This is a genomic window from Streptomyces sp. NPDC057963 (assembly GCF_042887155.1).
Lineage (GTDB): Bacteria > Actinomycetota > Actinomycetes > Streptomycetales > Streptomycetaceae > Streptomyces.
The window spans coordinates 395,816-506,584 of the sequence record NZ_JBHVPX010000006.1 but is presented as its reverse complement, the minus strand read 5'-3'; the positions used below and the strand labels follow the sequence as shown (position 1 = coordinate 506,584).

Below are 110,769 nucleotides of genomic sequence, written 5' to 3'. Positions count from 1 at the left end.
TGGGGGTGGAGTCCGCCTGAGGTTCGCCTCGGATTACGCCCCTCACGCGGTGGCGGGTAGGCTAGGCCGACGTAGGTCGTGTGGGCCCAGACGCCCCGCACCAGTGAAGAAGAAGTGAGCGAGGGTAGTCGTGGGCTCTGTTATCAAGAAGCGGCGCAAGCGGATGGCCAAGAAGAAGCACCGCAAGCTGCTCAAGCGCACGCGCGTTCAGCGTCGCAACAAGAAGTAGGCGAACGCAGTTCGTGAATCCGCAGCCCTCCCGCCCGTGTGGCGGGAGGGCTGCGGCGCGTTGTGGCGGTACCCGCATTCGGGCCAAAGACGCAGCAGAAGCCCGCCGTGCGGTCATCACGGGGCAACATCCACCCGCTACGGTGACGCCCAGGGGAAACCTTTCGACGGAAGGCGCTGATCTTGGGGAAGGTCGTGCTGGTCACGGGAGCGGCCCGGCAGCTGGGCGGCCGCTTTGTGCGGCGCATCCAGCGTGATCCGGAAGTGGACCGGGTGATCGCCGTCGACGCGGTCGCGCCCGGACACCGCTTGGGCGACGCCGACTTCGTGGCGGCGGACATCCGCCAGCCCGCGATCGCGAGAGTCCTCGCCGAGCACTCCGTCGACACGGTCGTCCACCTGGACGTCTCTGCCAAGGCGGTCGGTACGGGCGGCCGGACGACGGTCAAGGAGACCAACGTCATCGGCACCATGCAGCTGCTCGGGGCCTGCCAGAAAGCGCCGAGCGTGCGGCGGCTGGTCGTCAAGTCCAGTACGAACGTGTACGGCTCCGCTCCCCGCGATCCGGCGGTCTTCACCGAGACCACGCCGCCCAAGTCCCTGCCGAGCGGGGGCTTCGCCAAGGACGTGGTGGAGGTCGAGGGGTACGTACGGGGCTTCGCCCGCCGTCGGCCGGACGTCGCCGTGTGCGTGCTCAGGTTCGCGAACATTCTGGGACCGGAGGCGGATTCGCCGCTCGCCGACTATCTGTCGCTGCCCGTACTGCCCACGGTGTTCGGATACGACCCGAGGCTCCAGTTCGTGCACGAGGACGATGTCGTCGACGTACTGGGAATCGCCTCCCGCGAGCCGAGGCGCGGGACGTTGAACAGCGGCACCTTCAACATCGCCGGGGACGGTGTGCTGCTGCTCTCGCAGTGCTCGCGGCGGCTGGGGCGGCCGACGATGCCGCTGCTGCTGCCCGCCGTCACCTGGGTCGGCCAGGCGCTGCGCAGGGTCGGCATGACGGACTTCTCGCCGGAGCAGATCCGGCTGCTCACCCACGGCCGGGTGGTTTCCACCGTCCAGATGCGCGAGACCCTGGGTTTCCACCCGGAGTTCACCACCGCGGAGACGTTCGCGGAGTTCGCGCGCAGCCAGGGGCCGGGGCTGCTGCCGCCCGAGGCGGCGGGAAGGGCGGTCGACAGACTGGCCGCCATGCCGTTCGCCGGGGCGGCCGGCGATGTTCCGGGAACCACCGGGGCGGGCGACACACACCCGACCCCCAGCGCCAGGTAGAGGAGCGCACCGACGATGGCGGATGCCAAGGTCATTCCGTTCGACGACGACCGTTCGCGGTCGGGCGGCCCGTCGCGTTCCGCGCGGCGCCGGTCAGCGGGGGGCAGGGGGCAGGGACCTTCCGCGGCTTCCGTGGTCGGGACCGCGGCCGTCAGCGCCCTTCCCGGGCAGCAGGATGCCTCGCTGCCGCAGGGGGAGCCCCGGCGGGCCGGGCAGCCCCTGGAGGGGGCCGAGCGCGGCGGCTGGGACCGGCGGATCGCCGGCGGGCTCGCGTTCCTGCGGCGGCGGGTCACCGGCGAGTACGAGGTCGACGAGTTCGGGTACGACGAGGAACTGACCGATCAGGTCCTGATGTCGATGCTGCGGCCGGTCTACGAGAAGTACTTCCGGGTCGAGGTGAAGGGCATCGAGAACATCCCGTCGGACGGCGGGGCGCTCATCGTGTCCAACCACTCGGGGACGCTGCCGCTCGACGGGCTGATGCTCCAGGTCGCCGTGCACGACAACCATCCGGCGGGGCGGCATCTGCGGCTGCTCGCGGCCGATCTCGTCTTCATGCTGCCGGTGGTCAACGAGCTTGCCCGCAAAGCCGGGCACACGCTGGCCTGTGCGGAGGACGCGGAGCGGCTGCTGCGGCGCGGTGAGCTCGTCGGGGTGATGCCGGAGGGCTTCAAGGGTGTCGGCAAGCCGTTCGGCGAGCGGTACAAGCTCCAGCGCTTCGGCCGGGGCGGTTTCGTCTCCACGGCGCTGCGGGCGGGGGTGCCGATCGTCCCGTGCTCGATCGTGGGGGCCGAGGAGATCTACCCGATGATCGGCAACTCGAAGACGCTGGCACGGCTGCTGGGATTCCCGTACTTCCCGATCACGCCGACGTTTCCCTGGCTGGGGCCGCTCGGGGCGGTGCCGTTGCCGACGAAATGGACGATCCAGTTCGGCGAGCCGATCTCCACGAGTGGGTATCCGGTGGAGGCGGCGGAGGACCCGATGCTGATGTTCAATCTGACGGATCAGGTGCGGGAGCAGATTCAGCACACGCTGTACAAGTTGCTGGTGCAGCGGAGGTCGGTGTTCTTCTGAGGTGCGTACCGGGGCGGGCGGTGTGCCGGTGGGTGCTTCGGCCTCGGTCGCCGGACGGGCTCGGAGTGCCCGTCCGGCGACCGGGACGGTGTCATTCGTCCAGATTCTCGCTGTTGAGCCCCAGGCCCGGGAGCAGTCCGGGGAGGAGCGGGGGCAGCGTCACGTCCGGTGAGGGCGGGGGGCTGATCCGGCCGTCGGTGGACGGTGCGGTGCCCGGGGGCGGGGTGCCGAGGAGGCCGTCCGCGCCGCCGATCAGGCCGTCGGACGGGGTGCTGTCGGAGTCCGACGGCCGGGGGGCGGGGCTGTGGCCCGTACTGCCGTGCGGGGCCTGCGGCGACGAGGACGTGGAGCGGTCCGTGCCGGACGGTCCCGTGTCCTGCTCCGTGGCGTCCGACCGCCGCGCGCCGCGGCTCCGGTCCGGGGTGCGGGGCAGCAGCGACTGCAGCGGCCCGACCTCTTCGTCTATGGCGTCGAAGACCGAGCTGACCTGGTCGCCGACATCGGTCAGCTGTACGGGCAGCCGGTTGCGCAGGCTGCTCCAGCTGTCGCGGTGCGAGCGGGAGAAGGAGTCCAGGGTCTGGATCGGGCCGATGGCGCCGTCCCGCTGGTACGCCGCGTGGAGCAGGCGGTGGCCCTCGGTGGCGTCGTGCGTCATGCCGTTGAGCGTGCGCCTGACCTCGCCGAGCTGTTCGTGGTCGAGGTCGCCGGAGCGGGCGCGCTCCATCAGCCGGCGGGCCTCGCTGAGCCGGGTCGACGCCTGGTCGAGGTAGACCTCGCCGCGGTCGGCGTCGCCGCTGGCCATGCCGAGGTGGATGTCCTCCATGCCGCGTTTGAGCCCGTAGAGCGAATCACCTGGCAGGGCGTCGGAACTGGCAGCGGTCACTCCGCCGAAGGCTCCCGCCGCCACACCGACGGTGAGTCCGCCGGCCGCGAGGCCCTTCGTCCAGCGTGAGCGCGGACGCAATTTCCGGAGCGGGGAGGCACGGTGGGCCCCCTTGGCCCGCTGTTCGGGCACCGTAGGGCCCGCGGACGCACCGCCTTCGGCCAACATGGCCTCCATGGCGGCGACGAGCTGGGCTCGCTGCACCACTTTGACCTCGGGATCCAATTCGGGCCGCGGTAGCTCACCGAGGCCGTTCGCCAGGGCCAGCAGCGGTCCGTGGTCGGCCGGTTCGGCCGGTTCCTCGGGCTGCGCGGCCGCCGCACCGTGGAGCGACTGCTCCTCCAGGGCCTGGGCGAAGGCGTTCGCCCGCCGGTGTGCCGAAACGTTTGCGATCACTGGCGGCACCTCCTCTCGTCATGACGGTCGACTCCCCTGACGGTCCGGAAGGTTGCACACCTTGAGCGCTTCCACACGAATGAGTGAGTGTCGGCGGACATGGGGTGGCGACAGGGGGCCTGCAACCGGCACAACGAGGAGCGCGGCACATGGGTTACGCAAGAACGATGATACGACCGGTGAGTGATGAACATATCGCCGAGAGTGATGTGGCCGGAGGCGGGTCAGCGGGCGTCGTCCGGAAGGAGCCGGGCCAGGGTCCGGACGGCGCGGTACTGCAGGGTCTTGATCGCGCCCTCGTTCTTGCCCATGACCCGGGCGGTCTCGGCGACCGAGAGGCCCTGCAGGAAGCGCAGGGTCACGCATTCCTGCTGTTGCGGGTTGAGTCGGCGCACGGCCTGCAGCAGTGCGGCATTGGAGAGGGATTCCAGGACGGAGTCCTCGGGGCTGCGCTCGACCTCGTTGGCGTCGAGCATTTCGCCGGTGGTCACCTCCAGTCGGAAGCGGCTGGATTTGAAGTGGTCGGCGACCAGGTTGCGGGCGATCGTGACCAGCCAGGCGCCGAAGTCGCGGCCCTGCCAGGTGAAGGTGGAGATGCGGCGCAGGGCGCGCAGGAAGGTCTCACTGGTGAGGTCCTCCGCCGTCGCCTTGCCGCCCACGCGGTAGTAGATGTAGCGGTAGACGGTGTCGCTGTACTGGTCGTAGAGGCGGCCGAAGGCGTCGGCCTCGCCGGCCTGGGCGCGCTCGACGAGATCCATCATGCGCGCGCTGTCGCTGTCGGCGGTGGGCCTGCGGACGGTGGACGTAGTAGTTGTGCCGCGGTTGCTGCGTCTTCCGACCGCCGCACCGCGTTCGGCCATGGCGTAGCAGGGGCCGACAGGTGCAGGGGTGGCACAGGCGGGTACGGCGTACGCGGTGGGGACGAAGCCGCGCAAACGGTTGGCGACCGTTGCGCGCAGCGTAGCCAGGCCCGAGGCGTCAACCCCGACGTGTGGGTACACGGGACTCCCAGAGGCAGAGCTTCCATCACGTGCAGTGCGAAACCGTCACTCGTCGTAGTGAGTGGTGGGTTCCGGAATGCGTCTGAGGAGAATAACGCTTCGTACAGGCAGTGCTACACCCAGTTGCTCAAATCATCGATTACGTCGCTTCCGTAGCGACTAATCGACGTATCAAGTAGCACATCGTGACCGGTTATTGATCGGATTAGTTCGCGATCTGCCTGCGGGGGCGACGGGTTGTGGTCGGGTGCGCGCAATCCGACTGGCGGGAGCGGTCGGTGGGTAAGGGGTTCCGATTGGCGGCGCGTGTTCGGGCGTGGCCGGCGGCCGCAGCGGGGTGCGAACGGGTGTGCGTCAGCGGCGGCGGCGGTGCAGGGCGACGGCGGCCGCGGTACCGCCCGCGAGTGCGCCGACGCCGGCCGCGGCCGGAATGCCGACCTTGGCCGCCTTGCGGCCCGTCCGGTAGTCCCGCAGTCGCCAGTCGCGGGCGCGGGCGTACTTGCGGAGCTTGGCGTCCGGGTTGATCGCGTAGGGGTGGCCGACCAGGGACAGCATCGGGATGTCGTTGTGCGAATCGCTGTAGGCCGCGCAGCGGTCGAGGTCCAGGTCCTCGGCCGCGGCCAGGGCGCGGACCGCCTCGGCCTTCGCGGGCCCGTGGAGCGGCTCGCCGACCAGGCGGCCCGTGTAGACGCCGTCCACGGATTCGGCGACCGTGCCGAGCGCGCCGGTCAGCCCGAGGCGGCGGGCGATGATCGTGGCGGTCTCCACCGGGGCGGCGGTGACCAGCCAGACCCGCTGTCCGGCGTCCAGGTGGGCCTGGGCGAGGGCGCGGGTGCCGGGCCAGATGCGGTCGGCCATGTACTCGTCGTAGATCTCCTCGCCGATGGACATCAGCTCGGAGACGCGGTGGCCCTTGACGATGGACAGGGCGCTGTCGCGGGCGTCCTGCATGTGCTCCGGGTCCTCGACGCCGGCCAGCCGGAACCACGCCTGCTGCCAGGCGAACCGGGTGAGCTCGCGGCGCTGGAAGAACTTCCGCTTGTACAGGCCGCGGCCGAAGTGGAAGAGCGCCGCGCCCTGCATCACGGTGTTGTCCAGGTCGAAGAAGGCGGCGGCCCGCTCGTCGCCGACGACGGGGAAGGCCGGCTCGGCGGATTCGGCGGTCCTGGCGGATTCGGCGGATTCGGAGGGGCTGGCGGATTCGGCGGTCTCCGGGCGGACGGAGGTGTCCCGGCCGGCGGCGGAGGAGTCGTCGGCGGAGGGCCGGTCGTCGGGGAGTTCGGTGGGGACGGAGGACTTCCGCGCTGCCTCAGCTGCTGCCTCGCCTGCCAGCACGCTCCGTGCTGTGGCGGGGCGCCTACGGGGTGTGAGCCATCCAAGAGCGGCCATGTCGTGAGCATAGCCAGTCGGTCCGGCCCTTCCCGACCTGCCGGGATGCCGTGCCGTGAACTCCCGGCCTCCGATGTGCTGCGCGGGTGATCCGGGGCGTGGCGGATCAACGGCGGAACCGGTTCGCCGCCGGGGTCGGGATACCGGACCCGTTCGGCGCAGAATGAAGGCATGAGTGCCCTGTTGCGACGTACGAGGAAGAAGCCCGCGGACCGGGTGGTGACCCTGATCGGGAAGCCCGGATGTCACCTCTGTGACGATGCGAGGGCGGTGGTGCGGGAGGTGTGCGAGGAGACCGGTGCCTCCTGGGAGGAGAGGGACATCACCCAGGACGAGGAGCTGCACCGGGAGTACTGGGAGCAGATCCCGGTCGTCCTGATCGACGAGGAGCAGCACACGTTCTGGCGGGTGGACCCGGCGAGGCTCCGCAACGCACTGCGTCCATGAGTGAAACCCGGTTACCATCATGGGCGTTTTGAGTGATCTCGGGGGAGTGGTTGTGAGGAGTGTGTGCCGCTTTGCCCCCTTCGGGCCCGCAACGGGCTGATGCGATCCTTGGTTCCGGGATCGCGCAACGAATGTGCGTGACCCCGGTCACTTTGACCGGACAAAACGGACACTATCTTTGTGCACGTGTTCACAAAGACATAGCCTGCATTCGACGGGGCGGCCTTGTGACGTACGGCCGCCTGCAGCCCCGCTCATCCCGCAGGAGCACCGTGGCAACTGGCCGAACTCACCGACCGGCGACCCGTAGCCGAGGAATTCCCGAGGCCACCGTCGCCCGACTTCCGCTGTACCTGCGCGCACTGACCGCGCTCTCCGAGCGCTCGGTCCCCACGGTCTCGTCCGAGGAGCTCGCGGCGGCGGCGGGGGTCAACTCTGCCAAGCTGCGCAAGGACTTCAGCTACCTGGGGTCCTACGGGACGCGGGGTGTCGGGTACGACGTCGAGTATCTCGTCTACCAGATCTCCCGTGAGCTCGGGCTCACCCAGGACTGGCCGGTCGTGATCGTCGGTATCGGCAACCTCGGCGCCGCGCTCGCCAACTACGGCGGCTTCGCCTCCCGTGGTTTCCGGGTCGCCGCGCTGATCGACGCCGACCCCGCGATGGCCGGAACGCCCGTCGCCGGGATCCCCGTGCAGCACGCCGACGAGCTGGAGAAGATCGTCAGCGAGAACGGCGTGTCGATCGGTGTCATCTCGACCCCGGCCGGTGCCGCCCAGCAGGTCTGCGACCGGCTCGTCGCCGCGGGCGTCACCTCCATCCTGAACTTCGCGCCGACGGTGCTCTCCGTGCCCGACGGCGTCGACGTCCGCAAGGTCGACCTCTCCATCGAACTCCAGATCCTCGCCTTCCACGAGCAGCGCAAGGCCGGCGAGGACACCTCCGAGAGCAGCCCGGAGACGGCCGCGCCGCCCGTGCGTGCCGTCGCCGACAGCCGGAAGGGACCTGACGGGGACATGCCCGCCGTGATGCCGGCATGAGTCTTCTCGTCGTAGGGCTGAGCCACCGCAGCGCCCCCGTCTCCGTACTGGAACGGGCCTCGCTGGCTGCCGAGACGCAGGCCAAGCTGCTCCAGGACGCCCTCGCCGCGGAACCCGCGGTCGAGGCCGCCGTGCTGGCCACCTGCAATCGCATCGAGCTGTACGCCGACGTGGACAAGTTCCACGCGGGCGTCGCCGAGCTGTCCACGCTCCTCGCCCAGCACAGCGGGGTCGGGCTGGACGAGCTCACTCCATATCTTTATGTGCACTACGAGGACCGGGCCGTCCACCACCTCTTCTCGGTGGCCTGCGGGCTGGACTCGATGGTCGTCGGCGAGGGCCAGATCCTCGGCCAGATCAAGGACGCGCTGGCGCTGGGGCAAGAGCTCCACACCGCCGGCCGGCTGCTGAACGATCTGTTCCAGCAGGCCCTGCGGGTCGGCAAGCGCGCCCACAGCGAGACCGGGATCGACCGGGCCGGGCAGTCGCTCGTCACCTTCGGCCTCGAACAGCTCGCGGCCGGTGCGGACGTCACCGACTGGGCCCGGGGCAAGCGCGCGCTGGTGATCGGCGCGGGCTCGATGTCCTCGCTGGCCGCCGCCACCCTGGCCCGTGCCGGTGTCGCCGAGATCGCCGTCGCCAACCGGACCCGGGCCCGTGCCGACCGGCTCGTCGAGATCCTGGGCCAGTCCGGGGGTACCGGAGTGACCGCCCGAGCCGTGGAGATGGCCGCCGTCGCCGGTGAACTGACACGTGCCGACGTCGTCGTCTCGTGCACCGGCGCCACGGGTCTCGTGCTGACCGCCGAGGCCGTCGCCGGAGCGCTCGGCCTGGCCTTCGACCCCGCGCACGAGGCGCCCGCCGCCCCCGTCCCCGCGCCGTCGGCCGACTCCGACCGGCACGCCGCCTGGGTGGAGAACGGCACCGCCGGTACGGTGCGCCGGGCCGTCCGGGCCACCGTGCCCGCCCAGGGCGCCGGACCCGTCCGCCTCGCCCTGCTCGACCTCGCCATGCCGCGCGACATCGACGGCGGCACCGCCCGCCTCGGCGGTGTGCGCCTCGTCGACATCGAGTCGCTCGCCGAGGCGTCGGCGGACGCCCCGATGGCCGCCGATGTGGACCAGGTGCGCACCATCGTCGCCGACGAGGTCGCCGCCTTCGGCGCCGCCCAGCGTGCCGCCCACATCACCCCGACCGTCGTCGCCCTGCGCACGATGGCCGCCGGAGTCGTCGCGGGCGAGATCGCACGGCTCGACGGACGCCTCCCCGACCTGGACGAGAAGCAGCGCGCCGAGATCTCGCAGACCGTGCGCCGCGTCGTCGACAAGCTCCTGCACGCGCCCACCGTGCGGGTCAAGCAGCTCGCCAGCGAGCCCGGCGGCGCCGGGTACGCCGATGCGCTGCGGGAACTCTTCGACCTCGACCCGCAGACGGTCGCCGCCGTCTCCCGGGCAGACCTGAACGACCCGAATAGAGGGCGGTCATGACCGACAACTCACCCCAGCGCGCGCAGACCGACGCGCCGCTCCGGCTGGGCACCCGGCGCAGCAAGCTCGCCATGGCGCAGTCCGGCCTCGTCGCCGACGCGGTCAGCGAGGTGACCGGGCGCGCCGTCGAGCTCGTCGAGATCACCACGTACGGCGACACCTCCCGGGAGCATCTCGCGCAGATCGGCGGCACCGGCGTGTTCGTCGCCGCGCTGCGCGACGCGCTGCTGCGCGGCGAGGTGGACTTCGCCGTCCACTCGCTCAAGGACCTGCCGACCGCCCAGCCCGAGGGCCTCGTGCTGGCCGCCGTACCGGTGCGCGAGGACCCGCGCGACGTACTGGTGGCGCGGGACGGGCTGACCTTCGAGCAGCTGCCGTCCGGTGCCCGCATCGGCACCGGCTCGCCGCGCCGCATGGCGCAGCTCAACGCGTACGCGCGCAATCACGGCCTCGACATCGAGACCGTGCCGATCCGGGGGAATGTCGATACGCGGATCGGATTCGTACGAAGCGGGGAGCTGGACGCGGTGGTACTCGCCGCGGCCGGGCTCAGCCGCCTCGGCCGGAGCGGTGAGGTGACCGACTTCCTGTCGGTCGACACCGTCCTGCCCGCTCCCGGCCAGGGAGCACTGGCGATCGAATGCGCTGCGACCAGCGCTGACCTCGCCGCCGCGCTTGCCGAGCTCGACGACCCGGTCACCCGGGCCGCCGTGACCGCCGAGCGTGCCCTGCTCGCCGCCCTGGAGGCCGGTTGTTCCGCACCTGTGGGTGCGCTGGCCGACCTCCTGGTCGACGGGCAGGCTGTCAACGAACTGCGCCTGCGCGGTGTCGTCGGTTCCACCGACGGCTCCTCGCTGGTACAGATGTCCACCACCGGTCCCGTCCCCACGTCGCACGACGACGCGGCGGCCCTCGGTCGCGAACTCGCGGCCGAGATGCTCGCCAAGGGTGCGGCCGGTCTTATGGGGGAGCGAGCACTTTGAGCCCCACCGGCCACGCCGCATCCGACTTTCCGGCCCTGTCCGCACAAGGGCACGTCACCTTCCTCGGCGCCGGTCCCGGCGACCCGGGACTGCTGACCCTGCGCGCTGTCGAGGCGCTCGCGAGCGCGGACGTCCTTGTCGCCGAGCCGGACGTTCTCGGCGTCGTTCGCTGCCATGCGCGGGCAGGCGTAAGCACCCCTGAACTGACGGTTGTTGACGCACAGTCAACAGCCGCCGGTGTCCCCGTTCTCAGGGATGCGGCCAATCTTGTCATGGAGGCAGCGAGGGGCGGCAGGCGGGTCGTCCGTGCCGTCTCCGGCGACCCGGGACTGGACGGGAACGCCGGTGCCGAGATGCTCGCCTGCGCCACCGCCGGCATCCCCTTCGAGGTCGTGCCGGGTGTCGCCAACGCCGTGGGCGTGCCCGCGTACGCCGGTGTGCCGCTGCGTGACACACAGGGCGCCGACGTCCGGTTCGTCGACGCCCGTACCGCCTCGGACCGCTGCTGGACCGAGGTCGGTGCGAGCGATGCGACGGCCGTCATCTCGACGACGCTCGACTCGGTGGCCGCGGCCGCCGGTGAGCTGGTCTCGGCGGGCCGCAAGCCCGACACCTCGCTGACCGTGACGGTGGCCGGTACGACCACCCGCCAGCGCACCTGGACGGCGACCCTCGCGACGATCGCGCAGGTCCTGAAGCAGGCGAAGGTCCTGCCGTCGCCGGACGGGCACCAGCCCGTCATAGCCGTGGTCGGTGAGCGCAGCGCCGCCGCCCAGCGCGACCAGCTCGCGTGGTTCGAGTCCAAGCCGCTCTTCGGGTGGAAGGTGCTCGTCCCGCGCACGAAGGAGCAGGCGGCGTCGCTCTCCGACCAGCTTCGTTCGTACGGTGCCGTGCCGCACGAGGTCCCGACGATCGCCGTCGAGCCGCCTCGTACGCCCCAGCAGATGGAGCGCGCGGTCAAGGGCCTGGTCACGGGCCGCTACGAGTGGATCGCCTTCACCAGCGTCAACGCGGTGAAGGCCGTCCGGGAGAAGTTCGAGGAGTACGGGCTCGACGCCCGTGCCTTCGCCGGGATCAAGGTCGCGGCCGTCGGTGAGCAGACCGCTGCCGCGCTCGTCGACTTCGGTGTGAAGCCGGACCTGGTGCCGTCGGGTGAGCAGTCCGCCGCCGGCCTGCTGGAGGACTGGCCGCCGTACGACCCGGTCTTCGACCCGATCGACCGCGTCTTCCTGCCGCGCGCCGACATCGCCACCGAGACGCTGGTGGCCGGGCTCATCGAGCTGGGCTGGGAGGTCGACGACGTCACCGCGTACCGCACGGTCCGCGCCTCGCCGCCGCCCGCCGATACGCGTGAGGCCATCAAGGGCGGCGGCTTCGACGCGGTGCTCTTCACCTCGTCGTCGACCGTGCGGAACCTCGTCGGCATCGCGGGCAAGCCGCACAATGTGACGGTCATCGCGTGCATCGGCCCGGCGACGGCCAAGACGGCCGAGGAGCACGGTCTGCGCGTCGACGTCCTGTCGCCGGAGCCTTCGGTGCACAAGCTGGCCGAGGCCCTCGCCGAGTTCGGTGCGCAGCGCCGGGAGGCGGCGAAGGAGGCCGGCGACCCGGTGACGCGGCCGAGCGAGCGGCGTCCGGGGGCGCGGCGGCGTCGTACGACGACCTGATCGGCCGGTTCACGGTGTCGGGGGTCCGGCTGCTTCGGCGGCCGGGCCCCTGCCCGTTTTCCCGGCGCGGGGGTCGGTGTACGGGTGTCGGTTTTCCCGGCGCGGGTGTCGGTAAGACGGTGATGTGTACGGGTCTAGTCTCGAAGGATGACTGTGTACGGAAACTTCCCCGGCTCCCGCCCCCGGCGGCTGCGGACGACCCCGACGATGCGGCGGATGGTCGCCGAGACACGGCTCGACCCGGCGGATCTGATCCTGCCCGCGTTCGTGCGCGAGGGCATCGACGCCCCGGTCGCCATCTCGGCCATGCCCGGTGTGCAGCAGCACACCCTGGACACCCTGCGGAAGGCCGCCGTCGACGCGGTGTCGGCCGGGGTCTCCGGGTTCATGCTCTACGGCGTCCCGGCGGACGAGAAGAAGGACGCCCGGGGCACGGCGGGCACCGACCCGGACGGCATTCTCCAGGCCGGGCTGCGGGCGGTGCGCGCGGAGGTCGGTGACGATCTCGTCATCATGTCGGACCTGTGCCTGGACGAGTACACCGACCACGGCCACTGCGGTGTGCTGACGGAGGACGGCCGGGTCGACAACGACGCGACGCTGGAGCGGTACGCCGAGATGGCCCAGGTCCAGGCCGACGCGGGCGCCCATGTGGTGGGCCCGAGCGGCATGATGGACGGCCAGGTCGGTGTCATCCGGGACGCGCTCGACCAGACGGGCCACGAGGACGTCTCGATCCTCGCCTACACGGCCAAGTACTCGTCGGCGTTCTTCGGGCCGTTCCGCGAGGCCGTCGGCTCCTCGCTCAAGGGCGACCGCAAGACGTACCAGCAGGACCCGGCGAACGCCCGTGAGTCGCTGCGCGAGCTGGCGCTCGACCTGGCGGAGGGCGCCGACATGGTCATGGTCAAGCCGGCCGGTCCGTACCTCGACATCCTCGCGAAGGTCGCCGACTCGGTGGACGTGCCGGTCGCCGCGTACCAGGTCAGTGGCGAGTACGCGATGATCGAGGCGGCCGCGGAGAAGGGCTGGATCGACCGGGACGCGGCGATCATGGAGAGCCTGACCGGTATCCGCCGGGCCGGGGCGCAGATGATCCTGACGTACTGGGCGACCGAGGTCGCGCAGCGGCTGCGGCGGCGCTGAGCGGAAACGGCGGCGGGGTGGGCGTCTGCCGTTCCCGTCCGGGCGCCGGGGTGAGGACGGCCGTCCCCGCCCCCACCGCCCGTCGTCCTCGGTGCCGGTTCCCATCCCCTGAGTGATCGCCGCCGGAGCGGTGAGCCCCCGTCCGTCCCCGTTGCCGGGGCGGGCGGGGGCTCTTTTGGTTCAACCTCTTGACGGTCATCCGATGTATGAATAGCTTGCGGCGCGTTGATCTCGTACAACTCGCAGAAGTTGGGCATAGACATTGGATGCCTGACTTTCATGGAAGCCGATCCGACGTGACCGTCGATGAGGAGTGCCCGTGCGCACCGTTCCAGGTTCCCGCCCCCGCCGCCGAAGCCCGGCCTCCGCACTGACCGCCGTCGTGGCCACCGCCGCGCTGGGCGTCGGGCTGGCGGTCGTGCCCGTCGTGCCCGCCGCCGCGGGCGGCCGGAGCGGTGAGGCCGTCACCTTCCATGTCTCACCCCGGGGCAGCGACCGGGCCAAGGGCTCGGCGGCGAAACCGTTCCGGACGCTGGAGCGGGCCCGGAAGGCCGTCCGCGCGGCATCCCACCAGGACGGGCGGGGGCGGAGACCGGTCGATGTCGTGGTGCACGGGGGTACGTACCGGCTGCGGTCCACCCTGGAGTTCACCGCAGCCGACTCCGGTACCGGCAAGGCCCCGGTCCGGTACCTCGCCGCGCCCGGCGAACGCGTCGTCATCAGTGGCGGCCGTTCGCTCGCACCCCACTGGCGGTCCTACTCCGGTTCGATCAAGGTCGCGGACATCGGAGCCGGCCTCGACTTCGACGGGCTCTTCGTCGACGGGCAGCGGCAGACGCTCGCCCGCTACCCCGACTACGATCCGGACACCGCGATCCTCGGCGGGTACGCGCCGGACGCCATCTCCGCCGAGCGTGTGGCCCGTTGGAAGAATCCGACGACGGCGCTCGTACGCGGTCTGCACGACGGCATGTGGGGCGGGAACTCCTTCGAGGTCACTGGCGTGAAGGCGGACGGCACGCCCGAACTGGCCTGGGTCGGCGACAACAACCGGGGCAGCGGCCTGCACGACACGTACCGCATGGTCGAGAACGTCTTCGAGGAACTCGACGCCCCCGGCGAGTGGTTCTACGACAAACCCGCAGGGAAGCTGTACTTCTACCCCCCGGCCGGGACCGACCCCGCCCGTGCCCGCGTCGAGACGGCCGAGCGGAACGAACTGATCCGGGTGGAGGGCCGAGGGCCGGGCGACGCCGTCCACCACCTGACCTTCTCCGGATTCACCTTCGCCCGGACCCACCGCACGCTCTTCAACACTCCGTACGAGAAGCTCCAGCTCGGCGACTGGGCGATCGCGCGAGCGGCGGCGGTCCATCTGAAGAACACCGAGAACGTCTCCGTACGCGACTCACACTTCGACCAGCTCGGCGGCAACGCCCTCCTGATCGACGGGTACAACAGCCACGACGCCGTCTCGGGCAACGAGTTCAGCCACTCGGGGGCCTCCGACATCGCGGTCGTCGGCAATCCGGACGCGGTCCGTGAACCGTCCACCTGGGACAGCATGCGCAGGACCATCAGCGACACCCGGCCCGGACCGAAGAGCGAGAACTACCCCCGCGACATCAGCATCCGCGACAACTACTTGCACGACAACGGGCAGTTCGAGAAGCAGACCTCCGGCGTGCAGATATCGATGAGCCGCCGGGTCACCGTCGACGGCAACACCCTCCACGACGGCCCCCGCGCGTGCGTCGACATCAACGACGGCACGTGGGGCGGCCACCTCATCCAGAACAACGACATCTTCAACTGCGTCAAGGAGACGTCCGACCACGGACCCTTCAACTCCTGGGGCCGGGACCGCTTCTGGCCGCTGACCGCCGACGACGCCACGAAGAAGTCGTACGCGAAGCTGGACGCGATGGAGACCACCGTCATCCGCCACAACCGGATCCGGCACTCCTCGCACTGGGACATCGACCTCGACGACGGCAGCTCGAACTACCTCATTGAGGACAACCTGCTGCTCAACGGCGGGGTCAAGCTCCGCGAGGGCTTCCACCGGACCGTACGCAACAACGTCTTCGTCAACGGCGGCGCGCACTTCCACGTCTGGTTCGCGGACAGCGGCGACGTCGTCGAGAAGAACGTCTTCGTCACCGACACCCCCTACAGCCTGATCCAGGCCGACATGGCCAGGAGCAGGCCCGTCGTCAACGACAACCTGTTCTGGAACAACGGCAATGCCGTCGGGGGCGTCGACGACGCCTGGCGGGCGAACGGACTGGACACCCGCTCGGTGACCGCCGACCCGCAGTTCACGGGTGCGTCGCCCTTCACGGACCCGGCGAAGCTCGACTACACCGTGCGGCCCGGCTCGCCCGCCCTGGCTCTCGGCTTCCACAACATCGCGACGGGCGGCTTCGGCAAGGCCGGATCCCCCACGCCGCCGCCGCTCACCTGGCCCACGGAGACTCCTGACACCGACACCCTCGACGCCCTTCCGGAACCGCTGCTGGGCGTGCCGGTGACCGGGATCTACTCCGACGCGATCAAGTCCGCCACCGGACTGACCGACACCAACGGCCTGCACCTGGCTTCCGTGCCGGGCGCCTCGGAGGCGTACCGGCAGGGGCTGCGCGCCAACGACGTCATCCGGGAGATCGACGGCCGGCCGGTCACCGACCGCAACAGCTTCTGGCTCGCCTACAACCAGGCCGCTCCCGGAGCCGGCGTCGCGCTGAAGGTCTGGCGTGATCAGGCGTCCACCGAGGTGACCCTGCGCAAGCCCACCGGCGGCGAGCAGATCAACAACACGTCCGGCGTCGTCTACACCGGCACCGGCTGGGACTGGAAGAACAGGTATCGCGGCGGCGCGGGCGGCTGGGCCGACGACGTACACGCCACCCAGACGGTCGGGGACTCCTTCGAGCTGGCCTTCAACGGGACCGCGATCGATCTCATCACCCAGGTCAACACCGACGAGGGCGAGATCGAGCTCTTCGTCGACGGCCGGTCCGCGGGCACGATCGACAACCACAACGCCACGCGCGTGCACCAGAAGACCGTCTTCCGCGCGGCCGGGCTCGCCCCCGGCGCGCACATCCTCAGGGGCGTCATGAAGACGGGCGACTACATGATCGTCGACAGTTTCCTGATCCGGTAGCGGACGCCGGGTGGACAGCCCTGGGTCTTTCGTCTGGATCAGGCCGGACCCCGCGGGCCCGGCCTGATCCACCCGAGAGGCCCTACGGGACAGCCCTTAGGCGTCGGGCCTGTGGTCCCAGGCCGTGAGGATGCGGGCCGCCGCCGTGCCGAGGTCGGGGTCCCGGGCAAGGGCGCGCAGTACCTCGGTACGGGCGCCGCTCGGGCCCGCCTTCTCGACGGCGGCCAGGGCGTTGTGCCGTACGAGAGGGTCCTCGTCCTCCCGGACGGTGCGGGCCAGGGCCTCGTCGACCGCCGGGTCGTCGGCGTAGGGGCCGAGCGCCCTGGCCGCGTACTGGCGGACCAGGTCCTCCTCGGGGTCGTTCAGCGCGGTCAGCAGGGCGCGGGCGGCGGCGCGGGCGGTGGCCGGGTCGGACGGGGGCCACAGACGCAGGACCGTGGCCGCCTCGACGCGGGCCAGGTCGTACTCCTGCGGGTCGGCGACGACCGAGACGAGGAAGGGCAGCGCATCGGCGTCGCCGTCCATCTCCGCGACGATCTCGTGCCTGCGGTCGCTCGTGGCGGGCAGGGCGCGGAACTCCTCGACGAGGCGGTGGAGGCGGTCGGGGTGGTGGAGGCGGTCGGGGTGGTTCGGGTCCGGGCTCGGGACCGGCATCGGGGGCATGGGGTGTTCCTCTCGGGGCCGGTGCACTGGAGCCAAGAATGTTACGCAGGCGATGAGCGCTGGGTAGTTGGGCAGTCGGGTGGCTGGGTTCCTGCGGGATACCTTCTTCGCCGAGGTGGCGGAGATGACGGCGCCGGACGGGCATGTGCCGTGCGGTTTCGAGATCCATGGTGCGACGGCGCGACTGCGTGCGAAGAGCGTTCAGAATGTGTCCTGCTGACCGGCCGGTGTCTGGCAGGTCAGGTCCTCGGCCGGGAGCCTGCCCGTGGTCAGGTAGACCGTGCTGGTCTTGTCCGCACAGGAGTTGGAGCCGTAGACGACGTGCCCCTCTCCCCCGGCGACGGTGACCATCCGGGAGCCGCGCAGGGCGCGGTGCATGCCCTGGCCGCCGGCCAGGGGTGTTGCGGGGTCCCACTCGTTCTGCAGGATCAGTGCACTGACCTTGTTGTTGACCGTTGTCGCGGGCTCGCCGCCCTGCTTCCAGAACGCACACGGCTTGATGTTGGACGCGAAATCGCCGTACAGCGGATAACGGGCCTTGTCGCGGATCGCGTCGCGGCGGTACTGCTCGGGGTCGCGCGGCCAGGTACGGGTGTCGGCGCACAGGACGGCCCAGGCGCTCGCGGCGTCGTTGTCCGAGGGAACGTCACGGGCGAGCGTCGGTGTGACGGGGCTCGGGGCCCGCTCGGGCGTGCCGGGCGGGGCCGGCTTCGTGTCCTCGGCCGCCTTCTTCAGCCCGGCGACCCATTCGGCGGCTTCCTGAACGTGGAAGAACGCGGCGTGCTCGGCGCGGATGCCGTCACCGGTGAGGAGCTTCCCGTCGGCGTCGATGGGGTTGCGGTCGGCCTGGGCGACCAGGTCCCAGAAGGACGTGCGGACCTCGGCCGGGGTGCTGCCCAGTCCGTACGTCGCGTGTCGCCGGGCCGTCCACTCGCTCCATCGCGTGAAGGCGGGCTCGGTTCCCTCCGCCATCGCCTGGAACATGCCCTGCCAGACCCGTGCGGGGTCGGTCGCACTGTCCAGCACGAACCGGTCGGTTCGCTGCGGGAACATCTGCGTGTAGACGGCGCCGAGGTAGGTGCCGTAGGAGAACCCCAGGTAGGAGATCTTCTTCTCTCCCAGCACGGCACGGATGACGTCCATGTCGCGAGCGGTGTTGCGGGTGGTGAGGTGCCGCAGTGTGTCACCCGCCTTGGCCTGGCACTTGTCGGCCACCGTTCGCGCCCACTCCACATCCTTCGCGAAGGTCTCGGCCCGGTACGGGCGTTCAAAGTCCTGCTCGTCGGCAGTCAGACCGCAGCCGACCGGGGAGCTCTGCCCGACACCCCTCGGGTCGAATCCGATGAGGTCGTAGTGGCTCTTCACCTCCTGGGGGAAGTCCAAGTCCGGGGTGACCGGCATGTCCAGGCCGGGCCCGCCGGGGCCGCCGGGGTTGAGCAGCAGAACGCCGCGACGTTCCTTCGCACTGCTCGCCTTCAGCCGGGATATCGCGAGGTCGATCTGCCTGCCACCGGGATCGCTGTAGTCGAGCGGCACCTTGACCGTCGCGCACTGATAGGCGGCGGGGCTCTCCGCGTCGCAGCGCTGCCACTGCGGCTTCTGCTGCGTGTACGGGAACAGAGGGGCCTTGGCCGCAGCGGACTGGGAGGAGGCAGCGGCCAGTGCAGGCGCAGGTGCAGGCGTCGAAACGAAGGTCGCCACGGCGCCGACGGCCAGAAGAGAAGCTATTCGTCCGTTTCGCATGATGATGCTCGTCCTTGCTGGGGAGAGATGACTGGTCCTTCCGCCCTTTTGCGCGCGGGAGGTCGGTGAGTCCGTCGTCAGGACGGGACTCACTGTCTGATTTACGGGGTCTGACTCACGGCGCCTGACTTGCGGCGCCTGATTTACGGCGTCTGGCTTGCGGCGCCTGACTCACGGAGCCGTGACTCACGGCGTCTGGCTTGCGGCGCCGTGCTGATCTTCAACGTGGTGGCCCGGGGCCTGATGGGGGCGGCCGTCCGAACGGTGCGCCGAGCCGGGGGCGTCGCCGGCCGTGCTGCCGACTGTGCTGTCGGCCGCCGGGCAGTGCCCGGACGGCGCTCAGTGCCCGGGTGGCGCTCAGTGCCCGGGTGGCGCCCGCTCAGTGCCCGGTGAGCTGCTGGTGGACGCACTGCTTGTATTGCTGGATGCTCTCCGGCTGGTAGCACTCCTGCGTCTTGTTGGCGTACCAGACCATGAAGACGGCGACCAGGACGGACACCACGATTGCGAGGGACGACGTCACCACGCCGGTGATGGCCTTGCCCCGGCCGATGCCGGTCCGCTTGGCCGTCCTCAGGCCGACGATGCCCAGGATCATGCCGATGCCGCCGAGCAGGCCGCCGACGAAGACGACCGAGGTCAGCAAGCCGATGATGCCCAGCACCATGGCGGCCACGGCCAGGCTGTTCCTGCCGACCGGCGGCCGTGTGCCGGGGCCGGGGCCGTTGCCGGGGCCCCGGGGGCAGGGCGCATACGGGTCCGGCCCGGCGGTCCGAGTCGACATCGTCCGAGTCGGCACGGCCTCAGCCGGTGCCGTGTGATTCGGCGGCGTCTCTGTCCCTTGCGTGTTCATCATCCGTCCTCCCGTCAACTGGGCAGGACACGATCCTGGCCTGCGGGGTCTCGGGTGCGCATCGCGGAAAGGCGGGAAAAAACGCTCCCTCGATCGGGGGAGGCCACCGGTGAGCCGACCGGTCATACTGGCCGATTATGACCAGGGGAATCCGGCCGTTGCTGCGCGGCTCCACGTATGCGGGTGCGCTGTTCGCTTATTGCGGCGCGTTGGCGAGCGTTCCACTGCTGCCTTTCGCACTGCTGCCGGTGCTGGTGTGGGGCTCCGCACCCGAGGGGGTGCAGATTGTTCTGGCCCTGCTGGTCTGGGCCGTGCTGATCGGCGTGGTCGGGCTGGCCCGCACCACGCGGCGGGTGCTGATCACGTGCGCCCGTCGACTGCTGAAGGTGCCGTTGCCGGACCCGGTGACCGTAGGCCGGTCCGCGAGCTCACCCGGTACCGGGCCCGCGCCCGCTGCGCCGGCCCCCGCCGTGCCCTGCGGCGCAGACCGTTGGCGGACTCCGGTCTGGCTGCTGCTGCACGTGGCACTGGGGTGGACGGGGGCGATGGTGAGCGGTGTGCTGCTCCTCGCGGGCCTGACCCTCCCTTGGGGCTGGTTCCGTGCCGAGGCGGGGCTGAGTCTGTTCGGCCGGTCGGTGCGGTTGTCGGGTGGCTGGGGTACCTGGGCGGTGGCGCTCGGCTGCGTGCTGCTGGCGGCGGCCGTGTGCGTGGTGGTGACGAGCGCCCTGCGGTGGTTGGCGCCGAGGCTGTTGGGGCCGTCGTCGGCCGAGCGGCTCGCGCTGGCGGCCGAACGGGAATTGCGGCTGGCCGAACGCAACCGCCTGGCCCACGAGCTGCACGACTCGATCGGGCACACGCTGACCGCAGCCACCATCCAGGCGGCGGTGGCGGGCGAGGTGCTCTCCGTCGACCCGGTGGCGGCACGGGCCGCGCTGCGCAGCATCGAGGAGTCGACCCGGGCCGCGCTGGAGGACCTGGACTACGTGCTGGGCGTGCTGCGCGAGGAGAAGGCGGAGACAGCGCCGACCCGGACCTTGGCCGACCTGCCCGAGCTGCTGGAGCGGTTGCGGCACGCGGGCGCGGTGGTGGAGTCGGAGTTGTCGGGAGAGCCGGCGCAGGTGCAGGGGACCCTCTCCCGGGCTGCCTACCGGATCCTCCAGGAGGGGCTGACGAACGCGTTGCGCCATGGGACGGGCGGCCCGATCGAAGTCCGGGTGGCGGCCGCGCCGAACGGAGTGGAGCTCAGTGTGGTCAACCCGACCGGGGCGAGGACGGGCACGCGCACGGGCACGGATACGGGTGCTGATCCAGGTACGGGCATGGGTACGGGCACGGGGACGGGTGCCTTCCCGACGTCCGGGCACGGCCTACCCGGGCTGGCCGAGCGCGTGCGCCTGCTGCACGGTGAGATCGAGGTCGGTCCGGACGGGCCGCAGCACTGGCGGTTGGCGGTCCGGCTGCCGGTACGGTTGCCGGCATGATCGGCTCCGACCCGGGCGGAGCCTTCGCGCATGGCCCTGACGCGAGCGAAGCCGTCGCGACTGGCGCCGGCACCGGCCCCTCCACCACCGGCCCCGTCGGCACCCCCGTCACACTCCTGATCGCGGACGACGACGAGGTGACCCGCAGCGGTCTGCGCATGTTGCTCGCGGCACGGCCGGGGATCGCGGTGGTCGGAGAGGCCGCCGACGGTGTCGAGGCGGTCGAGCAGGCGCGGCGGCTGCGGCCGGACGTGGTCCTGATGGATGTGCGGATGCCGCGTCTCAACGGGATCGAGGCCACCCGGCAACTCCTTGCCGATTCCCCCGATTTCGCCGATTCCGCCGAACCGCCGAAGGTCGTGGTGATCACCACTTTCGAGAACGATGGTTACGTCACCGCCGCGCTCAGCGCGGGGGCCAGCGGGTTCGTGCTCAAGCGGCTTCCGGTCCAGCAGATCGCGGAGGCGGTGCGGGTGGTGGCGGCGGGGGAGGCGATCCTCTTCCCGGCGGCACTGCGCCGGATGGTCGCCGCCCGCCCCCTGGGCTCCGCCGAGGCGTTGCCGAAGGCGGCGCTGACGGGGCGGGAGGAGGAGGTGCTGCGGTCGATGGCCACCGGCCTGTCCAACCCGGAGATCGCCGAGTCGCTCATGGTGAGCCTGGAGACGGTGAAGACGCACGTCGGGAACGTGCTGACCAAGCTCGGCGCGCAGAACCGGACCCACGCGGTAGTGATCGCGTACGAGTCCGGTCTGGTGGTGCCGGGGTTCGCCGGCTGACGCGGCCCGAGTCGGCCTGGGTCGGCCCGAGTCGGCCTGGGTCGGCCCGAGGAGCCGTTGTTCAACCGATCGTGGAATGTGCAGGTATCGCAGGGTTCCTGGGCGGGTGGTCTCCCGGTGGTTCAGGCATGGAGGCAGGGCCGCCCACCCGGCCCCACGGGCGTGCTTCGGACGGCCCTTTCCGCGACGCTCGGCGCACCGGCTGCCGACCTGTACACCACTGTCCGGCAGCGGCCGCGCGGGCCCCTGCGCGTCTCGCGTTCTCCGGGCGCAGTACGCGCGGGGTGAGCTGTCGGCCGGGGTGAGCTGTTGGCCGGGGTCGGCGCGGAACGGGCGCGGAACGGGCATGCGGCGCGCAGTGGGTTCGACGGTGTGCTCCGTACGCCTGCCGGCGGGGTGGTTTGGCTCAACTCGTCGGCATCGGCGTGCCGATGAGAGGGAGGACTGGACCGTCCGGGTTCAGGACGCCCGTGGATGCGCTGGGAAGCACGCCCCGTCGCGTCGGGCGTGCGTTGTCCGGGCACGACCGTGTCCGGACCGTCTCCCAAGGAGAGACTGACGTGACCACCATGCAGCAAGCCCGTCGCACTGGCACGCGAGCCCTTACCACCGGCGCTCTCGCGGCCCTCCTCTTCGTGGCCGCCCCCGTGGCTGCCTCAGCCGCCGCATCGCACACCGCCGGGGCCGGCAGCCCGGCCGCGGCGGCGCGAGTCTTCACCTGCGCGCAGGTCGACGCGGACCTGCCCAACCTGTTCGCACGGGAGTGCAATTCCGACCACTGGGGCCCGATCTCCGACTTCGACGTCGTCGACCGCCGCACCAAAGCCCGGTTCCACTGTGAGACCGGCTGGGCCGAAGGCAACTTGTGGCTGCAAGGGCAAAACTGCCGAAAGGCATCCACAGGATCCTGACCCCGCTGGCCGCCCTCACCCCGCCCAGCTGGTGCACCGTCCGCACCGTCCGCACCGTCCGCACCGGCCAAGGCGGCCAAGGCGGCCGTCGGCCGACGGTGACGACACGCGGTCACCGGCTGGGTGGGTTCCACGGGGAGTCGGCGGCAGTTGATTACGCGACCCCACCGGCTCCAAGGTCCTCGTCCCAGCGTTCGGGGCCGGTGAGGCCGAGCAGTCGTATCTGGTGGAGCAGTTCTTCGGGGGCGCCGTGGGCCCGGAGCCGGGCGGGGGCGTGACGCAGTAGCCAGGCTGTCAGCTCGGCGCACATGTCTACCTCGTCGTGCCAGGTGCTCCAGGGGAGTTGATCTCCCCGAAGGTCGTACTCCCAGTTGGTCACCGCTTCGACCAGGTGCTCGTCGGCCGTGGGGTGATTCTGCGCCTCCCAGGTGCGGAGCCAGGGGCCGAGCGTGGCGGATGCCTCGGCGGCCAGTACGAGGACCTGGTACGCGGGCACGACGGGGTCCGGCTCGGTGAGAGTGTGGGCCCACCATGCGTGCAGGAACTCTCTTACAGCCGCGGCCTGTTCGACGGGCCACTGCTGCCACTCGGCCTGGTGGAAGGTGCGTCCGGCCTCCGCCATGCCGAAGAGGGGTTCGAAGAGGCCGGTGGTGAGGGCCGTGGCGAACTGGGGCAGGATCCGGCGGAGCACGGATGCCTTGTACGTCCAGTCGGTGGCCTGCCAGGTGCGATGCAGAAGGTCGGGGTCCAGCACCGCGTCCGGTGTCTTCAGCTGCGCGAGGTCTTCCGCACTGCCCCAGTGGCACTCGCAGTTGTGCTCGTCGGGGTGGGCGGTCATCCCGCGAAAGACAGTGGTCAGGTTGTTCAGCGCGGTGTCGAGGCGGAGTCGTGCAGGCATCTGGGCGAGGTTCGTCATGGGCTTCGCCTTCGGGGACTCCGGGAGCTTGCGCCGCCCGAAGAAAGCCAACTTACCGGGCCGGGCCACGAGCCGCAGCTTTCCCGGGCAGGGCGCGGCGGTTCCCCGCGGAGGCTCACGGCCAGTCGATCAGGGCCATGAACACCACCCATGCGAAGAACACGACACCGGGCGCGAGCACGGCGAGGGCGAGTCCGGCCGGCGGCCTGCGTCGGCTGAACGCCCAGCTCGCGACCAGGGTGATCAGCGCCAGTACCAGGCCGAGGGTGAGTACCGTCCACGCGGGATCGAAGCTGGTGTCGAACCGGCCGGCCTCGGGCTCCGTGCAGGAATCGCATGCCATCGGAGCGAACGCGCCGAAGACCAGGGCGAAGAACGCCAGCGGAAGCGTCACGACCGTGGAAATCAGCGAGGCGATCCAGGTGCGCGGCGGACGAGGGGCCGTGGGGACGTCAGTCATGCCAGCGAGTCAACCGGGGCTCTCCGCACCGCACATGAGTGCGCGTACTCACCCGCTGCGGGTGGTGATCAGGCCCGTGGAGCCACCCGCCGGTGCCGGTGCCCTCCGCCCATGTTCTCCGCCTATGGCCTCCGCCGTTGCCTCCGCCTCCGCCTCCGCCTCCGCCGGTGCCGGTGCCGGTGCCGGTGCCGACGTGCGACCGCGCGACCGTGCGGTTCGGCGAAGGGGTTCGGCCAAGGGTTCGGCCAAGGGGTTCACCCCGGCCCGCCTTGGGGGCGGTCCGGAGTGAACCCGGCAGGTTCGCTCAGTCCCACCAGAAGGACCAGGTCTCCTGGTTCAGGACCGCCTTCTCGGCGTAGACGTCCAGGTCGTATGGCGGGTTCTGTTCGATGTTGTCCGGGCAGAACGCGAAGTGCTCGGCAGCGAGAGCCCGTGCCTCGGCCAGGGTGGTCGGCGGCCGTCCGACCGAGACGGTCAGGGTGTCGAAGCCGAGCACCACGACCCGTATGCCGAAGCGGTCCTCCCAGGAGCGGAGCACGGCGCAGAGCCGGGCCGTGTCGTCCTCGTAGTTGACCGGGCCGGACCAGCCGATCGCCGCCGGTATGTCCGCACTGCGCCGGGCCGGGACGAGCGCCAGCCGTGAGCCGGGATACCAGCCGTCCGGGCCGACGCACTCCTCCGCGATCGCGACCGCCAGGTCGTCGGGGGTGTCCTGCCCCTCGGCGGCCGGTACGGGGGCCAGGCCCGGCCACTCGCCCTCGGCGGCGTCGAGCTCCTCGGGCGCGCAGTCCTCCCAGTACTCGCCGAGCACCTCCTCGGCGTCGTGATCGCCGGGGTACGACGTGCTGTCCGGGATCAGGTCCCAGGTGTCGGGCCACTGGTCACGTCTGCCGCCGTCGATCAGCACGGGAAGCAGGCCGACCGTTCGCCCGGCCTCGCGCAGCGTGCGCCATGTGCCGTGGGACGCGGGCTCGTCGGCACACCAGAGCAGCGGCTCGTGCCAGGTGCCGTCGATCGTGGCGTCCACCAGTGAGCCGGACGGGAGTTGGAGCCCTGACGTGGCCAGGGACGGGAGCGGGTTCGGGAGCGTCGCCATGACCAAACTGTAGGCCCGGCCACTGACAATCGGCCGGGCGCTGCGGTTCGCCTACGGGCGTGCGTGAACCACGACGAACGCGGTGCGAGCGGTGGTGCCGTCGGGCAGCGACGCGTCCGCGACCACGTGGCCGAGCGCCTGTTCCTCGGAGTCCTGACCGGGCTGGAGAACGCGGTTGATGTGGATGGCCAGCCGACGTCCGTCGGCCGTCTCCACCAGGATGTCCGTACCGTCCGGGTCGTCGGTCACGGTCGTGGCGGCGATCGCCGCCTTGGCTCCGGTCTCCGCGAACCGACCGGTGACGGACGGGTCGGGGGTGTCGCTCACGCCCTGCATCTGCGGCTCGGCCTCGCCGACGATCAGCGCGAACAGCTGGGCGACGAGGACCGGGTCACGCGTCCCGTCGTAGATCCACCGCTGCCCCAGCACCCCGTGCTCGGTGGTGCCGATGAGCTCTTGGTCGGCCCCCGGGATCGGTGCGCCGCGATAGCTGAACGGCACGTGATACGTGACCGGTTGGGCGCCCGAGGTGTCGATGGCCGCCATGAACTCGATGCCGACCTCGCCCTCCGGATCGTCCAGCCGGAATCCACCGGACGTGGCCAACTCGGGTTGCTGTCCCGACGCGCCGCGGTACCAGGGCTGCGTGGGCAGCCAGGTGGCGAGGAGTTCCAGCTTGGTGGGCGTCAGGGTGGTGCGGTGGATGACAGCCATGGCGGTGGTGTTCCTCCCGTGGGGTCAGGCGGGTCGCCGGTCGGCGGCGAAACCGGCGAAGGCCGTCCAGGTGGTGGGTGCGACGGTGAGGGCGGGGCCCTCGGGGTTCTTGGAGTCGCGGATGTGGACGGCGGCGGGGTGGACGGCGACCTCGACGCACTGCCCGCCTTCGTCGCCGCTGTGGCTCGACTTCTGCCAGTCGTAGGCGACTTCGAGGCAGGCTCCACCCTCGCTGCCGCTGTAGCTCGACTTGCGCCATTCGTACGCGACTTCGAGGCAGGCTCCGCCTTCGTCGCCGCTGTGGCTGGACTTGAACCACTCAAGTGCGGTGCTGCTCATAGCTCTCCCAGCAGACGGTCCAACAGGCCCACGGTGTCTTCGGGGCTGAGGGCCTGGGCTCGCAGCATCGCATATTTCTGGGCGAGGATGCTGACCTCGTCGGGGTCGGAGACGAGCAGGCTGCCGCGCTGGGTCTCGGAGTAGGCGACGCGCTGGAAGTCCGGGGTTTCCAGCAGGATGAACGGCCCGTTCAGCCCGGCATGGGTGCGGCTGTTCAGCGGCAGGACCTGGAGGGAGATGCCCGGGAGCGCAGCGCACGCCCGCAGGTGGCGCAGCTGCTCCGCATGTCCCTCGTCGTCGAGGAGCTGGAGCAGCAGGACCGGTTCCCAGACGACGAAGCTGATGGTGGGGGGCGAGGGGCGGTGCAGAATCTCCTGGCGCTTCAGACGGCCCGTGGTCTGGATGGCGATCTCGTTCTCGCTGAAGACCGGGATTCGGTTGCGGAAGACGGCTCGGGCGTAGGGCTCCGTCTGGAGGAGTCCGGGCAGTACCTGGTTGTCGTACCAGGACAGGGCCAGGGCTTCCCGTTCCAGATCCAGGTACTGCTCGACCCACGCCGGAATGAGGTCCACCTCCGGCATGTTGCCCACGGCCATCGCCAGCGCCCCCTTGGTCTCCAGCAACTCGTCCAACCGGGAGGCCAGTTCCGGCAGCAGCGCGCGTCTGCCCTGTTCGATCGAGGCGATCGTCTCCACCTGGTGGCCCACCCGCTCCGCGAGCCGGGCCTGGGTCAGGCCGGCCGAGACGCGGAACAGTCCGACCAGTTTTCCCACGAGTTTCATTGCCGACGCGTTCTTGCGCTGCTGCTTTCTGGGGTGCATACGGTTCGAACTCCCACCGACGTGCGTACGTCACGCGTGCACGACCCGTACAAGAAATCTGTACGGGTGCGCATACTGCGGCAGCGTAGTCACAGAATGTGACTCTCGTCCCATGAACGAGACGATGCAACTCTCGCTGCTGCGTGAGCGGTTCTACCGGCGCGAACGCCGATCGGTGCCTGCCGCACGGGAGTTCGTGGGAGGTGCCGTCACCGACTGGGGGTTCGGTGCGCGGCTGGATGACGTACTGCTGTGCGTGAGCGAGCTGTCCACCAACGCGCTGGTGCACGGGGTGCCGCCGGGGCGGGGGTATCTGGTGCGGCTGCTGCTGCGCGAGGAAGGGAAGCTGCTGCGGGTCGAGGTCCACGACAGCGGGGACGGGCAGCCGGGTGTGCGGGAGCCGGACGGGGAGTCGGGGCGCGGGCTGCTGATCGTGGCGGCGCTGGCGGATCGGTGGGGGGTGGGGGAGCGGAATCCGGGCAAAGTGGTGTGGTGCGAGTTCGGTTAGGGCTGTTCGTCGGGCTGGGTGGACCCGGCGGCCTGCCGGACGTCCGCATCCGGGTCCTGGGAGAGCCCGGGAGAGGCGGCGGAGGAGTTCCGGGTACCTGCGCCGACGGGCATCCTCGCAGGTCGGCCGTCCGCTCGGGCCGGTTGTCCGAGCGGACGGCACGGGACGCGGACACCCGGTTCCGCGACGCGTTCTAGAGCTTTTTGCCGCAGAGGACGCGGTCGTTCTTGACCGGGTTGGAGTCGATGAGCGGGTTCTCGCTGAAGACCGCGTCGGCCTTGCCTTCGCACGGGTCGTCGAAGCCGCCCACGAACCTGTCTTCCAGGATCTTCGTGATCCTGTGGGTCGCGCCGTCCTTCCTGCCCTTGGTCCGGCAGGCGACTTCCGAGATCGCGTCCCCCGCCTTCCCGTCGCTGTGCACGCAGTCGCCGACCTCGATCCTGGGGCCGCCGCCCCCGCCCGGGTCACCGGGGTGCGGAGGCTTCAGGTTGCGCATGCAGGCGTACCCCTCGCCGGTCGCCCGCGTGCCCTCCAGAACGGCGAGGCTGATCGGCACATCGATCACGAAGTCCGTGGTCTCGGAGCAGACGGTGGCCGAGAACGGCGAGGCTTTGCCGGCCTCCATCCGGTAGGTGACCCGTGCGACGGCCTTGGGATCGCCGCACGGGACCTCGCGGTAGACGTCCTTCGACCCGCCTTCAGGGGCGGCACACTCGTTCTCGGCGAGGTACTGCGCGCCGTACGACGGGTTCACACTCGGGGTCGGCGAGGCGGTGGGGCCGGTGGATTCCTTGTCCGATGCGTAAGGGTCCGCCACCTTGCCGCAGCCGGTGATCAGCGCCAGCGACGCGGCAGCCGCGGCGGCGGTGGCCGCTGCTGCCCGTACGGCCGCCGATGACGTCGGTCCGCTACCCCTGTTCACAAGAAACACGCCGCCCCCTTCAGGTTTCGAACTCGGATTCTACGAGCTACTGCCCTGAGGAGACGGCGGGTTGGCGCTTACGTGCCCGAGGGATCAGTACATGAGGGCATCGTCCATCTCGCTCTGCCAGTAGGTGACGAAGCCGTTGTCGCCCCAGGAGGTGCCGGAGGGGAGCTTCAGCTTGGCCGGGGCGCCCGTGGAGCCCTGGTTGGCCTTGCCGGTGAAGTACACCGTGACGTGCTCGCTCTTGTGCAGCTCCTGCCCGTCGGGCTCACCGGACAGCCCGATGGAGGCGTACGCGGACTGGCCCGGCTCAAGGGTGACCACGGCCTGCGGGATGCTGTCGCGCAGGACCGGGAAGGCGGCCTGGGCGTCGTCGAAGCCGAGTGCCGGCGCGTGGTAGGCGTAGCAGGGTGCGGAGCCGGTGTTGGTCGCCGTGAGCAGCAGGTGGTTGATGGGGCGGCTCACCTTGGTGACGGTGACCTTGGTGTTCGAGCCGGTGCAGGTGACGGGGGACTTGCGGCCGCTTCCGGTGCTGCCGGCGCTGCTCTTCCCGCTCTTGCTGCCGCCGGTGGAGCCCTTGGAGGTGGTGGAGGTGGTGGAGGCGTTCTGGACGGGGGCCTGGGCCGTGCCGCTGCCGGTCTCCTTGGCGTCCTTGGTGTCCTTGGCGTCCTTGTCCGTGTCGGGGGTGGTGGCGTTGGCCGCCGGAGCCGCCGCGCCTGCCTTGCTGTCGTTCGCTTCGTCGTTGCTGCCGCAGGCGGTGAGCGAGAGGGCGGCCAGGAGGGCGGTCGCGGCGAGGGCGGTGGTGCGGATGTGGTTGCGCATGGTGGTGGTACTCCCCGTGTGTGGGCCGGTGATGAAGGTTGGTCAGTTGTGGCAGATCAGGACTATGACGATCGCGGCGGACACGATCAACACTCCGATGGCCACTGCGTCGACGAGCTCGATGCGGAAGTGGAATCGCACTGCGTTGTCCCGGTGGTCGCTGCGGTGTGTCCACAGATTGCGGGACCGCGGATTCCGGCCGCAACGCCGAACAGCCCATTGGGGAAGCTGGAATGCCTGCGCGTACTGTGACCTGGGCAGATTCCACGTCCCTGGAACGGTGTTCCGGGACGGACCAGGAGGGGGAACGCCGAGGTGGCGACGCCGGAGGCCGGAGATTTCGCGGCTCTGCTGAAGGAACTGAAGGACCGTTCGGGGCGCAGCTACGGAGTTCTCGCCGGGAGACTGCACGTGAGCACGTCGACGCTCCACCGGTACTGCAACGGTGATGCGGTGCCGAACGAGTACGCGCCGGTGGAGCGGCTGGGGCGGCTGTGCGGGGCGAGCCCGGACGAACTGGTGGAGCTGCACCGGCGGTGGATCGTGGCGGATGCGGCCCGGCGGCGCCCTGCCGCGGCTGCTCCCGTTCCTGCTCCTGCTCCTGCTCCTGTGCCTGCTTCTGCGGAGCCGGAGCCGGTGCCGGAGCCGGATGCGGTTTCGGGCAAGGCTCCCGACTCGGGTCCGGAGGCGGGTCTGGAGGCGGTTCGTGGCTCCGAGGCCGGGGCCGAGGCCGGTGGCGACGCGTCCGAGATCACGCCCGAACCCGCGATCCTGACCGGCGGGGCGAGTCGGCCCCGGCGGTTCCTGGCCTCCACACGGGCGCGTGTGCTGCTCGCGGCCGTCGCCGTCGTCGCGCTGACCGTGCCGACCTCGATCGTCGTCAGCAATCTGTCGGGTAAGGACACGGACGATCTCGGCAACGCCCCCGTCGTGGATGCGAAGGACCCGGACGGGGCCGCGCAGGTCCGGCCGGGCCTCGGCGCGAGCGCCACCCCCTCGCCCAGTGGGACGAAGAAGTCGGACAAGCCCGTACCGTCCGGCTCGGCAACCGTCTCGTCACCTCCGTCCGGCGGCGCCTCCGCCACGTCCGGGAGGCACGGCACGGGAGCCGGGTCGGGCGGGCAGCAGAGCGGGGGCGTGCCGCTGACCGCCACCATCAGCTCGTACAACTGGGAAGAGCCCTGCGACAAGTACTACGTGCTGGACCAGAAGCCGAACGACGTGCCTCCGCCGCCTCCGCCGCAGGACACCCGCGGCTGGGCCAGGGCGCTCGGCGGGGTGGACGGCGGCAACATGCTGCTCGAAGTCACCGTGCAGGGAAAGTCGGGGCAGGCCGTCGTGCTGAACGGAGTGCATGTGCGGACGCTGTCCCGGAAGGCGCCGCTGGCGTGGTCGGCGTATTCGATGGGCGACGGCTGCGGGAGCGGCATCACCCCGCAGTCCTTCGACATCGACCTCGACGACGGCCGGCCGACCCTCACCCCGGTGGCGGGGCAGCAGGGGGATGCGCGGGTGCCGCCGAAGAACTTCCCGTTCCGGGTGTCCTCCACCGATGTGGAGGTCCTCGACCTCAACGCCCATGTCGAAGGGCACGACGTCAGCTGGTACCTGGAGCTGGAGTGGAGCAGCGGCGGCCGTGAGGGGACGCTGCGCATCGACGACGGCGGGAAGCCGTTCCGTACGAGCAGCATCAAGACGCGGCCGCAGTACAGGTACCGGTACGACACGGCCCAGTGGGTGGTCCCGGACTGAGACCGGCGGTCACGGCCACCGGGCCGGTGCGTACGGACTGACCGACGTCCCGGTCAGAGGCGCTCGGGGGTCCTGATGCCGAGCAGCTTCATGCCCTGGTGCAAGGTGCGGGCGGTGAGGTCCGAGAGGAAGAGGCGGTTCTCGGCCACATCGCCCGGAACCTCGGGCTTCAGCACCGGGCACTGGTCGTAGAACGTCGTGAAGAGCGACGACAGCTGGTAGAGGTACGAGGCCAGCTTGTGCGGCTCGTACGCGGCGGCGACCTCGGCCACGATCTCGCCGAACTGGTCCAGGTGCAGGCCCAGCGCGCGCTCGGCCGGGGCCAGCTCCAGCTCCGGGTGCGGCTGCGGCTTCAGCTCGCCGGCCTTGCGCTTGATGGAGCGGGAACGGGCGTGCGCGTACTGGATGTACACGCTCGTGTCGCCGTTCAGCGACACCATCTGGTCCAGGTCGAACTTGTAGTCGCGCGCCGCCGACGTCGACAGGTCCGCGTACTTCACCGCGCCGACACCGACCTGCGCGCCGCGCTCGGCGATCTCCTCGTCGGTGAGGTCCTGGGCCTTCTCGCGCACGACGGCGGACGCCCGGTCGATCGCCTCGTCCAGCAGGTCCGCCAGCCGGACAGTCTCGCCCTCACGGGTCTTGAACGGCTTGCCGTCCTTGCCGAGCACCGTGCCGAAGGCGAGCTGCACGGCCTTGACGTCCTCGTTCAGCCAGCCGGCCCGGCGAGCCGTCTCGAAGACCATCTTGAAGTGCAGGGACTGCCGCGCGTCCACCACGTACAGCAGGGTGTTCGCCTTGAGGTTCTGGACGCGGTCGCGGATCGCGGAGAGGTCCGTCGCCGCGTAGCCGTAACCGCCGTTCGACTTCTTGACGATCAGCGGCACCGGGTTGCCGTCCGGGCCCTTCACATCGTCGAAGAAGACGCAGAGCGCACCCTCGGAGCGGACGGCGACGCCCGATTCCTCCAGGATGCGGCAGGTCTCCTCCAGCATGTCGTTGTAGCCGGACTCGCCGACGATGTCGGCGTCGCGGATCTCCATGTCGAGCTTGTTGAAGACCGAGTAGAAGTAGATCTTCGACTCATCGACGAAGCGCTGCCACATGGACAGGGTCTCCTCGTCGCCCGCCTGGAGCGCGACGACCCGGTCCCGGGAGCGGGCCTTGAACTCCTCGTCGGAGTCGAAGTGCGCCCGCGACGCCTTGTAGAGCCGGTTCAGCGAGGACATGGCGGCTTCGCCGTCCGCCGCGCCGCCGTCGCCCTCGTGGTTCAGCTCGCCCGGGTGCTCGATCAGGTACTGGATGAGCATGCCGAACTGGGTGCCCCAGTCGCCGATGTGGTGGCGCCGGACCACGGTCTCGCCGGTGAACTCCAGGATCTGCACCATCGCGTCACCGATCACCGCGGAACGGAGGTGACCGACGTGCATCTCCTTGGCCACGTTCGGCTGCGCGTAGTCGATGACCGTGGTGCCCGCGGCGCTGTTGTACGGGACACCGAGGCGGCCCTCGTCGTCCGCGTCGCGCGCGGCGAGGGTCTCGACGATCGCCCTGTCGCTGAGCGTCACATTCAGGAAGCCGGGGCCGGAGACCTCGATCTCCTTGATCAGGCCGCCCGCCGGGATCGCGGCCGTGACCTGGGACGCCAGCTCGCGCGGGTTGCCCTTGAGCTTCTTGGCGAGGGCCAGGATGCCGTTGGCCTGGAAGTCGGCCCGGTCGCTTCGTCGCAGCAGCGGGTCCGCGGTGCCGGCATCCGGCAGAGCTGCCGTCAGGGCGTCCGCCAGCTGCTGCTGGAGCGTGGAAGCGAGGGAATTGACCGAGGCCATGGGCTGGCTGCCGTTTCCGTAGGGGTACAAGGGATCACGCCCAGTATTCCACGGTGAGTAAAGCCGTTTTCGCGCTGCCGGTGGGACCTGGGAGAATGGCGGTGCCCCTACGAGCCCCGCAAGGGTGTTCCTACGAGTCCTACAAGAGAGAAGGACGTGCAGACCGTGGCTCAGAGTCAGAGCAGCACCGAGACCGACTGGGTCTCCCGCTTCGCGGACGATGTCATCGCCGAATCGGAGCGTCGTGCGCCTGGCAAACCGGTCGTCGTCGCGTCCGGCCTCTCCCCGTCGGGCCCGATCCACCTGGGCAACCTCCGCGAGGTCATGACCCCGCACCTGGTCGCCGACGAGATCCGCCGCCGCGGCTACACCGTCCGGCACCTGATCTCCTGGGACGACTACGACCGCTACCGCAAGGTGCCGAACGGCGTTCCGGGGGTCGACGAGTCCTGGGCCGAGCACATCGGCAAGCCGCTGACCTCGGTGCCCGCCCCGGCCGGGTCCACGCACCCGAACTGGGCCGAGCACTTCAAGGCCGCCATGACCGCCGCGCTGGACGAGCTGGGTGTCGAGTACGACGGCATCAGCCAGACCGAGCAGTACACGGCGGGCGCGTACCGCGAGCAGATCCTGCACGCGATGAAGCACCGCGGCGACATCGACGCCGTCCTCGACCGGTACCGGACGAAGAAGGACCCGTCGGCTGCGGGCGCGGCGGGAGCCAAGGGCGGGAAGAAGCCGCAGCAGCAGAAGAAGGTCGACGAGGCAGAGCTGGAGGCCGAGGCGGGCTCCGGCGCGGCGAGCGAGGACGACGGCAGCGGCGGCTCGGCCGGCTACTTCCCGTACAAGCCCTACTGCGGCAACTGCGAGAAGGACCTCACGACCGTCACGTCGTACGACGACGACAGCACCGAGCTGAACTACACCTGTGCGGCCTGCGGCTTCGCCGAGACCGTCCGGCTGAGCGAGTTCAACCGCGGCAAGCTGGTCTGGAAGGTCGACTGGCCGATGCGCTGGTCGTACGAGGGCGTGATCTTCGAGCCGAGCGGCGTGGACCACTCCTCGCCCGGCTCCTCGTTCGTCGTCGGCGGCCAGATCGTCCGCGAGATCTTCGACGGCGTGCAGCCGATCGGCCCGATGTACGCGTTCGTCGGGATCTCCGGCATGGCGAAGATGTCCTCCAGCAAGGGCGGCGTGCCGACCCCGGCCGACGCGCTGAAGATCATGGAGGCGCCGCTGCTGCGCTGGCTGTACGCGCGCCGCAGGCCCAACCAGTCCTTCAAGATCGCCTTCGACCAGGAGATCCAGCGGCTCTACGACGAGTGGGACTCGCTGGCGCGGAAGATCGCCGACGGCTCGGTGCTGCCCGCCGACGCCGCCGCGTACGCACGGGCCATCGGCACGGCCGCCGGTGAGCTGCCGCGTACGCCCCGCCCGCTGCCCTACCGCACGCTCGCGTCGGTCGTCGACATCACGGGCGGGCACGACGAGCAGACGCTGCGCATCCTGAGCGAGCTGGACCCGGAGAACCCGCTGGCCTCGCTCGACGAGGCCCGGCCGCGTCTCGACCGCGCCGAGAACTGGATCACCAGCCAGGTCCCGGCCGAGGCCCGCACCATCGTCCGCGCCGAGCCGGACAAGGAGCTGCTCGGTTCGCTGGACGAGCAGGGCCGGGAGTCGCTGCGGCTGCTCCTGGAGGGGCTGGACTCGCACTGGTCGCTGGACGGGCTCACCACGCTCGTCTACGGGGTGCCGAAGACGCTGGCTGGCCTGGAGCCGGACGCCAAGCCGACGCCCGAGCTGAAGGCCGCGCAGCGGTCCTTCTTCGCGCTGCTGTACCGGCTGCTGGTGAGCCGGGACACGGGGCCGCGGCTGCCGACGCTGCTGCTGGCCGTGGGCGCGGACCGGGTGCGGAGGCTGCTGGGCGCGTAGGCGGTGCTCGTACGGAGGGCCGTCACCCGGATCACCGGGTGGCGGCCCTCCGCCGTTGCCGGGCTCCGGGCGTCGGACCCGCCCGTTGTCGGGTGCGGGGCGGGGCGGTGTGATGCGGTGGGGTGCCCGGTGCGGTGCGGTGCGGTGCGGTGTGGCGCTTCGCGACTACGCGATGTGGTCCGCTTCGAGTTCCGCGTGGAAGCGGTTCTTGAACTCCGGCATCAGACGGCGGATCAGTGCCGCGCTGCGCGGGTGCCTGACGTTGTGGCCGTCCGAGACGTGTATGTCGAGGGCCTCGATGCTCGGGAAGTCGTGGTGCTGGTTCACGAACGCGGCGAACACCTCGTACGCGATCTCGGCGAACTCCGCGTCCTCCTGCGCCCACTCCGCCGGGTCCTGCTCGGGCTGAGGCATCGGCCTGGGTTCCGGCTGGGGTTCCGGCCGGTGTTCCGGCTGAGGCTCCTGCTGGTGTTCCTGCCGGGGGCCCTGCTGGAGTCCCGGCTCGGGCTCCGCGGCGCGGGGGCCCGGGACGGCGCCGATCGTGCCCACGTTGCCCAGGGGACGGGTGCGGCCGCCGGGGCCCAGCGGGACCATGACCGGGGCGGGCTCCAGACCTTCGACGTAGGCCGGGTCGTACGCGCTCTCATAGGCGTCGTCCGGGACCCGGGGCGCCGTGAACCACGGGCTCTCGTGCGAGCCGGGGCCCTCCTGGGGCCACTCCTCGGCGGCGGCCGGGTGGGAGGGGTGGGTGTGCTGAGGCTGCTGCTGTCCGAATTGTTGCTGTTGTTCTTGTTGTTGTTGCTGCTGTTCCTGTTCCTGCTGTTGTTGTTCCTGCTCTGGCGGGTGCTGCTGCTGGGGGTCCTGTCGCGGGTGGTGTTCGGCGTACGGCAATTCGGGCGGGAACTCGTCCACTTCTGCCGCGGACAGGGCCTGGGCCGGGGCCGGGGGCAGCAGGGCCGGTTCGATGCCCGAGGCGGCCAGGCCGGCGGCGGCGGTCTCGGCCAGCGGGACGCCGTACTTCGCCAGGCGCAGCGGCATCAGGGACTCGACGGGTGCCTTGCGGCGCCAGTTGCGGCCGAAGCGGGCCTGGAGGCGGGCCTGGTAGATCAGCCGGTCCTGTTCGAGCTTGATGACCTGCTCGTAGGAACGGAGTTCCCAGAGCTTCATGCGGCGCCAGAGCCGGAACGTCGGCACGGGGGAGAGGAGCCAGCGGGTGAGCCGCACGCCCTCCATGTGCTTGTCGGCGGTGATGTCGGCGATCCGGCCCACGGCGTGCCGGGCGGCCTCGACGGAGACCACGAACAGCACCGGGATGACCGCGTGCATGCCGACGCCGAGCGGGTCGGGCCAGGCCGCGGCGCCATTGAAGGCGATCGTCGCGGCGGTCAGCAGCCAGGCCGTCTGGCGCAGCAGCGGGAACGGGATGCGCAGCCAGGTCAGCAGCAGATCCAGGGCGAGCAGGACACAGATGCCCGCGTCGATGCCGATCGGGAAGACCAGCGAGAAGTCCCCGAAGCCCTTCTGCAGCGCAAGCTCGCGCACCGCGGCGTACGAACCCGCGAAACCGATCGCGGCGATGAGCACCGCACCGGCGACCACGAGCCCGATGAGTATCCGGTGCGTGCGTGTCAGCTGCATCGCGGCCACCCGCGTTCCCCTCCCCGTCTCCCGTATCCGACGCCTGCCCCGGCGCTCTGCATGGGCGTCCTGCTTCGACTTCTGGCGGGCACAGCCTGGCACATGAGGGCGCGGCGTGTTGCGCGGGGAGGGGCGAAGCCCGGTACTCGGGGGAGGACCGGGCTTCGTGAAACCGCTGCTGGACAGGGGCGTTGGGGGTGCGTTCCGCGGCGCTCCGCCGTGCCCCGCAGGGTCGGCTAGCTCGTCTTCTTTTCCGTGGCCTTCTCGCTCGCCTTCGACGACGCGCCGGGCTCGGCGGACCCGCTCGGGGCGTCCGGCTTGGAGTCGGCGGCGGTGGCGGCGGCGACCGAGGCCACCGCCTCCTTCGCCGCCTTCTCGGCGCCCTTCAGGATGTCGTCGGCGGACGGGGTCTTCGCGCCCGCGTAACCCGCGCCGTTGTAGGTGAGGGTGACGACGACGTTCTCCGTACGGGCCACGATCGTCGCGTACTTGAAGTCCTCGCTCGTCTTGGCGAGGTCATACGTGATCTTGGTGGCCTGCTCGCCGATACCGGGGACGGACGCCTCGGCGACCTTCTTCGCGCCCTCGGCCGCCTTGGCCTTGGCAACCTGCTTCGTGTAGTCCTGCTGCGCGCGCGTGGCACCGCTGCCCAGGGCCTGGTCCGAGTCGAAGCGGGTGAAGCCGACGTCGAGCCAGCGGTACTGGGAGCCCTTCACGCCTTTGTCGTCGAGGCCGTTCCAGGAGCAGCCGGCGCGGTACGCGGTGTCGCTGGAGTTGGCAGTGGTTCCGCCCTTGGACTTCGTCTTGGGGACCAGGGAGGTGACCGTCTTCGAGCCGATCGACTTGCACGGGTTGGGCAGGGCGGTGAATTTGGCGGGCTCGACAGTCGATTCCGACTTCTTCGCACTCGGTGCCGTGGACGACGAGGACGAACCCGACGAGTCCTTCTTGTCCTTGTCGCCGGAGTCCGACGAGCAGCCGGCGACGACGAGCATGACCGGAACGGCGGCGCAGGCGAGTATGCGGGTGAGTCGCGGGGCTGAACGGTGCATGGTTCCTTCACTCGGGTGGCGCGGCGGGCGGGCTGCCGGGGGCGGCGGCGGACGTTCCGGCGGGTTTTCCGGAGGGCCCACGGTACGACGGACGGCGACCGGATGCCGCCTCGGTCGCGCGCTCGGCGGGCGGGGGAGCAGCCGGTCCGAATGCTCCGGGCGGGGCTACTCGCTGAACTTGTCGACCAGCTTCTGGGCCAGCGACTGGGCCCTCTCCTGCAGTTCCTTGCTGTCGGGGACCACCGTGGAGACGGTCGGCTGCTCGGTGTACTGGATGGTCACGATGACGTTGGATGTGCGGAATACCACGCTCACCGTGCGGTTCTTCGCGGTGGAGCCTGCCCGGGTGAGCAGATCGTTGAGAAACGCGCTGTCGCCGAGGCCGTCGAGGGTGCGCGGCAGGAGGCTCTCGTCGGACCCCTCGGAGTCGCCGGAACTGCCGGCCGTACCGGTGCCGGCGTCGTCGGTCTTGCCGCCGTCGGTGCCGTCGTCCGTGGGCTTGTCCGTCTTCTTGCCCTTGGCGGCCGGGCCCGACAGGGCGTCGTGCGAGGCGGGTCCCGACGCGGAATCCGCTGCGGATTCCGTTGCGAGATCCGACGTGGAATCCGATGCGGGATCCGTTGCGGGGAGCGTCTTCTTCTTCGCGCTGCCGGAAGTGGCGGCGTCGGCGTCCGAGGACAGACCGGCGGCGGCCTCCTTCGTCGCGTAGATCTCGCGCGCGCGGTCGTCGTCGCTCACCGAGGGGTCGTAGGACACGACCCGCTCGAAGTCGACGAAGAGGGTGTGCGAGGAGCCGGGGGCCTCGGACTTCCAGCGGCAGCCGACCCGGCGGTCGGTGTCGTAGGTGACGGTGGCCGCGCCTTCGTAGACCTTCTGCCGTTGGTCCTCGGGGAGTTCGGCGGCGCCCGGGAGCAGGTCCTTCAGGGAGGACGGCGCAACGGCGCGGCAAGGGTCGAGGAGCGTGCGGTACTTGCCGGGGGCCGCGGCGGCGACCGTCGCCTCGCCGGGCTTGCTGTCGGGGGCGGAGCCGCCCGTTCCAGTGCTGGCACTGCAGCCGACGACAAGCGCTGCCATGAGCGCGATGCCGGGCACGTACGCCATTCGTCGCACGGTCCTGGGCTCCCTTCGTGCGAAAAACGGTTGTCGCTCGATGGCGACCGGTGGACACAATGTCTATCGCACGCGCCGCTGCGATTGCCGGTCGACCAACTCATTTGCCGACCTTGGCACCGGTTTTGCGCTTTCAGGCTTTTCGGGGGTATCGAGGAACTATGTCGTATGTAGAGGTGCCGGGCGCGAAGGTCCCGATCCGCATGTGGGCGGACCCGGCTTCGGTCGAGGACGTCGCGATGCAGCAGCTGCGCAACGTGGCCACCCTGCCCTGGATCAAGGGGCTCGCCGTCATGCCGGACGTCCACTTCGGCAAGGGGGCGACGGTCGGTTCGGTCATCGCGATGCACGGCGCGGTCTGTCCGGCGGCGGTCGGCGTGGACATCGGCTGCGGGATGTCCGCGGTGAAGACGTCCCTGACGGCCAACGACCTCCCCGGTGACCTGTCCCGGCTGCGATCGAAGATCGAGCAGGCCATTCCGGTGGGCCGCGGCATGCATGACGAGGCCGTGGACCCGGACCGGCTGTACGGCCTCTCGGCGAAGGGGTGGGAGGACTTCTGGGGACGGTTCGACGGAGTGGCCGATGCGGTCAAGTTCCGTCAGGAGCGGGCCACGAAGCAGATGGGAACGCTCGGATCGGGCAACCACTTCATCGAGTTCTGCCTCGACGAATCGGGCTCCGTCTGGCTGATGCTGCACTCCGGTTCGCGGAACATCGGCAAGGAACTGGCCGACTTCCACATCGGCCAGGCCCAGAAACTGCCGCACAACCAGGATCTGATCGACCGGGACCTGGCCGTCTTCATCGCCGACACCCCGCAGATGACGGCGTACCGGAACGACCTGTTCTGGGCGCAGGAGTACGCGAAGCACAACCGCGCCGTCATGATGGCGCTCTTCCAGAACGTGGTCCGCAAGGAGTTCAAGAAGGCCAAGGTCACCTTCGAGCCGGTCATCTCCTGCCACCACAACTATGTGGCGGAGGAGCGGTACGAGGGCATGGACCTGCTGGTCACGCGGAAGGGAGCGATCCGCGCGGGCTCCGGGGACTTCGGGATCATCCCGGGTTCGATGGGCACCGGCTCGTACATTGTGAAGGGCCTCGGGAACGAGAAGTCCTTCAACTCGGCCTCGCACGGAGCCGGCCGGAGGATGAGCCGGAACGCCGCGAAGCGGCGCTTCTCGACGCAGGACCTGGAAGACCAGACGCGGGGTGTGGAGTGCCGCAAGGACTCCGGTGTGGTGGATGAGATTCCGGCCGCGTACAAGCCGATCGAGCAGGTCATCGAGCAGCAGCGGGACCTGGTGGAGGTCGTCGCCAAGCTCAAGCAGGTGGTGTGCGTGAAGGGCTGAGGCTTCTTCGCGCGTGCGGATTCGCTCGTGTGGATTCGCGCGTGTGGATTCATGCGTGCGGAACGAGGGCCCCGGGCGCGGGATGCGCGTCCGGGGCCCTTCGGGCTGCTCGCTCCGGGCCCTCGGGTGACCGCCGGGCTCAGGCGGTGCGGTGGACCTTGGAGTTGGAGGCCTGGGCGCGGGGCCGGACCACCAGGAGGTCGATGTTGACGTGGCTGGGGCGGGTGACGGCCCAGGTGATGGTGTCGGCCACGTCGTCGGCGGTGAGGGGGGCCTCGACGCCCGCGTACACCTTTTCCGCCTTCTCGGTGTCGCCGCGGAAGCGGGTGGTGGCGAACTCCTCCGTCTTGACCATGCCGGGGGCCACCTCGATGACGCGGACCGGGGTGCCGACGATCTCCAGCCGGAGAGTCTCGGCCAGGACGTGTTCGCCGTGCTTGGCGGCCACGTAGCCACCGCCGCCCTCGTACGTGGAGAGGCCCGCGGTGGAGGAGAGGATCACGATCGTTCCGTCGCCGCCCGCGGTGAGTGCGGGGAGCAGGGCCTGGGTGACGTTGAGTGTGCCGATGACGTTCGTCTCGTACATCTGGCGCCAGTCGGCGGGGTCGCCGGTGGCGACGGGGTCGGCACCGAGTGCGCCGCCCGCGTTGTTGACGAGGACGGCGAGGGTACGGAACGCCGTGGCGAACTCGTCCACCGCGTTGCGGTCGGTGACGTCCAGGGCGTAGGCGGTTGCCTGCTGGCCCGCCTCGTTGATCTCGGCGGCGAGCGCCTCGATGCGGTCCTTGCGGCGGGCGGTCAGGACGACGCGGTAGCCGGCTGCGGCCAGCTGTCGGGCGGTCGCGGCGCCGATGCCGCTGCTCGCTCCGGTGATGACGGCGATCGGGGTGGCAGCCATGACGGACTCCTCGGGCAGCTGATCGGTACGGGGCCAGGATAGGCAGGCGTGCGGTCAGTGGTTGCGGGGGGCGTACATGAGGACGGCCATGCCCGCCAGGCAGATCAGCGCGCCGGTCACGTCCCAGCGGTCGGGGCGGTAGCCGTCGGCGACAACGCCCCAGGCGATCGAGCCCGCGACGAAGACACCGCCGTACGCGGCGAGGATGCGGCCGAACTCGCCGTCCGGCTGGAGTGTGGCGACGAAACCGTAGGCGCCGAGCGCGAGGACGCCCGCACCGATCCAGCTCCAGCCGCGGTGCTCACGTACGCCCTGCCAGACGAGCCAGGCACCGCCGATCTCGAAGAGCGCGGCGACGACGAACAGAGCGACAGAGCGAGCGACGGCCATGGACGCAGCGTGTCATGGAAAGCGGAGGGCGAGGCAGAGGGGGCAGGGGGAAGAGGCAGGGGGAGGAGGCAGGGGGAGCGGTCGGGGGCGACTGGGGGCCCAAGGAGGTCCGGGGAGGCGCAGGGAGGTCCTGGGAGGCCCCGGGAGGTCGCGAGGGAGAGGCGCGCCGAACTCGTGGTGAAATGTGGATGTTTCGGGGTGATCTGTATCTTCAGGGCATGGTAGTGACACGTAGAGCCGCGCCCGTGGTGACCACCGCGGCGGCGGCGATGGCTATGGCTTTGGCCGTGGGGCTGGGAATGTGTGGCGCGGCTGGTGCTGCGGATACGGATACGGATACGGATACGACTAGGGCCGTGGCCGTGGCCGGGGCTGGGGACAGGATGGTGACCGGTTCGGTGACCGGGGGCATCGCGCCCGAGGCGGATGTGTCGCACCACGGCCATGTCTCGCTGTGGGGTTCGGGGCTCGGGGTCTGGGTGCAGAGCGTGGACCACGGACCGTCGAACCTGGCCGGTGTGACCGTACGGGTGCGTACGTCGCTGTCGCTCTCCGGGCGCCAGGAGTTTCCGGAGAGTTGTCTGCAGGCGGACCGGCAGACCGTGCTGTGTCGGACGGGCGAGCTGCGCACGGACGTGCCGGAGGGGCGGCAGCTCGCTCTCGAACTGCAGCTCGCGGGGCGGCCGGACGAGGTCGTCGTGCGGGTCGACACGCTGTGGAACGGCGGAGCGACCGATCGGAACCCGAAGAACAACGACCACGAGGTGCTGGCTCCGGCCACCGGGGACGAGTACGTCTTCTGACCCCCGGCGGTCGGCGATGCCGACGATGTCGTCGGTGATGTCGGAGGGACGGGCGCCGCGGGTGCAGGGCAGCGCGGAACGGTGTGCTGCGGTGGGCTTCGGCGCGGGGTGCGTGCTCATAAGGTGAGCGCGGCCCGCAGGGCTGCCGGGTCGGAACGGTCGCTCGCCCAGGCGATGTAGCCGTCCGGGCGGATCAGCAGGGTGGTCGTGCGGTCGCTGCGCCAATGCGCGTGCACCAACGGGATGGATGAGGGTGGAGCGGCGGCCTCGGTGGGGGTGACGAGGACGAATGCGCCATCGCGCAGGAGTTGGTGGAGGCGGCCCTCCCGCAGACTCAGGTCCGGGGCGCGCTTCGCGGTGAGTGGGTGGGCCCCGCGCGGGGCCGCGTAGGCGATCGAGATGCCGGAGACCAGGCCGATGGTCTTGTCGGAGGCGGGCCGGATCATGGACAGCGCTGTGGTGGTGAAGGCCCGGACCGTTCGCTGGAGCGGGGTGTGGGCCATGGCGAGGCGGAGGATTGCTCCGCTGGAACGGAGCACCATGGTGCCGACCGGGTGCCGTTCGGTGTGATAGCTGTCGAGCAGTGCCTCCGGGGCGGCCGTGTGTCCGCGCAGTACGGCGGCGAGCTTCCAGGAGAGATTGGCCGCGTCCTGGAGGCCGGTGTTCATGCCCTGCCCGCCTGCGGGTGAGTGGACATGGGCGGCGTCCCCCGCGAGGAAGACGCGGCCGGTGCGGTAGGCCCGCACCTGGCGTTCGTCGCTGTGGAAGCGGGAGATCCAGCGCGCGTCGTGCATGCCGTAGTCGGTGCCGAGGGCGCGGCGGGTGATCGCGCGGAGTTCGTCGAGGTCGACGGGGGCGCTGTCGGCGGGCTGGTGGGTGCGGGTCCAGCCCATCACGCGGTACCAGCCGTCGCCGAAGGGGGCGATGAAGGTGAAGGCGTCCCCTACGCCGTTGATCGTCAGGAGGTCGGGCGGCTCCTCGGTGAGCCGGACGTCGGCGAGGACGATCGACCGGATGACGGCCTCCCCGGGGAAGGGAAGGCCGAGTGCCTGGCGCACCCGGCTGCGCACTCCGTCGGTACCGACGAGGTAGCGGGCGCTGAGCGTGGTCGCCCTGCCGTCCGCCTCGCGCAGTTCGGCGGTGACGGTCCCCGATGCGGCGTCCTGGTGGAGCGCCGTCAGCTCCGTGCCGTACCGGAAATGGACGCCCGCGGTGCGGCCGCGGCGCTCCAGCAGGCGCTCCACCTCGTACTGCGGGGTGATCAGCACGAAGGGGAAGCGGGTGCGCAGCCGGGAGAGATCGAGCGAGACCTTGCCGAAGAAGCGCAGGGCGGAGAGGGATGTGCCCGTCTTGATGAGCTCGTCGGCCACGCCGCGGTTGTCGAGCAGTTCGAGTGTGCGGGCGTGTACGGCGAAGGCGCGCGTCATGTTGCTGGTCTCGTGCGGGCGGCGCTCCACGAGCGTGACCGAGAGGCCCTGGGCGGCCAGGTCGCCGGCGAGCAGCAGGCCGGTGGGGCCTGCGCCCACGACGAGTACGTCGATGGTGCCGGTGCTGGTGTCGGTGTCGGGTGCGGTGCTCGGGGTGGTGGTCATGTCTGCCTCCTGTGCCCGTTCGTCAGCGGTCACCTTCGTGCCAACAAGCGTTGGTCAACACTTGTTGGCAACCGTAGCTCCCGCACAGTTGGCGTGTCAACAGGTGTTGGCCTACATTTGTTGGCATGAAGACGAAGCCCGCCGCCCCCCGCCGCTCGGATGCCACCCGGGCTGCGATCCTCGAAGCTGCGCGTGAGCGGTTCGCTGCCGACGGGTACGAGCGCGCCACCATCCGGGCCATCGCCCGCGACGCGAATATCGATCCGTCGATGGTCATGCGCTACTACGGCAACAAAGAGGGGCTTTTCGCTGCGGCGTCCGTGATCGACCTGCGGATCTTCGAGCTGGGCGCGATACCGGACAAGCACATCGGCGCCGCCTTCGTCGCGCACTTCCTGGACCGGTGGGAGGGCGACGACGTGCTCACGGGCCTGCTCAGGGTGGGCGTCACCAATGACGCCGGCGCCGAGCGGATGAGGGAGGTCTTCGCCCAGCAGATCGGTCCGATGGCGGCCGGTGTCTGCCCCGACCCGGCCGCCGCACCGCGCCGGGCGGCCCTCGTCGCCTCGCAGATTCTGGGGATGGCGCTTGCGCGGTACGTCCTGCGCATCGAGCCTGCCGTCTCGATGCCGCGCGACGAGGTGATCGCCTGGCTCGCACCCACCATTCAGCGCTACCTGACCGCCGAGCGGCCTTAAGGGCATCTGTAGAGGCATCTGTCGAACGTGCTGGTCATGGCCGTTCGATGGTGGCGGTGGCGGTGGCGGTGGCGGTGGAACGGTGGCCCGGGGCGGCGGGCGGCGGCCGGGGCGGTCGGCGACCCGGTGGCGAGGGTGCGACGGTCGGCTGCGGTGATCGAGCTGCCGGACGCCCCGCAGCATCTGCTTCGTACACTTTCTGCATGCCGCAGAAGTCCCGGGGGCGCCGCAGTGCGCTGATGGCCGAGCTGACCGTCGAGTCACGCCGTTACATGGCCGCGTACGCCCTCTTCAATCAGGCCGTAGCGGACCACCTGCGGTTGCATCCGACGGATCTCCAGTGCCTCAACCTGCTCAGTCTGGAGGCAGCCCCGGTCACCACGGGGCGCGTCGCCGAGCTGACCGGGCTCACCACCGGGTCGGCGACCCGGCTGGTCGACCGGTTGGAGCGGGGCGGCTACGTGACGCGCGAGCGGGACACGGCCGACCGGCGGCGGGTGCTCGTCACGACCGTTCCGGAGCGGATGGCGGAGATCGGTGCGGTGTGGGGGCGGCTGAACGGGGCGTGGGCGGCGATGTTCGAGGCGTACGACGATGACGAAGTGGCGCTGCTCATCGCGCATATGCGGCGGACCGCCGAGCTGAGCGCGCGGCAGGTCACGGCGTTGCGGGAGGGCGGCCCGTCAGTCATTGGCTCCTGAGGGCTCTGAGGTTCCTGGGGCTCCTGAGGGTTCCGAGCTGCTGGGGGATCGTGAGGCTTCCGGGTCGAAGGCCGGCGGGCTCGATGGTGCCCCGCCCCTGCCCCGGCCGGTTTCCCGGCCGTTCTCCTGGCCGGTTTCCCGGGCGTCGTCCGGGGAGGTGGGCGCGAAGTCGTGGAGCGCCTTCGTGACAATCGTGTCCAGGTGGGTGTGGTGGGCGCCCCGCCAGTAGACCCGGTCGCACTCCGTGCACTGCGCGAAGACGTCGTACGAGCGCCGGGTGCCGTGTTCCAGCCGGCCGCTGACGGAGTCCTTGTCGGCCGCCTTCAGCGGGCCGTTGCAGGCGGTGCATCTGGTCCAGGGGGCCAGGTGCGGGGCGAACCGTTCCAGCACGTCCCGGAGTTGGTCCTCCGGCCGGTCGCTGTAGACGTACGCGCCGGCCCAGATCTCCCGTCGGTGCAGCAGTCCGCGGTCCCGGGAGAGCAGGACGCGGCGCTCGTCCGCCGACCGGGCGGCCAGCGCGGCGTCGCCGATGTCCTCGCTCTCGTACGCCGCGTCGACACCCAGCAGCCGAAGCCGCCGGGCGAGCGTGCCGAGGTGGACGTCGAGCAGGAACCGCAGGGGCGCGCCCGGGACGCGCTGCGGGCGTTCCACGGCGCGCACCTCGACCAGTTCGCCCGCCCCCGGGATGTGTGAGACGGATACGGGCCGGCCGTCGACCAGGAGCTGCCCGGCCTCGGTGAGCGGGATGCCGAGCGACTCCACGACATGGCCGAGGGTGGACGAGCCGTCGGTGGTCACGGCCGAGCGTCCCCGACGGCGTTCATGGGCGACGAAGAGCCGCAGCTCAGGGGCGACTTCGAGGTGGATTTCCGGTCCGTTCACCTCGTCAGGATGTCATCGAGTGGGGTGCGTCGGCGAGGGCTTTCCGCGCGGGCGCCACCGTCACGGGGCTCTGCCGCCGGGGTGCAGGGCTCAGGGGCGGAAGGCGGCCGCGTTTTCCTCGGCCCAGGTGGCGAAGGTGCGGGCCGGGCGGCCGGTCAGCTTCTCCGTATCGCCGGTCACCTCGGCCGGTGAGCCGTCCGCGGCGGCGGCGTAGGCGAGCAGCGCGTCGGCGATCGGCCCGGGAACGAAGGGGGCCACGGACTCCTTCCAGGCCGCTCCGGTCACGGTGTTGACGGCAATGGGGCGCCCGGATGCGGCCGCCAGCAGGCCGACCTGCTCGGTGGCGGTGAGCGATTCGGGGCCGGTGAGGTGGTACGCCGCGTTCCGCAGCAGAGGGTCGGTGAGAACGGCGAGGGCGGCCTCGGCGATGTCCGTCCCATGGATCGGGCTGGTGTGGCTGCGGGGGTGGGGGAGGTCGACGGAGCCGCGGGCCCGTACCGACTGCGCCCACTGGTACGCGTTGCTCGCGAAGGCACCCGGGCGGAGCAGCGTCGTGGTGAGGGGTGAGGCCGTCAGAGCCCGCTCCACCGCGTGGTGGGAGGCGGCGATCGGGTTGTCATGGGCGTCCGGGGCGAGGACCGAGCTGGAGGACAGCAGCACGATGTGGCCGACCCCGGCGGCCTCGGCTGCGGAGAGGAAGGCGTCGATGCCGGACGCCTCGGCGTAGAGGAAAACGGCGTCGACCCCGTCGAGAGCGGTCGCGAAGGTGGTCGGATCGCCGAGATCGCAGGCCACGACCGGTACGCCGGCGGGCAGTGCGCCGGCCGTGGCCGGGAGGGGAGCGGTACGTGCGGCGGCGGTCGGGCCGGTGAGCCGGTCGGGGTTGCGGGAGGCGGCGCGTACGGCGTGGCCGTCCCGGTGCAGAAGCGAGACGAGCATGGCGCCGATGCGGCCGCGGCATCCGGTGACGAGAGTGAGCATGGGGAGGGGTCTCCTCTGATGGTGTTCCGCCGGGTGTCCCGTCGGGCGTTTCCCTGGGCGTTTCCTTGGGCGTTTCCTTGAGGGGCTCGCCGGGGTCTCTCCGAAAGGCCAGCTGCCTGATCCGAGCATGTACCTGCTTCGCGCATAAACTGCGTGGCGCAGAGAATATCCTGAGGGAAGGTCCGCCCGTCAAACGTTTTCGGGCGGGCGCCGGGTGCCTACAGTTCCCGCATGAAGATCCTCGACCTCGAACCCGGCGATGCCCGACTGGCCGCCGACCTGCTTCCCGTCCTGCGTGAACTCCGTCCCCACCTCACCGAGGAACTCTTCCGGGAGGTGTATGAGAAGGGGTACCCGCAGGGACTGCGGTTCAGCGCCGCCTACGACGACGACGGCGCCTGCGTGGGCGCGGCCGGTTGGCGTGTCGTCCACAACACCAGCCGGATCCGGATGCTGTACGTCGACGACCTGGTCACCGCCGAAGCGTCCCGTTCCACCGGCGTCGGCCGTCGGCTGCTCGGGCACCTCGAAGGGCGGGCCAGGGAGGCGGGTTGTCTGCACCTCAACCTGGACTCGGGCACGCAGCGCACCGACGCCCACCGCTTCTATCTGCGGGAGCGGCTGAGCATCGGCGCGTTCAACTTCGAGAAGGTCCTCGATCTGGACTGAGGTCAGCGCGCCCCACCCGGGGTGAGATCCAGCCGCCAGTCGTTCGTCAGCAGCGCGTGGCCGGGCGGGTACTCGAAGTCGCACTCGCCGATCAGGGTGAAGCCCGCCTTGCGGCACACCGCGTTCGACGCGCCGTTGTCGACGGACGGATAGGCGTGCAGACAGCGGTGTTTGTGCTCGGCGCGGGCCTGCTCGGCCACGGCCGCTGTGGCGGCCGTGGCGATGCCCAGGCCCTGGTACCCGGGGAGGACGGCCCACCCCGTCTCGTATACCTCCCGGCCCTGCCAGGTCCGCTCCCAGAAGCCGATCGTGCCCACGGCCTCGTCCCCGTCGGCCAGGGTGATGCGGAACATCCTGCCCCGGCCCGTACGGTCCGCGCTCATCGCCGCATAGCGCCCGTGACGCGCTATGAGCTGCTCCTCCGACTCGGGACCGCCCAGGTGATCCATCAGCTCCGGTGCGTTGGCACGGCGGAGCAGCTCCAGGTCGGCCTCCGACCAGGGTTCGATCCGTACGGGCGACGAAGCGGTGCGTTCCATGCCGAAAACTGTAGGAGGAGGCACTGACAGTCGGGCAGGGCTCGGGGGGATCGCCGCGGGTCTACGACAGTTCGGGGCGGTCGGGGCGGTTGGTGGTGTCGGCAACGTTGGTGTGGTCGGCGGTGTCGGTGCGGCCGGTGGTCTCGGTGCTGGACTTCTGTGGCCGGTGCGGGGCGAACGCCGTCGGGGGGACGCCGACCGTTGCCGTGAAGTCCCTGATCAGGTGGGCCTGGTCGCTGTAGCCGAGCTCCGCCGCGAGAGCCGCCCAGTCCACCTCCGGATCCGACTCGGCCCGCTCCAGGGCCTCGTGGATGCGGTAGCGGAGGATGACCCACTTGGGGCCGACGCCGACGTACGTGGCGAAGAGCCGCTGGAGCGAGCGCGACGACACCCCCTCGATCCGGGCGAGCTCGTCGACCCGGCGCACCGTGCGGTCCGTGCGGACCAGGTCGACCAGGGCCATCGCACGGTCGGCCTGCGGGTCCGGTTCCGGGCCGAGCGCCATCAGGTACGCGTCGAGCGCCGCCACCCGCGCGTCCTCGTCCGCCGGGTCCAGCACGGCCGACGGCGGGGCGGGCGGGAGGAACACCTCGTCGGCGGGAAGCCGCCGCCCCGTCCACTCGGAGACCGGCCGGGCCGGTGCGAACGGGCGGAATCCGCCGGGCCGGAACTGCACTCCGCAGACCCGGCCCCGTCCCTCCAGCTTCTGTGTGAAGAGCTCCAGGCCGATGCCCGACACCTCGGCGAACCCGGCGGCCCCGGGATCCTCGCCGACCCCCGTCCCGTACCGCTGGAAGACCAGGTTCACGGACGGGTGCGGCACCAGATGGGAGGCGTACGGCTCCGGCAGATCCCAGTCGATCAGCCAGTAGTGCTCCAGGTACGGCCGCAGTCCGGGGGCGGGTTCGCGGCGGCGGAAGCGTACCTGCGCGAAGAGTTCGGGGGCGTCGACGATGCCCCGGGTGTCGCGTCGCGGACCTGGCATGGCGGCGATCCTACGGTGGGCGCGGTGCGCCGTGGGAGCCGTGTCGCGTTTCTTCAAGCACGGGGGCGCGCCGGCGTGCAAGGTCGGAGGATGGAGAAAATCAGCGAGTTGCTGGAAACGGCTGCCGGGCGGGCCGTTCCCGTGCTGGCCGGGATCGACGACAGCAGTCTGGGAGACCCCACGCCGTGCGCGGAGTACGACGTACGGGCCCTGATCAACCACCTGTTCCACGTGGTCGTCAACTTCCAGGCCCTGGCGGCCCGCAAGGAGGTCGACTTCGGTGAGGTGCCGGACGCCGTCACGGGGGACTGGCGGGCGCGCTTCGGCGAGGAGACGGCCGAGCTGGTGGCGGCCTGGGCCGTGCCCGGGGCCGACGAGGGGACCGCGGGGGCCATGGGGCTCCCGGCCAGGACCGTCGGGAACATGGTGCTGGGCGATCTGACCGTTCACGCCTGGGACCTCGCGCGGGCCACCGGCCAGGAGTTCGTTCCGGACGAGTCCGTGCTGAACGAGATCGGCCCCGGGCTGGCCGCGATGGCGCCGATGGCCCGGGAGGCGAAGGTGTTCGGCGAGCCCCACCCCGTGCCGGTAGGGGCCGGCCCCTTCGAGCAGGTGCTGGCGCTGACCGGCCGGGATCCGGGCTGGCGTCCGCCCGGCGCGTGATGCCGGGATCCGGACGGGGAACGGGGGCGGGGATGAGGCGGACGGGGACGAGAACGGACGGAGGGTGGGTGGCGGGCCTGCGGGGTCGCCGCCTCATCGGCTCCATATGTGCAGGGCGTCGCCCGAATCCGCCACCGTGTACCAGGTGCCGTCACCGAGGGCCGTGACCCCGCCCGATATCGGGAAGGGGTACGTGATCCGGGCGGTCACCCGCATCCCTGCCTCGCCCGCGCCCACCAGCCAGTGGCGCGGCTCGCCGTACTCCTCGTCCCTCTCCGACGTACCGGCGATGACGGTCCCCTCGCCGAGGAAACCGCACGTGTAGTCCCAGAGGGTCACGTCGGCGTCCACGTCGTCGGGATCGGCACCGGGGTGGCGGGGAATCGCGGTGCCGCTGTCGAGTGCGCACAGTACGGATCCGTCGTCGACCCGGTGCACGCCGAGCGTCTCCTCGTCATGCGTCACCGTCAGAAAGCGTTCGCCCGACGGACTCACCGCCGTCAGGATCCGCTCGTCGTTGCAGAACCGCTCGACGGAGAGGTTCGCGCCGTCCCACCGGCCCCAGAGCATCGGTACCCCGTCCTGCCCCTCGCCGACGCACAGCCCCATACGGGCAGGGTCGGGGTGCGGCACGTGGTCCGAGCCCGCGGCCTCGGTCTCCGCGTCCGCCCGGCCGAGGACCCGCCCGTCGGCGGCGTCGATGACCAGCCACTCGTCCAGCGCCTCCGGGTCCGGTCCGGCCGCCGCCACGGGGCCGCGGATGTGGGCCCACACGAGTCTCCCGTCCGCCGAGAAGACGGCCGAGCCGCTGTTCGCGTACTGATGCGAAGGGTCGGCCGCGTACTCCTCGTAGGCGGTGTGCAGCGTGGGGCAGTCGGCGTCCCAGCAGCCGTGCCGGACCTCCCAGCGCACCGCGCCCGTCGGGTCCACCGCGCGCAGCGCGTGCACTCCGGCGAAGACCGCGAGATCGCCGCCCGGTGCCACCGTGCAGGTGCCGAAGGTGCGGGGCCAGGGAGCGGGGAAACGGATCACCGGGGCGCGTTCGGTGTCCGGGGCGACGGAGACGAACGCGGCGGCCAACTCGGTGTCGCCCCGCTGGAGGAGCAGACACCGGTCGGAGGCGGGCGGTGCGCCGCCGGGGGCGTGCTGTCCGCTCGGCCGCCGTACGGGGCGCCCGTCCGGCCGTTGTGCGGGCCACCGCAGGAGGCGCGGAGCGTCTGCCGCGTCCTGCGCGCGGTCCAGCGGTGCGGTGAGCGTGGCGACTGGACGTGCGGCGGCAGCGTTGGCCATGCGTCGGCCCTCCCCCTCGTACATGAGCGCATCGCATCGATACGGGGAGAACCGTACGGTCCGGGACTGACAGCCCTTCATGCCCTTGGGGCGGGCGCTCCGGCGGCCACCCTTCGACTGCTCAAGTGTTCGACGTAGTATCCGGTTTGTGGACCGTGACGATGAGCCAGTCTTCATTCGGAGCAAGTGGGGGACGAGCCGCTACGTCTACAACCCCCGCAACCCCGTCGGTCTCGCGCTGATCGTGATCACCCTGCTCTTCACCGTGGTCATGCTGATCCTCATGCGGGAGCGTGCGGGCCCCTTCGCGCCCCCCGAACCCACGCCGTGGAGCACCGTGCCGGCGTACGAACCCTGGCCGGCTTCGACGTACGTCCCCGCCTACCCCACGCCGGGTGCGGCGGAACCGAGCGAGGGTGAGCCGAGCGCGGGCCAGCCGAGCGCGGGCTAGTCGAGCGCGGGCCAGCCGTGTTCGGAAGGCCCGTCGGGCCCGTGAAGCGGTGCGGCGGTGCGGCGGTGGAGCGGTGGACCGGGGCGGCGGGCGTCACTCCGGCGTGACCGGGGCGATCTCCTCGATCAGGCCCTCGACGAGGTTCCTGATCGCGTCGCGGATGGGGCGGACGGACTCGACGTCCCGGCCCGCCGGGTCCTCCAACTTCCAGTCCAGGTAGCGCTTGCCGGGGAAGACCGGGCAGGTGTCGCCGCAGCCCATGGTGATGCAGACGTCCGACCCGCTGACCGCGTCGGCCGTGAGGACCTTCGGGGTCTCGGCGGAGATGTCGATGCCGACCTCGCGCATCGCCTCGACCGCGGCCGGGTTCACGGTGTCGCCGGGTTGCGACCCCGCCGAGCGGACCTCGACGCGGTCCCCGGCGAGGTGGGTCAGCCAGGCGGCGGCCATCTGGGAGCGGCCGGCGTTGTGGACGCAGACGAACAGCACGGAAGGCTTGTCGGGCATCGGGGATCTCTCCTGTCGCGTGGCGTGTCACACGGCGGAATCGGTGGTGAGTGGGACGAGGGGGAGCGGTATCAGAAGTGAGCGCCATGCGGGAGTGGGCGACGTGTCGGGGTGAGTGAGGGGCCTCGGGAGGGGAGTCGGCGTACGAGCGAGGAAGTGGTGCATCAGCATTCCCTGACGTCATTCACCGCTGATGTGAAAGTATCAGTCCATGATGACGTCAGCCACCACTGATCTGATCCGGGTCCTCGCCGACCCGCTCAGACTGCAGATCGTGACCCTGCTCGCCCACGAGACCCTGTGCACCACGCACCTCGTGCACGAGACGGGGGCGCGGCAGACGAACCTCTCCAACCATCTGAAGATCCTGCGCGAGGCGGGTGTGGTGGAGACGGAGCCGTGCGGCCGGTTCACGTACTACAAGCTGCGCCCCGAGGTCATCGAGGCGCTCGCCGGCTCCTTCGGCGAGCTGGCCGCAGCCGCGCGCACGACCGCCGAGACCGGCCGGAAGCGGGCCTGCTGATGGCCGCGACGGGGCCGGACGCCGCCGCCGCGCCGTCGCGGAGCGGTGACGGTGACGGTGACGGCGCGATCGTCGCCGGACTGTCCACGCTGGACCGGTTCCTGGCCGTGTGGATCCTGATCGCCATGGGGCTCGGGCTGGGTCTCGGCCGACTGATCCCGGGGCTCGACGACGTTCTCGCCGAGGTCGAGATCGGCGGTGTCTCGCTGCCGATCGCCGTCGGCCTGCTGGTCATGATGTATCCGGTCCTGGCCAAGGTGCGCTACGACAGGTTCGACGCCGTCACCGGGGACCGCCGGCTCATGGCGTCGTCCCTGGTCGTCAACTGGATCGTCGGCCCCGCCGTCATGTTCGCGCTGGCCTGGATCTTCCTTCCCGACCTGCCCGAGTACCGCACCGGCCTGATCGTCGTCGGCCTGGCCCGGTGCATCGCCATGGTCATCATCTGGAACGACCTGGCCTGCGGCGACCGCGAAGCCGCCGCCGTGCTCGTGGCGCTCAACTCGGTCTTCCAGGTCGTCGCGTTCGGGCTGCTGGGCTGGTTCTACCTCGACCTGCTGCCCGGCCTGCTGGGGCTCGGCGACGGCCAGGATCTCGACATCTCCATGGCGAAGATCGCCCTCAACGCCGCCGTCTTCCTCGGCGTCCCGCTGGTGGCCGGCTTCCTCACGCGCCGCATCGGCGAGAAGAGGATGGGACGTGACGGCTACGAGGCGAGGTTCCTGCCGAGGATCGGCCCCTGGGCCCTGTACGGGCTGCTTTTCACGATCGTCGTCCTCTTCGCGCTCCAGGGCGGAACCATCACCTCCCGGCCGCTGGACGTCGCCCGCATCGCGCTGCCGCTGCTGGCCTACTTCGCGGTGATGTGGTTCGGCACGTTCCTGTTCGGCAAGGCCATCGGTCTCGGCTACGAACGCACCGCGACGCTGGCCTTCACGGCCGCCGGAAACAATTTCGAGCTGGCCATCGCGGTCGCCATCGCCACGTTCGGTGTGACATCCGGTCAGGCGCTGTCGGGTGTGGTCGGGCCGTTGATCGAGGTACCGGTCCTGATCGCCCTGGTGTACGTATCGCTGGCCTGGCGCAAGAGGTTCGCGCCCCCGTCCTGAGCGCGTGGGGCGTGCGTACGGCGGCCGAGGGGGCGGAGGGGGCGGATGGGGGCGGAGGGGGCGGATGGGGTGAATCGGGCCGCGGAGGCCACGGCAGCCGGGGAGGCTGCTGCTGACCTGGGCACGACTCTTGCGCGGTCCGCCCCGGGTTCGGTCCGTCCCGGGCTCGGTCCGCCCCGGGTTCAGTCCGCCCCGGGTTCGGGACGCCGGTAGGCATCGGGGACGACCGCGACCGGGCAGGGCGCGTAGTGCAGCATCGCGTGGTTCACCGGGCCCAGGTGGCTCCCGTGCCATCCGCTGGGCCGGCGCGCGCCGACGACCAGCAGTTCCGCGCCCTCGGCGGCTTCGATCAGTTCATGGTGCACCGGCCCCTGCACCACCGACCTGTGGACCGTGATGTCGGGGGCACCGGTCCGGTCCAGCTTCGTCAGCACCTCTTCGAGGTGCTCCTCGGCCTGCTGGTGGTGTGCGGAAGCCGGGGATCCCGAGATGAGCGGATGGGGCCGGGCCTGGTGGGCGGGGCTGCGCCAGGCCCGTACGGCGACCAGCTCGCCGTGGCGCGATGCGGCCTGGGCGAGTGCGAAGACGAGGGCCGCCGACGGTTCCGCGGCGTCGCTGATCCCGACGACGACACGGCCGGGCCGTGGCGGGGTGTCCGGCGTCCGCGCCGGGATCACCACGACCGGGCAGTGGGACCGGCCGGCCAGCGCGAGGCTGACGGACCCCAGGAGCATCCCGGCGATCCGGCCCCGGCCGCGGGAGCCGAGGACGACCAAGGCTGCCTCGTGGCTCTCCCTGACGAGTGCGGCCACGGGGTCCTCGGGTTCCACGGACGCCGCCACGGCCACCTCGGGGCCGAGCCGCAGCGCGCGTTCCCGGGCGCCGGCGACGAGATGCTCGGCGAGGACCTGTTCGCTGGGACGCTCGGTGTCGGAGGCGGGGCGCATGCCTTCGTAGTGTTCCCACAGCGACGCGTGGACGACGCGCAGGGGGTGCCCCGAGCGCGCCGCTTCCGCCGCCGCCCAGTCCAGGGCGCGCAGACTGCCCTCCGATCCGTCCACTCCGACGACTACGGGGAGCCGCATCGCTCCCACCGCCTTCCGTACGGGTGTTCCTACGGTTCGATGGTCAGCACCTGGGCCAGGGGACGGCGTGGCGTACGTGGTCCTGTGGGCCCGTACCCCAGGCGCACGATCATCTGCGTGTGTCCCGTGCCGGAGACCGGGTCGCGCAGCAGCCAGCGCAGGTCCGGCCACTCGACGGGCTGGGTCGCGAACGAGGTGGACACCTGGTGGAGCGTGGCGGCGAGCAGGACGCGTTCCAGTGCCTGACCGGCGCGCAGCCAGTCCACGGCCCGATCGCCCGGGGTGGTCAGCAGGGCCAGCTGCGGACGCTTCTCGAACGGGACGCGTGGCCGGCCCGGGAACACGCCGGTTCCGGCGAAGTCGCGGGTGGTCGCTCCTTCGGAGGCGTCCCGGGGGCCGAAGGCGTAGTCCGGTATGCCGTCGACGGGCGCCTCGGTCTTCGTGTCCCGGGTCCACCGGTGCTCTTCCGCCACCCGCGCCGGGTCCCCGCGGTCGTATCCCTCGGCGTCCCGGATCAGTTCGAGCACGGTCTCCAGATGCGGCGAGGCCAGGAACGTGAAATCCGCGCCCTCGGCGCGGGCCGCGTCGGTGAGGTGCGCGCGGACGTCCTCGGGGACCGCCTGCTCGTCGAACGGGTAACGGCTGGTGTGCCGTTCCCGTATCGCGGGATGGAGAGCGGCGAGCGCCTCGTCCGCGGGCTCTCGTGGGGCGTCGGGGCGGCTGCCGAGCCGTACGGTGGCGAGCACGGCCGAGTCCGACGGCTCGGGCAGCAGCGCGGTGACCGCCTCCAGGCCCCGGTGGGCGGCGGACACCCGCAGATTCAGCAGGGCCGCGCCACAGCCGATGTGCAGCGCACGGGCGGCGGGGTCGGCCTCCGGCATCACGCGGTCGAGATCCGCCAGAAGAGTGAGGGTCCGGCCGGCCCGGGTGTAGCGGAACTGCCAGGGCTGGGCGTTGTGCATGGACGGGGCGGCGGTGGCGTCGGCGACGAGACCGGTCAGCGTCGTGTCGTCGAGTGGCTGGCTGAGCATCGGAACTCCCGGGAGGTCGGGAACGGTCGATGTCCCTCCAGCATGGAACAGATCTCGTCCCGGTGGGATGGGCCGTTCGGCCCTCCCCCGGATCAGGAGGGGCGGACGCGGTCTCCGGGCGGGCGGACGCGGGCTCCGGACGGGCGGACGAGGGGTTTCGGGCGAACGGATGCCGGGCTTCGTGCAGGCGGACGCCGGGCTCCGGACGGGCGGACGGTGGACGGGAGCCCACGCCGCGCCCGTGCGCCGGAACCGTGGTGCCATGAAGAAGGGCCCCGACGAAGAGCCCCCGACGAAGAGCCCCTGACGGAGGGACCCCCGGTCATGGCAGCCGCGTCGTCCCTGGCACCGTGCCTGCGCTCGGTGCGGGCCGTGGTCTTCGATACGGACGGAGTGATCATCGACTCCGCCCGGCGCCATTCCGCCGCCTGGAAGAAGGCGTTCGACGCCTGTCTGTCGGGCGTGGAGGGGCAGCGGCCCTTCGACCCCGTCGACGACTACCTGCGCCACGTCGACGGCCGTTCCCGGCGGGACGGCGCGGCGGCGTTCCTGGCGTCGAGGGGGCTGGACCTTCCCGAAGGCGGCCCCGACGACCCACCCGGAACCGCGACCGTGTGCGCGGTCGCGGCCCGCAAGGACGAGTTGTTCACCCGCAGTCTGCGGACCGAGCCGATCGACGTCTGGCCAGGCACCGTCCGCCTCCTCGACGTGCTGCGCGGCGAGCGGACGCCCTGCGCCGCGGTGTCCGCGTCCCGGCACGCGACGGAACTGCTGTCGCGGGTCGGCCTCATCGACCGGTTCGACGCCGTGATCGACGGGAACGAGGTGCGTCGGCTGCGACTGCCGGGGAAGCCGGACCCCGCGCTCTTCGTCGAAGCGGCACAACGTCTACGGGTCCCGGTCCCGGAGACCGCCGTGGTGGAGGACGCGCCGGCCGGGGTCGAGGCCGGGCGGCGGGGCGGTTTCGGACTCGTGGTCGGCGTGGACCGTACGGGCAGCCCCGCCGGCGCCGCCGAGTTGCGCCGCCGCGGCGCCGACCTCGTGGTGTCCGATCCGGGGGATCTGCTGACGGCCGGTGACGACTGATGGCGCGGGCCTGGACCTGGTCGTACGAAGGATACGACCCGCGGGAGGAACGGCTGCGGGAGGCGCTGTGCACGCTCGGCAACGGGTACTTCGCCACCCGCGGAGCCGCATCCGAGACACCTGTGGCGTCCGACACGCCCCTGACGCCCGAGGACCGGCCGCACTACCCCGGCACCTACGTGGCCGGCTGCTACAACCGGCTGACCTCCACGGTCCGGGGCCACCGGGTGGAGAACGAGGACCTGGTCAACCTCCCGAACTGGCTGCCGCTGCACTACCGCATCCACCCGGCCGGCACCGCCCCGGGACCGTGGCTCACCCCGGACCACGAACACCTCGTGGAACACGGCCAGTCACTCGACCTGAGCGGCGGCACGCTGACCCGGCGGTCCGTCTACGAGGACGAGGCCGGGCGGCGGCTGCATGTGGAGCAGTGCCGGCTGGTGCACATGGGCGATCCGCATCTCGCCGCCCTGCACACGGTGTTCCGGGCGGAGGGGTGGACCGGCGTGATCGAGGTGGAGGCGGGGATCGACGGCGATGTCCGCAACTCCGGCGTCGCGCGGTACCAGGAGCTGTCGAACCGGCACCTCACCGGCTGGGTGACCGGCGCGGCGGACGACGGCGTGGTGTCGCTGAGATGCCGCACGGTGGAGTCGGACATCGGCATCGCGCTGGCGGCCCGCACGCTGGCGGTGTACGGCGGTGAAGGGGGAGAACGGCGAGAAGGGGAACGGCAAGAGGGAGAACAACGGCCCCACTCCGGCCCCGCCCCCGACGCCGAGCCCGTCTCCGACGCCGGCCCCGTCTCCCACTCCGGCCCGGGATCCGACTTTGCCCCCGATCTCCACCCTTCCCCCCGGCAGACGGAGAAGGCGGTCTTCCAACGGCTGGTGCTGCCGCTGAGTTCGGACTCCGATGCCACCGCTGCCGTCGCCGTCGACAAGACGGTGGCCCTCCACACCACGCGCGACCCCGCGATCGGCAACCCTCTGCGGGCCGCTGTGGACGCGGTGCGAGGGGCCCCGGACTTCTCACAGCTGCTGTCCTCGCACCGGCGGGCCTGGGCCGACCTGTGGCGGCAGGTACGGATGGACGTCCCGGGCGAAGCGGGCCGCGTGCTGCGGCTGCACCTCTTCCACGTCCTGCAGACGCTCTCCCCGCACACCGCCGAACTCGATGTCGGCGTACCGGCGAGAGGGCTGCACGGCGAGGCGTACCGGGGCCATGTCTTCTGGGACGAGCTGTTCGTGCTGCCGTTCCTGAACCTGCATCTCCCGGAGGTCTCCCGAGGGCTTCTCGATTACCGCTACCGCCGGCTGCCCGCGGCCTGCCGGGCGGCGCGCGAGGCAGGGCGGGCGGGGGCCATGTACCCCTGGCAGAGCGCGGCCGGCGGGCGCGAGGAGACCCAGGAGCTCCATCTCAACCCGCACTCGGGGCGCTGGCTGCCCGACCGCTCCCGGTTGCAGCACCATGTCGGCTCGGCCGTCGCGTACAACGTCTGGCAGTACTGCCAGGCCACCGGGGACATGGAGTACCTGTACTCCAGGGGTGCGGAAATGCTGCTTCAGATCGCCAGGTTCTGGGCGGACAGCGCCGAATGGGACGAGTCCCTGGCCCGCTACCGCATCCGCGGTGTCGTCGGACCGGACGAGTACCACGACGCCTTTCCGGGAACCGGGGCGGCGGGCCTCGACGACAACACGTACACGAACGTGACAGCGTCCTGGGTTCTGTCACGTTCGACGGAGCTGTACCGGGCACTGCCCGAGACGCGGCGTCACCGGCTGCTCGACCGGCTGCGCCTCGACCCCGCCGAACCGGAACGCTGGGACGACATCTCCCGTCGGCTGCATGTGCCGTACCACCGGGGCGTCATCAGCCAGTTCGCCGGTTACGGGGAACTGGACGAGCTCGACTGGGACGGCTACCGGAAGCGGTACGGGGACATCCGGCGGCTGGACCGGATCCTGGAGGCGGAAGGTGACACCGTCAACCGCTACCAGGCGTCCAAGCAGGCCGATGTCCTGATGCTCGGTTACCTCTTCTCACCGGAAGAACTCGCGGGCCTCTTCCGGCGGCTCGGGCAACCGCTGGACGACGACCTCTGGCACGCCACCGTCGACTACTACCTCGCGCGTACGAGCCACGGCTCCACGCTCAGTTCCCTGGTCCACACCTGGGTGCTGGCCCGGGTGCGCCGCGAGGAGGCGTGGAAGTTCTGCGAGGAGGCGCTGATCGGGGACGTGGCCGACATCCAGGGCGGCACCACCGAGGAAGGCATCCACCTGGGGGCGATGGCGGGCACCCTGGACTTCGTGCAGCGCGGGATGACGGGACTGGAGACCCGCGACGACGCACTGTGGCTCGCACCGGCCACGCTGCCGCAGCTCTCGAAGTTCGGGGTGCGGATCCGGTTCCGCCGGCACTGGGACGTGGACCTGCGCTTCCGAGCCGGGCGGCTCCGGATCGCCGTGCCGGACTCGCGCCACCCGGCCGTCCGGGTCGTCCTGGGAGGCCACACCCATGTGATCGCCCCCGGTACGGCCCGATGGCTCGACCTGCCCCCGACCCGGCACCCCTCCCCGCCGCCCGCCCCCGTCGGCCCCGCCCCGTCCGCTCACACTCCGCCCGGCCCCGTCCCGCCCGGCCCCGTCCCGCCCGGCCCCGTCCCGCCCGGCCCCGTCCCGCCCGGCCGTCCCGCGAGTGCTCAGGAGCCGGCTACGGGGCCGCCACGAGCCGTGTGACCAGGTGGTGCCAGCCTTCCTCCAGGCGCTCCAGCGGTATGCCGCGCTCCTCGGTGAGGTGGTGGACGAGAGCGGTGTCCACGGACGCGAGCAGGGTGTGCGCGAGCAGTTCGGGGTCGCCGGACACCTGTGCCCCGCGCAGCAGCATCGTGATGTGGCTGAGCCGCAGACGGCTCGCGGGGACGGCGTAACTGCGCAGCGGGTCGGTCCGGCCGGCCAGGATCAGGGGGTGGTGATCGCGCTCGTGGCGCAGGACGGCGGGCCCGAAGGCATGCAGCCGCTCCGTTGCCGCGGCGTCGGGGCCCAGGGGCGGCGGGCCCGAGAGGAAGGCGGCCTGGAACCGCTCCTCCCGATGGTCCAGGAGCGCGATCAGAAGCCCGGCCCGGTCGCCGAAGCGCCGGAACACGGTGCCCTTGCCCACCCCCGCGGCGGCGGCCACCGACTCCATGGTCAGGTTCGCCGCTCCGCACTCGGCCATGAGCCGGGAAGCCGCGTCCAGCAGCCGCGTGCGGTTGCGCGCGGCGTCCGCCCGTAGCTGCGGCGGCCCACCGGTCGGGGCGAGCGGGAGATTCGTCCGCGCCTCGCCGGGGTCGGAGGGCCTGAGCGGCGGAACAACGGGACCGGTCATGGGCTCAGCGTAGCGCCTGAACAGGAAAAGTGGACCCCGGTCCGGTTAGGTGGTACAAATTTCAACGGACCACGGTCCGCTTGTTTCTTTCCGCAGTATCCGAAGCATCCGCCTTCCGGGAGTTCCCCATGTCTGTACGCATCCTCGCGCTCGTCGGCAGCCTCCGCGCCGGCTCGCACAACCGCCAGCTCGCCGAAGCCGCCGCCAAGCACGCCCCCGAGGGCGTCGACATCGAGCTGTACGAGGGCCTGGCCGACGTGCCCTTCTACAACGAGGACACCGACGTCGAGGCAGGCGTCCCGGCCGCCGCCGCCCAGCTGCGCGAGGTGGCCGGCCGCGCCGACGCGTTCCTGCTGTTCTCGCCCGAGTACAACGGCACCATGCCGGCCGTCCTGAAGAACGCCATCGACTGGCTGTCCCGCCCGTTCGGCGCCGGTGCCATCTCCGGCAAGCCGGTCGCCGTGGTCGGCACCGCCTTCGGCCAGTACGGCGGCGTCTGGGCGCAGGACGATGCCCGCAAGTCCGCCGGGATCGCGGGCGGTGTGGTCCTGGAGGACGTCAAGCTGTCCATCCCCGGCTCCGTGACGCGCTTCGCCGAGACCCACCCCGCCGACGACGCCGAGGTCGTCACCGCGATCACCGAGGTCGTCCGCCAGGTCACCGCCCAGGCCGCGCCCGCCGCCGCCTGACCCGTCCCGTGCGGTGGCGGCCCGCCGAGGATGCCGCGCCGCCGCCGCACGAAGCCGTGGCGCCGCACGAAGCCGTGGCGCCGCACGAAGCCGCGCCGCCGCACGAAGCCGTGGCGCCGGGGCGTCGGACATCCGCACATACCCATGTCGTGCGGCGTGCGGAGCGGTGTTCTCCCTCCGCGTGACCGGGGAACTCCCGTGCGTTTGCCACCGACTACCGAGGGGCGTGCGTCCACGCACGCCGACGACCGGGGCCGTCCCCGCGAGGGAACGGCCCCGGCCCCGTCGGCCTGATCCAAACGAAAGACCCTAGGCGGCCGACGCGAGGCCCGCCCCGCTCGGATCCTCGGCCGCGGTCAGTTGCGCGGTCAGCGCGGTCCGGGCGCGAGCTACTCGCGAGCGCACCGTTCCCACCGGGCAGCCCGCCGCGCGGGCGGCCTCGGCGTAGGAGAGCCCGAGGACCTGGGTGAGCACGAACGCCTGCCGACGGTCGTGGGGGAGAGCGGCGAGGAGTTCCTCCAGCGCCACCCCCTCCTCGAAGCCGGGCAGGGCGAGCGGCTGTGTGTGTTCGACGGTCACGCGCCAGTTGTCCGTGTCGGCGAGCAGGGGGCGCGCGGCAGCCCTGCGGAAGTCGTCGACGACGGCGCGGCGCGCGATGGCGAGCAGCCAGGTACGGGCCGAGGAACGGCCCTCGAAACGGTGCAGGCTTCGCAGGGCTCGCAGGAACGTGTCCTGCGCCAGGTCCTCGGCCCTCTGCGGATCGGCGGAGAGGTGCGCGACGTAGCGCACGACGTCGCGGTGCAGCGCCCGTACGAAAGCGTCGGCCGCTTCCGCGTCCCCGGCGCGGGCGGCGAGCGCCCAGCCGGTGGAGTCGGTGTCCTCCTGGGTCCAGTCTCCGGGGGCGGAGGTGCGTTGTGGCCCGCGGCGGGCGGGCAGCTTGGTGTTCATCGCCAGGTGTGTCCTTCACGGATCTGTCCGGCGCCCGGGCATCCGGTCTTGGCGCGCGTGCGGACGCCGTACACGGTTCGGGCACGTCGCACGTCGCGGGTCGCGGGTCGCGGGAACGGTCCCGGGGTCTCCGGTGAATGGGGGCACCCGCACCCTTCGGGGCCGGGTGTGCCGGAGGACGCCCGCTTCGCGCGGGCACGACGGCCGGCGGCCGGTCGCCGACGGGCCGCGGGCCATGGAAGTACGTCCTCCGGAATGCCTGCCGCGCAGTCAGAACGCGGCGAGCACCGCCGGAGGCCCGCGCCGGTCGAGCGCGCGGGCGCACCGGAGCCCCTGCGGCAGCCGGTCGCTGAGACCCCGGCGGGGGCGCAGGCGGCGGCGCGGGGGTGGGAGAGGCGCGGTGAGGAGAGGGTGAAGGGGGCCGAGCAGACGGCCCGCGACGGCGCGCAGGACCTGGAAGGCAGCCCGTTCGCCCTGGGCGAGCCACAGGCCGCAGACGAGCGCGGCGAGGAGGTGTGCGGCGAGCATCCCGGTCGAGGACATCCCGGCCATGTCGTGGCCCAGGTGCCCCATCGAGCCCATGTGGTCCATCGTGCCGGAGTGCCCCATCGAGCCCATGTGGTCCATCGTGCCGGAGTGGTCCATGCCGGCCATGTGGTCCATCGTGCCGGAGTGGTCCATGCCGGCCATGTGGCCCATGGCAGCGGAGTGGTCCATCCCGGTCGCGTCCATGCCGCCCGTACTGCTTGTGGCGGGGACGCCGGTGCCCGCCCGGGAGGCGTACGTCCTGCCGTCCGTCGAGCAGAGGTTGCCGAAGAGGAGGCGGACGGGCGAAGTCGTGGCGAGGGAGCCGCTGACGGAACCGGGAGAGGTCTGCACGGCAGCGAACGCACTGTGCAGCAAAGACTGTGCCGCCACGGCGAGGCCGGTGACGAGCCAGGGGCCGCGCTCCCGGGCGGCGAACCACCAGCCGGGGACCGCGAGCGCCAGGAAACCGGCGGTGAGCACCCAGAAGGGCAGGGGGCTCTCGGACATGAGGACGTGTCCGGTCGCGGCGAGTGTGACGGAGACGACGGCGAACATCGCCGCCCTCACCGCCCGTCCGACCGGTCCCGCCTCCATGGCGATGCATCCTCCCATCGCGGGACGCCGGTGGACATGGCGCGGTGTCCGACTCGCTTCCCATGCCGGAAGAGCCCCTGCCGGCAGCGGAATCCGGCCTGTGCGGAGGATGCCGCCTGCCGAGGCGCGCATGGTGCTACCCGCGCCTCGGCCGCGCTCTCACGCCGTCACCGTGCCCGGCCGGACGACAGTCGCCTCGATGGTCACGGGGGCGCGGTGTGCGAAATGCAGGGTGAAGGAGACGCGTTCGCCGGGTCGCCACGTCTTCCGGGGCCGAACGGTCACGTCGATTCCGTGCGGTGCCATGGTCAGCCCGTCCCGGGCCGGGACGGCGACGGAGTCCACCGGCTGCCGGTACGCGGCGCCCGAGGGCGTCATGCGGTGCCGACTCAGTGCGGGGCGTACGGCAGTGTCCGGTGAGGTGACCGTGAGGAGCCGGTCGGCGGAGCCGCCGTCGTTGGCAAGGGTGAAGAAGGCGGCGGTCTCCGGGGTCGTGCCGAGCGGCTGGAAGACGTACGCCCTGGTGACGGCGACGTGCGGCGGGGTACCCGCGCGCCCGCCCGCCGTCCAGGCGCCGAGTCCCGCGAGCGCGAGACCGCACGCGAGGACGGGAACGCCGACAGCGGCGATGGGGGCGTGGAACCGGGTGGGCGGCAGACCCATGCTCACCGTTCTCCCTCGTGGCGGTACGTGGCGGTACGTGGCGGCGTGTGCCGGTGCATGGCGGCAGGCGGTGGGTGTCCGTGGTCGTCGGCAGCGAATGGCGCGGCATCAGAAGGCAGCCCTGGGAGAAGGACGACGACGCCCGGCGACGGCGGCGGCAGCGGCGGGCTGCCAGCGGCGCAGGCGGAGGCTGCTGAGGACGACGAGGACAGAGCTGAGGGACATCGCGGCGGCGGCGAGCATCGGGTTGAGCAGGCCGACCATCGCGAGCGGAATCGTCACGACGTTGTAGCCGAAGGCCCACAGGAGGTTGCCGCGGATGGTGGCGAGGGTGTGGCGGGCGAGGCGTACGGCATCGGCGAGGGCCTCGATGTCGTCGCGTACGAGGGTGATGTCGGCGGCGCCGATGGCGACGTCGGTGCCGGTGCCCATCGCGATGCCGAGGTCGGCCTCGGCGAGCGCCGCTGCATCGTTGACCCCGTCGCCCACGACGGCGACCCGGAGGCCCTTCTCCCGCAGCTCCCTGACGAGTTCCGCCTTGCGCTCGGGGGCGCAGCGGGCGTGTACCTCCTGGATGCCGAGTGCGGAGGCGACGGCGCGCGCGGGTTCCTCCTGGTCGCCGGTGGCGAGGACGGGGCGCACTCCGAGGCGGCGCAGACGGTCGACCGCGTGGTAGCTGCCGGGGCGTACCACGTCCCCGAGCGCGAGAACGGCCTCGGGCCGTTCGTCCACGTACACGACGACCGGGGTGTGCGCCGCGCCCAGCGCGGCGGCGAGCCCCGAGCCCAGCTCCCCGGACAGCTCGCCCTCCGGGGCGCGGACCTCGACCAGCCGCCCGTCCACGTGCCCGCGCACGCCGTGGCCCGGGGTCGCGGCGAAGCCGTCGAGCGCGTCGGTCCGTACGGCGCCTTCGGCGAGGACACGCTCGGCGTGGAGCACGACGGCACGGCCCAGGGGGTGTTCGGAGCCCGTCTCGACGGTCGCGGCCAGACGCAGGGCCTCCTCGGCGCCGATGCCGTTCTCGCGCGAGGTGACGGCGGTGACGGTGAGGTGGCCCGAGGTGAGGGTGCCGGTCTTGTCGAGGACGACGGTGTCGATCCGGCGCAGCGATTCGAGTGCCTGCGGCCCTTTGACGAGGATGCCGAGCTGGGCGCCGCGTCCGGTCGCGGCCATGAGGGCGGTGGGCGTGGCGAGGCCGAGGGCGCAGGGGCAGGCGACGACGAGGACCGCGACGCAGGCCGTGAGGGCGGGCTGCGGGTCGGCGCCGGCGCCGAGCCAGAAGCCGAGGACGGTGACGGCGAGGGTGAGGACGACGGGTACGAAGACCCCGGCGACGGAGTCGGCGAGCCGCTGCGCGCGCGCCTTCCCGGACTGGGCCTCGGCGACGAGCGCGGTGATACGGGCGAGCTGGGTGTCGGCGCCGACGGCGGTGGCTCGTACGAGGAGGAGCCCGCCCGCGTTGACGGCGCCCCCCGTGACGGCCGAACCGGCTGCCACCTCGACCGGCTGGGTCTCGCCGGTTACCAGGGACAGGTCCACGGCGGACGTGCCCTCGACGACCTCGCCGTCCGTGGCGACGCGCTCTCCCGGCCGTACGAGGAAGACCTGGCCCACCGCGAGGCGGGCGGCGGGGACGGTGCGTTCGACGGCCCCGCTCCGTACGGTCACCTCCTTCACGCCCAGCTCGGCGAGCGCGCGCAGCGCGGCCGAGGTGCCGTGCCGGGCGCGTGCCTCCAGGTGGCGCCCGAGCAACACGAAGAGCGGGACGCCGACCGCCGCCTCCAGGTAGACGTGTGCGATTCCGTTCGAGGCGGCCGGCAGCAGGGTGAACGGCATCCGCATCCCCGGACGGCCCGCACCACCGAGGAACAGTGCGTACGCGGACCAGCAGAAGGAGGCGAGCACGCCGAGCGAGACGAGCGTGTCCATCGTGGCCGCCCCGTGGCGCAGTCCGCGCAGTGCGCGCCGGTGGAAGGGCCACGCGCTCCAGAAGGCCACGGGAGCGGCGAGTACGAAGCACAGCCACTGCCAGTTCCGGAATTGGAGCGCGGGCACCATCGACAGCACCAGGACGGGGACGGCAAGGAGCGCGGTCACGACGAGTCGTCGCGGGACGCCCGGCTCGGCGTCCCCGTCCTCCCGCGTCCTCTCCGTCGAGGGCGGTTCCGGCAGGCGGGCCGTGTAGCCGGCCTTCTCGACAGCCTCGACCAGCGACCCGGTACCGAGGTGGACCGGGTACTGGACCCGGACCGTGCCGGTGGCGAGGTTGACGGAGGCGGTCACGCCCTCCAGCGCCCCGAGCTTCTTCTCCACCCGGCGCACACAGGCCGCGCAGGTCATGCCGCCGACGACGAGATCGGTCGTGGCGACCGGCTGCGGCGCGGTCTCCTGGCGCATCAGTGACCGTCTCCATGGCCCATGCCGCCCATGTCACCCGTGCCGGGGCCGTCCTCGTGGTGCGAGACCCCGCGCATGTCGGGAGCGACCGGCCCGGCGAGTCCGCCTACGCCGTACGAGACGGCGAAGAGGGTCACGAGCAGGAGCAGGAAGCCCCCGAACAGCACGTAGGGCACTGAGGAGACGGAACGCCGGCCGGCGGGGGGCGTCACCGAGTGGTCCATGAAGAGGCTCCGGCGAGAGTGCGGGCTTTACGCTCCAGATGTCGGGCGTACCCGCCCGCGAGTTCCCCGGCGCGCGAGTGGCGTGCGCCACACGGCTGGCACCTGTTCCACACGCCCCATCACGGCAGGGCGAACTTCCGCGGCCGCGCGCAGCCATGGAGGCGCCGAGCCGCAGCGCGAGACCGCCACACGCGTGTCCGCTGTGCGGTCGAGGCGTTCGGCCTTGCCGTCGGTCCGCGGCCGGCAGGGCCGGGTTCGCTCGTGAGCGGTCCCGGCCGCTGTCGGGGCATCGCGCCGGACGGGTGGCCGGTGGCAGGCTCCGTTGTCGGCCAGGCTCGTTCGACGGTGGCGCCGCACGCGGTGAAGAGCCGCTGGGCCCGGGTCCAGCATGCGGTGGTCCGAAAACCCCCGCCCGCTCGCCATGAAATCCCGGGTCAGGGCCACACCAGGCAGTACGCCTGATGCCCCGCGTCGTGCAGACGGTGGCTGAAGTCCTGCCACTCGTGCAGCAGTTGGTAGACATTGAAGGCATCGCGCGGGCCGCCCCGGTCCGGGACCGTGGACCAGATGAAGGCCGCGGCGCCCACCGACTCCTCGCCGACACCGCGCAAGGGGTCGACGACCGTCATCGGAAGCCTGACCACCGCGTAGTCGGGGTGCAGTACGACCAGTTCCAGCGGGGGGACCTTGTGCAGGGGTATGCCCTGGATTCCGGTGAGGACCATCGCCGCCACCGTCTCCGGCTTGATCTTGGTGAACATGCCGCCCATGCCCAGTTCGTCGCCGCCGAGTTCCTCCGGGCGCATCGAAATGGGTACCCGGGCCGCGGTGGCCCCGTCCGGGGCACCGAAGTACTTGTAGGTCACCCCCACCCGGCCACCACTCCTGCTTCCGGCTCCGCCACCCTGCGCACCACGGGCCTGCATGCCCTGTCTGCGCTCCGCCTCACGCCGGTGCCGACCCCGCCGGGCAGGCTCGGGCCCCAGGTCGTCGGTCCCTTCGCCCACTCCGCCACCGCGATGCATATCTCATCCACCCGACTACTACTTAAGGAGACACAGCCCCCGCCGCGCAACCCGATCATCGTGTCAGTGACCTCCCCCGCGGACGTGCGGTGAAACACCTGTCCGCAAGCCCGTCCGTGGCTCTGACACCATGGCTTGTGTGAGCTTTCCCTATGACGCCCCAGTTTCGCAGACGCTTTTCGACCGCGCGTCCCTCGTGACGCCCGGCGGCGTGAACTCTCCCGTCCGTGCCTTCCGGGCCGTGGGCGGTACGCCCCGCTTCATGGTGTCCGGTACCGGTCCCTACCTCACCGACGCCGACGGCCGTGAGTATGTCGACCTCGTGTGCTCGTGGGGGCCGATGATCCTCGGCCACTCCCACCCCGAGGTCATCGCCGCAGTCCAGGAGGCTGTCGCCCGCGGCACCTCGTTCGGTACGCCCGGTGAGGGCGAGGTCGCGCTCGCCGAGGAGATCGTGGCCCGGGTCGAGCCCGTGGAGCAGGTACGGCTGGTGTCGTCCGGCACCGAGGCGACCATGTCCGCCATCCGTCTCGCCCGCGGGTTCACCGGCCGGGCCAAGGTGGTGAAGTTCGCCGGCTGCTACCACGGCCACGTCGACGCGCTGCTCGCCGCCGCCGGGTCCGGGGTCGCGACCTTCGGCCTTCCGGACACCCCGGGGGTCACCGGCGCCCAGGCCGGCGACACGATCGTGCTGCCGTACAACGACCTGGACGCCGTACGGGAGGCGTTCGCCGCGCAGCCCGGCGAGATCGCCTGTGTGATCACCGAGGCGTCGCCGGGCAACATGGGTGTCGTACCGCCGCTGGACGGCTTCAACGCCGGGCTCAAGGAGATCTGCGCCGCCAACGGGGCGCTCTACATCTCCGACGAGGTCATGACCGGTTTCCGTACCTCGAAGGCCGGCTGGTTCGGCGTCGACGGGGTGCGGCCCGACCTGATGACCTTCGGCAAGGTCATGGGCGGCGGCTTCCCGGCCGCGGCCTTCGGCGGGCGCGCGGACGTGATGGCGCACCTCGCCCCGGCCGGCCCCGTCTACCAGGCGGGCACCCTCTCCGGGAACCCGGTCGCCACCGCCGCCGGTCTCGCCCAGCTGCGGCTGCTCGACGACGCCGCGTACGCGAAGGTGGACGCGGTCTCCGCGGAGATCCGCGGCCTGGTCAGCGAGGCGCTCGCCAAGGAAGGCGTGGCGCACACCGTGCAGGCGGCGAGCAACATGTTCTCCGTCTTCTTCACCGACCGGCCGGTGCGGAACTACGAGGACGCGAAGCAGCAGGAAGCTTTCCGCTTCACCGCCTTCTTCCACTCGCTGCTGTCGCAGGGCGTCTACCTGCCGCCGTCCGCCTTCGAGTCCTGGTTCGTCTCCACCGCCCACGACGCGCGGGCCGTCGAGCGCATCGCCGCCGCCCTGCCCGCCGCCGCCCGTGCCGCATCGGAGGCCACCGCATGAGCGGGAACGGAAGCCGCAAGGACATCACCGTCGTCCATCTGATGCGGCACGGAGAGGTGCACAACCCGGAGGGCGTGCTCTACGGGCGCCGTCCCGGCTACCACCTCTCCGAGCTCGGCCGGCAGATGGCCGACCGGGTGGCCGAGCACCTGAAGGACCGCGACGTCACCCATGTCGTCGCCTCCCCGCTGGAGCGTGCCCAGGAGACCGCCACGCCGATCGCCACGACGCACGGTCTCGACCTGGCCACCGACGAGCGGCTCATCGAGGCCGCCAACGTCTTCGAGGGCAAGACCTTCGGAGTCGGCGACGGGGCGCTGCGCAAGCCGGACAACTGGAAGCACCTGACGAATCCGTTCCGGCCGTCGTGGGGCGAGCCGTACATCGAGCAGGTCGTGCGGATGATGGGCGCCCTGGACGCCGCGCGCGACGCGGCGCGCGGTCACGAGGCGGTGTGCGTCAGCCACCAGCTGCCGATCTGGATCGTGCGGAGCTTCGTGGAGCGGCGGCGGCTGTGGCACGACCCGCGCAAGCGGCAGTGCACGCTCGCGTCGCTGACCAGCTTCACGTACCAGGGCGACAAGATCGTGTCGGTCGGGTACACGGAGCCGGCGCGGGATCTGGTCCCGGCGCACCTGCGGGCCGGGGCGAAGCCGGTGAAGGGGAAGTCGAAGGCGTTCGGCGCGTAGCCGGCCGACGGCCGACGGGGGCGCGGCGCCCCGGGCCCCGGCCTCGGGCTCCGGCCCCGGCCGCGGACGCGGCCTCAGTATTCGGCCCCCGGCCCTGACCCCCGGCCCCTGGCCCTGACCCCCGGCCCCGGCCCCCGGACCTGGCGCCCTCCCCCCGGACCCGGACCCGGACCCGGCTCCCGGGCCCCCGGTCCACTGCTCTTCCCGGTCGTCCGGTCGCCGTTCTGTCCCCGTCCTCCGCGGCCGGAGAGGCTCGGTCCTTCCGCCCGTACGGCCCCGGTGCTGCCGCGGCGGGACCGGCGTACCGGGGCCGGGGAACGAAGCCGGCCCGATCATGGGTCATATGTTCGGTCGTGTACGTGGTCTGGCCACGCGAAGAAAGATGTGCTAATTCGCGGAACCCCCGTGTTGATTCCCTCATCTAAGCCTTTGTCAGTTTGTATGGACTTGAGGCAAAACGACCGCAGATGGGGAACGCATGCGCGAGATCAGCCGAAGGGGTTTGCTCGGAGCCGGGCTCGGGGCTACGGCCGCGATCGGTCTGGGCGGGTGCAGTGTCTCGGGGTCGGGGTCGGGCACGGGGTCGGCCGGGGAGAAGGGGGCCGACGGCCACACCCGGGGGACCGGTTCCGCGAAGAAGGACGTCCGGAAGATCGGGGACGGTTCCACCGCGGACACGGGGAAGCAGCCGCACCAGCCCGCCGCGCCGGTTCCGCTCGAACCCGGGCAGACGCCGCCGCAGTTCGTGATCTTCTCCTGGGACGGGGCGGGCGAGGTCGGCAACGGACTCTTCCCGCGCTTTCTGGAACTCGCCAAGGATCATGACGCGGCGATGACCTTCTTCCTGTCCGGGATCTACCTGCTGCCCGAGTCGAAGAAGTCCATGTACCGGCCGCCCAACAACCCCATCGGCGCTTCCGACATCGGATATCTCACCGACGCCCACATCAAGGAGACGCTGAAGAACGTCCGTCAGGCCTGGCTCGACGGCCATGAGATCGGCACCCACTTCAACGGGCATTTCTGCAGCGGTTCCGGATCGGTCGCCAACTGGTCCTCCGCCCAGTGGCGGAACGAAATCGATCAGGCGGTCTCCTTCGTCACGGAATGGCGCACGAACACCGGCTGGACCGACCTCGATCCGCTGCCTTTCGACTACCGCAAGGAACTGATCGGCGGCCGCGCCCCCTGTCTGCTCGGCCAGGACAATCTGCTGCCCACGGCGAGCAAGCTGGGCTGGCGCTACGACGCCAGTTCGCCCGGTGGTACGCAGGTGTGGCCCCAGAAGCGCGAGGGTGTCTGGGACCTGCCGTTGCAGGGCATGCCGTTCCCCGGGCACACCTTCGAAGTCCTCTCGATGGACTACAACATCCTCGCCAACCAGTCGCAGAATTCGACCAAGGGCATGCCCTCGCGTTATCCGGGCTGGCGGAAGCAGGCCACTGGGTCGTACCTCGCCGGTTTCAACCGCGCGTACACGACGAATCGCGCGCCCTTCTACATCGGAAACCACTTCGAGGAGTGGAACGGCGGCATCTACATGGACGCGGTCGAGGAAACGATCAAGAAGATCGCGGGGAAGCCGGATGTGCGGCTCGTCTCGTTCAAGCAGTACGTCGACTGGCTCGACGTCCAGACCCCGGCCGTGCTCGACAAACTCCGTACGCTGGGCGTAGGACAGTCGCCCGAGGGCGGCTGGAACGCCTTCTTTAAACAGTCCTGACATCGGGCTTTACGGGCACCGAGGGGGGTGCCCGAGATCGCCGGAACCGCCATGCGAAACTTTTCACATGAGCTATAGCCGCGCATCTCGACGCCGCTTCACCCTGCTCGCCGCCCCCGCAGCGGCCGCCGCACTCGCGCTCACGCTGACAGCGTGCAGCGGGGACGGCAACAAGGCCGGCGGGGGTGGCAACACGAACTTCGTCACGGGCAGTGGCGGAATCTCGACCATCGACAAGGGCGATCGCAAGGCCGCCCCGAAGCTCGACGGCGAGACACTCGACGGCAAGCAGCTCGACGTGGCCGACTACAAGGGCAAGGTCGTCGTGCTGAACGTGTGGGGCTCGTGGTGCGGCCCCTGCCGGCTGGAGGCCCAGTACTTCGCGAGGGTGGCGAAGGAGACGAAGGACAAGGGCGTCCAGTTCGTCGGGATCAACACCCGGGACCCCCAGAAGGGCCCCGCCGTCAGCTTCGAGAAGGACTACGGGGTCACCTACCCGAGCTTCTTCGACCCGACCGGCAAGCTCATGCTCCGCTTCCCCAAGGGCACGCTCCGCCCGCAGTCCATTCCGTCGACCGTGGTCCTGGACCGGGACGGGAAGATCGCCGCCCGGTCCCTCGCCGCGCTCGACTCCACCAAGCTGCACAAGATGATCGACCCGCTGATCGCGGAGAAGTGATTCCGTGCTCACCCTTGCCGCGCTCCAGGGCGAGAACCAGACCGTTCTGAACGGGGCACTGCTCGTCGCCCTGCCCGTCGCCGTACTCGGTGGGCTCGTCTCGTTCTTCTCGCCGTGCGTGCTGCCGCTCGTCCCCGGCTACCTCTCGTACGTCACGGGCGTGAGCGGCACCGACCTGGCGCAGGCCAGGCGGGGACGCATGGTCGTGGGGGCCTCGCTCTTCGTGCTCGGCTTCACCGCCGTGTTCGTCTCCGGCGGGGCGCTCTTCGGCTTCTTCGGCCAGACCCTCCAGGAGCACGGCGAGACGCTCACGAAGATCCTCGGTGTGCTGATGATCCTCATGGGGATCTTCTTCATGGGTCTGATGCCGTGGATGACGCAGCGTGAATTCCGTATCCACAAGAGGCCGGTGACCGGACTGCTGGGCGCGCCGCTGCTGGGCGCCCTCTTCGGGATCGGCTGGACCCCGTGCCTCGGCCCGACGCTCAGCTCGGTGAGCTTCCTCGCGATGGAGCAGGGCACCGCCGGACGCGGGGCGATACTGACCGTCGCGTACTGCTTCGGGCTCGGCCTGCCCTTCGTGCTCGCGGCGGTCGCGTTCCGCAAGGCGCTCGGCGCCTTCGGCTGGGTCAAGCGCCACTACGCATGGGTCATGCGCATCGGTGGCGTCATGATGATCGCGACCGGGCTGCTCCTGCTGACCGGTATGTGGGACACCATGATGCAGGAATTGCAGGGCTGGTCCAACGGCTTCACTGTGGGGATCTGAGTTCCATGAGCAACACCAAGTCCAACCCGGCCCCGCAGCGCGAGCACCGCGACGAGCGGGAGATCCGGGACGAGCAGGACCGGGAGAACGCCCGCGAACTCGGCGCGGCCGGCTCCCAGCTCTCCACCGCCCCGCGCGAGGAGACCGCGGCCGGCCTGCCGGCCATGGGCGTCATCGGCTGGGCCCGCTGGTTCTGGCGGCAGCTCACCTCGATGAGGGTCGCGCTGATCCTGCTCTTCCTGCTGTCGCTCGGTGCCATCCCCGGCTCGCTGATCCCGCAGAACAGCGTGGACGAACTGAAGGTGCAGACCTTCAAGGACGCCCACACCACCGTCTCGCCGATCTACGAGAAGCTCCAGTTCTTCGACGTCTACAGCTCGGTGTGGTTCTCCGCGATCTACATCCTGCTGTTCATCTCGCTCATCGGCTGCATCGTGCCGCGCACCGGCCAGTTCGTCGGCCAGCTGCGCAGCCGCCCGCCGGGCGCCCCCAAGCGCCTGACCCGGCTGCCGGCGTACACCACCTGGCGCACCGAGGCCGAGCCCGAGCAGGTCCGCGAGGCCGCGCTCGCCCTGATGCGCAAGCGCCGCTACCGCGCGCACACCGCGGGCGACGCGGTCGCCGCCGAGAAGGGCTATCTGCGCGAGGCCGGGAACCTGGTCTTCCACATCGCCCTGATCGTGATGCTGGTGGCGTTCGCCTTCGGGCAGCTCTTCAAGTCCGAGGGCGGCAAGCTGATCGTCGAGGGCGACGGCTTCTCCAACACGCTCACCCAGTACGACGACTTCAAGTCGGGTTCGCTCTTCGACACCGACTCGTTCGCCCCGTTCAGCTTCAAGCTCGACAAGTTCACCGGTACATACGAGCGCAGCGGCCCCCAGATCGGTACGCCCCGGACCTACGAGGCCCATGTGACGTACGAGAAGGGCGCGTACGGCAAGCAGCAGAAGACCGTCATCAGGGTCAACGAGCCGCTCGTCGTCGACGGCACCAAGGTCTATCTGAACGCGCACGGCTACGCGCCCGTCGTCTCCGTCAAGGACGGCAGCGGCAAGGTGGTCTACCGGAACGCCGTGCCGCTGCTGCCCATCGACAACAACGTCACCTCGACCGGTGCGATCAAGGTCTTCGACGGCTACCGCGACAAGAACGGCAAGAAGACCCAGCTGGGCTTCCAGGCGTTCTTCGTGCCGACCTTCGCGGGCAACGGCAAGGGCACGATGTTCTCGCAGTTCCCGGCCCCCGACATGCCCGTACTGGCCCTCAACGGCTACCACGGCTACCTCGGGCCCGACTCCGGGCTGGCGCAGAACGTGTACCAGCTGGACAAGTCCAAGATGACGGAGTTCAAGGACAGCAAGGGCAAGCAGCTCAAGCAGCGCCTGCTGGTCGGCGAGACGATGAAGCTGCCCGACGGCGCGGGCTCCATCACCTTCGAAGGCATCCAGGAGTGGGCCAGCTTCCAGATCTCCGAGCAGCCCGCCAGCGGCTGGGCGCTCACCGGAGCGGTCGCCGCGATCGCCGGACTCGCGGGTTCGCTGTTCATCCAGCGGCGCCGGGTCTGGGTGCGGGCCGTACGCGGTGCGGACGGCGTCACCGTCGTCGAAATGGCGGGTCTCGGCCGCAGCGAGTCCGCGAAGCTTCCCGAGGAGCTGGCCGATCTCGCGGTCACGCTCAACGCCGTGGCGCCCACCGCGCCCGACACCGACCCCGGATCCGATCCCGGCTCCGTCGAAGAATCCTCCGTAGAACCTGTCGAAGGGGCTGAGAAGTGAATCTCGCCGCCGCAACCAACGAGAACCTGGCGCACACCAGCAATGTGCTGATCTATTCGTCGATGGCCGTCTACACCCTGGCCTTCTTCGCGCACATCGCGGAATGGGTGTTCGGCAGCCGCAGCAAGGTCGGCCGTACCGCGGCCGCCCTGACCGGGGCCGAGGACGCCGGGGCGCCGGTGAAGGTGCAGGTCGCGCAGCAGGGCGGCGGCACCGCCGTACTGGACCGCCCGAAGATCATCACGCGCTCCGCGGCCGGTTCCCGCGACGTCCCGGACGGGCCCGGCGCGGCCGGCGGCACCTTCAAGGGCGACCTGTACGGACGCATGGCGGTCTCCCTGACCCTGCTCGCCTTCCTCGTGGAGGCCGGTGGAGTTGTCACCCGGGCACTGTCCGTGCAGCGCGCCCCCTGGGGCAACATGTACGAGTTCTCCATCACCTTCTCCACGGTGGCGGTCGCCGCGTACCTGATCCTGCTCGCGCTGAAGAAGAACGTCCGCTGGATGGGACTGCTCCTGGTCACCACCGTCCTGCTGGACCTCGGCATCGCGACCACGGTGCTCTACACCTCCAGCGACCAGCTGGTGCCCGCACTGCACTCGTACTGGCTGTGGATCCACGTCTCCACCGCCATCATCTGCGGCGCCGTCTTCTACATCGGTGCGGTCACCACCCTCCTCTACCTCTTCCGCGACAGCTACGAGAGCAAGCTCGCGAGCGGCGGGCAGCCCGGCTCGTTCGCCCAGTCCGTGCTCTCCCGGCTGCCCGCCGCCTCGACGCTCGACAAGTTCTCGTACCGCGTCAACGCCGCCGTCTTCCCGCTGTGGACGTTCACGATCATCGCGGGCGCCATCTGGGCGGGCGACGCGTGGGGCCGCTACTGGGGCTGGGACCCCAAGGAAGTCTGGTCCTTCATCACCTGGGTCGCATACGCCTGCTACCTGCACGCCCGCGCCACCGCGGGGTGGAAGGGCCGCAAGGCCGCCTACCTGGCGCTGATCGCCTTCGGCTGCTGGCTCTTCAACTACTACGGCGTGAACATCTTCGTCACCGGCAAGCACTCCTACGCCGGCGTCTGACCGGCGCCCACCCGTAAGGGTGCGGATCCCGGGCCACCGGGCCACGCTGGAACCATGACCGATGCGACCCCCGTCATCGAGCGTGGCACCAGCGAGACCCACGGTGACCTGCACACCCTGAGGTTCCTGCTACGGCTGCCCCACCCCGTTCCACGGGTGTGGGCAGCCGTTGCCAGTTCCGAGGGGCTGGCGGGCTGGCTCGCCGCCGCCGACCCGTTCGAACCGCACATCGGCGGCGCGGTCACGCTGCGCTGGCTGAACACCGACCGGGACGGGCACGCCACGGTCGCCTCCGGCACCGTCACCGCCTGGGACGTCGAGCGGATCGCCGAGTACACCCTCGAAGGGCTCCACGGCCGCATGCGCTTCCACCTGGAGCCACCGCGCGGCGACCATGTGCTGCTGCGCTTCACGAACGAGTTCCGGGGCGACGACGGACTGCGCCTGGACTGCCTCGCCGGCTGGCACGACCACTTCCACTACCTCGTGGACACACTCGACGGATACCCCGCCGACTGGCCGAAGTGGACTCCGGTGCGGTGGGCGGAGCTGCGCGAGGGGTACGCGACGGCCGAGCGGTGAGGCGGCGTCAGGGCGCCGAGGACGGCGGCAGGCACTTCGGGTCCGGCGGCGCGCCCTCCGGCCAGGCGATCGCCACGAACCGCTGGCGGGCGTCCTCGGGCGCCAGTTCCACCACCGGCACCGCCTTGTTGTACGGGTTCCCGTGGTTGTCCAGGCAGATCCAGCCACTGGCCCCCGACACCCGCAGCGATCCCTTCACCCGCGGCCACTGCTCACCCACGTCCGCGAGCTGCGGCAGCCGCTTCCCGTCCGGGGTCGCCTGCCGGATGCCGTGCACGGCCAGGGACATCGCGTCGTGCGCGATGATGACCTGGCCGTCGGTCAGGTCCTGGTGACGGGTCGGACCGATCGGGCCCACGGGCTTCTTCGCGACCGTGGCCAGCAGCTCCAGGAAGCTCCGGTAGTCCGCGGCGGAACCGCCGGTCGCCGGGGAGCCCTTGCCCTTCGCCGCTGCCGCCGTCCAGGCGTCCGGGTGCGCCAGCGAGGCGTAGCGGACCGTGACCCCGCGGCGCAGGGCGCCCCGGTCGAGCTTGGTGTCGTTGCCGAGGTACGAGCCCTCGTCGCCGGTCAGGATCGTGAACGGGCGGCTCTGGCAGCCCCGCGAGCCGAGCGCGTTGATGAACTGCCGCAGCTGGGTGTGGCGTCCGGCGAAGAACACCGTCTCCGCGTCCGTGTCGCAGATGAGGTGGGTGATCTGCTGGAACGTATTGGCCGTGGTGCCCTCGTCGTTGGGGTCCTGGCGCGAGGTGAACAGCTGCGGCTCGTACCGGGTGCCCTTCACCAGCGAGGTGAACGCCGCCCGCAGCGTGTCCGTGTAGTGGTCCCCGGTGCGGGTGTCCTGCACCAGCAGCGCCTTGTCCGCCTTCACCCGCCCGAAGTGCGCCAGCGCCCGCGCCTCGTCCCGGTTGGTCGGCGACACGCGTGCCAGCCCGGGGAACGGGTCGCCGGCCGGACCGTTGGCGATGTCGTCTGCGGTGATCGTGGTGCCGACGACCGCGATGTGCGCCGCGGTCAGCTCCCGGACCGCCTCCCTGACCTGCGTACTGCTGGTGGCGACCCCCGACACGGCCCGCAGGTGGTCCGGGGCGTCGGTCATCGTCTTCAGCCGGTCCACCGTCGGCCGCCACAGCAGGTTGTTCTTCCCCGTGTTGGCCAGCACGAGGCGGACCTTGGGCACCTGCTCGTTCGACAGGTGGTTGGCCCGGTACTGCTCGGCGAACGCGCCCTGCAGCTCGCGCTGCATCTTCGTCTGCATCGCCCCGTCCGTCGACGTCAGCGGCAGCAGCAGCGCCACCGTGGCGTAGCGGCCCGGCTTCAGGGTGGCGTTCTCCCGGGCGATGGCCGCGGCGACCTCGGTCAGCTTCGACCGGCCGAAGTCGTAGCCGTCACCGGAGACGCCCACGCACTCGTCGCTGCCCTGCGGCCGCTCGACCCCCTTCGCGCAGGAGCGGTCCTGCGGAGCGGTGAGCCGGCCGATGCCGTACCAGCCGGACGTGACGACCAGGGCGCCCACCACCGCCGTGGTGACGACCTTCTGCCGGGCCGTGTACCAGACGCGGTACCGCAGCGGATTACGCATCCGAGCCACCGTCCCCCCGCCCCCGGCCGCGCGGGCTGCCGCCCGTGCCCGGTGATCCGCCCGCGTCCGGCGACCCCGGCGGCATGGACAGCGACCGCCAGGCCCTGATGTCCCGCGGCCAGTGCGTCGCCGCGTCCCACAGCACGCTGTTGCCCGTCGGATGCCTGCCGGACAGTTGCCGCAGTTCGTGCGCCATCTTGTCGATCACCTCTTCGTCCGGCAGGGCCAGTGGATCGGACAGCAGCCATACGGCGTGCAGCAGCCTGCGCAGCTGCAACTGGAGCTCCACGGCCCGCTCGCCGAGCCCCGCGAGCCCCGTCTCCCCGTCCGGCAGCGAACCGGCCGCCTCCCGGCCGAGCGCGACCGCCCGGCGCGGATCGGGACCGGCATGGCCGGGCGGACGCGGATACGGCGCGGAGGCGATGAAACGCAGCGAGCCGAGCCACGCCGTCACATCGCCGTCGGTGAACCGCTCCCGCAGATGCGTCACACAGTCCCGCGTCCTGCCCAGCACCAGCTCCTGGTGCAGCCGGTGCGGGACGCTCGGGCAGCGGCCCCCGGGCGCGTACGCGGTGCGCAGCGTCTCGTGCACCGCACGCCACACCGCGTAGTAGGGATGGTCGTCGTCCTGGAACCGCAGCCGGTGCAGCAGCAGCGACCGCAGCAGCGGATCGGCGACGAAGTGGTCGGGACCGACCGGCCAGTCCTGCGCCCGCAGCGCATCCCGTACCTGCAGGGCCACATCGCCCTCCAGCGACCGGCCGCGCAGCCGGGCCGTGGCCAGCAGCCGCGCCGAGTCCTCACCGTGGGCGGCGGCCAGCACGCTCAGCACGTCGAGCTGCTGCCCCGGCAGCAGCTGTGCCAGCAGCTCGTCCGCGACGCGCACCGGCGCCCGGTCCTCCCGCAGCTCCACCGTCCGGTCCAGCAGCGCCCCCGGCACCAGCGAGTCGGGCGCCGGCGCCCCCGGCCGCGCCGTACCCACCCGCAAGGCCCCCGGCACCAGCGCCTCGCCCGCCGCCTGCGCCAGCAGCGCCACGCCCAGGGGACGCCCACCCGTCAGCCGGTGCACCCCACGGGCCAGCCCGGCCGGGGCACGGCCCACCGGGTCGTGCCGGTCGAACGCCGCCTGCACATGCGCCGGGCTCAGCGCCGTGAGCTCCACGGCCAGGATTCCGGACGTCACCTCCGCACCGCGCGCCCAGTGCGAACCGTGCGCCACCTCGGGCAGCCGCCTGCGCACCGCGTGGCTCAGCCCCTCGTGGCCGCGGGCGCGGGAGGAGGCGAACACGGCGATCTGATCGCGCACCCCGGCGGCCCGCTGCCGCAGCACCGGCTCGACCAGCTGCCGGCCCAGCCGCGTGTGCGCGTTGTCCAGGAGCAGCACCGGGCGGCCCCGGCGCGCACCCCGCGCGAGCCCCCCGTACGCCCGCACCAGATCCGTGACCAGCGCGAGCACCAGATGGTCCTCGGCACGACGGCGCAGGTCACCGCCGCGCTCGAAGTCGACCGCCAGCTGCCGCAGCCCGATCCTGCCGTTGCCGCCCGCGTGCGGATAGCTCCCGTACCAGTCCGCCGCGCGCCGCTGGAACCGGCTGAACGACTCCTCCAGCACCGTCTCGATCGTGGCCTCCGCGACCATCCCGGCCAGCGGCACCACCGAGTCGAAGGCACTGGCGGCCAGCTTCGTCAGCACCTTGGTGACCCAGCCCGTGGCCGCGTCCCCCCGGGTGTCGACGGTGGCCAGCACCGGGCCCAGCGACTGCAGGTCCCGCTGCGCCCGCGTCTCGTCCTCCCGCGTCCAGGAGATCGAGGCGACGGCGACGAGCCCCAGGCTCAGCCGGGGGAACTGCACCGGCCGCGCGGCACGCACCTTGGCCGTCAGCTGGGTGGCGAGCTCCGGCAGCGCCCCGGTGACCGGGGTCCAGCCGGGCCCCGGGTCCGCGGGCGGCACGACGGCCTCGCAGTCGACCAGGGCGACCGGGGTGGTCTCCCGGTACAGATGGCGCAGCTGCTTGAGCACGGCCGTCTTGCCCATGCCGCGGCCACCGGTCAGCACGGCGACCGGCGGATCGTCGCGGTGCTCGTAGGCGATTCGGGCGGAGCCGTACGGAGTGAGGCCGGTCAGACGCGCCGCAAGTCCGTCGTTCCCGAAGATCGCCTCGCGCCCGTACAGCTCTCTCTCCACAGCACCCCCAGCGTCGACGCTCCATCCGATCTGTCACACCGTCAACACGAGGATATCGCCCGGGTGTTGGGCAGTGGAGAGGAATTTCGAACGATCTGGGGGTGCGGGGCGGCGGATCAGCCGGCGCCGATGTCCTCGTTCCAGAGGGCGGGGTGGTCGCGTACGAAATCCCGCATGAGCGCGACGCATTCGGCGTCGTCGAGCAGCACGATCTCCACCCCGTGCCGGGCCAGCCAGTCGTGCCCGCCGCGGAACGTCCGCGCCTCGCCGATCACCATCCGCGAGATCCCGAACTGCCGCACCAGCCCGGAGCAGTACCAGCACGGGGAGAGCGTCGTCACCATCGTCGTGCCCCGGTAGGACCGCTGCCGCCCGGCCGCCCGGAACGCGGCCGTCTCCGCGTGCAGGGACGGATCGCCGTCCTGGACGCGGCGGTTGCGGCCCCGGCCGAGGAGGGCGCCGTCCGGTCCGTAGAGCGCGGCCCCGACGGGGATGCCGCCCTCGGCGAGACCGGTACGGGCCTCCGCGAGGGCGGTGACGAGCATGTCCGCATCGTCCATGGCCACGTCTCTCATGCGGTCCTCCCAGTCCGGGGGGCTACTCGCCCGAGGGGCTCGGGCTCTCCCCGCTCTCGCGGCGCTTCAGCTCCTCCTCGCGGCGGCGCAGATCGGCCTCCCAGTCCTTGAGGAGCGACTCGTCCTTCTTGTTCTCTTCCTTCAGTGCGTTCAGGAACTCCGGATTGTCGTCCGGTGCCACCCACTGCGAACGGTGGTTGCGGTGCCATTCGGACGGCGTACGGCCTCCGGCGGGCGCGTGGCGCATCTTGCCGGCGGCCAGCCAGACGATCGGGCCGACGATCCAGAACAGCAGGATGATGAAGACCCAGGCGATCTTCGGCAGGTGCTTGGCCTCGTCCTCGGGGGTGTTCAGGCAGTCGATGAACGCGTAGATCGTCAGCGCCAGAGGCAGGAGATAGATCAGGGCCCGGAACATGGTGGAAAAGTCCCCCTGCGGAGAGTTGGCGGGGCTTGTCCCGCCCCGGTTGGGGCCCAGAGTAACCGGTGTCAATGACGTCCCACGGCGAGTAGGTGGGAACTGGCGGCCAGCAGGTCGGGGTACGGCTCCGCCATGCGGGCCGCGGCCGGCGCGGAGGCGAACATCCGCGATGCGACGAGTGACTCCCCGGTGTGCTGTTCGGTCGCTTTCAGCAGGGCCCAGGCGGGGCCCTCGACGCCGCACACCCGGGTGTCGGTGAGGCCCGCCCCGCGTAATTCGGCCTCCGGCTCGGGCCGGGACGGAGAGCCGGTCCGCCTCGTTGATCGTGGAGGTGTGGAACTCGATGGTCCCCGGTGGTACAGGGCGAGCCCCATCAATCCGTCCCGTTCATGGCCGGCGCTCGTCCTCACCGGGCGCGAGTGGGCCGCTCTCCAGGGCGGTGCGGTGAACGGAGAGTTCCAACAGCCGTCACCCTGTCGCTTCCCTGAAGGCATGCCGGGCTCCCGGCATCGATCGCCGTGGGCGGCCGTGATTAGACCACAGCAGAGTCTCAGGTTCGGGCGTATCGGCCCGACCGTCACTCATATGGGCGGCGGTCGGGCTGCGCTCGGGTTTCCGGTTCTGCCGGCGTGATCAAGATGGTCCCGCGAGGGGCTGCGGCCGGGACGGCCGAGAAAGCCGTGCTGCGCCGATGGCGCGGGCGTGAAGTCGTGGAGACTCTGCCCGCACTGCCGATAAATGGTGTGCGGCCGGTCCCCAGCACAAGCGCCCGGGGCAGAAGCCCCGGGCAGGGCGAACGCAGGGGGAATGGCTGTGCACCTGACTCCACATGAACAAGAGCGCCTGATGATTCATTTGGCGGCGGACGTCGCCGAGAAGCGCCGGGCTCGGGGGGTGCTGCTCAACTATCCCGAGACGGTGGCGCTGTTGACCGTGCATGTCCTGGAGGGGGCCCGGGACGGCCGCACCGTGGCCGAACTCATGTCTTCCGGACGGAAGTTGTTGTCCCGCGAGGAGGTCATGGAGGGCATCCCCGAAATGATCAAGAACGTGCAGGTGGAGGCCACGTTCCCCGACGGCACGAAGCTGGTCACGATCCACGACCCCTTCCCGGAGGCGGGCGACGAGGAAGAGGGGCTGGTCCACCCGGGGAAAACCGATTACTCCGCGAAGCCGGAAGACAAGTTGGTGCGCTTCAACGAGGGGCGTGAGATCACATCCCTGACTGTCAAGAACCCGTGCGACCGCCCCATTCAGGTCGGTTCGCACTTCCACTTCGCCGAGGCCAACTCCGGGCTGGAGTTCGACCGCGAGGCCGCTTGGGGCAAGCGTCTGCACGTCCCGGCCGGCAGCTCCGTACGCTTCGAGCCCAGCATCACCGAAGAAGTCGAACTCGTACCCATCGAGGGCAAGCGGCTGGTCCACGGACTGCGCGAGAGGATCGACGGTCTGCCCGGAAAGATCGACGGCTCACTCGACAACACCGAGGGTCCGTTCGGTGAGGGTGGGGGCGAGTCCAATGACTGACTTCGCCGAGTGTCCTTGCTGCCCGGAGCCCCCCGAACGCTCCGACCCCCTGACCCGCGCCGCGTACGCGGACCGGTTCGGCCCGACGACCCGCGACCGCATCCGCCTCGCCGACACGGAGCTGCGGATCGAGATCGAGGACGACTGGTCGGGCGGCCCCGGGCGCAGCGGGAACGAGATGGTCTTCGGCGGCGGCAAGGTGATCCGCGAGTCGATGGGGCAGTCCGTCGCGCCGCGCGACCCGGCCGGCGCCGGCAAGCAGGCAGGCCCCGGCGAGTCCGGCGCCCCTGACGGCGGCGAGGTCGTCATGCCCCCCGACACGGTGATCACCGGCGCCGTCGTCCTGGACCACTGGGGCATCGTCAAAGCCGATGTCGCCATCCGCGACGGCCGCGTCACCGCGCTCGGCAAGGCGTACAACGACGAGACCATGGACCCCCTCCACGAGGGGGCCGACAACCACAACGGCGTCGGCCCGACTCCCACGGACTTCGTCATCGGTCCCGACACCGAGGTCATCGCGGGCAACGGGAAGATCCTCACCGCGGGCGGGGTCGACACGCACGTCCACTTCATCTGCCCCGAGCAGGTCGGTGAGGCACTGTCGGCGGGCGTGACCACGCTCATCGGGGGCGGTACGGGACCGGCGGAGGGCAGCACCGCCACCACCGTCACACCCGGTTCCTGGCATCTCGCCCGGACATTCGAGGCGCTGGACTCCTTTCCGGTCAACATCGGGCTGCTCGGCAAGGGCGCCACCATGTCGGAGAAGTCGATGTACGACCAGGTGGACGCGGGCGTCATCGGTTTCAAGATCCACGAGGACTGGGGCGCCACGCCGGCGGTCATCGAGAAGTGCCTGAAGGTCTGCCAGGAGACTGGCGTCCAACTCGCGTTCCATGCCGACTCGTTGAACGAGGCGGGCTTTGTCGACGACACCATTCGGGCCATCGGCGGGCGTTCCATCCATGTCTTCCACGTCGAGGGCGCGGGAGGCGGCCATGCCCCCGACATGATCAAGATGGTGCAGGAGGGCAATGTGCTGCCCGCCTCCACCAACCCCACCCGGCCGCTGACCATCAACACGGTCAAGGAGCACTTCGACATGGTGATGGTCTGCCATCACCTCAATCCGAAGATCAAGGAGGACCTGGCCTTCGCGGACTCCCGCATCCGGCCCTCCACGATGGCCGCCGAGGACATCCTGCACGACCTCGGTGCCATCTCGATCATGTCGTCGGACGCCCAGGCCATGGGGCGCATCGGCGAAATGATCATGCGTACCTGGCAGACCGCGCACGTCATGAAGACGCGGCGGGGCCTCCTGGAGGGTGACAAGCGGCCGGAGGGCGAAGAGCCGGAGGACGGGCGGCCGGTGGGAGCCGACAACAGGCGCGCCCGGCGGTACGTCGCGAAGTACACCATCAACCCGGCGATCGCCCAGGGGATCGACGCAGTGCTCGGGTCCGTGGAGCCCGGCAAGCTGGCCGACCTGGTGCTGTGGGAGCCGAAGTTCTTCGGGGTCAAGCCGCACCAGGTGATCAAGGGCGGGCAGATCGCGTACGCGCAGGTGGGCGACGCCAATGCGTCCATCCCGACCCCGCAGCCGGTCCTGCCCCGCGCCATGTGGGGCGCCACGGGCCTGGCGCCCCGCTCCACCTCGTTCAACTTCGTCACCCAACGGGCCATCGACAACGGGTTGCCCGAACGTCTCCCGCTGGGCAAGCAGTTCAAGGCCATCAGCAGCACACGTGACATCGGCAAGGCGGACATGAAGGAGAACAGCGCCACCCCCGATGTCCGGATCGACCCCGACACCTTCGAGGTGATCGTCGGGGGCGCAAAGGTGGAGGACGTGACGACCTGCATCGACGGCCAGATCGTCGAGCGGAACTATCCCCGTGAACTTCCCATGGCGCAGCGGTACTTCCTCTTCTGAGATCCCGAGCGACGAGCTGTGAAGCGTGAGCTTCGACGATGAGTGACGGAAGGTGACCTGGGAAAATGAGCCGTGCCGCGCTGTTCGTCCTGGCCGATGGCCGCTTCCCCGCCGGAGGGCACGCGCACTCCGGAGGAGCCGAGCCGGCCGTGGCCGCGGGCCGTGTCAAGGATGCGGACTCGCTGGAGGAATTCTGCCGGGGGCGGCTGCACACCGCGGGCCTGGTCGCGGCGGCACTGGCCGCTGCGGCCGCCGCGGGCCACGATCCGCTGGAGCTGGACGAGGCCGCCGACGCCCGTACTCCGGTACGGGCGCTGCGGACCACCGCCCGCAAGCTGGGGCGGCAGATGATGCGGGCTGCCCGTGCGACCTGGCCGTCGGCCGAGCTGGACGCACTGGCCGCGGCCCGGCCGCGCGGCGCGCACCAGCCGGTGGTGCTGGGGCTGGCCGTGCGGTCGGCCGGACTGGCACCACTGGATGCCGCGTACGCGGTGGCGTACGAAGCCGTCAGCGGGCCGGCCACGGCGGCGGTCCGGCTGCTGGGCCTGGACCCGTTCGACGCCACCGCCGTCCTCGCCCGCCTCGCCCCCGACCTCGACCGGACCGCCGCCGCGGCGACCGCGGCCGCCGAGCGCACCCCCGAGGAGGGGATCGACGCCCTGCCCGCCGCCTCCGCGCCGCTGCTCGACATCACCGCGCAGCAGCACGCCGCCTGGGCGGTACGCCTCTTCGCCTCCTGACCTCCACGACCACTGAACACCACACAGGACCGGAGTCCGTATGCACCTCGACCACGCAGAGACGTTTCCCGAGCGCCACACCTACAGTGCTGACCCCCAGCGTCCCGACGGCACCAGGCGTGCCCTGCGGATCGGCCTGGGCGGACCGGTCGGTTCGGGCAAGACCGCCACGGTCGCAGCCCTGTGCCGGGCGCTGCGCGACGAGTTGTCCATCGCGGTGGTCACCAACGACATCTACACGCGCGAAGACGCCGAATTCCTGCTTCGCGAAGCCGTACTGCCGGCCGAGCGGATCACCGCGGTGGAGACCGGTGCCTGCCCGCACACCGCCATCCGCGACGACATCTCCGCGAACCTCGAAGCCGTCGAGGACCTGGAGGCCGGCGTCGGCCCCCTCGACCTGGTCCTGGTGGAATCGGGCGGCGACAACCTCACCGCCACCTTCTCCAAGGGCCTGGTCGACGCCCAGATCTTCGTCATCGATGTCGCCGGCGGCGACGACATCCCGCGCAAGGGCGGCCCCGGCGTCACCAGGTCCGACCTTCTCGTCGTCAACAAGACCGACCTCGCCCCGTACGTCGGCTCCGACCTGGAGAGCATGGCGCGCGACGCCGAGGTCCAGCGCGGCCACCTCCCCGTCGCCTTCACCTCCCTCAAGACCGAAGGCGGTGTGAAACCGGTCGCCGACTGGGTCCGTGAACGCCTCACCGACTGGACCGCGGGCCTCGCGTGACTCTCGTACCCCCGCCGGCCGTGCCGGCTCCTCAGCGGACAGTTGTGGGCGTACGGGCCACCGCTCGCATCACGGCGACCGCCAGGGGCGGCACCACCACGCTGCCCGTCCTCGACGGCGACGGGCCCTTCGAGCTGCGGCGCCTGCGCTCACACGGGAGTGAGGCGCGGGTATGCGTCGTCGGCGCCATGAGCGCCCCCCTCGGCGGTGACCGACTGAGCATCGAAGCCACCGCCCAGCAGGGCGCGGTGCTGCACATCACCTCTGCCGCAGCGACCCTCGCCCTGCGGGGGCCGACCTCCGAGCACGCCACCTACGACGTGCATCTGACCGTGGGGGAGCACGCTCAGCTCCACTGGCTCCCCAAGCCGTTGATCTGCGCGGGCGGCAGCGATCTGCGCCAGACCTGGACCGTCGACCTCGCACCCACCGCACGGCTCGTGCTGCGTGAGGAACAGATCCTGGGACGCACCGGCGAATCACCCGGCCACGTGGCGACCCGTCTCACCGTCCGGCGGGGTGGGCGCACTCTGCTGTGCCAACAGGCCGAATACGGACCGGGCGCACCCGGCTGGGACGGCCCCGCGGTCCTCGCCGGCCATCGCGCGGCTGGTCAGCTCCTGATCGTAGACCCGGTCTTCGAGGAGACGCCGCTCGAAGTCCAGCTGTTCGGCGGCGCTCCGGAAGAAGGCCAGGCCGTGCTGACGCCGCTCGCCGGCCCCGCCGCGCTGGTCACCGCCGTCGCGCCGGACGGCCTTCACCTGCGCCGCCTCCTCGACACGGCACAGGCCACTTCCCGCCGTCCCGTCCCTGGCGGATACGAGCGCGTTCGCGTTCCGTGAGGGCCGCCGAGGTGGGGCACCCCAGGTGATCGCCAACGGTGATGACAAACTGGACGGCATGGCTTACGACGATCTTCGTTCCCTCCTCCGGGCCCTGGAGCGCGAGGGCGAGCTCAAGCGCATCAAGGCCGAGGTCGACCCCTACTTGGAGGTCGGCGAGATCGTCGACCGGGTGAACAAGGCGGGCGGGCCCGCGTTGCTCTTCGAGAACGTCAAGGGGTCCTCGATGCCCCTGGCCATGAATGTGTTCGGGACCGACAAGCGGCTGCTCAAGGCGCTCGGGCTGAAGTCGTACGCCGATATCAGCGACAAGATCGGCGGGCTGCTCAAGCCGGAGCTGCCGCACGGTTTCGTCGGGGTGCGGGAGGCCTTCGGCAAGCTCGGCTCGATGGTGCACGTGCCGCCGAAGAAGGTGAAGCAGGAGAGCGCCCCGGTGCAGGAGACCGTCCTCACCGGCGACGACGTGAACCTGGACCTGCTGCCCGCGCTCTTCACCTGGCCCGAGGACGGCGGCTCCTTCTTCAACTTGGGCCTCACCCACACCAAGCACCCGGAGACCGGCGTACGGAACCTGGGGCTGTACCGGCTCCAGCGCCACGACCGCCGCACCATCGGAATGCACTGGCAGATCCACAAGGACAGCCGCAACCACTACCAGGTCGCCGCCAAGCGCGGCGAGCGGCTGCCGGTCGCCATCGCGTTCGGCGCGCCGCCCGCGGTGACGTACGCCTCCACCGCGCCGCTGCCGGGGGACATCGACGAGTACCTCTTCGCCGGGTTCATCCAGGGCAAGCGGATCGAGATGGTCGACTGCAAGACCGTGCCGCTCCAGGTCCCGGCGCAGGCGGAAGTGGTCATCGAGGGATGGCTGGAGCCCGGGAAGATGCTTCCCGAAGGCCCGTTCGGCGACCACACCGGCTTCTACACGCCGCAGGAACCGTTCCCCGCACTGACCATCGACTGCGTGACCATGCGGAAGCGTCCGTTGCTCCAGTCGATCGTGGTGGGCCGGCCGCCGACCGAGGACGGGCCGCTGGGACGCGCCACCGAGCGGTTCTTCCTGCCGCTCCTCAAGATCATCGTGCCCGACATCGTGGACTACCACCTGCCGGAGGCGGGCGGCTTCCACAACTGCGCGATCGTCTCGATCGACAAGAAGTACCCGAAGCACGCCCAGAAGGTGATGAGTGCCATCTGGGGCGCGCACATGATGTCGCTGACCAAGCTCATCGTGGTCGTGGACTCCGACTGCGACGTCCACGATCTGCACGAGGTGGCGTGGCGGGCGCTCGGCAATACGGACTACGCGCGGGACCTGACCGTCGCCGAGGGGCCGGTCGATCATCTCGACCACGCCTCCTACCAGCAGTTCTGGGGTGGCAAGGCGGGTATCGACGCGACGAAGAAGTGGCCCGAGGAGGGGTACACCCGGGACGGGGGCTGGCCGGACATGGTCGAGTCCGACCCTCGGACGGCAGCGAAGGTCGACCGTCGGTGGAAGGAGTACGGACTGTGAGCGCCGCCGAAGCAGCACTGGGCTCGGAGCCCGTACGGCCGAACGGCAAGGTGAAGGCGTTCCTGCGGCTCGTGATGATCGAGCACTCGGTCTTCGCGCTGCCCTTCGCCTACATCGCCGCCCTGACCGCGATGTTCCGGGAGGACGGATCCGTCCACTGGGTCACGCTGCTGCTGGTCACCATCGCCATGGTCGGGCTGCGGACGTTCGCGATGGCCTGCAACCGGATCATCGACCGGGAGATCGACGCCCACAACCCGCGCACCGCGGGCCGGGAGCTGGTCACAGGGGCGGTGTCCGTGAAGTCGGCGTGGACGGGGGCGGTCGTCGCGGTCGTCTTCTTCCTCGGGGCGGCCGCCCTGCTGAACCCGCTCTGTCTGGCGCTCGCGCCGGTCGCCGTCGTCCCGATGGTGGTCTATCCCTACGGGAAGCGGTTCACCCACTACCCGCACGCCATCCTCGGCATCGCGCAGGCCATAGGGCCGATCGGCGCCTGGCTGGCGGTGACCGGCAGCTGGTCGTGGGACGCGGTGATCCTCGGCCTCGCGGTCGGGATCTGGATCGGTGGCTTCGACCTGATCTTCGGCTGCCAGGACGTCCAGGCGGACCGGGCGCACGGGGTGCTGTCGGTGCCGGCCCGGTTCGGGATTCCGGCCGCGCTCTGGGGGGCGCGGGTCTGCCATGTCGTGACGACCGGGCTGCTGGTCTGGTTCGGGCTGGCCACTGAGGCCGGACTGTTCTACTGGATCGGCATGGTGATCGTCGCCGTCGCGTTCGTGTACGAGCACCGGGTGGTGCGGCCGCACGATCTGTCCCGGCTGAACCGGGCGTTCTTCTCGGTCAACGGCTTCATCGGGATCGCGCTCTTCGCGTGCGCGCTGCTGGACCTGCTGGTGCGGGGCCTGACCGTCTGAGCCTGCCCGACGAGGCAGGTCGCCGGTTGTGGTCAAGGACCGGCGCGTCACGGGTCCGTCCCAGTGGGCTGAGGGCGCCAACAGGTGCGGAACGGTGGTGGGAACCGCCGTCCCGGCCGGCCGGCGGCGTGCCCCGGCGCGGTGCGGCGGGCCGTGTCCGGCCCCTGTTTCCCTTGCCGGGCGGCGGCAGGGAGCGGGTGCGGCGGGGCGGGTGCGGGCGGGGGGCATGCCCGGTGGTGGTGCGCGTTGTGCCCGGCTGTGCGTGTAACAGGGGTGTATTAGCGGGCGGTTGGGCGGAACGGGCCGCCGGGCCGGGCGGCTCTCTGTGATCAGGAACGCTCGCTCGTACCGACCGTGACGAGCGGCCGACACCCCCCACCGACACTGAGGAAAAAACGATGCGTGTACAGAAGCTCACCTTCGCCGCCCTGGTTGTTGTCGCCGGTCTCTCGCTCACGGCCTGTCAGAACGGCGAGGACGACTTGGGACAGACCGCCCCGTCGGCTGCGTCCTCCGCGTCTTCCGCGGGCGGCGGTTCGGGCTCGGGCGGCTCGGGCTCGGGCGGCTCGGACCAGGACGGCGGGAAGGACTCGGCCGGGAAGGGGTCCGGCGGACAGGGGGCCGGCGGGCAGGGTGCGGCCGGCGGGAAGGGGTCCGGCGGACAGGGCGCGGCTGCCGGGACCGGGTCCGCCGGGAACGGCAAGGTCGGCAAGTGCCGCACCGACGACCTGGACATCACCGCGTCGGACAGCACCGTCGGCGGCGACACCGAGGGCACCGTCGCGGTGGAGCTGAAGAACGGCGGCGGCCGGGACTGCGTGCTCTCCGGGTACGCGGGCGTCGACCTGAAGACCAGCGCGGGGTCGCTGTCCGCGAAGCGCACCGGTGAGAAGACCACCCCGATGATCCTCAAGGACGGGAAGTCGGTGTACTTCGGCGTCAACTACCCGATCAACAAGTCGGGCGGCTCCGGCGTCCGCATCACGGCCCTGGTGGTGACCCCGCCGGACGAGACCAAGTCGTTCTCCCTCGAATGGCCGGGCGCCGCCACGCTGCCCGCCACGGACGGCTCCGGCTCCCCGGTGAAGGTCGGCCCGATGGGGAGCGCCGGTCAGGGCGAGGGCTGACCCGGACACCACGGGCTCCGTCCGAGCTCTACGGTACGAGCGGCCGGGCGGGCGGCACCGCGCCCCGGCCGCGCGCGGGGCGGCGGAAGACGAACGCCGCCGCCACACCCGCCGCCAGTCCGAACAGGTGGCCCTGCCAGCTGACCGAGGTGTTGGCGGGGGATATCCCCAGCAGGATCGACGAGCCCCAGGTCGCGCCGATCACCAGGCCGGCGCCGATGTCGAGGAGTCTGCGGTCCACGAAGCCGCGGACCAGCAGATAGCCGAAGAGGCCGAAGACCAGCCCGGACGCGCCCGCCGTGTTGGAGTGGTCCGGCGCGACCAGCCAGATGCCGAGGCCGTCGACCACGATGATCAGCGCGGCCACGGCCGCGAACCTGCGCAGGCCGCCCAGCGCGGCCAGGAAGCCGAAGACCAGCAGCGGCACGCTGTTGGACGCGACGTGGCCGAAGCCGAAGTGGATGAAGGACGCGGGCACGACGTCCAGCAGTTCGCCGAGCCGGCGCGGCTCTATCCCGAAGGTGTCCAGCGAGTGGCCGGTCGCCGCGTCGACGGCTTCGAGGATCCAGAGGAGCGCGACCCAGCCCAGCATCAGCTTGGCCGCGGCCTTGGCACGGTCGCCCGTGCCCCACGCCGACGCGAATCGATCCGACGATGCGGCCACCGATGCCCCCTGCCGTCCTGTGTCGTCCCTGTCCCCACTTCGAAACGCCTGGGGCACCTTCCGCGGTTCCGGTTTTGCGCAGCCGGATAGGCTCGGGGGTGTGGATTCCGGGACTTCAGTGAGTCAGCACCAGCGACAGCCTTGGATTGTCGGGGTTTCCGGTGCTTCGGGCACCCCTTTCGCCGCCTCCGTGCTGCGCGGTCTGCTGGCCGCGGGGGAGAGCGTCGACCTGGTGGTGAGCCGGGCGTCGCGGCTGACGCTGCTGGACGAGACCGGGATCGCGTTCCGCGACGCACACTGGCGGGAGGACCTGCGCAGCTGGCTGGCGCGCGGGGCGGACGGGAAGCCGCACACCTTCGACGTGGGCGACGCGGACATCGAGGGCGTACGGCACTGGGCGGCCGGTGATCTCGCCGCGGGGCCGTCCTCGGGGTCGTACCCGGCGAAGGGGATGCTGATCGTCCCGGCCTCGACGGCGTGTGTGGCCGGGGTGGCGCTCGGGCTCTCGAAGGATCTGCTCCAGCGGGCCGCGAGCGTGACGCTCAAGGAGCGGCGGAAGCTGGTCGTCGCGGTGCGGGAGACCCCGCTCAACGGGCAGACGCTGAAGCATCTGGTGAGCCTGGACGAGGCGGGCGCCGTGGTGCTGCCCGCCTCTCCGGCGTTCTACGCGGGGGCGACGCACATCCAGGATCTGGTGGACTTCGTCGCGGGGCGGGTACTGGACGCGGCGGGGGTGCCGCACGGTCTGTACCGCCGGTGGGAGGGAGAGCTCGGTGGCGGCTCTCGCGGCTGAGGCGGACCTCAGGCGGAAAGGGCCTGTGGTCAGCGCTTCTTCGTGGCGCGCGGGTTGCGGGCCTTGTCGACCCGGTGCGCGGCGGCGGGCTGGTGGGCACGCGAGCGGTTGGCCAGGTCCTGCAGCTCGCGCATCCGGGCGTAGGCCATCTCGATCGTGTACACGGTTTTCTCACTCCTGAAGATTCGAAAGCATTTTTTGGATGTTCGGGAAGATTTGCAGGCGATGAAGCCTGCATGCCTTAGATTCTACACGTAGACTCGCGATACTGCTGAACAATGGAAGGTTTCAGTCATATGGACGCGGTGGACAGGCAGCTCATCCAGGCCCTCAGGGAGAACGGCAGGGCCTCGTACGCCGAGCTGGGGCGGCTCGTGGGGCTCTCCGGGCCCAGCGTCACCGACCGCATCAACCGGCTGGAAACCGCCGGTGTCATCACCGGCTACCGCGCCACCGTCGACGCCGCGGCGCTGGGACTCGGCGTCACGGCGCTGATCGGCATCTCGCTCTCCGACGCGGCCGATCACGAGGACGTGGCGCGCCGGCTGAAGGACCTCGCGGAGATCGAGGACGCCTGGTTCATCGCGGGCGACGACTCGTACATGCTCAAGGTGCGCGTCGGTGACGTGGACGGCCTGGAGAGGACCATTCGCCGGCTCAGTGGCACGAAGGGCGTCTCGCGCACGCGCACCACGATCGTGCTCTCCACCAAGTGGGAGAACCGGGTCGGGGAACTTCCCGAAGAGGCGTAGGCGTAACGTGGTGGGGCCCCCGGGGGACCGGGGGTTTCGCCCGGTATCGCCGGGACCGGCACAGCACGTCGACACCTGGGAGGCAGCCGCATGGACGTTGGGCTCAAGCGCGAGCTGGAGGAGAAGGTCCGCGCAGGGGAGCGGCTGACCCGTGAGGACGGCATCGCCCTCTACGAGTCGGACGACCTGGCCTGGCTCGGCGGCCTCGCCCATGAGGTGCGTACGTGCAAGAACGGCGACGTCGTCCACTTCAACGTCAACCGGCACCTCAACATGACCAACGTGTGCACCGCGTCGTGCGCGTACTGCTCGTTCCAGCGCAAGCCGGGCGAGAAGGACGCGTACACCATGCGCATCGAGGAGGCCGTCCGGCTCGCGAAGGCGATGGAGGGCGAGAGCCTCACCGAGCTGCACATCGTCAACGGGCTGCACCCCACCCTGCCGTGGCGTTACTACCCGCGCTCGCTCAGCGCGCTGAAGGAGGCCCTGCCGCAGGTCTCCCTCAAGGCGTTCACCGCCACCGAGATCCACCACTTCGAGACCATCTCCGGCCTCTCCGCCTCCGAGATCCTCGACGAGCTGATCGAGGCCGGTCTGGAGTCGCTGACCGGTGGCGGCGCGGAGATCTTCGACTGGGAGGTCCGCCAGCACATCGTGGACCACGACACCCATTGGGAGGACTGGTCGCGCATCCATCGCCTGGCGCACGAGAAGGGTCTCAAGACCCCGGCGACGATGCTGTACGGGCACATCGAGGAGCTCCGGCACCGTGTCGACCACGTGCTGCGGCTGCGTGAGCTGCAGGACGAGACCGGCGGCTTCCAGGTCTTCATCCCGCTGCGCTACCAGCACGACTTCGTGGACATGAAGGACGGCAAGGTCCGCAACAGGCTCCAGGCCCGGACGACGATGGCGACCGGCGCCGAGGCGCTGAAGACCTTCGCCGTCTCGCGGCTCCTCTTCGACAACGTCCCGCACGTCAAGGTCTTCTGGGTGATGCACGGCGTGCAGACCGCCCAGCTCGCGCTGCAGCACGGTGCCGACGACATGGACGGCTCGGTCGTCGAGTACAAGATCACGCACGACGCGGACAACTACGGCACGCCGAACAAGCTCGGCCGCGAGGATCTGCTCGACCTGATCCGTGACGCGGGCTTCAGGCCCGTCGAGCGCAACACCCGGTACGAGATCATCCGCGAGTACCCGGGCCCGGACGCCGAGCGGCGCGAGTCGCCGCAGCCGATGCGCGTCTGACGTTCCGTCTCCAGTCGCCCCGTACGAGAGCCCCGGCCGCCGGCCGGGGCTTTCCCGTGTGCTGGACATGACCTTGTAGCGCCGGTTCTGTAATGGTTAATCTTCACCTATGGCACTTACGTTTGAGTGGGATCCCTCGTTCGACCGCGATCTGCGGGACGGTATCGCCGGGCTGTGGACCGATGTCTCCAACGCGGGCGGCGCGGTCGGCTTCGTGCCGCCCGTCACGACCGATGACATCCGGCCCGAGCTGGTCCATCACCTCGTCGCCATGGCCGAGGGCCGCACCCGCCTCCTCGTCGGCCGCGACGAGGAGGGTGCCGTCGCCGCCACGGCCTTCCTCGCCCTCAACACGCACCGGCTGATGACCCACTGGCTCTGGCTCTACACGGTGATGGTCCATCCCCGCCACCAGGGCAAGGGGTACGGACGCGATCTGATGGACGCCGCAGCGGAGGCGGCCCGGGGGATCGACGGGATCGAGGCGATCCGGCTCACCTGCCGCGGAGGCACCGGTGTCGACCGCTTCTACGCCTCGTGCGGATACAAGGAGGTGGGGCGGGTGCCCGACGCGATCCGGGTGGCCGAGGGGGACGACCGGGACGACATCATCATGCTGCTGCCGCTGGGCTGAGAGCCCGCGGCGAACGCGGCGGACCCCTTTTGACACGGCCCTCCGAAGTGATCGATTCCGGGGCATGCTTCACTGGTCGGGCAGGATCGTAGGACCGTCGTACGTAGAGAGAGGGGCCAACTGTGTCCGCTGCCAAGCCGAGCGCGACCATTCGGTACACCGCGATGCGCCTCAGCATCTTCGTAGGCTGTTTCCTCGTCGCAGCCGTGGCCGTCCACTTCGGCCTGCTGCCCTCCGGGACGAACGGCTCCAACATCGTCTGGGTCATCCTCCTCGCCCTGGTCCTTTCCGCGCCGCTCAGCTACGTGCTGCTGCGCAAGCAGCGTGACGAGATGTCCGAGCAGATCGTGTCCACCGTCGACCGCACCAAGGCGCGGCTCGAAGCGAACCGGACCCGTGAGGACCACGTCACCCCGTGACGACCGGGCCTGCCGGGCTCGACCGTGCGTGTCGGGCTCGACCGGGCCTGCCGGGCTCACCGGGTGAGGAACGACGTGGTGGCCGCGTAAAGGCTGCGTAAGGTTCCTCACACCCGCACCGTTTCCGTACCGAACCCCAGTGCCGGAGCTACCGCTCCTGAGCTGGGGTTTCGTCGTTCTCGCAGGCATGCCGGGCGCTTCGGTGCCCGCGTCGGCGCTCAACGGGGGTCAAAGAAGACCTTTGAGGATCTCAAAGTTCAAGTGTTAACGTGTTCGACATGAAGACAGCAGTGCGCCATCGATTCGCCGCGAGCGTCCCGCTCGTGGAGCGCCTGCACGTCGATCTCTGCCGCTGTATGTCCGCGGTCTGTCGTCGCAACGTCTGAACCGGCCCCATGCAGCGGCGCCGCCCCTGGCGCGGGCGCCGCACCCCCGTCCCCCGCACGGCGTTCCCGTGCGCCCCGATGCGTCACATCTGGAGTGTGTCCGTGTCCGCGAATCCCGCGTCCGCCGCCGCGACCGACAGCCCGTCCGGCTCCGGCTCCGGTTTCCGTATACCCAAGGTCCCGTTCTGGGCCCAGATAGTCGCCGGTCTCGTCCTCGGCGTCGTCCTCGGGTGGCTTGCCCGTTCGTACGACGTCGACTGGCTCTACACCACGCTCGACAAGGTCGGCCACATCTTCGTCCAGCTGCTGAAGCTGGCCGTCGCGCCGCTCGTCTTCTTCGCGATCCTGGTGTCGATCACCAACCTGCGCAAGGTCAACAACGCCGCCCGGCTGGCCACCCGCACCCTGCTCTGGTTCATGATCACCTCGCTGATCGCGGTCGCCATCGGCCTCGCGATCGGCCTGATCACCAATCCGGGCTCCGGTACGGGACTGACCCCGAAGGATGGCAAGCTGCCGGAGCACGCGGGCTCCTGGCTGGACTTCCTCACCGGCATCATCCCGGACAACGTGATCACCCCGTTCACCGAGCTGAACGTCCTCCAGATCGTCTTCATGGCCGCCGTCGCCGGTATCGCCGCCCTTCAGCTCGGCGAAAAGGCCCAGCCGATCCTCACCCTCAGCGAGTCCGTCCTGGAGCTCCTCCAGAAGGCCCTGTGGTGGGTCATCCGCCTCGCCCCCCTCGGCACCGTCGGCCTCATCGGCTACGCGATCGCCGACTACGGCTGGGACCTGATCGGCAAGTACGCGACGTTCACCGCCGACATCTACATCGGCTGCGCCCTGGTGCTGTTCGGCGTGTACCCGCTGCTGCTCGCCACCGTCGCCAAGCTCAGCCCGCTCCAGTTCTACAAGGGCGCCTGGCCGGCGATCCAGCTGGCCTTCGTCTCCCGCTCCTCGGTCGGCACCATGCCGGTCACCCAGAAGGTCACCGAGCGCCTCGGCGTCCCGAAGGAGTACGCGTCCTTCTCGGTCCCGTTCGGCGCCACCACCAAGATGGACGGCTGCGCCGCGATCTACCCGGCGCTGGCGGCGATCTTCATCGCGCAGATCTTCGACGTCCAGCTGGGTGTCGGCGACTACGTCCTGATCGCGTTCGTCTCGGTGATCGGCTCGGCGGCCACCGCCGGTCTCACCGGCGCCACGGTCATGCTGACCCTCACGCTGTCGACGCTGGGCCTTCCGCTGGAGGGTGTCGGTCTGCTCATGGCCATCGACCCGATCCTGGACATGATGCGCACGGCCACCAACGTGGCGGGCCAGGCGCTGGTTCCGGTGATCGTCTCGGCCCGCGAGAAGATCCTCGACCACGACGCGTACAACGCGGCCTCGTCCTCCCCGGTCGACGCCGCCGAGGTGCGTGACACCGAGCCGCAGCGCGTGCCGGTCGCCGCGTAGTCCGACGCCATGTGGCCTCCTCTCCTCCGATCGGGGGAGGGGAGGCCACGTCGCGTTTTCCGGGGGTGCTGCCGCTGATGCTCCGCCGACGGGGCCGGACGCGGGGCAGCCGGCCATGTGGCCGGAACGGCTGCCCGCTCCGTACGACGACGGCGAGACCCGCGCCGTACTCTTACCGGGGAGTGGCACAGCGGGGGTGGGAGGAAGTCGACGTGGGTGCTGTGAAGAGCAGACGGATGCCGCGTGCCGTGCGTGAGCAGCAGATGATGGACGCCGCCGTGCAGACCTTCGGGCAGCGCGGATACCGCGCCGCCTCGATGGACGAGATCGCCGAGCTGGCCGGGGTGTCCAAGCCGCTGGTGTACCTGTACCTCAACTCCAAGGAAGAGCTGTTCACCGCCTGTATTCGGCGCGAGGCGAAAGCGCTCGCCGAGGCGGTGCGGTCGGGTGCGGAGCCGGGTCTTCCGGCCGACCGGCAACTGTGGTCGGGGCTGCGCGCGTTCTTCACGCACACCGCGGAGCATCCGGACGGCTGGGCGGTGCTGCACCGCCAGGCGCGCACGCACGGGGAGCCGTTCGCCACCGAGGTCACGGCGATGCGGGACGAGATCGTCGCGTTCGTGACGGGTCTGATCGGGGCCGCGGCGCGCGAGGCCCACCACGATCCGGCGCTCCCCGACCGCGATGTGTCGGGGCTGGCGCAGGCGCTCGTGGGGGCCGCGGAATCGCTCGCGGGATGGGCGAACGAGACGCCGGGCGTCTCGGCGAAGGAAGCCGCGGCCACCCTGATGAACTTCGCCTGGGCGGGGCTGGAGAACCTTATGAACGGCCGCCCGTGGCAGCCGCCGAACCCGCCTGAGGTCCGGGCGCGTCGGTCACCGTCCTCCCGGTGAGGTGGACGCGGTCCGCACCGCGCAGCTGGAAGCCGGTGGGGTTCGCCGCGTAGGTGACCGTGGCGGGCAGCAGGACGGGGGCCCTGAAGTCGGCCCGCACCCACCGGACTTCATCGGGGTGCGGTGACTCGGCCAGGCAGCGGGCGACGGTCCACATGCCGTGGGCGATGGCCCGGGGGAAGCCGAAGAGCCGGGCGGTGAGCGGATACAGGTGGATGGGGTTCCGGTCGCCCGACGCGGCGCCGTAACGGCGTCCCAGATCACCGGGCAGCCGCCACTCGGCGACGGCGGGCAGCTCCGGGGCCGGGTCCGGTGTTGGGGACGGGGACGGGGCGTGTGCGTCCGCCGTGTCGGGTCTGCCCGGTCCGTCCGTCGCGTCGTCTCCGCCCGGTCCGTCCGTCGCGTGCCGGGAGAGGTAGCCGCTGCGGGACTCCCAGACCAGTTCGCCCGCAAGCCGCGCCTCGGTGACCATCGTGACCTCCGTGCCACGCCGGTGCGGGGCCAACCCGTCGGCGTACACCGTGAGTTCGAGCCGATCGGTCGGACGGAGCACCCGGTGGCGGGTGATCTCGATCCAGGTGTGGACGAGCCCGACGACGGGCAGCGGGAACCTCCGGGCCGTCATCAGCCGCATGGCCGGCGGAAGGCCCAGCACGTGCGGGTAGGTGAGCGGCAGGGTGTCCGGCTCGGAGAACCCGCAGATCCGGCGGTACGAGGCGAGGCGGCCGGGGACGGCCGGCGCGGCCGGGAGGACCGCCCGGTCGGTGGGCACGGTGGCGCCCGGACGGCCGGCCTTCTTGAACGGAGACGTGACAGCTGCCCGTACGAGTGTCATGTTCGTATGCGGCATGGGGTCACGCACCGAGCAGGTTCTGGCCGCAGACCCGCACGATCTGGCCGTTGACGGCCGCCGACGCGGGCTGCGGGAGGCCGGGCCGCCGGGCCGGGAAGCGGCCGGGTGCCGTGCCGGTGAAGTGCGGATAGCGATCGGCCATGGTCCAGACTCCCTGCCCGGTCGTGGATTTACTTTTGCGTAAGGTTACTTGCGAGTCAGGAGTCGGTCGAGACGATCCCCCCGCACCCCGCACCCCCGCATCCGCGTCCACCGCGCAACGCCCGTCAGCCCGTCAGCCCGTCAGCCCGCCCGTCCGCCTGCCGACGGACGGGCGTCGTCTCACGTCAGGGGCGGGAGCGGAAACTATGCCTTGCTGTTGTGGTGCGTGATGTCCCAGTGGCTGCCCTCGTTCGCATACACATTGCCTGCGGGGGACTTGTACAGGGCGGCACCGTCACTGCGCTTCCCCGCCTTCGCGAACTTGCGCTTGATGTAGTTGTTGACGCACGGAACCTTGGTGGAGATGTCCGTCTTGTATCCGTTGCGATGGCTGTACGTACCGGGGGTGTGGCCCACCTCGGTCCCTCCCGTGATGACCACCTGGCAGCCGCTGATCTTCTTGAAGGCGATGACGCCCGCGACGGACGCCTTGTTGATCCGGGTGAACGACGTGCACGACTTCTTGTTCCAGTCGGAGCACTTGCCGCTGGACGTCCAGGTGACTCCCGCCTTCTTGAACACGGCGGCGGCATCCGTGTGCTTCGCGTACTTCGCCGGTGCGGCGGCCTGCGCGGTACCGGCCATCAGCAGGACCGAAGCGGCTGCCGCGATCAGCGTGCGGGTGGACAGAAGTTCCATGCTCTTCAAGGCGTGCTCCTTCATCTTGTGCGTGGACGAGAACCTGCCTGGCCGTGTGGGGCGGTTCCAAGCCCGGGAATCCTGCCCAGCCTCCGACGCCCCTCGTGTCACCCATTGAGTGAAAGGCGGGCGCCGGAATGGACGGCAGGTCTCCGGCTCGTGCGTGCGGGGGCCTTCAAGTCGTCCGCATGGCAACAGCGCCAGTGCCTTCTCGACCGGTTCGGCCGAGTCGCAGGGGCTTCGAGGCGGAAGGCCGGACTTCTCCGACCGGTCCCCGGTCCTCGGCCGCCGGGTGACAAATGTCAGCGAAAGCGGTGAGAAATCACAGCAGTTCGCCGACCGTGCGGCTCCTAGCGTTGCGGCAGGACATCCATGAGCCCGCGCCCCGGGCCCGCCTTCCACGAAGGAGACCGCCATGCAGCGTCCGGCCCCGTCCCTGCCGAGCAGCATCCCCAAGACCAGCAGGATCAGCGAGACCAGCAGGACCACCGGGATCAGCAGGAGGCGGGCGGTGACCGCGGGCACCGCCCTCGCCGCGGGTCTCGCCGTGACCGCCGCCGCCCCCGCAGCCTCCGCCCCCGCATCGCCCCGCCGGGTGCCGGGTGATGAGCAACCGCCCGTACGGCTCGTCCTTCCGCGGCCGAGCGGTCCCCACCGCCTCGGTACCGTGGCGCTTCATCTCAGCGACCGCAGCCGTCGGGACCCCTGGGTCGCCGCGCGGCCGGTACGGGAACTGATGGTTCAGCTCTGGTACCCCGCCCGTGCGGCCGCCGGCCTGCCCAGCGCGCCCTGGCTGACCCGGCAGGCCGCCGAGGTCTTCCAGCAGACGGGATACCTCCTTCCCCAGTACGCCACGCTGCCGGACACCCACGCCCGCACCGGTGCGGCGGCGGACCCGCGCGGGGGCCGGCGCCCGGTGATCCTCTACTCCCACGGGCACGGCCAGCACCGCGGTTCCAGCACGGCGCTGGTCGAGGAACTCGCCGGCCACGGATACATCGTGGTGACCATCGACCACACCTATGACGCCGGACAGGTCGAGTTCCCCGGTGGCCGGGTCGAGAAGTACGCGATGCCTCCCCTCACGGACGAGGACGACGACCCGACGATCCTCAAGGCGGTCGACGTGCGGGTGGCCGACACCCGATTCGTACTGGAGGAGCTGTCGCGGCGCGTACGGGGCCGCCGGGATCCGCTGCCGCACGGGCTCGGCGACGTCCTCGACCTGTCCAGGACCGCCATGTTCGGCCACTCGCTGGGCGGGGCGACCGCGGCGTCGGCGATGGCGGCAGGGGTACCGATCGCGGCGGGCGCGAATCTCGACGGCAGCCTCTTCGGCCCGGTGGTGGCCGAGGGACTGCGCAAGCCGTTCCTCCTGATGAGCGAGGACGCGGACAACGATCCGAGCTGGTCCGAGATCTGGCCCCGCCTGCGGGGCTGGCGCCGCCGACTCCGGCTGACCGGTACCCGGCACTTCTCGTACACGGACTACGAGACGTTCCTGCCGCAGGTCGCCGACCGGCTCGGCGCGACCGACGAACAACTGGCCGAGATCGTCGGGCCGCTCGACGGGATGCGCGCCGTCGAGATCCAGCGGCGCTTCCTGCTCGCCTTCTTCGACCTCCACCTGCGCGGTCGCGGTGCCCCGATCCTCGACGGGCCGTCGCCCCGGTATCCGGAGGTGCGGTTCACCGGCGGTGCCCGGTGATCCGGAGGAGACCGGCCCCGGCTTCCTGACGCCGTCAACCGAGGCCCGGCACTCACCCGCGAAGTGTCGTACACAAGGTCAAGTGCGGCGTGTCCAAGAGTAAAGAGACGGTCATGTCTGTATAGGTATACGCGTCTTCGTACAGAGGAAGATTTTGCGTTCCGGTGTTCCCGCACTCGCCGCATCGGCTTGCTGCTGAACCGTCGGCATCCGCGAGCCCCGATCCGCCTTCCGGTGGCCCGGTGGCTTCCGGTCCGGTCCCCGGTGTCACCGGAGCCCACATCACCCGTCACTCGGCGCATCGGCGATGCGCCGAGCACCGATCCGCGAACCAACGGCCCATGGGCAAGGAGACGCTGTGCGTTACGGAAGTGCGTTGAGGGAAGAAGTCCGAACTCCGGGAACCACCCCTCTCATCGGTATCTACGACATGTACTCGGCGTCCGTCGTCGCCCGGCACTACGACGGTTTCTTCGTATCCGGATTCGGCTTCGCCGCCTCCCACTACGGGCTCCCCGACATCGGTTTCATCGCATGGCCGGACATGGTGGCCTTCGTGGAGCGGCTGCGGCTGGCCTTCCCCACCCACCACCTGCTGGTCGACATCGACGACGGCTACGTCGACCACGAGGTCGCCTGCCACGTGGTCCAGCGGCTGGAGAGGATCGGCGCCTCCGGCGTCATCCTGGAGGACCAGAAGCGTCCGCGCCGCTGCGGTCACGCGGACGGCAAGCAGGTGCTTCCGCTGGAGGAGTACCTGGAGAAGCTCAACCTCGTACTGGAGAGCAGGCGCGATCTGGTGGTCGTCGCCCGCACGGACGCCACGGAGGAGGACGAGATCCTGCGCCGGGCCGAGGCGCTGGCCGAGACGGACGCCGATGTCGTCCTGGTCGACGGCGTGCGCAGCGTCGAATGGATCAAGCGGATCCGGAAGGTGGTCGGCGACAAGCCGCTGCTCTTCAACCAGATCGCGGGCGGGAAGTCACCCAGGCTCTCGCTCTCCGAACTGACCGACCTGGAGTGCCAGGTGGCCATCTACAGCACTCCCTGCCTCTTCGCCGCGCATGCCGCCATCGACGCCGCGCTGACGGACCTCAAGCAGTCCGACGGGCGGCTTCCCGAGTTCGTGGCCACCCACGGCATCGGAGTGCGGCGTGCGACGGAACTGCTGGAGAAGAACATCAGCAGGCACCACCCCGTCCGTGAGCCGGTGGCCGTCTGACGTGGGCGATGTGCCGGGATCATGCGGCCCGGCCCGTCACCGTTCCACCCGCACGCCGGGGTCCCGATGGCGCCCGTCTGCGCGCCGTCGGGACCCCGGTACACGCGAACCACAGCGAATCAGGCCGTGCACGGACCGGCAGGACCGTGCGGCCGGGAAAGAAGAGCCGGATCATGGGAATTACCTCGCCGAAGGCGCGTGCGGCCCTGGTGGTCGCCCTCAGCGCGCTCTGCCAGGGCCAGTTGGCTGTCGGCAGCGCCTGGGCCGACGCCCCCGACGGAGGCATGGAAACGCACCACGGGCCCTCCCTGGTCACCATCGACAACTCCAACGCCGACTCCTGGCTGGAGGTGGACCGGACCCTCAACGTGCTGGGCCCGTTCAGCAAGGGCACGGCGGGCAGCGACCACGACGGTGGCGGGGGCGCGATCGACCAGAACGTGTCGGGTTCCCAGGGCGTGGGCGTCCAGGCCGCGCCGGACGAACACGGGGACGGGGACGAGGAAGAGGAGGAAGGGCAGGCGGGAGCGGCCGGCCCCGGCCACGCGGCCCGGCCCGAGAGCGCGGCGAGCGGAGGGGACGACGACGAGGGCGACGCGGATCACGACACGGGCGCCCTGCCGGCCTCCTGATTTTGCGCCAGAGCAAACTCCGCCGTGCCCGGTCTCCATCCAGCATGCTCTCGTAGCTGAGGTGAACCAGCCTGGGTGCCGGCAGGGCACCGGTGATCTATGAGGGCTCGTAGCGCGGACCGCTTCTTCACGGGGAACAGCGGACCGCTTTTTCACGAGAAACAACGGGCGGCCGGGGTGCTTGGGGTGGCGTTCAGGCCGTATGGGGCAGCCCGGTGACTTCCTGGATCTTCAGGACGGTCCTGGCGAAGTCCTCCGGGCCGCCTCCCCAGGGGTCGGTGATGCCCTCGCCGAGGACGGAGACCGGTCGACCCGGACCGGCCAGCGCTTCGACGGCCAGGGCGGTTTCGTCGTCCACCGCAATCAGGTCGTCAGCCCAGGAGAGAAGGTCCTCGTCCAGGAGTCGGCCCCGGTGCCCGGTGAGGTCGTAGCCGAAGGCGGCCGCGGCCTCCATCGCCAGGGGATGGGCGGACTTGCCGACATGCCAGTTGCGGGTGCCGGCCGAGCGCACCTCCAGCGCGCCCCCGGATCGCGCGGCGATGATCACGGCCGCGATCGGGGACCGGCAATGGTTGCCCTTGCAGACCACCAGCACCCGCCGGGGTCTATTCATCGGCGTCCACCCGCTCGATCTCGAACGTGAGGACGCCGAGGGCTTCTTTGTGAGGCGGGAAGATCGCCTGAATCGCCCGCAACTGTTCGGCCGCGGTGGCGTTCGGGTTGACCGCCTTCACGTCCTCGGTGCCGAACATCTCCGTGAACGTGCGGTACCGGCCGATGCGCTTGACTCGGGTCAGGCACTCTTCACCGCGACAGGTGAAGTTGAGCAGGTCCCCGGCCTTGATCCGTTTCATCGATTCGTAGGCCACCCGGACTTCGACGGTCTTGGAGCCGTCGGCGATCAGGTCGAAGTACTGCTTGTAGATCTGGATGCTGCGGGGACGGCCATGTGCCTGGGACTGGTTCCTGGCAGTTCGGCGGCTGGTCATCAGAGTTTCCAATGCGGTCGTGGTGTAGGACCGGTAGAAGTGCCTCGGGTCGCTGAGCATCAGCTCCCCGACACCGGTGAGCGCTTCCACGTAGTCCGCTTGCGTGCCGGGCCACACAGCCGGATTCAGCAGCCACTCGGCGGTGCTGCCTCCCGACGGGTCTCCGGCATCGGCAGTCGCGTTCAGGAGGCTTTTGGAGAGTTTCCCGCCGTCGCTGCCGAGGATCTGAGGGATGAAGATCCGAAGCGGCACCGGGGCGGCAGATGTGCCGATGGCCGCGTGTGCGCCGTCCACCAACTGGCAGCCGAACGCCCAGTCGCCGCTCTTCACCATGACGTGCAACGTGCCGTCTTCAGCGCGGCAGGACCGTTCCTTGACGACATTGCGGCACAGAGTCGCCAAGTCCAGGTAGCCGCCGCCCAAGGGCGTCACGTCCGTCTCGTACCAGCCGTGAGGGCATCGTCAACAGCGTTGGCCAGTACGGTGTTGGGTGACCTGAGAAGGTCGACGGCGTTCAATTCGTACCTCCGCTCTGCTCACGAACCGCCGTGAGGGCGGCTCAGCGCTGGTATCGGTGACGCATGCACTCCGCATGCGGCCGGCTGCTGGGTGGATGGCAGTGCTCGCCCACGGCCCCGCTCTTTCGCCGACGTGAGCGGCGAGGGGCGTGGGACGGACCGTACGAGCGTTGGCCGATGGGACTCAACGAAGTTGCTCATAGTTGCTGGGATTTCGCCCCGGGGGGAGGATTCGTGCTGCTGGGTGCTTGACCTCGGAGTGGTCGCAGGGCGAGGGCCGGTGGGCGGCGTTGGCCCGACCACGGGGGGAGAGAAATGCGGCAACATGGCTACCGTGACGATGATGTGACCGCTACGTTTTTCTGTACGGACCCCGAATCGCAAGGCGGAATCGAGTGCGAGACGTTCTACGAGACCGACCGTGATTCGTGGATCGTGCAGCTCAAGAAGCGTGGGCCGAAGGTTCGGGATCAGCTCGTCGCGCTGGCCGAAGACGAGACGTTCGGGGAGATGTCCGGGCGGACCATGGATGTGTTCGTGCGGAAGTACGTCAGGGAGCGCTATGGAATTGATCTCGGCATCACGCCGAATCGAGCTGCTGTTCGGTGACCCTGCCCAAGAAATCCGAAAGCTTGAGCTGCGCGACTTCTATGAGGTAGACCGTTCACTGTTCGACGCATGGCGTTCGGGCGACCGCGAGACAGTCGAGGAGACGATGCGCGGGCATCGTGAATTCCTGACGGGGAAGGCCGCTTCCGGATTTCCTTACCGGCGCGTGAGGGTTGTCTCCGAACCGCTCTCGGAATATCAGCGGATGGCGGTCGAGCTGGCTGACCCCGCGGAGCGTCTTCGGTGGCTTCCCCGCCCTCTCGCATCGGTGCTGCCCTTGCCGGGCAACGACTGCCTGATCCGTGATGACCTGGTGGTGTTCAACCTCGTCGGGGGAGACAACCAGCAGACGGACATCCAGCTCTCGACTGATCCGTGCGTGGTCGGATTCTGCAATGAAGCATTCGAGCGGGCATGGTCGCTCGGTGTCCCCAACGGTGAGTACAAGCCCTAGAGGAATGTCGGACCAAGAACCCTACGATTCCACGAGACGCGCTTTCGGCACCCAGCTCAAGGAACTACGCCGGGACAACAACATTTCGGCCGTCGAGCTCGCGAGGCGCTGCGGTTGGCACAAGACCAAGGTGTCGAAGATTGAGCACGGGACGCAGGTCCCGACCGAGGACGACATCCGAAGGTGAGCAACGGCTTGCGCCGCCGAGGGGAAGATTCCCGAACTTGTCGCGGTGCGTCGCGAGATCGAGTTGATGTGGACCGACTGCAAACGGTGGCACCGACCGGGGATGAAACGTCTCCAGTTGCAAGCCATGGGCCTGTATGCAAAGACCAGGGTTCTTCGCGTCTATGAGTCGCTGTTCGTTCCCGGTTTTCTACAGACGGTCGATTACGCCAAGGCGCAGTTCACTATCCATGCCAGGCTTCACGACCTGCCATTGGACGATGTCGAGGAAACGGCGCAGAACCGCATGGTTCGGAAAAGGTTTCTCGGCACCGGGGCGCCGGTCTTCTCGTTCCTCCTGGAAGCCTCGGCACTGACCAACAACACGGGTGGCGCCGAGGTGATGAACGGGCAGCTCGATCACCTCCTGGATGTGTCTCGGCTTCCGTATGTGTCCATCGAGATCATCCCGGAAGGCCGGGCGCGTTCGCTCTACCCCGGTGAGGGCTTCTACCTGTTCGATGAGAGCTTGCTCAAGCAAGAGTTTTGGTCAGGGGCGTTCCAGACGTCCAGGCCCGATAACATCTCCTACTTTGTCCGCGTATTCGCCGCGCTGCGGGGCCAAGCCGGCGCCCGCTGTGAACCGGGCCCCTGGCCGCAGGCGACGGTGCCCTTCACCGAGGGCGCCCTCCTCGTGCTGTACACCGACGGCCTGATCGAGCGCCGGAACGAGGACATCGACACCGGCCTCTCCCGGCTCGCCGCCGCCCTGTCGGCGGACCTGCTGCCTGTGGCGGGTGCCGATGACGACACGGCCCTCGTCGTCGTCCCGCTGTAGGAGCCTGTCCGCCCGCGTCCCGGGCCCCGGACGCCGGGGCCCGGGACGCGGTACGTGACAGGTCTGCGGGCCCGCAGGCCTACTCGGGCGCCTCGATCGTCACCGGCTTGCCCAGGTCGTAGAAGTGCTGCGTGGTCGTGCTCAGCACGCCGCCCGCCCGGGACTCGGCCTGACCGCCGTAGGGCGTGAAGTCGTCCCCGAACCAGAGAATGTGCTCCCGCACGGCCGCGCCCAGGAACGTGTACGGCTTCTTGTTCACGATCCGCCACGCCGTGACGTCCTCCCCGTTCTCCAGGGAGATCACGGGCCGCTCCTGCTCGACGGTCCACTCCGGCGCCGACGCGATCATCTGGGCCGTCATCTCCGGATCGGCGAGCGCGCGGTAGAGCTTCCCCGTGGCGGCCACGATCTGCTCCTGCGGGTCACTGCTGCTCTTGTCCCCCTTGACCCACTTGCCGAGCCCCGGTGTCTTGATCCACTCGTCCTCGCCCTTGAAGACGTACGCCTTCTCCCCCTCCGGCCCCGTCATCGAACCGGCCAGCGCGGACTCGTCCCCGAAGATGAATCGCGAGGTCCCCGACTCGTCCCCCGACTGCACGGACTCGGTCCCCGATCCGTACGCCTTCAGGGCGGCCACCAGACACTTCGACAGGGCCGAACCAGCGAGGGTCGTACCGCCCTTGAGCTGGAGTCCGTCGCACTCGGCCGGGGTGGCGAAGGCCGGGGACGACTCCTTCGGGCTGTCGCTCGCGTGCGCGGGCCGGTCGGACGACGATTCCGAACGCGTCGGCTCGGCCGACCCGTCCGACGAGGAGCAGCCGGCCAGGAGGCCGACTGCGAGGAAGGTGCCTATGCACACGTAGGGGCGCAGACGTCGAGGTCTCATGTTGTTCGAACTCCACTGGTCACGGACGGCCCGCGACCGCGGACCGCCTTATGGGCTCTCGCAAGTGAATCCACAGCCCCGCACCACTGGTCGTGAAAGTGTTCGCTTCACGGACCGCAGGTGCGGGCCCCGGAATCCTAGCGACCGGGGCAGACACTGCATTTCACCCGCCCATCCGGCCGGTCGGACCGGCGGGGTCGGGTCTCCGCCGTGTCGGCGCAGCGCCGCGCGCCCTCGCGTGTGGGCGACCGCCTACGGCTGCGCTGGACCGGGGAGTGCGACGACGTGAACTTCTACGACGGCAGCAAGCCCCCGACCCGGATCGAGATCGAGGGCGACTTCCGGTACCGGGGCCCGAGCGACTGACGCGGCCTGAGGGGCTGGGGAGCCGCCTGAACGGCCAGGAGCGGTCGAGGGTGGTCAGGGGCGGTCGGCGGCCGGTTCGGGCGGGCCGGCCACGCCGACGCATGCCTCGTTTCCCTCGGGGTCGGTCAGTACCCGGTTCGACAGTGCGTCGGCGTCGTTCACCAGGCGGCCGCCGGCCGCGAGCGCCGCGGCCATCCGGGCCTCGGCCTCGTCGTACGGCACCCACACGTCGACATGGCCCCGGTTGTGCTGCGGGCTCGGGTCCGACAGCACCCGCTGCCGGGCAGCCCCTCCCCGCCCCTTGTCTGATGTGGCGTCAGGTACGACGATGGCCCCGCGTCCGTCAAGTGACGATGCGTCAGATTCCAGCGGGAAGGAGGCCGTTCGGTGCCGATACCGCTCACCGGGCCGCTGCCGTACGGGATGCAGCTCCCGATCCAGTCGCAGAGCACCATCTACGCCGAGGGGTGGGAGGCCGCGGCCACCCCCGCCGACCTCGCCGAGATCGCCCGCACCGCCGACCGCACCGGCTTCGCCTACCTGGCGAGCTGCGACCACGTCGCGATCCCGCGGCGGCTCGCCGGGGTCATGGGCACCGTCTGGTACGACCCGGTCGCCACCCTCTCCTTCCTCGCCGGGATCACCGAGCGCGTCCTGCTGATGAGCCATGTCGCCGTCGTCGGGCTGCGGCACCCGCTGGCCACCGCCAAGCAGTACGCCACCCTCGACCACCTCTGCGGCGGCCGGCTGGTCCTCGGGGTCGGGGCCGGGCACGTGCCGGAGGAGTTCCGGGCGCTCGGGGCGGACTTCGACGGGCGGGGCGGGGTCCTCGACGAGACCATCGACGCGCTGAAGGCGGCGCTCGGTCCGGAGGAGTACCCGGAGTTCACGGGGGAGCGGTTCTCCTTCGCCGGGCTCGGGCAGCTGCCGCGACCGGCCCAGGAACGGGTGCCGGTCTGGGTGGGCGGCTCCTCGCCCGCCGCCGTGCGCCGGGCCGCGGTGCGGGGTGACGGCTGGCTGCCGCAGGGCGATCCGCGGGAGAAGCTGCCCGCGCAGATCGCCCGGTTGAAGGAGCTGCGCGAGGCGGCCGGGATCGAGGCCCCGATCGTCGTCGGCGCGATCACCGAGCCGCTGTACGTCGGTGAGCCCGAGTGGTCCGTGGGGCGGCGCACCCTCGCCGGCAAGCCCGAGGTTCTCGCCGAGTCGCTGCGCGCGTACGGAGCCATGGGCGTCCACCAGATCCAGGTGCGGTTCCGCAGCAGGAGCCGCAGCGAACTGACCGACCAGATGGCGGCGTTCGCCGCCGAGGTCGCCCCCCATCTCGACAGGTAGGAGTCAGGCCATGGGCAAGCTGGACGGGCGCGCCGTGCTGATCAGCGGTGCGGCGCGCGGACAGGGCGAGCAGGAGGCGCGGCTGTTCGCCGCGGAGGGCGCGCGGGTGGTGATCGCCGATGTGCTCGACGAGCAGGGCGAGGCGCTGGCCAAGGAGATACGCGAGGAGCTGGGGGCGGACGTCGCCCGGTTCGTCCATCTGGATGTGAGCCGGGAGGAAGACTGGCAGGCCGCCGTCTCTGCCGCGAAGGACGCCTTCGGCAGGATCGACGGGCTGGTCAACAACGCCGGGATCCTCCGGTTCAACGAGCTGGTGGCCACGCCGCTGGCGGAGTTCCAGCAGGTGGTGCAGGTCAATCAGGTGGGCGCCTTCCTCGGGATCAGGAACGTCGCACCCGAGATCGAGGCCGCGGGCGGCGGGACCATCGTCAACACCGCCTCGTACACGGGGCTCACGGGCATGGCGTTCGTGGGCGCGTACGCCGCCACCAAGCACGCGGTGCTCGGGCTGACCAGGGTGGCGGCGGTGGAGCTGGCGGCGAAGGGGATACGGGTCAACGCGCTCTGCCCCGGGGCCGTGGACACCGCGATGACCAACCCGGCGGCGCTGGATCCCACCGCGGACCCGGAGGAGTCCAGGGCGGCGGTGGCCGAGCTGTACCGGAAGCACGTACCGCTGGGGCGGATCGGGCGGCCGCAGGAGGTGGCGGCGCTGGCGCTCTTCCTGACCTCGGACGACTCCTCGTACATCACCGGGCAGCCGTTCGTCATCGACGGGGGATGGCTGGCGGGCGTCAGCCTGTTCTGAGCCGCACGAGTGAATCTGACGAAGCGTCAGGTATTGACGGGTGCGGGTGCCGGTGGAACAGTCGGACGCATCACGATCTGACGGTGCGTCAGAAACGATTGAGGACGGTGAACCCCCTTGGAATTCGGGCTCTTTGTGCAGGGGTACGTGCCCGCCGCACGGGCCAAGAGCGACCCCGGGGCAGAGCACAAGGCGCTGATCGAGGAGACCGAGTACGTCATCCAGGCGGACAAGTCCGGCTTCAAGTACGCCTGGGCCTCCGAGCACCACTTCCTGGAGGAGTACTCGCATCTCTCGGCCAACGATGTGTACCTGGGCTACCTCGCGCACGCCACCGACCGCATCCACCTCGGATCCGGCATCTTCAACCCGCTCGCCCCCGTCAACCACCCCGTGAAGGTGGCCGAGAAGGTCGCCATGCTCGACCACCTCTCCGAGGGCCGCTTCGAGTTCGGCTCCGGGCGCGGGGCCGGCAGCCACGAGATCCTCGGCTTCATGCCGGGCATCACCGACATGAACCACACGAAGGAACTCTGGGAAGAGACCATCGCCGAGTTCCCCAAGATGTGGCTCCAGGACGAGTACGTCGGCTTCCAGGGCAAGCACTGGTCGCTGCCGCCGCGCAAGATCCTGCCCAAGCCGTACGGGAAGTCGCACCCGGCGATGTGGTACGCGGCCGGGTCGCCGTCCTCGTACGCGATGGCGGGGAAGAAGGGGCTCGGCGTGCTGGGCTTCAGCGTGCAGAAGGTCTCCGACATGGAGTGGGTGGTCGAGTCCTACAAGACGGCCGTCAAGGAGGCCGAGCCCGTCGGCGACTTCGTCAACGACAACGTCATGGTCACCTCCACGGCCATCTGCGCCGAGACGCACGCGAAGGCCGTCGAGATCGCGGTGGGCGGCGGGCTGAACTACCTGCAGTCGCTGCTGTTCCGCTACCACGACACGTTCCCCCGGCCGGAGGGCATACCGGAGTGGCCGGAGCTGCTGCCGGAGTACTCCGAGGAGATCATCGAGCTCCTGATCGCCGAGGAGCTGATGATCTGCGGCGATCCGGACGAGGTGCTGCGGCAGTGCAAGCGGTGGGAGCAGGCGGGGGCGGATCAGCTGAGCTTCGGGCTGCCGATCGGGATCAGCCGCGAGGACACGCTGAACTCGATCCGGCTGATCGGTGAGCACGTGATCCCGGAGATCGACACGGACCCGGTGCATCGGACGTCCCGCTTCCGCGACGCGGCGTAGGGGGGC

At 70.5% G+C, this 110,769-nt stretch carries 112 protein-coding genes and 1 pseudogene (1 of these 113 running past the window's edge); 63 read left to right on the top strand and 50 right to left on the bottom strand.

What is annotated here, in order from left to right:
- The 4 genes from ACFVT1_RS17800 to ACFVT1_RS17785 all read left to right on the top strand — a co-directional run.
- Positions 1-20: the 3' end of a helix-turn-helix domain-containing protein gene (locus ACFVT1_RS17800; RefSeq protein WP_158070919.1), read on the top strand. Its footprint begins 193 nt before the window's first position; only the last 20 of its 213 coding nucleotides appear in the window; its start codon lies beyond the left edge, outside the window; it ends in the stop codon at positions 18-20.
- A gap of 110 nt (positions 21-130) precedes the next feature.
- On the top strand, positions 131-229 hold the full coding sequence (locus ACFVT1_RS17795; protein WP_003948845.1) for a 30S ribosomal protein bS22: 99 nt from the start codon (positions 131-133) through the stop codon (positions 227-229).
- 182 nt (positions 230-411) lie between these two features.
- On the top strand, positions 412-1,506 hold the full coding sequence (locus tag ACFVT1_RS17790) for an NAD-dependent epimerase/dehydratase family protein (protein ID WP_389796158.1): 1,095 nt from the start codon (positions 412-414) through the stop codon (positions 1,504-1,506).
- Positions 1,507-1,521: 15 nt separating this feature from the next.
- Positions 1,522-2,583: a lysophospholipid acyltransferase family protein gene (locus tag ACFVT1_RS17785; protein WP_389796155.1), complete on the top strand. Its 1,062-nt coding sequence runs from the start codon at positions 1,522-1,524 to the stop codon at positions 2,581-2,583.
- Positions 2,584-2,674: 91 nt separating this feature from the next.
- Here the strand turns inward: ACFVT1_RS17785 and ACFVT1_RS17780 are convergent, their stop codons facing one another.
- The 3 genes from ACFVT1_RS17780 to ACFVT1_RS17770 all read right to left on the bottom strand — a co-directional run bounded on the left by ACFVT1_RS17780 (position 2,675) and on the right by ACFVT1_RS17770 (position 6,252).
- Positions 2,675-3,862, bottom strand: coding sequence for a DUF5667 domain-containing protein (locus ACFVT1_RS17780; RefSeq protein ID WP_389796154.1), 1,188 nt, complete (start codon positions 3,860-3,862; stop codon positions 2,675-2,677).
- Between the two features lie 224 nt (positions 3,863-4,086).
- A complete protein-coding gene (locus ACFVT1_RS17775) occupies positions 4,087-4,863 on the bottom strand; it encodes an ECF subfamily RNA polymerase sigma factor, BldN family (protein ID WP_362199079.1) in 777 nt (258 codons plus the stop codon).
- A gap of 354 nt (positions 4,864-5,217) precedes the next feature.
- The gene (locus ACFVT1_RS17770; RefSeq protein ID WP_389796152.1) at positions 5,218-6,252 is read right to left on the bottom strand and encodes an HAD family hydrolase; all 1,035 of its coding nucleotides are present in this window, start codon (positions 6,250-6,252) and stop codon (positions 5,218-5,220) included.
- A 171-nt stretch (positions 6,253-6,423) separates the two neighbouring features.
- On the opposite strand from ACFVT1_RS17770, the gene ACFVT1_RS17765 reads away from it, so the two are divergent.
- From ACFVT1_RS17765 to ACFVT1_RS17735, 7 genes are all read left to right on the top strand, one after another.
- A complete protein-coding gene (locus ACFVT1_RS17765) occupies positions 6,424-6,699 on the top strand; it encodes a glutaredoxin family protein (protein WP_389796150.1) in 276 nt (91 codons plus the stop codon).
- A gap of 272 nt (positions 6,700-6,971) precedes the next feature.
- A complete protein-coding gene (locus ACFVT1_RS17760; protein WP_389796148.1) occupies positions 6,972-7,739 on the top strand; it encodes a redox-sensing transcriptional repressor Rex in 768 nt (255 codons plus the stop codon).
- Positions 7,736-9,226 (top strand): glutamyl-tRNA reductase, encoded by a 1,491-nt coding sequence (locus tag ACFVT1_RS17755; RefSeq protein WP_389796146.1) that lies wholly within the window; start codon positions 7,736-7,738, stop codon positions 9,224-9,226. Before ACFVT1_RS17760 ends, ACFVT1_RS17755 begins: the two co-directional genes overlap by 4 nt.
- Positions 9,223-10,209 (top strand): hydroxymethylbilane synthase, encoded by a 987-nt coding sequence (hemC, locus tag ACFVT1_RS17750; RefSeq protein ID WP_362199094.1) that lies wholly within the window; start codon positions 9,223-9,225, stop codon positions 10,207-10,209. The genes ACFVT1_RS17755 and hemC overlap by 4 nt, the downstream gene beginning before the upstream one ends.
- Positions 10,206-11,876, top strand: a complete 1,671-nt coding sequence (locus ACFVT1_RS17745) for a uroporphyrinogen-III synthase (RefSeq protein WP_389796144.1) — start codon at positions 10,206-10,208, stop codon at positions 11,874-11,876. Before hemC ends, ACFVT1_RS17745 begins: the two co-directional genes overlap by 4 nt.
- Positions 11,877-12,023: 147 nt before the next feature.
- Complete coding sequence (gene hemB, locus ACFVT1_RS17740) at positions 12,024-13,022, top strand: porphobilinogen synthase (protein ID WP_389796142.1); 999 nt, start codon at positions 12,024-12,026, stop codon at positions 13,020-13,022.
- 319 nt (positions 13,023-13,341) lie between these two features.
- Positions 13,342-16,191: a right-handed parallel beta-helix repeat-containing protein gene (locus ACFVT1_RS17735; RefSeq protein ID WP_389796140.1), complete on the top strand. Its 2,850-nt coding sequence runs from the start codon at positions 13,342-13,344 to the stop codon at positions 16,189-16,191.
- Between the two features lie 96 nt (positions 16,192-16,287).
- Here the strand turns inward: ACFVT1_RS17735 and ACFVT1_RS17730 are convergent, their stop codons facing one another.
- From ACFVT1_RS17730 to ACFVT1_RS17720, 3 genes are all read right to left on the bottom strand, one after another.
- Positions 16,288-16,854 (bottom strand): HEAT repeat domain-containing protein, encoded by a 567-nt coding sequence (locus tag ACFVT1_RS17730; RefSeq protein ID WP_389796138.1) that lies wholly within the window; start codon positions 16,852-16,854, stop codon positions 16,288-16,290.
- A 201-nt stretch (positions 16,855-17,055) separates the two neighbouring features.
- Positions 17,056-18,597, bottom strand: a complete 1,542-nt coding sequence (locus ACFVT1_RS17725) for an alpha/beta hydrolase (RefSeq protein ID WP_389796135.1) — start codon at positions 18,595-18,597, stop codon at positions 17,056-17,058.
- A gap of 379 nt (positions 18,598-18,976) precedes the next feature.
- The gene (locus ACFVT1_RS17720) at positions 18,977-19,381 is read right to left on the bottom strand and encodes a DUF4190 domain-containing protein (RefSeq protein ID WP_389796134.1); all 405 of its coding nucleotides are present in this window, start codon (positions 19,379-19,381) and stop codon (positions 18,977-18,979) included.
- A 206-nt stretch (positions 19,382-19,587) separates the two neighbouring features.
- Between ACFVT1_RS17720 and ACFVT1_RS17715 the strand changes: the two genes are divergently transcribed.
- The 3 genes from ACFVT1_RS17715 (at position 19,588) to ACFVT1_RS17705 (ending at position 22,618) form a co-directional block, all read left to right on the top strand.
- Positions 19,588-20,931, top strand: a complete 1,344-nt coding sequence (locus ACFVT1_RS17715) for a sensor histidine kinase (protein ID WP_389796132.1) — start codon at positions 19,588-19,590, stop codon at positions 20,929-20,931.
- Complete coding sequence (locus ACFVT1_RS17710; protein ID WP_389796129.1) at positions 20,928-21,707, top strand: response regulator; 780 nt, start codon at positions 20,928-20,930, stop codon at positions 21,705-21,707. Before ACFVT1_RS17715 ends, ACFVT1_RS17710 begins: the two co-directional genes overlap by 4 nt.
- Before the next feature lie 560 nt (positions 21,708-22,267).
- Positions 22,268-22,618: a hypothetical protein gene (locus ACFVT1_RS17705; RefSeq protein ID WP_389796127.1), complete on the top strand. Its 351-nt coding sequence runs from the start codon at positions 22,268-22,270 to the stop codon at positions 22,616-22,618.
- Positions 22,619-22,772: 154 nt separating this feature from the next.
- On the opposite strand, the gene ACFVT1_RS17700 is transcribed toward ACFVT1_RS17705, so the two are convergent.
- The 6 genes from ACFVT1_RS17700 to ACFVT1_RS17675 all read right to left on the bottom strand — a co-directional run bounded on the left by ACFVT1_RS17700 (position 22,773) and on the right by ACFVT1_RS17675 (position 26,925).
- Positions 22,773-23,516 carry a hypothetical protein gene (locus tag ACFVT1_RS17700; RefSeq protein ID WP_389796125.1) on the bottom strand — a complete coding sequence of 248 codons (744 nt, stop codon included), beginning with the start codon at positions 23,514-23,516 and terminating at the stop codon, positions 22,773-22,775.
- Positions 23,517-23,649: 133 nt separating this feature from the next.
- Positions 23,650-23,994, bottom strand: a complete 345-nt coding sequence (locus tag ACFVT1_RS17695) for a hypothetical protein (RefSeq protein WP_389796123.1) — start codon at positions 23,992-23,994, stop codon at positions 23,650-23,652.
- A 304-nt stretch (positions 23,995-24,298) separates the two neighbouring features.
- The gene (locus ACFVT1_RS17690) at positions 24,299-25,090 is read right to left on the bottom strand and encodes a DUF4253 domain-containing protein (RefSeq protein ID WP_389796120.1); all 792 of its coding nucleotides are present in this window, start codon (positions 25,088-25,090) and stop codon (positions 24,299-24,301) included.
- A 51-nt stretch (positions 25,091-25,141) separates the two neighbouring features.
- Positions 25,142-25,804 (bottom strand): 1,4-alpha-glucan branching protein, encoded by a 663-nt coding sequence (locus ACFVT1_RS17685; protein WP_389796117.1) that lies wholly within the window; start codon positions 25,802-25,804, stop codon positions 25,142-25,144.
- Positions 25,805-25,828: 24 nt separating this feature from the next.
- The gene (locus tag ACFVT1_RS17680; RefSeq protein WP_389796115.1) at positions 25,829-26,143 is read right to left on the bottom strand and encodes a DUF397 domain-containing protein; all 315 of its coding nucleotides are present in this window, start codon (positions 26,141-26,143) and stop codon (positions 25,829-25,831) included.
- The gene (locus ACFVT1_RS17675) at positions 26,140-26,925 is read right to left on the bottom strand and encodes a Scr1 family TA system antitoxin-like transcriptional regulator (RefSeq protein ID WP_389796220.1); all 786 of its coding nucleotides are present in this window, start codon (positions 26,923-26,925) and stop codon (positions 26,140-26,142) included. The genes ACFVT1_RS17680 and ACFVT1_RS17675 overlap by 4 nt, the downstream gene beginning before the upstream one ends.
- Positions 26,926-27,076: 151 nt before the next feature.
- Here ACFVT1_RS17675 and ACFVT1_RS17670 point away from each other — a divergent pair, with 151 nt between their 5' ends.
- Positions 27,077-27,472 carry an ATP-binding protein gene (locus ACFVT1_RS17670; RefSeq protein WP_389796113.1) on the top strand — a complete coding sequence of 132 codons (396 nt, stop codon included), beginning with the start codon at positions 27,077-27,079 and terminating at the stop codon, positions 27,470-27,472.
- Between the two features lie 193 nt (positions 27,473-27,665).
- Here ACFVT1_RS17670 and ACFVT1_RS17665 read toward each other — a convergent pair whose 3' ends face one another.
- Together ACFVT1_RS17665 and ACFVT1_RS17660 are read right to left on the bottom strand one after the other, a co-directional pair.
- Entirely contained in the window at positions 27,666-28,394 is a 729-nt protein-coding gene (locus ACFVT1_RS17665) for a hypothetical protein (protein WP_389796111.1), read from the bottom strand.
- 93 nt (positions 28,395-28,487) lie between these two features.
- Positions 28,488-29,219: a DUF4232 domain-containing protein gene (locus ACFVT1_RS17660; protein WP_389796109.1), complete on the bottom strand. Its 732-nt coding sequence runs from the start codon at positions 29,217-29,219 to the stop codon at positions 28,488-28,490.
- A gap of 315 nt (positions 29,220-29,534) precedes the next feature.
- On the opposite strand from ACFVT1_RS17660, the gene ACFVT1_RS17655 reads away from it, so the two are divergent.
- Positions 29,535-30,971: a helix-turn-helix domain-containing protein gene (locus tag ACFVT1_RS17655; protein ID WP_389796106.1), complete on the top strand. Its 1,437-nt coding sequence runs from the start codon at positions 29,535-29,537 to the stop codon at positions 30,969-30,971.
- Positions 30,972-31,024: 53 nt separating this feature from the next.
- On the opposite strand, the gene argS is transcribed toward ACFVT1_RS17655, so the two are convergent.
- The gene (argS, locus tag ACFVT1_RS17650) at positions 31,025-32,797 is read right to left on the bottom strand and encodes an arginine--tRNA ligase (protein WP_389796103.1); all 1,773 of its coding nucleotides are present in this window, start codon (positions 32,795-32,797) and stop codon (positions 31,025-31,027) included.
- Between the two features lie 156 nt (positions 32,798-32,953).
- Between argS and lysS the strand changes: the two genes are divergently transcribed.
- The gene (lysS, locus tag ACFVT1_RS17645; RefSeq protein ID WP_389796101.1) at positions 32,954-34,729 is read left to right on the top strand and encodes a lysine--tRNA ligase; all 1,776 of its coding nucleotides are present in this window, start codon (positions 32,954-32,956) and stop codon (positions 34,727-34,729) included.
- A gap of 165 nt (positions 34,730-34,894) precedes the next feature.
- On the opposite strand, the gene ACFVT1_RS17640 is transcribed toward lysS, so the two are convergent.
- The 3 genes from ACFVT1_RS17640 to ACFVT1_RS17630 all read right to left on the bottom strand — a co-directional run bounded on the left by ACFVT1_RS17640 (position 34,895) and on the right by ACFVT1_RS17630 (position 38,520).
- Positions 34,895-36,367, bottom strand: a complete 1,473-nt coding sequence (locus tag ACFVT1_RS17640; RefSeq protein ID WP_389796098.1) for a DUF2637 domain-containing protein — start codon at positions 36,365-36,367, stop codon at positions 34,895-34,897.
- A gap of 236 nt (positions 36,368-36,603) precedes the next feature.
- On the bottom strand, positions 36,604-37,419 hold the full coding sequence (locus ACFVT1_RS17635) for a DUF3558 domain-containing protein (protein ID WP_389796095.1): 816 nt from the start codon (positions 37,417-37,419) through the stop codon (positions 36,604-36,606).
- Between the two features lie 165 nt (positions 37,420-37,584).
- Complete coding sequence (locus ACFVT1_RS17630) at positions 37,585-38,520, bottom strand: DUF3558 domain-containing protein (RefSeq protein ID WP_389796093.1); 936 nt, start codon at positions 38,518-38,520, stop codon at positions 37,585-37,587.
- A gap of 170 nt (positions 38,521-38,690) precedes the next feature.
- Here ACFVT1_RS17630 and ACFVT1_RS17625 point away from each other — a divergent pair, with 170 nt between their 5' ends.
- Entirely contained in the window at positions 38,691-39,884 is a 1,194-nt protein-coding gene (locus ACFVT1_RS17625; RefSeq protein ID WP_389796091.1) for an RtcB family protein, read from the top strand.
- Positions 39,885-40,023: 139 nt separating this feature from the next.
- Here ACFVT1_RS17625 and ACFVT1_RS17620 read toward each other — a convergent pair whose 3' ends face one another.
- Complete coding sequence (locus tag ACFVT1_RS17620; protein ID WP_389796089.1) at positions 40,024-40,782, bottom strand: SDR family NAD(P)-dependent oxidoreductase; 759 nt, start codon at positions 40,780-40,782, stop codon at positions 40,024-40,026.
- Between the two features lie 54 nt (positions 40,783-40,836).
- Positions 40,837-41,172, bottom strand: coding sequence for a YnfA family protein (locus ACFVT1_RS17615; RefSeq protein WP_389796087.1), 336 nt, complete (start codon positions 41,170-41,172; stop codon positions 40,837-40,839).
- Between the two features lie 398 nt (positions 41,173-41,570).
- Between ACFVT1_RS17615 and ACFVT1_RS17610 the strand changes: the two genes are divergently transcribed.
- Positions 41,571-41,975 carry a hypothetical protein gene (locus tag ACFVT1_RS17610; RefSeq protein ID WP_389796084.1) on the top strand — a complete coding sequence of 135 codons (405 nt, stop codon included), beginning with the start codon at positions 41,571-41,573 and terminating at the stop codon, positions 41,973-41,975.
- Between the two features lie 116 nt (positions 41,976-42,091).
- On the opposite strand, the gene ACFVT1_RS17605 is transcribed toward ACFVT1_RS17610, so the two are convergent.
- The gene (locus ACFVT1_RS17605) at positions 42,092-43,567 is read right to left on the bottom strand and encodes an FAD-dependent oxidoreductase (protein ID WP_389796082.1); all 1,476 of its coding nucleotides are present in this window, start codon (positions 43,565-43,567) and stop codon (positions 42,092-42,094) included.
- Between the two features lie 125 nt (positions 43,568-43,692).
- Here ACFVT1_RS17605 and ACFVT1_RS17600 point away from each other — a divergent pair, with 125 nt between their 5' ends.
- On the top strand, positions 43,693-44,265 hold the full coding sequence (locus ACFVT1_RS17600; protein ID WP_389796079.1) for a TetR family transcriptional regulator: 573 nt from the start codon (positions 43,693-43,695) through the stop codon (positions 44,263-44,265).
- A 203-nt stretch (positions 44,266-44,468) separates the two neighbouring features.
- Complete coding sequence (locus tag ACFVT1_RS17595) at positions 44,469-44,966, top strand: MarR family winged helix-turn-helix transcriptional regulator (protein WP_389796077.1); 498 nt, start codon at positions 44,469-44,471, stop codon at positions 44,964-44,966.
- Here ACFVT1_RS17595 and ACFVT1_RS17590 read toward each other — a convergent pair.
- Positions 44,949-45,848, bottom strand: coding sequence for a Mut7-C RNAse domain-containing protein (locus ACFVT1_RS17590; RefSeq protein ID WP_389796075.1), 900 nt, complete (start codon positions 45,846-45,848; stop codon positions 44,949-44,951). The two genes, ACFVT1_RS17595 and ACFVT1_RS17590, sit on opposite strands and share 18 nt — an antisense overlap.
- A 90-nt stretch (positions 45,849-45,938) precedes the next feature.
- Complete coding sequence (locus tag ACFVT1_RS17585) at positions 45,939-46,829, bottom strand: SDR family oxidoreductase (protein ID WP_389796073.1); 891 nt, start codon at positions 46,827-46,829, stop codon at positions 45,939-45,941.
- Between the two features lie 231 nt (positions 46,830-47,060).
- On the opposite strand from ACFVT1_RS17585, the gene ACFVT1_RS17580 reads away from it, so the two are divergent.
- Positions 47,061-47,498, top strand: coding sequence for a GNAT family N-acetyltransferase (locus ACFVT1_RS17580; protein ID WP_389796071.1), 438 nt, complete (start codon positions 47,061-47,063; stop codon positions 47,496-47,498).
- A gap of 2 nt (positions 47,499-47,500) precedes the next feature.
- On the opposite strand, the gene ACFVT1_RS17575 is transcribed toward ACFVT1_RS17580, so the two are convergent.
- Positions 47,501-48,037, bottom strand: a complete 537-nt coding sequence (locus tag ACFVT1_RS17575) for a GNAT family N-acetyltransferase (RefSeq protein WP_389796069.1) — start codon at positions 48,035-48,037, stop codon at positions 47,501-47,503.
- Positions 48,038-48,098: 61 nt separating this feature from the next.
- Positions 48,099-49,022, bottom strand: coding sequence for a DUF6597 domain-containing transcriptional factor (locus tag ACFVT1_RS17570; protein WP_389796066.1), 924 nt, complete (start codon positions 49,020-49,022; stop codon positions 48,099-48,101).
- Positions 49,023-49,112: 90 nt separating this feature from the next.
- Between ACFVT1_RS17570 and ACFVT1_RS17565 the strand changes: the two genes are divergently transcribed.
- A complete protein-coding gene (locus ACFVT1_RS17565; RefSeq protein ID WP_389796064.1) occupies positions 49,113-49,685 on the top strand; it encodes a TIGR03086 family metal-binding protein in 573 nt (190 codons plus the stop codon).
- 93 nt (positions 49,686-49,778) lie between these two features.
- Here the strand turns inward: ACFVT1_RS17565 and ACFVT1_RS17560 are convergent, their stop codons facing one another.
- Positions 49,779-50,975, bottom strand: a complete 1,197-nt coding sequence (locus ACFVT1_RS17560; protein WP_389796062.1) for a hypothetical protein — start codon at positions 50,973-50,975, stop codon at positions 49,779-49,781.
- Between the two features lie 148 nt (positions 50,976-51,123).
- Between ACFVT1_RS17560 and ACFVT1_RS17555 the strand changes: the two genes are divergently transcribed.
- Positions 51,124-51,426, top strand: a complete 303-nt coding sequence (locus tag ACFVT1_RS17555) for a hypothetical protein (RefSeq protein ID WP_389796061.1) — start codon at positions 51,124-51,126, stop codon at positions 51,424-51,426.
- A gap of 93 nt (positions 51,427-51,519) precedes the next feature.
- Here the strand turns inward: ACFVT1_RS17555 and ACFVT1_RS17550 are convergent, their stop codons facing one another.
- Positions 51,520-51,933: an arsenate reductase ArsC gene (locus ACFVT1_RS17550; protein ID WP_389796059.1), complete on the bottom strand. Its 414-nt coding sequence runs from the start codon at positions 51,931-51,933 to the stop codon at positions 51,520-51,522.
- 211 nt (positions 51,934-52,144) lie between these two features.
- Between ACFVT1_RS17550 and ACFVT1_RS17545 the strand changes: the two genes are divergently transcribed.
- The gene (locus ACFVT1_RS17545; RefSeq protein WP_389796058.1) at positions 52,145-52,456 is read left to right on the top strand and encodes an ArsR/SmtB family transcription factor; all 312 of its coding nucleotides are present in this window, start codon (positions 52,145-52,147) and stop codon (positions 52,454-52,456) included.
- Positions 52,456-53,565 carry an ACR3 family arsenite efflux transporter gene (arsB, locus tag ACFVT1_RS17540; protein WP_389796056.1) on the top strand — a complete coding sequence of 370 codons (1,110 nt, stop codon included), beginning with the start codon at positions 52,456-52,458 and terminating at the stop codon, positions 53,563-53,565. Before ACFVT1_RS17545 ends, arsB begins: the two co-directional genes overlap by 1 nt.
- A 182-nt stretch (positions 53,566-53,747) precedes the next feature.
- Here arsB and ACFVT1_RS17535 read toward each other — a convergent pair whose 3' ends face one another.
- Positions 53,748-54,650 (bottom strand): universal stress protein, encoded by a 903-nt coding sequence (locus tag ACFVT1_RS17535; RefSeq protein WP_389796053.1) that lies wholly within the window; start codon positions 54,648-54,650, stop codon positions 53,748-53,750.
- A 29-nt stretch (positions 54,651-54,679) separates the two neighbouring features.
- Positions 54,680-55,681, bottom strand: coding sequence for an Acg family FMN-binding oxidoreductase (locus tag ACFVT1_RS17530; protein WP_389796051.1), 1,002 nt, complete (start codon positions 55,679-55,681; stop codon positions 54,680-54,682).
- Positions 55,682-56,005: 324 nt separating this feature from the next.
- Between ACFVT1_RS17530 and ACFVT1_RS17525 the strand changes: the two genes are divergently transcribed.
- Positions 56,006-56,767 (top strand): HAD family hydrolase, encoded by a 762-nt coding sequence (locus ACFVT1_RS17525; RefSeq protein ID WP_389796049.1) that lies wholly within the window; start codon positions 56,006-56,008, stop codon positions 56,765-56,767.
- Entirely contained in the window at positions 56,767-59,514 is a 2,748-nt protein-coding gene (locus ACFVT1_RS17520) for a glycoside hydrolase family 65 protein (RefSeq protein ID WP_389796047.1), read from the top strand. Before ACFVT1_RS17525 ends, ACFVT1_RS17520 begins: the two co-directional genes overlap by 1 nt.
- Here the strand turns inward: ACFVT1_RS17520 and ACFVT1_RS17515 are convergent.
- Positions 59,489-60,142, bottom strand: coding sequence for a TetR/AcrR family transcriptional regulator (locus ACFVT1_RS17515; RefSeq protein WP_389796046.1), 654 nt, complete (start codon positions 60,140-60,142; stop codon positions 59,489-59,491). The genes ACFVT1_RS17520 and ACFVT1_RS17515 overlap by 26 nt on opposite strands.
- A 128-nt stretch (positions 60,143-60,270) precedes the next feature.
- On the opposite strand from ACFVT1_RS17515, the gene ACFVT1_RS17510 reads away from it, so the two are divergent.
- Positions 60,271-60,831: an NADPH-dependent FMN reductase gene (locus ACFVT1_RS17510; RefSeq protein ID WP_389796044.1), complete on the top strand. Its 561-nt coding sequence runs from the start codon at positions 60,271-60,273 to the stop codon at positions 60,829-60,831.
- A 309-nt stretch (positions 60,832-61,140) separates the two neighbouring features.
- Here the strand turns inward: ACFVT1_RS17510 and ACFVT1_RS17505 are convergent, their stop codons facing one another.
- From ACFVT1_RS17505 to ACFVT1_RS17480, 6 genes are all read right to left on the bottom strand, one after another.
- Complete coding sequence (locus tag ACFVT1_RS17505; RefSeq protein WP_389796042.1) at positions 61,141-61,779, bottom strand: sigma-70 family RNA polymerase sigma factor; 639 nt, start codon at positions 61,777-61,779, stop codon at positions 61,141-61,143.
- Between the two features lie 270 nt (positions 61,780-62,049).
- Complete coding sequence (locus tag ACFVT1_RS17500) at positions 62,050-62,901, bottom strand: hypothetical protein (RefSeq protein WP_389796040.1); 852 nt, start codon at positions 62,899-62,901, stop codon at positions 62,050-62,052.
- A 159-nt stretch (positions 62,902-63,060) separates the two neighbouring features.
- Positions 63,061-63,564: a copper chaperone PCu(A)C gene (locus ACFVT1_RS17495; protein ID WP_389796037.1), complete on the bottom strand. Its 504-nt coding sequence runs from the start codon at positions 63,562-63,564 to the stop codon at positions 63,061-63,063.
- Positions 63,565-63,672: 108 nt separating this feature from the next.
- The gene (locus ACFVT1_RS17490; protein ID WP_389796035.1) at positions 63,673-65,961 is read right to left on the bottom strand and encodes a heavy metal translocating P-type ATPase; all 2,289 of its coding nucleotides are present in this window, start codon (positions 65,959-65,961) and stop codon (positions 63,673-63,675) included.
- Positions 65,961-66,185, bottom strand: a complete 225-nt coding sequence (locus ACFVT1_RS17485; RefSeq protein WP_389796032.1) for a hypothetical protein — start codon at positions 66,183-66,185, stop codon at positions 65,961-65,963. The genes ACFVT1_RS17490 and ACFVT1_RS17485 overlap by 1 nt, the downstream gene beginning before the upstream one ends.
- A 434-nt stretch (positions 66,186-66,619) precedes the next feature.
- Positions 66,620-67,210, bottom strand: a complete 591-nt coding sequence (locus ACFVT1_RS17480; protein WP_389796030.1) for a hypothetical protein — start codon at positions 67,208-67,210, stop codon at positions 66,620-66,622.
- A 130-nt stretch (positions 67,211-67,340) separates the two neighbouring features.
- On the opposite strand from ACFVT1_RS17480, the gene hemL reads away from it, so the two are divergent.
- The 8 genes from hemL (at position 67,341) to ACFVT1_RS17440 (ending at position 75,953) form a co-directional block, all read left to right on the top strand.
- Positions 67,341-68,657, top strand: coding sequence for a glutamate-1-semialdehyde 2,1-aminomutase (gene hemL, locus ACFVT1_RS17475; protein WP_389796028.1), 1,317 nt, complete (start codon positions 67,341-67,343; stop codon positions 68,655-68,657).
- Positions 68,654-69,346, top strand: a complete 693-nt coding sequence (locus ACFVT1_RS17470; protein ID WP_389796026.1) for a histidine phosphatase family protein — start codon at positions 68,654-68,656, stop codon at positions 69,344-69,346. Before hemL ends, ACFVT1_RS17470 begins: the two co-directional genes overlap by 4 nt.
- 478 nt (positions 69,347-69,824) lie before the next feature.
- Entirely contained in the window at positions 69,825-71,069 is a 1,245-nt protein-coding gene (locus ACFVT1_RS17465; RefSeq protein ID WP_389796025.1) for a hypothetical protein, read from the top strand.
- A 67-nt stretch (positions 71,070-71,136) separates the two neighbouring features.
- A complete protein-coding gene (locus ACFVT1_RS17460) occupies positions 71,137-71,748 on the top strand; it encodes a TlpA family protein disulfide reductase (RefSeq protein ID WP_389796024.1) in 612 nt (203 codons plus the stop codon).
- 4 nt (positions 71,749-71,752) lie between these two features.
- Positions 71,753-72,517 carry a cytochrome c biogenesis CcdA family protein gene (locus tag ACFVT1_RS17455; protein ID WP_389796021.1) on the top strand — a complete coding sequence of 255 codons (765 nt, stop codon included), beginning with the start codon at positions 71,753-71,755 and terminating at the stop codon, positions 72,515-72,517.
- A gap of 5 nt (positions 72,518-72,522) precedes the next feature.
- The gene (locus tag ACFVT1_RS17450; RefSeq protein ID WP_389796018.1) at positions 72,523-74,292 is read left to right on the top strand and encodes a cytochrome c biogenesis protein ResB; all 1,770 of its coding nucleotides are present in this window, start codon (positions 72,523-72,525) and stop codon (positions 74,290-74,292) included.
- Positions 74,289-75,371 carry a c-type cytochrome biogenesis protein CcsB gene (ccsB, locus tag ACFVT1_RS17445; protein ID WP_389796017.1) on the top strand — a complete coding sequence of 361 codons (1,083 nt, stop codon included), beginning with the start codon at positions 74,289-74,291 and terminating at the stop codon, positions 75,369-75,371. The genes ACFVT1_RS17450 and ccsB overlap by 4 nt, the downstream gene beginning before the upstream one ends.
- A 54-nt stretch (positions 75,372-75,425) precedes the next feature.
- The gene (locus tag ACFVT1_RS17440) at positions 75,426-75,953 is read left to right on the top strand and encodes an SRPBCC domain-containing protein (protein WP_389796014.1); all 528 of its coding nucleotides are present in this window, start codon (positions 75,426-75,428) and stop codon (positions 75,951-75,953) included.
- Between the two features lie 7 nt (positions 75,954-75,960).
- Here ACFVT1_RS17440 and ACFVT1_RS17435 read toward each other — a convergent pair whose 3' ends face one another.
- From ACFVT1_RS17435 to ACFVT1_RS17415, 5 genes and pseudogenes are all read right to left on the bottom strand, one after another.
- On the bottom strand, positions 75,961-77,532 hold the full coding sequence (locus ACFVT1_RS17435) for a hypothetical protein (protein ID WP_389796012.1): 1,572 nt from the start codon (positions 77,530-77,532) through the stop codon (positions 75,961-75,963).
- On the bottom strand, positions 77,525-79,717 hold the full coding sequence (locus ACFVT1_RS17430; protein WP_389796009.1) for a hypothetical protein: 2,193 nt from the start codon (positions 79,715-79,717) through the stop codon (positions 77,525-77,527). Before ACFVT1_RS17430 ends, ACFVT1_RS17435 begins: the two co-directional genes overlap by 8 nt.
- A 116-nt stretch (positions 79,718-79,833) precedes the next feature.
- Positions 79,834-80,292 (bottom strand): nucleoside deaminase, encoded by a 459-nt coding sequence (locus tag ACFVT1_RS17425; RefSeq protein WP_389796006.1) that lies wholly within the window; start codon positions 80,290-80,292, stop codon positions 79,834-79,836.
- A gap of 22 nt (positions 80,293-80,314) precedes the next feature.
- Positions 80,315-80,710, bottom strand: a complete 396-nt coding sequence (locus tag ACFVT1_RS17420) for a PLD nuclease N-terminal domain-containing protein (RefSeq protein ID WP_389796003.1) — start codon at positions 80,708-80,710, stop codon at positions 80,315-80,317.
- A 71-nt stretch (positions 80,711-80,781) separates the two neighbouring features.
- Positions 80,782-80,991: pseudogene (locus tag ACFVT1_RS17415) on the bottom strand (SAM-dependent methyltransferase); the annotation flags it as partial.
- 460 nt (positions 80,992-81,451) lie between these two features.
- Here ACFVT1_RS17415 and ACFVT1_RS17410 point away from each other — a divergent pair.
- The 8 genes from ACFVT1_RS17410 (at position 81,452) to ACFVT1_RS17375 (ending at position 90,051) form a co-directional block, all read left to right on the top strand.
- Positions 81,452-82,240 (top strand): urease subunit gamma, encoded by a 789-nt coding sequence (locus ACFVT1_RS17410; protein WP_389796001.1) that lies wholly within the window; start codon positions 81,452-81,454, stop codon positions 82,238-82,240.
- Positions 82,233-84,179 (top strand): urease subunit alpha, encoded by a 1,947-nt coding sequence (locus ACFVT1_RS17405; protein WP_389795999.1) that lies wholly within the window; start codon positions 82,233-82,235, stop codon positions 84,177-84,179. The genes ACFVT1_RS17410 and ACFVT1_RS17405 overlap by 8 nt, the downstream gene beginning before the upstream one ends.
- 65 nt (positions 84,180-84,244) lie before the next feature.
- Entirely contained in the window at positions 84,245-84,919 is a 675-nt protein-coding gene (locus tag ACFVT1_RS17400) for an urease accessory protein UreF (RefSeq protein WP_389795998.1), read from the top strand.
- Between the two features lie 40 nt (positions 84,920-84,959).
- On the top strand, positions 84,960-85,652 hold the full coding sequence (gene ureG, locus ACFVT1_RS17395) for an urease accessory protein UreG (protein WP_389795996.1): 693 nt from the start codon (positions 84,960-84,962) through the stop codon (positions 85,650-85,652).
- 20 nt (positions 85,653-85,672) lie between these two features.
- Positions 85,673-86,494 (top strand): urease accessory protein UreD, encoded by an 822-nt coding sequence (locus ACFVT1_RS17390; protein WP_389795995.1) that lies wholly within the window; start codon positions 85,673-85,675, stop codon positions 86,492-86,494.
- Positions 86,495-86,552: 58 nt separating this feature from the next.
- On the top strand, positions 86,553-88,010 hold the full coding sequence (locus ACFVT1_RS17385; RefSeq protein ID WP_389795993.1) for a menaquinone biosynthesis decarboxylase: 1,458 nt from the start codon (positions 86,553-86,555) through the stop codon (positions 88,008-88,010).
- Entirely contained in the window at positions 88,007-88,924 is a 918-nt protein-coding gene (mqnP, locus tag ACFVT1_RS17380) for a menaquinone biosynthesis prenyltransferase MqnP (RefSeq protein ID WP_389795992.1), read from the top strand. Before ACFVT1_RS17385 ends, mqnP begins: the two co-directional genes overlap by 4 nt.
- 398 nt (positions 88,925-89,322) lie before the next feature.
- Entirely contained in the window at positions 89,323-90,051 is a 729-nt protein-coding gene (locus tag ACFVT1_RS17375; protein ID WP_389795990.1) for a DUF4232 domain-containing protein, read from the top strand.
- Positions 90,052-90,079: 28 nt separating this feature from the next.
- Here ACFVT1_RS17375 and ACFVT1_RS17370 read toward each other — a convergent pair whose 3' ends face one another.
- A complete protein-coding gene (locus ACFVT1_RS17370; RefSeq protein ID WP_389796218.1) occupies positions 90,080-90,643 on the bottom strand; it encodes a rhomboid family intramembrane serine protease in 564 nt (187 codons plus the stop codon).
- 190 nt (positions 90,644-90,833) lie between these two features.
- Here ACFVT1_RS17370 and ACFVT1_RS17365 point away from each other — a divergent pair, with 190 nt between their 5' ends.
- The gene (locus ACFVT1_RS17365) at positions 90,834-91,508 is read left to right on the top strand and encodes a UbiX family flavin prenyltransferase (RefSeq protein ID WP_362199335.1); all 675 of its coding nucleotides are present in this window, start codon (positions 90,834-90,836) and stop codon (positions 91,506-91,508) included.
- Between the two features lie 29 nt (positions 91,509-91,537).
- Here ACFVT1_RS17365 and ACFVT1_RS17360 read toward each other — a convergent pair whose 3' ends face one another.
- Positions 91,538-91,672 carry a hypothetical protein gene (locus tag ACFVT1_RS17360; RefSeq protein ID WP_362199338.1) on the bottom strand — a complete coding sequence of 45 codons (135 nt, stop codon included), beginning with the start codon at positions 91,670-91,672 and terminating at the stop codon, positions 91,538-91,540.
- Positions 91,673-91,804: 132 nt separating this feature from the next.
- Here ACFVT1_RS17360 and ACFVT1_RS17355 point away from each other — a divergent pair, with 132 nt between their 5' ends.
- From ACFVT1_RS17355 to ACFVT1_RS17330, 6 genes are all read left to right on the top strand, one after another.
- The gene (locus ACFVT1_RS17355; RefSeq protein WP_362199341.1) at positions 91,805-92,260 is read left to right on the top strand and encodes an Lrp/AsnC family transcriptional regulator; all 456 of its coding nucleotides are present in this window, start codon (positions 91,805-91,807) and stop codon (positions 92,258-92,260) included.
- A 90-nt stretch (positions 92,261-92,350) separates the two neighbouring features.
- On the top strand, positions 92,351-93,514 hold the full coding sequence (mqnE, locus tag ACFVT1_RS17350) for an aminofutalosine synthase MqnE (protein ID WP_389795988.1): 1,164 nt from the start codon (positions 92,351-92,353) through the stop codon (positions 93,512-93,514).
- A gap of 109 nt (positions 93,515-93,623) precedes the next feature.
- Positions 93,624-94,148, top strand: coding sequence for a GNAT family N-acetyltransferase (locus tag ACFVT1_RS17345; RefSeq protein WP_389795986.1), 525 nt, complete (start codon positions 93,624-93,626; stop codon positions 94,146-94,148).
- A gap of 164 nt (positions 94,149-94,312) precedes the next feature.
- A complete protein-coding gene (locus tag ACFVT1_RS17340) occupies positions 94,313-94,567 on the top strand; it encodes a DUF4229 domain-containing protein (protein ID WP_389796216.1) in 255 nt (84 codons plus the stop codon).
- Between the two features lie 488 nt (positions 94,568-95,055).
- The gene (locus ACFVT1_RS17335) at positions 95,056-96,411 is read left to right on the top strand and encodes a dicarboxylate/amino acid:cation symporter (protein WP_389795984.1); all 1,356 of its coding nucleotides are present in this window, start codon (positions 95,056-95,058) and stop codon (positions 96,409-96,411) included.
- A 236-nt stretch (positions 96,412-96,647) separates the two neighbouring features.
- Positions 96,648-97,304, top strand: a complete 657-nt coding sequence (locus tag ACFVT1_RS17330; protein WP_389796213.1) for a TetR/AcrR family transcriptional regulator — start codon at positions 96,648-96,650, stop codon at positions 97,302-97,304.
- On the opposite strand, the gene ACFVT1_RS17325 is transcribed toward ACFVT1_RS17330, so the two are convergent.
- The 3 genes from ACFVT1_RS17325 to ACFVT1_RS17315 all read right to left on the bottom strand — a co-directional run bounded on the left by ACFVT1_RS17325 (position 97,231) and on the right by ACFVT1_RS17315 (position 98,997).
- Complete coding sequence (locus ACFVT1_RS17325; protein ID WP_389795982.1) at positions 97,231-98,154, bottom strand: MaoC family dehydratase; 924 nt, start codon at positions 98,152-98,154, stop codon at positions 97,231-97,233. The genes ACFVT1_RS17330 and ACFVT1_RS17325 overlap by 74 nt on opposite strands.
- 4 nt (positions 98,155-98,158) lie before the next feature.
- Positions 98,159-98,299: a hypothetical protein gene (locus ACFVT1_RS17320; protein WP_389796222.1), complete on the bottom strand. Its 141-nt coding sequence runs from the start codon at positions 98,297-98,299 to the stop codon at positions 98,159-98,161.
- Between the two features lie 203 nt (positions 98,300-98,502).
- Entirely contained in the window at positions 98,503-98,997 is a 495-nt protein-coding gene (locus tag ACFVT1_RS17315; protein ID WP_389796212.1) for a hypothetical protein, read from the bottom strand.
- A 415-nt stretch (positions 98,998-99,412) separates the two neighbouring features.
- Between ACFVT1_RS17315 and ACFVT1_RS17310 the strand changes: the two genes are divergently transcribed.
- From ACFVT1_RS17310 to ACFVT1_RS17300, 3 genes are all read left to right on the top strand, one after another.
- A complete protein-coding gene (locus tag ACFVT1_RS17310) occupies positions 99,413-100,705 on the top strand; it encodes an alpha/beta hydrolase family protein (RefSeq protein ID WP_389795981.1) in 1,293 nt (430 codons plus the stop codon).
- A 358-nt stretch (positions 100,706-101,063) separates the two neighbouring features.
- Positions 101,064-101,927 (top strand): oxaloacetate decarboxylase, encoded by an 864-nt coding sequence (locus ACFVT1_RS17305; protein ID WP_389795979.1) that lies wholly within the window; start codon positions 101,064-101,066, stop codon positions 101,925-101,927.
- Positions 101,928-102,100: 173 nt separating this feature from the next.
- Positions 102,101-102,559, top strand: a complete 459-nt coding sequence (locus ACFVT1_RS17300; protein WP_389795977.1) for a hypothetical protein — start codon at positions 102,101-102,103, stop codon at positions 102,557-102,559.
- Between the two features lie 193 nt (positions 102,560-102,752).
- Here ACFVT1_RS17300 and ACFVT1_RS17295 read toward each other — a convergent pair whose 3' ends face one another.
- Positions 102,753-103,172 carry a low molecular weight phosphatase family protein gene (locus ACFVT1_RS17295; protein ID WP_389795976.1) on the bottom strand — a complete coding sequence of 140 codons (420 nt, stop codon included), beginning with the start codon at positions 103,170-103,172 and terminating at the stop codon, positions 102,753-102,755.
- Entirely contained in the window at positions 103,165-103,980 is an 816-nt protein-coding gene (locus tag ACFVT1_RS17290) for an ASCH domain-containing protein (protein WP_389795974.1), read from the bottom strand. Before ACFVT1_RS17290 ends, ACFVT1_RS17295 begins: the two co-directional genes overlap by 8 nt.
- Before the next feature lie 431 nt (positions 103,981-104,411).
- Between ACFVT1_RS17290 and ACFVT1_RS17285 the strand changes: the two genes are divergently transcribed.
- The 4 genes from ACFVT1_RS17285 (at position 104,412) to ACFVT1_RS17270 (ending at position 106,132) form a co-directional block, all read left to right on the top strand.
- Entirely contained in the window at positions 104,412-104,675 is a 264-nt protein-coding gene (locus ACFVT1_RS17285; RefSeq protein WP_389795972.1) for a hypothetical protein, read from the top strand.
- A complete protein-coding gene (locus tag ACFVT1_RS17280) occupies positions 104,629-105,129 on the top strand; it encodes a DUF6879 family protein (RefSeq protein WP_389795970.1) in 501 nt (166 codons plus the stop codon). The genes ACFVT1_RS17285 and ACFVT1_RS17280 overlap by 47 nt, the downstream gene beginning before the upstream one ends.
- Positions 105,071-105,316, top strand: a complete 246-nt coding sequence (locus tag ACFVT1_RS17275) for a helix-turn-helix domain-containing protein (protein ID WP_389795969.1) — start codon at positions 105,071-105,073, stop codon at positions 105,314-105,316. Before ACFVT1_RS17280 ends, ACFVT1_RS17275 begins: the two co-directional genes overlap by 59 nt.
- A 102-nt stretch (positions 105,317-105,418) precedes the next feature.
- The gene (locus tag ACFVT1_RS17270) at positions 105,419-106,132 is read left to right on the top strand and encodes a Scr1 family TA system antitoxin-like transcriptional regulator (protein WP_389795967.1); all 714 of its coding nucleotides are present in this window, start codon (positions 105,419-105,421) and stop codon (positions 106,130-106,132) included.
- Between the two features lie 79 nt (positions 106,133-106,211).
- On the opposite strand, the gene ACFVT1_RS17265 is transcribed toward ACFVT1_RS17270, so the two are convergent.
- Positions 106,212-107,018 carry a hypothetical protein gene (locus ACFVT1_RS17265; protein WP_389795965.1) on the bottom strand — a complete coding sequence of 269 codons (807 nt, stop codon included), beginning with the start codon at positions 107,016-107,018 and terminating at the stop codon, positions 106,212-106,214.
- Positions 107,019-107,228: 210 nt separating this feature from the next.
- Between ACFVT1_RS17265 and ACFVT1_RS17260 the strand changes: the two genes are divergently transcribed.
- On the top strand, positions 107,229-107,384 hold the full coding sequence (locus ACFVT1_RS17260) for a hypothetical protein (protein WP_389795963.1): 156 nt from the start codon (positions 107,229-107,231) through the stop codon (positions 107,382-107,384).
- A 54-nt stretch (positions 107,385-107,438) separates the two neighbouring features.
- On the opposite strand, the gene ACFVT1_RS17255 is transcribed toward ACFVT1_RS17260, so the two are convergent.
- Positions 107,439-107,714: a VOC family protein gene (locus tag ACFVT1_RS17255; protein WP_389796209.1), complete on the bottom strand. Its 276-nt coding sequence runs from the start codon at positions 107,712-107,714 to the stop codon at positions 107,439-107,441.
- A gap of 93 nt (positions 107,715-107,807) precedes the next feature.
- Here ACFVT1_RS17255 and ACFVT1_RS17250 point away from each other — a divergent pair, with 93 nt between their 5' ends.
- From ACFVT1_RS17250 to ACFVT1_RS17240, 3 genes are all read left to right on the top strand, one after another.
- Positions 107,808-108,716 carry a TIGR03619 family F420-dependent LLM class oxidoreductase gene (locus tag ACFVT1_RS17250; protein ID WP_389795962.1) on the top strand — a complete coding sequence of 303 codons (909 nt, stop codon included), beginning with the start codon at positions 107,808-107,810 and terminating at the stop codon, positions 108,714-108,716.
- A 10-nt stretch (positions 108,717-108,726) separates the two neighbouring features.
- The gene (locus ACFVT1_RS17245) at positions 108,727-109,524 is read left to right on the top strand and encodes an SDR family NAD(P)-dependent oxidoreductase (protein WP_389795960.1); all 798 of its coding nucleotides are present in this window, start codon (positions 108,727-108,729) and stop codon (positions 109,522-109,524) included.
- Positions 109,525-109,641: 117 nt separating this feature from the next.
- Positions 109,642-110,763 carry an LLM class flavin-dependent oxidoreductase gene (locus ACFVT1_RS17240; RefSeq protein WP_389795959.1) on the top strand — a complete coding sequence of 374 codons (1,122 nt, stop codon included), beginning with the start codon at positions 109,642-109,644 and terminating at the stop codon, positions 110,761-110,763.
- Positions 110,764-110,769 lie beyond the last annotated feature (6 nt).

Coding starts and splice junctions, on each gene's coding strand:
- ACFVT1_RS17345 (WP_389795986.1), top strand. CDS start 93,624: ATGGCACTTACGTTTGAGTGGGATCCCTCGTTCGACCGCGATCTGCGG.
- ACFVT1_RS17685 (WP_389796117.1), bottom strand. CDS start 25,804: ATGGCTGTCATCCACCGCACCACCCTGACGCCCACCAAGCTGGAACTC.
- ACFVT1_RS17690 (WP_389796120.1), bottom strand. CDS start 25,090: ATGGCGACGCTCCCGAACCCGCTCCCGTCCCTGGCCACGTCAGGGCTC.
- ACFVT1_RS17755 (WP_389796146.1), top strand. CDS start 7,736: ATGAGTCTTCTCGTCGTAGGGCTGAGCCACCGCAGCGCCCCCGTCTCC.
- arsB (WP_389796056.1), top strand. CDS start 52,456: ATGGCCGCGACGGGGCCGGACGCCGCCGCCGCGCCGTCGCGGAGCGGT.
- ACFVT1_RS17370 (WP_389796218.1), bottom strand. CDS start 90,643: ATGCTGGGCTGGGTCGCGCTCCTCTGGATCCTCGAAGCCGTCGACGCG.
- ACFVT1_RS17570 (WP_389796066.1), bottom strand. CDS start 49,022: ATGCCAGGTCCGCGACGCGACACCCGGGGCATCGTCGACGCCCCCGAA.
- ACFVT1_RS17530 (WP_389796051.1), bottom strand. CDS start 55,681: ATGCTCAGCCAGCCACTCGACGACACGACGCTGACCGGTCTCGTCGCC.
- ACFVT1_RS17465 (WP_389796025.1), top strand. CDS start 69,825: ATGCGCGAGATCAGCCGAAGGGGTTTGCTCGGAGCCGGGCTCGGGGCT.
- ACFVT1_RS17435 (WP_389796012.1), bottom strand. CDS start 77,532: ATGCGTAATCCGCTGCGGTACCGCGTCTGGTACACGGCCCGGCAGAAG.
- ACFVT1_RS17485 (WP_389796032.1), bottom strand. CDS start 66,185: ATGGACCACTCGGTGACGCCCCCCGCCGGCCGGCGTTCCGTCTCCTCA.
- ACFVT1_RS17405 (WP_389795999.1), top strand. CDS start 82,233: ATGACTGACTTCGCCGAGTGTCCTTGCTGCCCGGAGCCCCCCGAACGC.
- ACFVT1_RS17545 (WP_389796058.1), top strand. CDS start 52,145: ATGATGACGTCAGCCACCACTGATCTGATCCGGGTCCTCGCCGACCCG.
- ACFVT1_RS17660 (WP_389796109.1), bottom strand. CDS start 29,219: ATGCGCAACCACATCCGCACCACCGCCCTCGCCGCGACCGCCCTCCTG.
- ACFVT1_RS17385 (WP_389795993.1), top strand. CDS start 86,553: ATGGCTTACGACGATCTTCGTTCCCTCCTCCGGGCCCTGGAGCGCGAG.
- ACFVT1_RS17615 (WP_389796087.1), bottom strand. CDS start 41,172: ATGGCCGTCGCTCGCTCTGTCGCTCTGTTCGTCGTCGCCGCGCTCTTC.
- ACFVT1_RS17490 (WP_389796035.1), bottom strand. CDS start 65,961: ATGCGCCAGGAGACCGCGCCGCAGCCGGTCGCCACGACCGATCTCGTC.
- hemB (WP_389796142.1), top strand. CDS start 12,024: ATGACTGTGTACGGAAACTTCCCCGGCTCCCGCCCCCGGCGGCTGCGG.
- ACFVT1_RS17630 (WP_389796093.1), bottom strand. CDS start 38,520: ATGGCGTACGTGCCCGGCATCGCGCTCATGGCAGCGCTTGTCGTCGGC.
- ACFVT1_RS17715 (WP_389796132.1), top strand. CDS start 19,588: ATGACCAGGGGAATCCGGCCGTTGCTGCGCGGCTCCACGTATGCGGGT.
- hemL (WP_389796028.1), top strand. CDS start 67,341: ATGGCTTGTGTGAGCTTTCCCTATGACGCCCCAGTTTCGCAGACGCTT.
- ACFVT1_RS17450 (WP_389796018.1), top strand. CDS start 72,523: ATGAGCAACACCAAGTCCAACCCGGCCCCGCAGCGCGAGCACCGCGAC.
- ACFVT1_RS17265 (WP_389795965.1), bottom strand. CDS start 107,018: ATGAGACCTCGACGTCTGCGCCCCTACGTGTGCATAGGCACCTTCCTC.
- ACFVT1_RS17640 (WP_389796098.1), bottom strand. CDS start 36,367: ATGCAGCTGACACGCACGCACCGGATACTCATCGGGCTCGTGGTCGCC.
- ACFVT1_RS17520 (WP_389796047.1), top strand. CDS start 56,767: ATGGCGCGGGCCTGGACCTGGTCGTACGAAGGATACGACCCGCGGGAG.
- ACFVT1_RS17525 (WP_389796049.1), top strand. CDS start 56,006: ATGGCAGCCGCGTCGTCCCTGGCACCGTGCCTGCGCTCGGTGCGGGCC.
- ACFVT1_RS17595 (WP_389796077.1), top strand. CDS start 44,469: ATGCCGCAGAAGTCCCGGGGGCGCCGCAGTGCGCTGATGGCCGAGCTG.
- ACFVT1_RS17580 (WP_389796071.1), top strand. CDS start 47,061: ATGAAGATCCTCGACCTCGAACCCGGCGATGCCCGACTGGCCGCCGAC.
- ACFVT1_RS17425 (WP_389796006.1), bottom strand. CDS start 80,292: ATGAGAGACGTGGCCATGGACGATGCGGACATGCTCGTCACCGCCCTC.
- ACFVT1_RS17675 (WP_389796220.1), bottom strand. CDS start 26,925: ATGAAACTCGTGGGAAAACTGGTCGGACTGTTCCGCGTCTCGGCCGGC.
- ACFVT1_RS17420 (WP_389796003.1), bottom strand. CDS start 80,710: ATGTTCCGGGCCCTGATCTATCTCCTGCCTCTGGCGCTGACGATCTAC.
- ACFVT1_RS17565 (WP_389796064.1), top strand. CDS start 49,113: ATGGAGAAAATCAGCGAGTTGCTGGAAACGGCTGCCGGGCGGGCCGTT.
- ACFVT1_RS17770 (WP_389796152.1), bottom strand. CDS start 6,252: ATGGCCGCTCTTGGATGGCTCACACCCCGTAGGCGCCCCGCCACAGCA.
- ACFVT1_RS17710 (WP_389796129.1), top strand. CDS start 20,928: ATGATCGGCTCCGACCCGGGCGGAGCCTTCGCGCATGGCCCTGACGCG.
- ACFVT1_RS17605 (WP_389796082.1), bottom strand. CDS start 43,567: ATGACCACCACCCCGAGCACCGCACCCGACACCGACACCAGCACCGGC.
- ACFVT1_RS17765 (WP_389796150.1), top strand. CDS start 6,424: ATGAGTGCCCTGTTGCGACGTACGAGGAAGAAGCCCGCGGACCGGGTG.
- ACFVT1_RS17470 (WP_389796026.1), top strand. CDS start 68,654: ATGAGCGGGAACGGAAGCCGCAAGGACATCACCGTCGTCCATCTGATG.
- ACFVT1_RS17550 (WP_389796059.1), bottom strand. CDS start 51,933: ATGCCCGACAAGCCTTCCGTGCTGTTCGTCTGCGTCCACAACGCCGGC.
- ACFVT1_RS17310 (WP_389795981.1), top strand. CDS start 99,413: ATGCAGCGTCCGGCCCCGTCCCTGCCGAGCAGCATCCCCAAGACCAGC.
- ACFVT1_RS17575 (WP_389796069.1), bottom strand. CDS start 48,037: ATGGAACGCACCGCTTCGTCGCCCGTACGGATCGAACCCTGGTCGGAG.
- ACFVT1_RS17535 (WP_389796053.1), bottom strand. CDS start 54,650: ATGCGGCTCCCCGTAGTCGTCGGAGTGGACGGATCGGAGGGCAGTCTG.
- ACFVT1_RS17700 (WP_389796125.1), bottom strand. CDS start 23,516: ATGCCTGCACGACTCCGCCTCGACACCGCGCTGAACAACCTGACCACT.
- ACFVT1_RS17375 (WP_389795990.1), top strand. CDS start 89,323: ATGCGTGTACAGAAGCTCACCTTCGCCGCCCTGGTTGTTGTCGCCGGT.
- ACFVT1_RS17295 (WP_389795976.1), bottom strand. CDS start 103,172: ATGAATAGACCCCGGCGGGTGCTGGTGGTCTGCAAGGGCAACCATTGC.
- ACFVT1_RS17460 (WP_389796024.1), top strand. CDS start 71,137: ATGAGCTATAGCCGCGCATCTCGACGCCGCTTCACCCTGCTCGCCGCC.
- ACFVT1_RS17730 (WP_389796138.1), bottom strand. CDS start 16,854: ATGCCCCCGATGCCGGTCCCGAGCCCGGACCCGAACCACCCCGACCGC.
- ACFVT1_RS17410 (WP_389796001.1), top strand. CDS start 81,452: ATGGTGTGCGGCCGGTCCCCAGCACAAGCGCCCGGGGCAGAAGCCCCG.
- ACFVT1_RS17325 (WP_389795982.1), bottom strand. CDS start 98,154: ATGCCGCATACGAACATGACACTCGTACGGGCAGCTGTCACGTCTCCG.
- ACFVT1_RS17695 (WP_389796123.1), bottom strand. CDS start 23,994: ATGACTGACGTCCCCACGGCCCCTCGTCCGCCGCGCACCTGGATCGCC.
- ACFVT1_RS17270 (WP_389795967.1), top strand. CDS start 105,419: ATGAAACGTCTCCAGTTGCAAGCCATGGGCCTGTATGCAAAGACCAGG.
- ACFVT1_RS17315 (WP_389796212.1), bottom strand. CDS start 98,997: ATGGAACTTCTGTCCACCCGCACGCTGATCGCGGCAGCCGCTTCGGTC.
- ACFVT1_RS17600 (WP_389796079.1), top strand. CDS start 43,693: ATGAAGACGAAGCCCGCCGCCCCCCGCCGCTCGGATGCCACCCGGGCT.
- ACFVT1_RS17620 (WP_389796089.1), bottom strand. CDS start 40,782: ATGGCTGCCACCCCGATCGCCGTCATCACCGGAGCGAGCAGCGGCATC.
- ACFVT1_RS17725 (WP_389796135.1), bottom strand. CDS start 18,597: ATGCGAAACGGACGAATAGCTTCTCTTCTGGCCGTCGGCGCCGTGGCG.
- ACFVT1_RS17330 (WP_389796213.1), top strand. CDS start 96,648: ATGCCGCGTGCCGTGCGTGAGCAGCAGATGATGGACGCCGCCGTGCAG.
- ACFVT1_RS17280 (WP_389795970.1), top strand. CDS start 104,629: ATGGAATTGATCTCGGCATCACGCCGAATCGAGCTGCTGTTCGGTGAC.
- ACFVT1_RS17670 (WP_389796113.1), top strand. CDS start 27,077: ATGAACGAGACGATGCAACTCTCGCTGCTGCGTGAGCGGTTCTACCGG.
- ACFVT1_RS17510 (WP_389796044.1), top strand. CDS start 60,271: ATGTCTGTACGCATCCTCGCGCTCGTCGGCAGCCTCCGCGCCGGCTCG.
- ACFVT1_RS17500 (WP_389796040.1), bottom strand. CDS start 62,901: ATGGAGGCGGGACCGGTCGGACGGGCGGTGAGGGCGGCGATGTTCGCC.
- ACFVT1_RS17585 (WP_389796073.1), bottom strand. CDS start 46,829: ATGCTCACTCTCGTCACCGGATGCCGCGGCCGCATCGGCGCCATGCTC.
- mqnE (WP_389795988.1), top strand. CDS start 92,351: ATGGACGTTGGGCTCAAGCGCGAGCTGGAGGAGAAGGTCCGCGCAGGG.
- ACFVT1_RS17320 (WP_389796222.1), bottom strand. CDS start 98,299: ATGGCCGATCGCTATCCGCACTTCACCGGCACGGCACCCGGCCGCTTC.
- ureG (WP_389795996.1), top strand. CDS start 84,960: ATGCACCTCGACCACGCAGAGACGTTTCCCGAGCGCCACACCTACAGT.
- ACFVT1_RS17625 (WP_389796091.1), top strand. CDS start 38,691: ATGTCGTATGTAGAGGTGCCGGGCGCGAAGGTCCCGATCCGCATGTGG.
- ACFVT1_RS17340 (WP_389796216.1), top strand. CDS start 94,313: ATGCGCCTCAGCATCTTCGTAGGCTGTTTCCTCGTCGCAGCCGTGGCC.
- argS (WP_389796103.1), bottom strand. CDS start 32,797: ATGGCCTCGGTCAATTCCCTCGCTTCCACGCTCCAGCAGCAGCTGGCG.
- ACFVT1_RS17720 (WP_389796134.1), bottom strand. CDS start 19,381: ATGTCGACTCGGACCGCCGGGCCGGACCCGTATGCGCCCTGCCCCCGG.
- ACFVT1_RS17440 (WP_389796014.1), top strand. CDS start 75,426: ATGACCGATGCGACCCCCGTCATCGAGCGTGGCACCAGCGAGACCCAC.
- ACFVT1_RS17400 (WP_389795998.1), top strand. CDS start 84,245: ATGAGCCGTGCCGCGCTGTTCGTCCTGGCCGATGGCCGCTTCCCCGCC.
- ACFVT1_RS17635 (WP_389796095.1), bottom strand. CDS start 37,419: ATGCACCGTTCAGCCCCGCGACTCACCCGCATACTCGCCTGCGCCGCC.
- ACFVT1_RS17480 (WP_389796030.1), bottom strand. CDS start 67,210: ATGCATCGCGGTGGCGGAGTGGGCGAAGGGACCGACGACCTGGGGCCC.
- ACFVT1_RS17355 (WP_362199341.1), top strand. CDS start 91,805: ATGGACGCGGTGGACAGGCAGCTCATCCAGGCCCTCAGGGAGAACGGC.
- ACFVT1_RS17300 (WP_389795977.1), top strand. CDS start 102,101: ATGGGAATTACCTCGCCGAAGGCGCGTGCGGCCCTGGTGGTCGCCCTC.
- ACFVT1_RS17785 (WP_389796155.1), top strand. CDS start 1,522: ATGGCGGATGCCAAGGTCATTCCGTTCGACGACGACCGTTCGCGGTCG.
- ACFVT1_RS17495 (WP_389796037.1), bottom strand. CDS start 63,564: ATGGGTCTGCCGCCCACCCGGTTCCACGCCCCCATCGCCGCTGTCGGC.
- ACFVT1_RS17275 (WP_389795969.1), top strand. CDS start 105,071: ATGAAGCATTCGAGCGGGCATGGTCGCTCGGTGTCCCCAACGGTGAGT.
- ACFVT1_RS17515 (WP_389796046.1), bottom strand. CDS start 60,142: ATGACCGGTCCCGTTGTTCCGCCGCTCAGGCCCTCCGACCCCGGCGAG.
- ACFVT1_RS17250 (WP_389795962.1), top strand. CDS start 107,808: ATGCAGCTCCCGATCCAGTCGCAGAGCACCATCTACGCCGAGGGGTGG.
- hemC (WP_362199094.1), top strand. CDS start 9,223: ATGACCGACAACTCACCCCAGCGCGCGCAGACCGACGCGCCGCTCCGG.
- ACFVT1_RS17680 (WP_389796115.1), bottom strand. CDS start 26,143: ATGAGCAGCACCGCACTTGAGTGGTTCAAGTCCAGCCACAGCGGCGAC.
- ACFVT1_RS17505 (WP_389796042.1), bottom strand. CDS start 61,779: ATGAACACCAAGCTGCCCGCCCGCCGCGGGCCACAACGCACCTCCGCC.
- ACFVT1_RS17560 (WP_389796062.1), bottom strand. CDS start 50,975: ATGGCCAACGCTGCCGCCGCACGTCCAGTCGCCACGCTCACCGCACCG.
- ACFVT1_RS17245 (WP_389795960.1), top strand. CDS start 108,727: ATGGGCAAGCTGGACGGGCGCGCCGTGCTGATCAGCGGTGCGGCGCGC.